This window comes from Ruegeria sp. HKCCA4633 (assembly GCF_013034605.1).
Lineage (GTDB): Bacteria > Pseudomonadota > Alphaproteobacteria > Rhodobacterales > Rhodobacteraceae > Ruegeria.
This window is the reverse complement of sequence record NZ_WQGJ01000001.1, coordinates 1,135,832-1,251,174: the sequence shown is the minus strand read 5'-3', so window position 1 is coordinate 1,251,174 and position 115,343 is coordinate 1,135,832. Positions and strand designations below refer to the sequence as shown.

At 55.5% G+C, this 115,343-nt stretch carries 98 protein-coding genes, 4 tRNA genes and 3 pseudogenes (1 of these 105 cut by a window edge); 59 read left to right on the top strand and 46 right to left on the bottom strand.

The features are described from left to right. The first annotated feature begins 24 nt into the window (after positions 1-24). The 11 genes from dctP (GOV85_RS06070) (at position 25) to GOV85_RS06020 (ending at position 12,913) form a co-directional block, all read left to right on the top strand. On the top strand, positions 25-1,035 hold the full coding sequence (gene dctP, locus GOV85_RS06070) for a TRAP transporter substrate-binding protein DctP (protein ID WP_170429695.1): 1,011 nt from the start codon (positions 25-27) through the stop codon (positions 1,033-1,035). 30 nt (positions 1,036-1,065) lie between these two features. Beyond that, on the top strand, positions 1,066-1,641 hold the full coding sequence (locus tag GOV85_RS06065; protein WP_170460347.1) for a TRAP transporter small permease: 576 nt from the start codon (positions 1,066-1,068) through the stop codon (positions 1,639-1,641). After that, positions 1,638-2,933 carry a TRAP transporter large permease gene (locus GOV85_RS06060; RefSeq protein WP_170328647.1) on the top strand — a complete coding sequence of 432 codons (1,296 nt, stop codon included), beginning with the start codon at positions 1,638-1,640 and terminating at the stop codon, positions 2,931-2,933. The genes GOV85_RS06065 and GOV85_RS06060 overlap by 4 nt, the downstream gene beginning before the upstream one ends. After that, complete coding sequence (locus tag GOV85_RS06055; RefSeq protein ID WP_170568792.1) at positions 2,933-4,825, top strand: bifunctional sugar phosphate isomerase/epimerase/4-hydroxyphenylpyruvate dioxygenase family protein; 1,893 nt, start codon at positions 2,933-2,935, stop codon at positions 4,823-4,825. The genes GOV85_RS06060 and GOV85_RS06055 overlap by 1 nt, the downstream gene beginning before the upstream one ends. Continuing rightward, on the top strand, positions 4,822-5,649 hold the full coding sequence (locus GOV85_RS06050; RefSeq protein WP_170353336.1) for a citryl-CoA lyase: 828 nt from the start codon (positions 4,822-4,824) through the stop codon (positions 5,647-5,649). The genes GOV85_RS06055 and GOV85_RS06050 overlap by 4 nt, the downstream gene beginning before the upstream one ends. Beyond that, positions 5,639-6,826: a Gfo/Idh/MocA family protein gene (locus GOV85_RS06045; RefSeq protein WP_245223190.1), complete on the top strand. Its 1,188-nt coding sequence runs from the start codon at positions 5,639-5,641 to the stop codon at positions 6,824-6,826. Before GOV85_RS06050 ends, GOV85_RS06045 begins: the two co-directional genes overlap by 11 nt. Beyond that, complete coding sequence (locus GOV85_RS06040; protein WP_171175931.1) at positions 6,816-7,481, top strand: hypothetical protein; 666 nt, start codon at positions 6,816-6,818, stop codon at positions 7,479-7,481. The genes GOV85_RS06045 and GOV85_RS06040 overlap by 11 nt, the downstream gene beginning before the upstream one ends. Position 7,482: 1 nt before the next feature. Continuing rightward, positions 7,483-8,673 (top strand): Gfo/Idh/MocA family protein, encoded by a 1,191-nt coding sequence (locus GOV85_RS06035; RefSeq protein WP_170568795.1) that lies wholly within the window; start codon positions 7,483-7,485, stop codon positions 8,671-8,673. A gap of 154 nt (positions 8,674-8,827) precedes the next feature. Then, positions 8,828-9,742 carry a sugar phosphate isomerase/epimerase gene (locus tag GOV85_RS06030; protein WP_170568796.1) on the top strand — a complete coding sequence of 305 codons (915 nt, stop codon included), beginning with the start codon at positions 8,828-8,830 and terminating at the stop codon, positions 9,740-9,742. Continuing rightward, the gene (locus GOV85_RS06025; protein WP_170568797.1) at positions 9,723-11,132 is read left to right on the top strand and encodes an aldehyde dehydrogenase family protein; all 1,410 of its coding nucleotides are present in this window, start codon (positions 9,723-9,725) and stop codon (positions 11,130-11,132) included. The genes GOV85_RS06030 and GOV85_RS06025 overlap by 20 nt, the downstream gene beginning before the upstream one ends. Then, complete coding sequence (locus tag GOV85_RS06020) at positions 11,132-12,913, top strand: thiamine pyrophosphate-binding protein (protein ID WP_171175930.1); 1,782 nt, start codon at positions 11,132-11,134, stop codon at positions 12,911-12,913. The genes GOV85_RS06025 and GOV85_RS06020 overlap by 1 nt, the downstream gene beginning before the upstream one ends. Before the next feature lie 105 nt (positions 12,914-13,018). On the opposite strand, the gene GOV85_RS06015 is transcribed toward GOV85_RS06020, so the two are convergent. Continuing rightward, positions 13,019-13,246 carry a hypothetical protein gene (locus GOV85_RS06015; RefSeq protein WP_170353330.1) on the bottom strand — a complete coding sequence of 76 codons (228 nt, stop codon included), beginning with the start codon at positions 13,244-13,246 and terminating at the stop codon, positions 13,019-13,021. A gap of 243 nt (positions 13,247-13,489) precedes the next feature. Here GOV85_RS06015 and GOV85_RS06010 point away from each other — a divergent pair. The 7 genes and pseudogenes from GOV85_RS06010 to GOV85_RS05980 form a co-directional block, all read left to right on the top strand. Then, a pseudogene (locus GOV85_RS06010) lies at positions 13,490-14,014 on the top strand (transposase); the annotation flags it as partial. Between the two features lie 118 nt (positions 14,015-14,132). After that, positions 14,133-14,366 carry a hypothetical protein gene (locus GOV85_RS06005; RefSeq protein WP_170567908.1) on the top strand — a complete coding sequence of 78 codons (234 nt, stop codon included), beginning with the start codon at positions 14,133-14,135 and terminating at the stop codon, positions 14,364-14,366. A 137-nt stretch (positions 14,367-14,503) separates the two neighbouring features. Next, a complete protein-coding gene (locus GOV85_RS06000) occupies positions 14,504-15,004 on the top strand; it encodes a DUF1269 domain-containing protein (protein WP_170422174.1) in 501 nt (166 codons plus the stop codon). Between the two features lie 203 nt (positions 15,005-15,207). Beyond that, positions 15,208-15,531 (top strand): hypothetical protein, encoded by a 324-nt coding sequence (locus GOV85_RS05995; protein WP_170422171.1) that lies wholly within the window; start codon positions 15,208-15,210, stop codon positions 15,529-15,531. Positions 15,532-15,602: 71 nt separating this feature from the next. After that, a complete protein-coding gene (locus tag GOV85_RS05990) occupies positions 15,603-16,712 on the top strand; it encodes a mechanosensitive ion channel family protein (RefSeq protein ID WP_170422168.1) in 1,110 nt (369 codons plus the stop codon). A gap of 293 nt (positions 16,713-17,005) precedes the next feature. Then, positions 17,006-18,190, top strand: coding sequence for an AI-2E family transporter (locus tag GOV85_RS05985; protein WP_170422165.1), 1,185 nt, complete (start codon positions 17,006-17,008; stop codon positions 18,188-18,190). A gap of 343 nt (positions 18,191-18,533) precedes the next feature. Further along, positions 18,534-18,770, top strand: a complete 237-nt coding sequence (locus GOV85_RS05980; RefSeq protein ID WP_170422163.1) for a hypothetical protein — start codon at positions 18,534-18,536, stop codon at positions 18,768-18,770. Between the two features lie 602 nt (positions 18,771-19,372). Here the strand turns inward: GOV85_RS05980 and cls are convergent. Together cls and GOV85_RS05970 are read right to left on the bottom strand one after the other, a co-directional pair. Further along, entirely contained in the window at positions 19,373-20,794 is a 1,422-nt protein-coding gene (gene cls / locus GOV85_RS05975; RefSeq protein WP_245223189.1) for a cardiolipin synthase, read from the bottom strand. A gap of 385 nt (positions 20,795-21,179) precedes the next feature. After that, positions 21,180-22,049: an AraC family transcriptional regulator gene (locus GOV85_RS05970; protein ID WP_170422160.1), complete on the bottom strand. Its 870-nt coding sequence runs from the start codon at positions 22,047-22,049 to the stop codon at positions 21,180-21,182. 402 nt (positions 22,050-22,451) lie between these two features. Between GOV85_RS05970 and GOV85_RS05965 the strand changes: the two genes are divergently transcribed. The 6 genes from GOV85_RS05965 (at position 22,452) to GOV85_RS05940 (ending at position 30,092) form a co-directional block, all read left to right on the top strand. Further along, a complete protein-coding gene (locus tag GOV85_RS05965) occupies positions 22,452-24,803 on the top strand; it encodes an arylsulfatase (RefSeq protein ID WP_348540085.1) in 2,352 nt (783 codons plus the stop codon). A gap of 96 nt (positions 24,804-24,899) precedes the next feature. Beyond that, entirely contained in the window at positions 24,900-26,537 is a 1,638-nt protein-coding gene (locus GOV85_RS05960) for a DUF1254 domain-containing protein (RefSeq protein WP_170612385.1), read from the top strand. A gap of 326 nt (positions 26,538-26,863) precedes the next feature. Next, on the top strand, positions 26,864-27,376 hold the full coding sequence (locus tag GOV85_RS05955; protein WP_170422155.1) for a DUF1269 domain-containing protein: 513 nt from the start codon (positions 26,864-26,866) through the stop codon (positions 27,374-27,376). A gap of 116 nt (positions 27,377-27,492) precedes the next feature. After that, a complete protein-coding gene (locus GOV85_RS05950) occupies positions 27,493-27,792 on the top strand; it encodes a DUF3302 domain-containing protein (RefSeq protein WP_209509495.1) in 300 nt (99 codons plus the stop codon). Then, positions 27,789-28,916 carry an HlyD family secretion protein gene (locus GOV85_RS05945; protein ID WP_170422152.1) on the top strand — a complete coding sequence of 376 codons (1,128 nt, stop codon included), beginning with the start codon at positions 27,789-27,791 and terminating at the stop codon, positions 28,914-28,916. Before GOV85_RS05950 ends, GOV85_RS05945 begins: the two co-directional genes overlap by 4 nt. A 468-nt stretch (positions 28,917-29,384) precedes the next feature. Next, complete coding sequence (locus GOV85_RS05940; RefSeq protein ID WP_171175928.1) at positions 29,385-30,092, top strand: hypothetical protein; 708 nt, start codon at positions 29,385-29,387, stop codon at positions 30,090-30,092. Positions 30,093-30,248: 156 nt separating this feature from the next. Here the strand turns inward: GOV85_RS05940 and GOV85_RS05935 are convergent, their stop codons facing one another. The 7 genes from GOV85_RS05935 to GOV85_RS05905 form a co-directional block, all read right to left on the bottom strand. Next, the gene (locus tag GOV85_RS05935) at positions 30,249-31,307 is read right to left on the bottom strand and encodes a GIY-YIG nuclease family protein (protein WP_171175926.1); all 1,059 of its coding nucleotides are present in this window, start codon (positions 31,305-31,307) and stop codon (positions 30,249-30,251) included. 20 nt (positions 31,308-31,327) lie between these two features. Next, on the bottom strand, positions 31,328-32,170 hold the full coding sequence (locus GOV85_RS05930; protein WP_171175924.1) for a GIY-YIG nuclease family protein: 843 nt from the start codon (positions 32,168-32,170) through the stop codon (positions 31,328-31,330). A 129-nt stretch (positions 32,171-32,299) separates the two neighbouring features. After that, positions 32,300-32,611 carry a hypothetical protein gene (locus GOV85_RS05925; RefSeq protein WP_171175922.1) on the bottom strand — a complete coding sequence of 104 codons (312 nt, stop codon included), beginning with the start codon at positions 32,609-32,611 and terminating at the stop codon, positions 32,300-32,302. A 611-nt stretch (positions 32,612-33,222) separates the two neighbouring features. Beyond that, positions 33,223-33,627, bottom strand: a complete 405-nt coding sequence (locus GOV85_RS05920) for a hypothetical protein (protein WP_171175920.1) — start codon at positions 33,625-33,627, stop codon at positions 33,223-33,225. Between the two features lie 320 nt (positions 33,628-33,947). Next, a tRNA-Met gene (locus GOV85_RS05915) sits at positions 33,948-34,024 on the bottom strand. A gap of 55 nt (positions 34,025-34,079) precedes the next feature. Continuing rightward, on the bottom strand, positions 34,080-35,081 hold the full coding sequence (locus GOV85_RS05910; protein ID WP_171175917.1) for an alpha/beta fold hydrolase: 1,002 nt from the start codon (positions 35,079-35,081) through the stop codon (positions 34,080-34,082). Beyond that, on the bottom strand, positions 35,078-36,547 hold the full coding sequence (locus GOV85_RS05905; protein ID WP_171175915.1) for an NAD(P)/FAD-dependent oxidoreductase: 1,470 nt from the start codon (positions 36,545-36,547) through the stop codon (positions 35,078-35,080). Before GOV85_RS05905 ends, GOV85_RS05910 begins: the two co-directional genes overlap by 4 nt. 229 nt (positions 36,548-36,776) lie before the next feature. On the opposite strand from GOV85_RS05905, the gene GOV85_RS05900 reads away from it, so the two are divergent. From GOV85_RS05900 to GOV85_RS05885, 4 genes are all read left to right on the top strand, one after another. Continuing rightward, on the top strand, positions 36,777-38,324 hold the full coding sequence (locus GOV85_RS05900) for a trimethylamine methyltransferase family protein (protein ID WP_171175913.1): 1,548 nt from the start codon (positions 36,777-36,779) through the stop codon (positions 38,322-38,324). A gap of 71 nt (positions 38,325-38,395) precedes the next feature. Next, complete coding sequence (locus GOV85_RS05895; RefSeq protein WP_171175911.1) at positions 38,396-39,499, top strand: mandelate racemase/muconate lactonizing enzyme family protein; 1,104 nt, start codon at positions 38,396-38,398, stop codon at positions 39,497-39,499. A 14-nt stretch (positions 39,500-39,513) separates the two neighbouring features. Then, positions 39,514-40,245 carry an SDR family NAD(P)-dependent oxidoreductase gene (locus GOV85_RS05890; RefSeq protein WP_171175909.1) on the top strand — a complete coding sequence of 244 codons (732 nt, stop codon included), beginning with the start codon at positions 39,514-39,516 and terminating at the stop codon, positions 40,243-40,245. Continuing rightward, the gene (locus tag GOV85_RS05885; protein ID WP_171175907.1) at positions 40,242-40,976 is read left to right on the top strand and encodes an SDR family NAD(P)-dependent oxidoreductase; all 735 of its coding nucleotides are present in this window, start codon (positions 40,242-40,244) and stop codon (positions 40,974-40,976) included. The genes GOV85_RS05890 and GOV85_RS05885 overlap by 4 nt, the downstream gene beginning before the upstream one ends. 10 nt (positions 40,977-40,986) lie before the next feature. Here GOV85_RS05885 and GOV85_RS05880 read toward each other — a convergent pair whose 3' ends face one another. The 4 genes from GOV85_RS05880 to GOV85_RS05865 are packed head-to-tail and all read right to left on the bottom strand — an operon-like array spanning position 40,987 to position 45,461. After that, positions 40,987-42,327: an FAD-binding oxidoreductase gene (locus GOV85_RS05880; RefSeq protein ID WP_171175905.1), complete on the bottom strand. Its 1,341-nt coding sequence runs from the start codon at positions 42,325-42,327 to the stop codon at positions 40,987-40,989. Then, entirely contained in the window at positions 42,324-43,820 is a 1,497-nt protein-coding gene (locus tag GOV85_RS05875; protein WP_171175903.1) for an aldehyde dehydrogenase, read from the bottom strand. Before GOV85_RS05875 ends, GOV85_RS05880 begins: the two co-directional genes overlap by 4 nt. 5 nt (positions 43,821-43,825) lie before the next feature. Then, positions 43,826-44,743: a dihydrodipicolinate synthase family protein gene (locus GOV85_RS05870; RefSeq protein ID WP_171175901.1), complete on the bottom strand. Its 918-nt coding sequence runs from the start codon at positions 44,741-44,743 to the stop codon at positions 43,826-43,828. A gap of 7 nt (positions 44,744-44,750) precedes the next feature. Beyond that, the gene (locus GOV85_RS05865; protein ID WP_171175899.1) at positions 44,751-45,461 is read right to left on the bottom strand and encodes a GntR family transcriptional regulator; all 711 of its coding nucleotides are present in this window, start codon (positions 45,459-45,461) and stop codon (positions 44,751-44,753) included. Positions 45,462-45,621: 160 nt separating this feature from the next. Between GOV85_RS05865 and GOV85_RS05860 the strand changes: the two genes are divergently transcribed. Then, positions 45,622-46,572 carry a GlxA family transcriptional regulator gene (locus GOV85_RS05860; protein ID WP_171175897.1) on the top strand — a complete coding sequence of 317 codons (951 nt, stop codon included), beginning with the start codon at positions 45,622-45,624 and terminating at the stop codon, positions 46,570-46,572. 470 nt (positions 46,573-47,042) lie between these two features. Next, positions 47,043-47,852 (top strand): methyltransferase domain-containing protein, encoded by an 810-nt coding sequence (locus tag GOV85_RS05855; RefSeq protein WP_171175895.1) that lies wholly within the window; start codon positions 47,043-47,045, stop codon positions 47,850-47,852. 239 nt (positions 47,853-48,091) lie between these two features. Here GOV85_RS05855 and GOV85_RS05850 read toward each other — a convergent pair. The 3 genes from GOV85_RS05850 to GOV85_RS05840 form a co-directional block, all read right to left on the bottom strand. Beyond that, positions 48,092-48,165: transfer RNA gene (locus GOV85_RS05850), tRNA-Thr, on the bottom strand. Positions 48,166-48,814: 649 nt separating this feature from the next. Next, the gene (locus GOV85_RS05845) at positions 48,815-50,803 is read right to left on the bottom strand and encodes a DUF1214 domain-containing protein (protein WP_170816809.1); all 1,989 of its coding nucleotides are present in this window, start codon (positions 50,801-50,803) and stop codon (positions 48,815-48,817) included. A 164-nt stretch (positions 50,804-50,967) separates the two neighbouring features. Then, positions 50,968-52,479, bottom strand: a complete 1,512-nt coding sequence (locus GOV85_RS05840) for a DUF1214 domain-containing protein (RefSeq protein WP_217358271.1) — start codon at positions 52,477-52,479, stop codon at positions 50,968-50,970. Between the two features lie 92 nt (positions 52,480-52,571). On the opposite strand from GOV85_RS05840, the gene GOV85_RS05835 reads away from it, so the two are divergent. The 3 genes from GOV85_RS05835 to GOV85_RS05825 all read left to right on the top strand — a co-directional run bounded on the left by GOV85_RS05835 (position 52,572) and on the right by GOV85_RS05825 (position 55,580). Next, complete coding sequence (locus GOV85_RS05835) at positions 52,572-53,594, top strand: AraC family transcriptional regulator (RefSeq protein WP_171175893.1); 1,023 nt, start codon at positions 52,572-52,574, stop codon at positions 53,592-53,594. Positions 53,595-54,682: 1,088 nt separating this feature from the next. Continuing rightward, positions 54,683-54,865 (top strand): AlpA family transcriptional regulator, encoded by a 183-nt coding sequence (locus GOV85_RS05830; protein ID WP_170825388.1) that lies wholly within the window; start codon positions 54,683-54,685, stop codon positions 54,863-54,865. A gap of 109 nt (positions 54,866-54,974) precedes the next feature. Beyond that, on the top strand, positions 54,975-55,580 hold the full coding sequence (locus GOV85_RS05825) for a hypothetical protein (protein WP_171175891.1): 606 nt from the start codon (positions 54,975-54,977) through the stop codon (positions 55,578-55,580). Here the strand turns inward: GOV85_RS05825 and GOV85_RS05820 are convergent. The 9 genes from GOV85_RS05820 to GOV85_RS05780 all read right to left on the bottom strand — a co-directional run bounded on the left by GOV85_RS05820 (position 55,526) and on the right by GOV85_RS05780 (position 64,576). Further along, entirely contained in the window at positions 55,526-56,020 is a 495-nt protein-coding gene (locus tag GOV85_RS05820; protein ID WP_171175889.1) for a hypothetical protein, read from the bottom strand. The genes GOV85_RS05825 and GOV85_RS05820 overlap by 55 nt on opposite strands. A gap of 1 nt (position 56,021) precedes the next feature. Then, positions 56,022-56,234: an AlpA family transcriptional regulator gene (locus tag GOV85_RS05815; RefSeq protein ID WP_170353308.1), complete on the bottom strand. Its 213-nt coding sequence runs from the start codon at positions 56,232-56,234 to the stop codon at positions 56,022-56,024. A gap of 527 nt (positions 56,235-56,761) precedes the next feature. Continuing rightward, complete coding sequence (locus GOV85_RS05810; RefSeq protein WP_171175886.1) at positions 56,762-58,432, bottom strand: amidohydrolase; 1,671 nt, start codon at positions 58,430-58,432, stop codon at positions 56,762-56,764. 30 nt (positions 58,433-58,462) lie between these two features. Further along, a complete protein-coding gene (locus tag GOV85_RS05805; protein ID WP_171175884.1) occupies positions 58,463-59,659 on the bottom strand; it encodes a serine hydrolase in 1,197 nt (398 codons plus the stop codon). A 114-nt stretch (positions 59,660-59,773) separates the two neighbouring features. After that, positions 59,774-60,805 (bottom strand): extracellular solute-binding protein, encoded by a 1,032-nt coding sequence (locus GOV85_RS05800; protein ID WP_171175882.1) that lies wholly within the window; start codon positions 60,803-60,805, stop codon positions 59,774-59,776. A 48-nt stretch (positions 60,806-60,853) separates the two neighbouring features. Further along, positions 60,854-61,684 (bottom strand): ABC transporter permease, encoded by an 831-nt coding sequence (locus tag GOV85_RS05795; RefSeq protein WP_171175881.1) that lies wholly within the window; start codon positions 61,682-61,684, stop codon positions 60,854-60,856. After that, positions 61,677-62,630, bottom strand: coding sequence for an ABC transporter permease (locus GOV85_RS05790; protein WP_171175878.1), 954 nt, complete (start codon positions 62,628-62,630; stop codon positions 61,677-61,679). Before GOV85_RS05790 ends, GOV85_RS05795 begins: the two co-directional genes overlap by 8 nt. Beyond that, a complete protein-coding gene (locus tag GOV85_RS05785; RefSeq protein WP_171175876.1) occupies positions 62,630-63,712 on the bottom strand; it encodes an ABC transporter ATP-binding protein in 1,083 nt (360 codons plus the stop codon). Before GOV85_RS05785 ends, GOV85_RS05790 begins: the two co-directional genes overlap by 1 nt. 90 nt (positions 63,713-63,802) lie before the next feature. Continuing rightward, positions 63,803-64,576 carry a LuxR C-terminal-related transcriptional regulator gene (locus GOV85_RS05780; RefSeq protein ID WP_348540103.1) on the bottom strand — a complete coding sequence of 258 codons (774 nt, stop codon included), beginning with the start codon at positions 64,574-64,576 and terminating at the stop codon, positions 63,803-63,805. Between the two features lie 309 nt (positions 64,577-64,885). Between GOV85_RS05780 and GOV85_RS21500 the strand changes: the two are divergent. Together GOV85_RS21500 and GOV85_RS05775 are read left to right on the top strand one after the other, a co-directional pair. Beyond that, a pseudogene (locus tag GOV85_RS21500) lies at positions 64,886-65,038 on the top strand (IS30 family transposase); the annotation flags it as partial. Between the two features lie 416 nt (positions 65,039-65,454). Further along, a pseudogene (locus GOV85_RS05775) lies at positions 65,455-66,097 on the top strand (IS6 family transposase). A gap of 105 nt (positions 66,098-66,202) precedes the next feature. On the opposite strand, the gene GOV85_RS05770 reads toward GOV85_RS05775, so the two are convergent. Genes GOV85_RS05770 through GOV85_RS05745 form a run of 6 tightly spaced genes read right to left on the bottom strand, consistent with a single transcriptional unit; the run spans position 66,203 to position 73,352 of the window. Beyond that, complete coding sequence (locus GOV85_RS05770; protein ID WP_371813573.1) at positions 66,203-67,573, bottom strand: FAD-dependent oxidoreductase; 1,371 nt, start codon at positions 67,571-67,573, stop codon at positions 66,203-66,205. Then, positions 67,554-68,420 (bottom strand): oxaloacetate decarboxylase, encoded by an 867-nt coding sequence (locus GOV85_RS05765; protein WP_171175872.1) that lies wholly within the window; start codon positions 68,418-68,420, stop codon positions 67,554-67,556. Before GOV85_RS05765 ends, GOV85_RS05770 begins: the two co-directional genes overlap by 20 nt. After that, positions 68,417-69,037, bottom strand: coding sequence for a cysteine hydrolase family protein (locus GOV85_RS05760; protein WP_171175870.1), 621 nt, complete (start codon positions 69,035-69,037; stop codon positions 68,417-68,419). The genes GOV85_RS05765 and GOV85_RS05760 overlap by 4 nt, the downstream gene beginning before the upstream one ends. Beyond that, positions 69,038-71,098 (bottom strand): hydantoinase/oxoprolinase family protein, encoded by a 2,061-nt coding sequence (locus GOV85_RS05755; protein ID WP_171175867.1) that lies wholly within the window; start codon positions 71,096-71,098, stop codon positions 69,038-69,040. It abuts the gene before it with no gap. Continuing rightward, a complete protein-coding gene (locus GOV85_RS05750) occupies positions 71,095-72,789 on the bottom strand; it encodes a hydantoinase B/oxoprolinase family protein (RefSeq protein WP_171175865.1) in 1,695 nt (564 codons plus the stop codon). The genes GOV85_RS05755 and GOV85_RS05750 overlap by 4 nt, the downstream gene beginning before the upstream one ends. After that, positions 72,786-73,352 carry a nuclear transport factor 2 family protein gene (locus GOV85_RS05745; RefSeq protein ID WP_171175863.1) on the bottom strand — a complete coding sequence of 189 codons (567 nt, stop codon included), beginning with the start codon at positions 73,350-73,352 and terminating at the stop codon, positions 72,786-72,788. Before GOV85_RS05745 ends, GOV85_RS05750 begins: the two co-directional genes overlap by 4 nt. Positions 73,353-73,498: 146 nt before the next feature. Between GOV85_RS05745 and GOV85_RS05740 the strand changes: the two genes are divergently transcribed. From GOV85_RS05740 to GOV85_RS05710, 7 genes are all read left to right on the top strand, one after another. Beyond that, positions 73,499-74,302 (top strand): GntR family transcriptional regulator, encoded by an 804-nt coding sequence (locus GOV85_RS05740; RefSeq protein ID WP_068341278.1) that lies wholly within the window; start codon positions 73,499-73,501, stop codon positions 74,300-74,302. Next, the gene (gene leuC, locus GOV85_RS05735) at positions 74,299-75,705 is read left to right on the top strand and encodes a 3-isopropylmalate dehydratase large subunit (RefSeq protein ID WP_171175861.1); all 1,407 of its coding nucleotides are present in this window, start codon (positions 74,299-74,301) and stop codon (positions 75,703-75,705) included. The genes GOV85_RS05740 and leuC overlap by 4 nt, the downstream gene beginning before the upstream one ends. Continuing rightward, the gene (leuD, locus tag GOV85_RS05730; RefSeq protein WP_171175859.1) at positions 75,705-76,316 is read left to right on the top strand and encodes a 3-isopropylmalate dehydratase small subunit; all 612 of its coding nucleotides are present in this window, start codon (positions 75,705-75,707) and stop codon (positions 76,314-76,316) included. The genes leuC and leuD overlap by 1 nt, the downstream gene beginning before the upstream one ends. Before the next feature lie 99 nt (positions 76,317-76,415). After that, positions 76,416-77,423, top strand: coding sequence for a TRAP transporter substrate-binding protein DctP (gene dctP, locus GOV85_RS05725; RefSeq protein WP_245223201.1), 1,008 nt, complete (start codon positions 76,416-76,418; stop codon positions 77,421-77,423). A 65-nt stretch (positions 77,424-77,488) separates the two neighbouring features. Further along, positions 77,489-77,986, top strand: coding sequence for a TRAP transporter small permease (locus tag GOV85_RS05720; RefSeq protein WP_254442953.1), 498 nt, complete (start codon positions 77,489-77,491; stop codon positions 77,984-77,986). Next, positions 77,986-79,293, top strand: a complete 1,308-nt coding sequence (locus GOV85_RS05715) for a TRAP transporter large permease subunit (RefSeq protein ID WP_171175853.1) — start codon at positions 77,986-77,988, stop codon at positions 79,291-79,293. The genes GOV85_RS05720 and GOV85_RS05715 overlap by 1 nt, the downstream gene beginning before the upstream one ends. Before the next feature lie 319 nt (positions 79,294-79,612). Beyond that, positions 79,613-80,947, top strand: a complete 1,335-nt coding sequence (locus GOV85_RS05710) for an adenylate/guanylate cyclase domain-containing protein (RefSeq protein WP_171175851.1) — start codon at positions 79,613-79,615, stop codon at positions 80,945-80,947. Between the two features lie 255 nt (positions 80,948-81,202). Here the strand turns inward: GOV85_RS05710 and GOV85_RS05705 are convergent, their stop codons facing one another. The 9 genes from GOV85_RS05705 to iadA all read right to left on the bottom strand — a co-directional run bounded on the left by GOV85_RS05705 (position 81,203) and on the right by iadA (position 95,679). Then, positions 81,203-82,486, bottom strand: coding sequence for an adenylate/guanylate cyclase domain-containing protein (locus GOV85_RS05705; protein ID WP_171175848.1), 1,284 nt, complete (start codon positions 82,484-82,486; stop codon positions 81,203-81,205). Between the two features lie 329 nt (positions 82,487-82,815). Next, positions 82,816-84,525, bottom strand: coding sequence for an adenylate/guanylate cyclase domain-containing protein (locus tag GOV85_RS05700; protein ID WP_371810829.1), 1,710 nt, complete (start codon positions 84,523-84,525; stop codon positions 82,816-82,818). A gap of 204 nt (positions 84,526-84,729) precedes the next feature. Further along, positions 84,730-85,350, bottom strand: a complete 621-nt coding sequence (locus GOV85_RS05695) for a trans-aconitate 2-methyltransferase (RefSeq protein ID WP_170791675.1) — start codon at positions 85,348-85,350, stop codon at positions 84,730-84,732. 287 nt (positions 85,351-85,637) lie between these two features. Continuing rightward, positions 85,638-87,437: an NAD(P)/FAD-dependent oxidoreductase gene (locus GOV85_RS05690; RefSeq protein WP_171175837.1), complete on the bottom strand. Its 1,800-nt coding sequence runs from the start codon at positions 87,435-87,437 to the stop codon at positions 85,638-85,640. A gap of 249 nt (positions 87,438-87,686) precedes the next feature. Then, on the bottom strand, positions 87,687-88,634 hold the full coding sequence (locus tag GOV85_RS05685; RefSeq protein WP_171175835.1) for an ornithine cyclodeaminase family protein: 948 nt from the start codon (positions 88,632-88,634) through the stop codon (positions 87,687-87,689). Between the two features lie 359 nt (positions 88,635-88,993). Beyond that, positions 88,994-90,730, bottom strand: a complete 1,737-nt coding sequence (locus tag GOV85_RS05680) for a Mur ligase family protein (protein ID WP_171175833.1) — start codon at positions 90,728-90,730, stop codon at positions 88,994-88,996. A gap of 14 nt (positions 90,731-90,744) precedes the next feature. Then, on the bottom strand, positions 90,745-93,546 hold the full coding sequence (gene cphA / locus GOV85_RS05675) for a cyanophycin synthetase (RefSeq protein WP_171175831.1): 2,802 nt from the start codon (positions 93,544-93,546) through the stop codon (positions 90,745-90,747). A gap of 20 nt (positions 93,547-93,566) precedes the next feature. Continuing rightward, positions 93,567-94,457 carry a cyanophycinase gene (locus GOV85_RS05670; RefSeq protein ID WP_170353282.1) on the bottom strand — a complete coding sequence of 297 codons (891 nt, stop codon included), beginning with the start codon at positions 94,455-94,457 and terminating at the stop codon, positions 93,567-93,569. Between the two features lie 55 nt (positions 94,458-94,512). Next, positions 94,513-95,679, bottom strand: coding sequence for a beta-aspartyl-peptidase (gene iadA, locus GOV85_RS05665; protein ID WP_170411834.1), 1,167 nt, complete (start codon positions 95,677-95,679; stop codon positions 94,513-94,515). 621 nt (positions 95,680-96,300) lie between these two features. Between iadA and GOV85_RS05660 the strand changes: the two genes are divergently transcribed. Beyond that, positions 96,301-101,412 carry a RecQ family ATP-dependent DNA helicase gene (locus GOV85_RS05660; RefSeq protein ID WP_171175829.1) on the top strand — a complete coding sequence of 1,704 codons (5,112 nt, stop codon included), beginning with the start codon at positions 96,301-96,303 and terminating at the stop codon, positions 101,410-101,412. Positions 101,413-101,693: 281 nt separating this feature from the next. Here GOV85_RS05660 and GOV85_RS05655 read toward each other — a convergent pair whose 3' ends face one another. Together GOV85_RS05655 and GOV85_RS05650 are read right to left on the bottom strand one after the other, a co-directional pair. Then, a complete protein-coding gene (locus GOV85_RS05655; protein WP_171175827.1) occupies positions 101,694-102,506 on the bottom strand; it encodes an HNH endonuclease in 813 nt (270 codons plus the stop codon). 366 nt (positions 102,507-102,872) lie between these two features. Beyond that, positions 102,873-102,947: transfer RNA gene (locus tag GOV85_RS05650), tRNA-Thr, on the bottom strand. An 83-nt stretch (positions 102,948-103,030) separates the two neighbouring features. On the opposite strand from GOV85_RS05650, the gene GOV85_RS05645 reads away from it, so the two are divergent. The 9 genes from GOV85_RS05645 (at position 103,031) to GOV85_RS05605 (ending at position 108,841) form a co-directional block, all read left to right on the top strand. Further along, positions 103,031-103,186, top strand: coding sequence for a hypothetical protein (locus GOV85_RS05645; protein ID WP_171175825.1), 156 nt, complete (start codon positions 103,031-103,033; stop codon positions 103,184-103,186). A gap of 6 nt (positions 103,187-103,192) precedes the next feature. Beyond that, positions 103,193-104,461 (top strand): UDP-N-acetylglucosamine 1-carboxyvinyltransferase, encoded by a 1,269-nt coding sequence (murA, locus tag GOV85_RS05640; protein WP_171175823.1) that lies wholly within the window; start codon positions 103,193-103,195, stop codon positions 104,459-104,461. Beyond that, complete coding sequence (locus tag GOV85_RS05635; protein WP_171175820.1) at positions 104,458-104,934, top strand: DUF2948 family protein; 477 nt, start codon at positions 104,458-104,460, stop codon at positions 104,932-104,934. Before murA ends, GOV85_RS05635 begins: the two co-directional genes overlap by 4 nt. Then, the gene (locus GOV85_RS05630; RefSeq protein WP_171175819.1) at positions 104,935-105,456 is read left to right on the top strand and encodes a GNAT family N-acetyltransferase; all 522 of its coding nucleotides are present in this window, start codon (positions 104,935-104,937) and stop codon (positions 105,454-105,456) included. It abuts the gene before it with no gap. Positions 105,457-105,517: 61 nt separating this feature from the next. Beyond that, positions 105,518-106,819 carry a histidinol dehydrogenase gene (gene hisD / locus GOV85_RS05625; protein WP_171176267.1) on the top strand — a complete coding sequence of 434 codons (1,302 nt, stop codon included), beginning with the start codon at positions 105,518-105,520 and terminating at the stop codon, positions 106,817-106,819. A gap of 98 nt (positions 106,820-106,917) precedes the next feature. Further along, on the top strand, positions 106,918-107,397 hold the full coding sequence (locus GOV85_RS05620) for a UPF0262 family protein (protein ID WP_171175817.1): 480 nt from the start codon (positions 106,918-106,920) through the stop codon (positions 107,395-107,397). Positions 107,398-107,400: 3 nt separating this feature from the next. After that, positions 107,401-107,853 carry a low molecular weight phosphatase family protein gene (locus GOV85_RS05615; protein ID WP_171091313.1) on the top strand — a complete coding sequence of 151 codons (453 nt, stop codon included), beginning with the start codon at positions 107,401-107,403 and terminating at the stop codon, positions 107,851-107,853. Between the two features lie 3 nt (positions 107,854-107,856). Beyond that, complete coding sequence (locus GOV85_RS05610; RefSeq protein ID WP_171175815.1) at positions 107,857-108,255, top strand: ketosteroid isomerase-related protein; 399 nt, start codon at positions 107,857-107,859, stop codon at positions 108,253-108,255. Continuing rightward, positions 108,248-108,841, top strand: coding sequence for a GNAT family N-acetyltransferase (locus GOV85_RS05605; RefSeq protein WP_171175813.1), 594 nt, complete (start codon positions 108,248-108,250; stop codon positions 108,839-108,841). Before GOV85_RS05610 ends, GOV85_RS05605 begins: the two co-directional genes overlap by 8 nt. Before the next feature lie 7 nt (positions 108,842-108,848). Here the strand turns inward: GOV85_RS05605 and GOV85_RS05600 are convergent, their stop codons facing one another. From GOV85_RS05600 to GOV85_RS05590, 3 genes are all read right to left on the bottom strand, one after another. Continuing rightward, complete coding sequence (locus GOV85_RS05600) at positions 108,849-109,064, bottom strand: hypothetical protein (RefSeq protein ID WP_171091306.1); 216 nt, start codon at positions 109,062-109,064, stop codon at positions 108,849-108,851. A 112-nt stretch (positions 109,065-109,176) separates the two neighbouring features. Beyond that, a complete protein-coding gene (locus GOV85_RS05595) occupies positions 109,177-109,830 on the bottom strand; it encodes a DUF1826 domain-containing protein (protein ID WP_171175811.1) in 654 nt (217 codons plus the stop codon). Then, the gene (locus GOV85_RS05590) at positions 109,827-111,038 is read right to left on the bottom strand and encodes a GTP-binding protein (RefSeq protein ID WP_171175809.1); all 1,212 of its coding nucleotides are present in this window, start codon (positions 111,036-111,038) and stop codon (positions 109,827-109,829) included. The genes GOV85_RS05595 and GOV85_RS05590 overlap by 4 nt, the downstream gene beginning before the upstream one ends. A 271-nt stretch (positions 111,039-111,309) precedes the next feature. Here GOV85_RS05590 and GOV85_RS05585 point away from each other — a divergent pair, with 271 nt between their 5' ends. The 7 genes from GOV85_RS05585 to GOV85_RS05555 form a co-directional block, all read left to right on the top strand. Further along, a complete protein-coding gene (locus GOV85_RS05585) occupies positions 111,310-112,185 on the top strand; it encodes a carbon-nitrogen hydrolase family protein (RefSeq protein ID WP_171175807.1) in 876 nt (291 codons plus the stop codon). 91 nt (positions 112,186-112,276) lie between these two features. Beyond that, the gene (infA, locus tag GOV85_RS05580; protein WP_005978431.1) at positions 112,277-112,495 is read left to right on the top strand and encodes a translation initiation factor IF-1; all 219 of its coding nucleotides are present in this window, start codon (positions 112,277-112,279) and stop codon (positions 112,493-112,495) included. Positions 112,496-112,506: 11 nt separating this feature from the next. After that, positions 112,507-113,085, top strand: coding sequence for a nucleoside triphosphate pyrophosphatase (locus GOV85_RS05575; RefSeq protein WP_171175806.1), 579 nt, complete (start codon positions 112,507-112,509; stop codon positions 113,083-113,085). Then, complete coding sequence (locus GOV85_RS05570) at positions 113,082-114,104, top strand: ribonuclease E/G (RefSeq protein ID WP_171175804.1); 1,023 nt, start codon at positions 113,082-113,084, stop codon at positions 114,102-114,104. The genes GOV85_RS05575 and GOV85_RS05570 overlap by 4 nt, the downstream gene beginning before the upstream one ends. Next, entirely contained in the window at positions 114,101-114,283 is a 183-nt protein-coding gene (locus GOV85_RS05565; RefSeq protein ID WP_171175802.1) for a DNA gyrase inhibitor YacG, read from the top strand. Before GOV85_RS05570 ends, GOV85_RS05565 begins: the two co-directional genes overlap by 4 nt. A gap of 79 nt (positions 114,284-114,362) precedes the next feature. Beyond that, positions 114,363-114,437: transfer RNA gene (locus GOV85_RS05560), tRNA-Phe, on the top strand. 61 nt (positions 114,438-114,498) lie between these two features. Further along, a protein-coding gene (locus GOV85_RS05555) for a DUF6538 domain-containing protein (RefSeq protein ID WP_171175800.1) crosses the window boundary here: on the top strand, positions 114,499-115,343 show its 5' portion. 319 nt of this gene lie beyond the right edge of the window; 845 of the gene's 1,164 nt are visible here — the first part of the coding sequence; its start codon is at positions 114,499-114,501; its stop codon lies beyond the right edge, outside the window.

Sequence of the window (115,343 nt, the reverse complement as noted above, 5' to 3'; positions counted from 1 at the left end):
CATGATGTCTCAGGGAGGAGCAAAGTGATTACCAAACTTACCCGCCGGGCTGCTGTATCAGCCCTGGTCGCAACCGGTGTTCTGTTTAGCGCAACAAGTGGTGCGCTGGCGGAAGACAAAGTCCAACTTCGCCTCGCAACATCAGGGTCGGAGACCGATCAGCGCTCGGTCGCTATGGCCGAGGTTTTCGCGCCCATGGTCGCTGATTTCGCAAGCTACGAGCCCAGCTATAATGGAACCATCTTCGCCCAAGGCACCGAGTTAGACGCCATCAGCCGGGGCAACCTGGAAATGTCGATCACCTCGGCGCAGGAACTGGCACAGTTCTTCCCCGAGTTTTCGATCTTTACAGCAGGCTATGTCCACCAGGACGCCGCGCATCAGGTGGCTGTCTTCAACGATCCCTTGATGGATGCCTTTAAGCAAAAGGCCGAAGAAGAACTGGGCGTCAAACTGCTGTCGGTCATGTATCTGGGCCGTCGTCAGGTGAACCTGCGCCAACCCAAGGATGAACTGACCGTCAGCACCCCGGCTGATCTGGAGGGTGTGAACCTGCGGATGCCGGGCACAGATGCGTGGCAGTTCCTTGGCAAAGCGCTGGGTGCTGCCCCGACACCAATGGCGTTCTCAGAGGTTTACACAGCTCTGTCGACCGGTGCCGTTGACGGTCAGGACAACCCATTGCCGACCGTGGTTGATGCCAAGTTTTACGAAGTGACCAACCAGATCATCCTGACATCTCACTTGGTCGACTTGAACTATATCGCCATTGGCAAGGAAGTTTGGGACGGGTTGACGCCGGAACAGCAAGCCAAGGTTCAGGAAGCTGCGGACGCAGCAGCTGAATCAGGCCGTCAGAAGCAGCTTCAGAAAGAAGAAGATCTTGTCAGCTTCCTGAAAGAGCAAGGCATGGAGATCTACGAACCCGATCTCGCTGCGTTCCGCGATCAGGTACAGTCTATGTATCTGGACAGCGAATTCGCTGGCTCATGGCCCGAAGGCGTTCTGGATCAGATCAACGCTTTGGGCAACTGAGCCCAGTAAGACAAGGGAGGGAGAACCATAATGAAAGCCTTCATAAAGGGGTTCTCCCGACTGACCGAAGCGATTGCCGGCGGGATGCTGGCGGCAATCTTCCTGATTTTCCTATTGCAAATACTCTTGCGCTACTTCTTTACCCCCGCCGGATGGACGCTTGAACTCATCGGCATTCTGTGGGTTTGGGTGATCTTCTTCAGTTGCGCTTTCATAGTGCGCGAACGGGATCACGTGAAGTTCGACATCATCTACCTTTCCGTGCCGATGCGCGTGCGGCAGGTCTTTGCGATGCTGGCGGCCGCAGCGATCGTGGTCGGTATGCTCTACAGCTTCCTTCCGACGTGGGACTACATCGATTGGATGAAAATCCGCAAGACATCGACTGTCCGCAATCCGTTTTCCGGCGAGAAGATACCTTTGCGCACAGTATTCTCGATTTACGCGGTATTCATGCTGGTCGTCGCAGCGCGCTACGCGTGGCTATTCTTCGACGTCATGCGCAATGGCCCCCCAAAGACAGAGTTGGAACTGGTTGTTGGGTACAACGTGGTTGACGACCATCCCCGTGTCGACGTCGAAGAGGACGAGGAAGTTAAGAAATGAGTTTTGAACTTCTTTCCTGCCTGCTCGCTCTCTTTCTTCTGGCAGGCATCGGGACACCTATCGGCTATTCCATCCTCTTGGCCTCATTGGTGTATCTGGGCACAGCCGGACTGGACGTAGCACTCGCAGGCGAGAAGATCCTGCAGGGCTTCTACAAAAGCACGATCCTGCTTGCCGTGCCTTTGTTCATCGTCGCCGCCAATATCATGAACGCGGGCTCGATCACGGACCGTCTGCTGAACTTCTGCGTCGCCGCTGTTGGTCGGTTCAAGGGCGGTCTCGGGCACGTCAACGTGGTAGCGTCTCTGATCTTTTCGGGTATGTCCGGCTCGGCCGTCGCGGATGCCGCGGGGATCGGTAAAATCATCATTGAGATGATGACCAAGGATGGCCGCTACAGCCGAGGTTACGCAGCCGCGATCACGGCGGCGTCGGCGACGATTGGCCCGATCATTCCGCCCTCGATCCCGATGGTTTTGTACGCGCTCGTTTCCAAGGCCTCTATCGGGTCGCTGTTCCTGGCCGGTATTCTTCCGGGCCTGATCATGGGCGTCGTCCTCATGGCGATGAACTATTATCTGGCCGGAAAGCGGAACTTTGCATTGGAAGAACCTGTTCCTCTGCGCGAATTGCCGGCTAAAACCGCCAACGCGTTTCCGGCACTGCTGATGCCCGCAATCCTGCTGTACGGTATATATGGCGGCGTCACCACTCCGACCGAAGCCGCCGCAGTTGCTGCATTCTACGCTCTGCTACTGGCAGCGTTGTTCTACCGCGCGCTGACCTTCCGTGGCCTTTATCAAGTGTTCGTCGACAGCGCGCGCTCCTCCGCCGCCGTCGGGGTGGTCATTGGTGGCGCGTTCATTCTGAACTTCATCGTCATTCAGGAACAGATTCCACAGTCGATCTCGGCACTGCTGGAGGGTTCGGATGTTAGCCCGATTGTATTCCTGATCCTCGTAAACCTGCTGATCCTCGCGCTGGGATGCGTGTTAGACGCAACAACGATCATCCTGGTGATCGTGCCCCTGTTCATTCCAACCTGCGAAGCGCTCGGGATTGATCTGGTGCATTTCGGAGTGCTGGTCGTCGTGAACTCAATGATCGGTTTGATCACGCCGCCCTATGGCATTCTACTCTTTGTGATCAACGCCGTGACGGACATTCCGCTGCGCGAAATCATCTCCGAAATCTGGGCCTTCCTCGCGGTTCTCATCTTCGCCTTGGTGATAATGATGCTGATGCCGGATCTGGTCCTGTGGTTGCCGCGTATGTTTGGATATCAGGGATAATGTGCCTGTCGGTTTCGACAACGTCGATCCCCGGTGATCTGGCTGAAAAGCTGAGTGCTATCGCTGACGCGGGATTCGGGGGTGTCGAATTACACGAACCGGATTTGACCGCTTTTGACGGACCGCCATCGCAAGTCCGCAAGATTGCATCGGACCTCGGCCTGAAGATATGCCTGTTACAACCCTTCCATAATCTTGAAGGCCAGCCCGAAGCCGGACGTGAGCGCGCCTTTGATCGACTGAAGCGCAAACTCGACCTGATGAGCGAGCTGGGAACGGAATTGCTGCTTATCGGGTCTGCCTTCGAGGTCGATGTCGCTGCGACCGAAGAACAGGTAATCGCAGATCTTGGCGAGGCGGCCCAAATCGCTAAAGAAATGGGGATGCGTCTGGCCTATATGGGCTTGCCATGGTCGGATCTTATTCACTCGGATGAACAGGCGTTAGGCGTCGTTGATGCTGTCGACAGCCCTAATCTGGGGTTGGCTTTGAATTCCTTCTTCTCGCTTGCCGACGGATCCAAACCAGCCCGCCTTCGGGACATTCCCGGAGAGCGGCTGTTCCATGTGCAACTGTCCGATGCACCCCGGCTTGAGATGGATATACGTCGGCTCAAGCGGCACTTTGGGCTTCTGCCGGGGCTTGGGTCGCTGAACCTTGCGGGCTTCGTTCGCGTGTTGTCCCGCGCCGGATACAAAGGGCCTTGGTCGGTTGCACGCGTCAACGAAGCAGCTCCTCAACCCGGTGGCCGAACACTGGCCCGAGACGGCTACAGGTCGCTGGTGAACCTCCTGGATGAGGTATCCCGGACCGAGCCGGGAACCGATTTCGGCATCCCGGACCTGCCGGAACGCGTCTATGCGTCAGGCTTCGAATTCGTCGAATTTACAGCCGACGAAACAAGCGGCGCGCAGCTGGCAGATATGTTGTCAGCAATGTGTTTTCGAATGGAGCGAAAACACGTATCCAAGTCCGTCGAGCTGTGGCGGCAGGGCGCGATAAACATCGTTGTGAATACCGAAAAGGAAGGATTTGCCCATTCGGCGTTCCTGGGTCACGGCCCCTCCGTTTGTGACATGGGGTTGCGTGTCAAAGATGCGGATCAGACGGTTCAGCGGGCGACCGCGTTGGGCGCGCCGAATTTCTCACAACCGGTGGGAACAGGGGAACTGGATATCCCGGCCATTCGGGGCGTTGGTGGCAACGTCGTTCATTTCATCGATGAGAAATCCGATCTCCATCGGGTATGGGACATTGAGTTCGAGCCGGTTGCGAAAACCAAAGCCACCCAACCTGCCGGTCTGCGTCGTATCGACCATCTGGCCCAGACGATGCGTCACGATGAGATGCAAAGCTGGCTACTCTACTACATTTCGACTTTCGAGATGGCAAAATCCCCTATCGTGAACGTCGCCGACCCGTCTGGTGTCGTGCAAAGCCAGGCTATCGAAAGTCCCGAAGGCGAAGTGCGCTTAAACCTGAATGGGGCAGTTGGGCGTCGAACACTGGCGGCGTCATTCCTTGAAGATGGCTTTGGGGCTGGTGTTCAGCACATTGCCTTCCAGTCGGATGATATTTTTGAAACTTCAGCCCAGTTGCTCAAGTCTGGCTTTCCCAGCCTGTCCATCCCGGAGAACTACTACGCTGATCTGCAAGCGACATTCGGATTGGATGACGATTTGGTCGCCCAATTGCGCAGGGGGAACATTCTCTACGATCGGGCGGCGGGTGCAGAGTATTTTCAGATATACAGCCGCCCCATCTTTAACGGCTTCTTCTTCGAAATTGTTGAACGCCGTATGGGCTATGCCGGTTATGGCGCGCGCAATGCACCCATTCGCCTTGCTGCGCAAAGCAAAACCCAGCCGGTGAAAGAGGTGCAGACGCAATGACCGCGCAGACGACAGACGATGAGCGCGCCGTTCGCCAATGGTGGCGTACCTCCATCATCGACATGAAACCCGGACAGATCTCTTTTCGTGGCAACGCCATAGAGGACCTGATCGGAAACGTATCTTTCCCGCAGATGATCTGGCTTATGGTGCGGGGCGATCTACCCAGCGACGCGCAAGCGCGCCTGTTCGAAGCCGCTTTGGTCGCAGGCGTGGATCACGGCCCACAGGCTCCCTCAATCGCGGCTGCGCGTATGGCCGCCACCTGCGGGGTAGGTCTCAATAACGCGATGGCGACTGCGGTGAACATGCTGGGCGACGTGCACGGCGGGGCAGGAGAGCAGTGTGCAGAGCTGTACTATGATATCGCAGCTCGCATGGATTGCGGAGCATCGTTGAATGACGCAGTGAAGGACGGTCTGGACAGCTGGCGCGAGACCTATGGCAAGATCGTCTCGGGCTTCGGTCACAGGTTTCACAAACCTGTCGATCCACGCGCACCCCGATTGATGCAACTTGTTCGAGATGCGGCGGCAGAAGGCACAGTTTCTGGCCGGTTTGCCGATATCGGAGAAGAGGTTCAAGCCGAACTCGGTCGTCAACGAGGCGGTCGGCCAATTGCCATGAATATTGACGGCGCGACAGCTGTGATCTTCTGCGAACTTGGCTTTCCTGCGCCCTTGTCGCGAGGGCTGTTCTGCCTGTCCCGCTCGGTCGGAATACTCGCCCACGCTTGGGAACAGATGAACCAGGGTGGCCGCAACAAAGGGCCGATGCCCCCTAATTACTTACCCCTCTACGAAGACAGGAATGATGACACGTGAGACATCGAAATCCTTCCGGGTCGGCCTTATCGGCTGTGGTCGTATCAGCGATATTTATCTAAAAACACTATCCAAATTCTCAAACGTTGAGGTCGTGGCTTGTGCAAGCCTTGACCCTTCGGAAAGCCGCACCAAGGCAGATCAATACGGTATCGCCAAGGCCTGTGCGCCAGATGGGGTGTTTGACGATCCGACGATTGACTGCGTTCTGAATCTGACAATTCCGGCGGCGCATGCCGAAATCAGCCTGCGTGCGTTGGAGGCGGGCAAGCACGTCTATTCCGAGAAGCCGCTGGTTATGGATCGAACGGATGGTAAGACGATTCTGCACATGGCCTCTGAAAAGGGGCTACTGGTCGGTTGCGCACCCGACACATTTCTGGGCGGTCGTTGGCAAACCGTTCGGCGCTTGATCGATGAGGGTGCCATTGGCAAACCGACAGGGGTTTTTGCCCATGTCGGTACCCACGGGACGGAACGCCACCATCCCAACCCGGATTTCTACTACCAGGCCGGTGGCGGGCCCTTGCTGGACCTTGGGCCATATTACCTGACCGCCATGGTTTGCTGCCTTGGTCCGGTTGACCGGGTCGCCGGAATGGCTCGGCGCACGTTCGACAAAAGGATGATCGAAAACGGCCCTCGCAACGGTGAATGGATGGATGTCGAGGTCGACACGCATTCCCTAAGCCTGCTGCAGTTCTCTTCCGGGGCTATAGGGTCGATGACCATGAGCTTTGACGTCTGGGATAGCGAAACGCCGCGGTTCGAGATCTACGGTGAAAAAGGCACCATCAGCATCCCAGACCCTGACCCGGTACATGGTGCCAACATCTTTCAGGGGGATGTCTGGCTGAAAACGCGGGAGACCTCGCGCTGGTCTCATCAGCCGCGCCCATCCGGTCGCGAAGGCTGGCAGGTGGTCGTCAACAAACACGGGTTCAATGAGGACAGCCGTGGTCTCGGCCTTTTGGATCTGGCTCTGGCGGCGCAAGAAGGACGCCAACCCCGTGCAAGTGGAGCGCTCGCCTACCACGTTTTCGAGGTCATGGACGCGATCGAACGGGCACCAAAATTTGGCGCCTATCAGACGATAGAAAGCCGTTGCGCGGCTCCGGAGCCTTTGCCGGTCGATTTCCCTAACGATGAGAGGAAGGAATTGGTTCATGCCGATTGAGACACTCGACTTTGCTCAACCATTCTTTCGCGTCCAGCACACAACTGACGAGCGCAGGATTTCTATCGAGGGTCGCGCCATCGTTCTTAACCTTGGGGGGCGAAATCTCTCTGTCGAGGATCAGACCATTGCACCGCTTTCCTCTGTGATCGTGCAAGACAGCACGCTTAGCGGCGTGGAACGTGCAGTCATTGTCCACGATTTCGACGCCCATGCCGATGACAACGAGTTGTTCGCATGGGTGAAAGATACATGGCCATCTGCTTTTGATGTTCGCCAAGAGGAGCGTTTACGCGGTGTCAGCCACTACATGTCGCCAAAGGTCTTTGTGGGTAACGTTGGGCTGACCATGTACCATTCCGGCTCGGTGCCGCTGAATGTCGGATTGCACAAGGATCATCCGTTCTGCCCGGTACCGGGGTTTCGCGAAGTGCATACACAAATCGTAGGCTTTGGGAAAATGCAGCAATGCCGTGAGCGGGATGTTGAATCCCTTTACCTCGAAGAATTCATGGCCCCCGGCACGACGCACAAACCGATGTATGACGCCGAAGGCAACTATCCCTGGCATCAGTACGAGACGATTACCCCCAGCATTTTCATGGCGGTGGAAATGCTGCCGGAAGGCGTACGGGTCCCGGAAATAGAGATTTAGAATGGCTGAGAGACTTTTCTCCGAAGACCTGAACTTTGACGGACCTTTCCCCCGATTGTCTCGCCGTTTGCGGCTGGGTGTTGTGGGCGGCGGACGTATCTCTGTCACGCAGGCAACGGCCGCGCGGATGACCGACCGGTGGGAGGTCGTCGCAGGAGCGCTCAGTTCTGACGCCATGCGAAGCAAGGTGCGCGGGGCCGAGTGGTTCCTGCCGGCCGACCGGTGCTATGCGTCCTTCGACGAGATGGCAAAGGCCGAGGCGGCACGCCCGGATGGCGTAGATGCCGTCATGATCACCACCCCGAACCACGTTCATTTCGAAGCGGCCAAAGCCTTTCTGGAGGCGGGCATTGACGTGCTGTGCGATAAGCCCTTGACCAACGAAGTTGCGGAGGCCGAAGGGATTGAGGAGATTACCGCGCGCACGGGACACATCTTTGCTGTCGGCTATGCGATGTCATGTTTTCCAGTAATCCGTCAGGCCAAACAAATCGTGGCGGAAGGCGGCATCGGTAAAATCAACCAAATCCACGTCGAGTTCATGCAAGACTGGATGACGCCCGATGATGTGGCTGATGCGCCCCACGTCAAATGGCGGCTGGACCCAAAGATTTCTGGTCCGACCAGCTGTGTCGGCGATATCGGCACCCATGCCGCGCATCTCGCCAGTTTTGTCTCGGGCCTGCCCTTGACCGACCTACGGGCTGAATTTCATGTCTGCGGCGCGCCAAAGCCTTTGGAAGACACAGCATTCATGTTCACCCGCTATCAAAACGAGGTTCCGGGAACCCTGATGGCGACACGCCTTGCCCCCGGAAATCGGGGAGGGTTGCGGTTGCGCATATTCGGGAACGAAGGAGGTCTCGAGTGGGACCTGGAGAATTCGGAACAGCTGAAGTTCAATCGGTTCGGTGAGCCGGATCGCATCATCAGCCGAGGTCACGGGCATGGCATCGGCCCCGGCGCAGAACGTCTAATCCGGACCGCGCGCGGCTTCCCAGAAGGGATTATCGAAGCCTGGGCCAACCTCTATACGGAATTTGCTATGGCCGTAGCTGCGCGTCGGGATGGCGTTACCGTTCCGGATGATTGGCTTACTTATCCCAGTGTCGAACAAGGTGCAGATGGCGTCCGGTTTATTGAAGCCTCCGTGCGCTCTCACCAGTCCGGAGGTGACTGGGTCACTCTCTAAGGCTCTGCCAACAAGAATGTAAAACACGCCCGGGCAGTTGCCCGGGCGCTTTCATTTCCTGCTCAGTATTAAAAGTTGATATTTTAAAAAATATCAGATATTTTTTACTACGTGTGATGAATTTGAGATTCGCAGACACGTGGAGCTGTCGTTCATGGTGAAACCCAAAGAGGCTGGCGCAAGCCCCTCTCTCTATTCCTTGGCGCATCTGACGCTGATTGGCTGTACGCCGCCCGAGCTGGTCTATATCGCCGCGCGGGCCGGTTACGATGCCGTCAGCCCCAGATTCATTCCGATGCATGTGCCCGGTGAATTCACTCAATCTCCAATCGACAAGGCACAGGTGCATGCCATCAAAACTGCTCTCTCTACCACTGGCTTGAAAGTCCTCGATGTCGAGCTTGCGCGCATTACCGAAGATGTCGATCCGCGCAGTTTCGAGCCGTCGCTGGAGATCGGCGGGGAACTGGGCGCCAAGCGTATGATCATGAGCGCGTGGACCAACACCCGCGATGATCGTGACTTCCTGATCGACGTCTATTCTGAGACCTGCGAACTGGCGGCACCCTACGGGCTAACAGTGGACCTGGAGTTCCCAAGCTTTTCCCGCCTTCGTACTCTGGATGAGGCGCTTGACATTGTCCGCGCCTCCGATCAGCCGAATGGCGGTATTCTGGTTGATACGCTTTATCTGCATCTCAGCCGCGTGGATTTGGGAGAGTTGCTACACGTCCCCTCGGACCTGTTTCACTTCCTGCATATCTCTGATTGCCTGCCCGGCATCGCCGATACGCGTGAGGGCATGATCCAACTGGCCCGCGATGCGCGGCTATATCCCGGTGAGGGATGGATCGATTTCACCGGCATCATCGAACGGATGCCGCCCGTCGACTACTCCATTGAATTACCCAACCAAAGCCGCGTTGCCGAGTTGGGATATGAAGAACACGCGCGTCGCTGTCTCAGCCAAGCCAAGCGAACATTCGGCGAGGCGCGGTCACAGCGTCGTATGCCCGATGCTACAATTCCAAAACACCAAGAGGATCATCATGGGCAAAGAGCTCACTGAAAACGACCGCAACATGGCGGCAGATATGCTGGCACGCGCCCGCGCTGCCATGGCCGAGATCGAGGATTGGGATCAGGACAGGCTGGACCGCCTGTCTCAGGCCATTGCGTGGTACGCAGGGAACGAGAAAACCTTCACCCGGCTGGCCCAGCAAGGCGTGGACGAGAGCGGTATCGGAGATCGCGAAGGCCGCCCAGCGAAGCGCTTCAAGATTCACATGGTGCTGCGAGATGTCTTGCGCACACCCTCGACCGGCATCGTCGAGGTTGATGAGGAAAAAGGTCTGGTGAAATATGCCAAACCTGCTGGCGTCATCGCATCCCTGATCCCAATGACTAACCCAGCGATGACACCACCGGTGACCGGCGTTTCCGCTGCCAACGCCCGGAATGCCGTCATCTTCAGCCCGCATCCGCGAACCGCCCATACCACCTTTGAGATGGTCGAGGTCATGCGCGCAGCTTGTCGTGCTGCCGGTGCCCCCGAGGACTTGTTTCAGTCCATTCGCAAACCGTCGATCCCATTGACGCAACATCTGATGGAGATCTGTGATCTGACGCTGGCGACGGGCGGCAAGCCGATGGTCAAAGCGGCCTACAGTTCTGGGCGCCCGGCCTATGGTGTCGGCGCGGGCAATTCGTCCATCGTCATCGATGAAACCGCCGATCTGGACATCGCCGCGCAGAACACTCGCATTTCAAAGACCTCCGACTTTGGGTCGGGCTGCTCGGCCGACGGCAACATCATCATCCAGCGCTCAGTTTACGACGATATGGTCAAGGCGCTTCAAGCCGAGGGCGGCTACCTGTGTTCGGATGAAGAGAAGGCCATGCTCGAAGCGGCCATGTGGGATGAAAAGGGAAACCGTACGTTTCCAACCATCGCCTGTCCGCCGCAGCAAACGGCCAAGGTCGCCGGTTTTAACATCCCCGAAGATCGAAAGTTTTTGATGGTTGAAAACCAGGGGCAAATCGGCCCGCAGCACAAGTTCTCCAAGGAAAAACTGACCACTCTGATGGCGCTTTATCACTTCGACACGTTCGATGACGCGCTGGAAACGGTCAGCCAGATCTACAACACCGGGGGCAAGGGTCATTCCTGCGGTATCTACAGCCACAATGACGATCACATCGACCGGTTGGCGCGTCTGGCTCCGGTCAGCCGCATGATGGTTCGACAGCCTCAGTCCAAGGCCAATGCGGGTGCCTGGACCAATGGTATGCCTATGACCAGCAGCCTGGGCTGCGGCATCTGGGGCGGCAACATCACCAACGAAAACGTCACCATGAAACACATGATGAACTACACCTGGGTCAGTCGTCCGATCCCTGAGGATCGCCCCTCGGAGCCGGACTTGTTCGGTGAGTTCTACGGACAGGAGGTCGCGTGATGGACGCAAGCAAACTGGAGGGTAAAACCGTCGCCGAACACATCGTTGATTTCTTGGAACGTCGTGAGGTCAAACATGTGTTCGGCCTGTGCGGCCACACGAACATCGCGGTTCTGGCTGCTTTGGCCGAAAGTCCAATTGATTTCGTCACAGTACGACACGAACAAATCGCCAGCCACGCGGCGGACGCATATGCCCGCGTGACGGGCAAGGCCTCGGTGGTGCTGTCCCACCTCTCCCCGGGACTGACCAATTGCGCCACCGGGGTCGCCAACGCGGCCTTGGACTGTATCCCTATGGTCGTGATTGCGGGCGATATTCCTACGCATTACTACGGCAAGCATCCGCATCAGGAAGTGAACCTGCACGCAGACGCGGCCCAATGGGAGATTTATCGCCCCTTAGTCAAACGTGCGTGGCGGGTGGATCGCGCCGACCTGATGGCCGAAATCTTGGAAAAGGCGTTCCATCTGGCTGAAAGCGGTCAGCCCGGGCCGGTGCTGGTCAATGTGCCGATGGACATCTTCTCCGAGGTGATCCCCTCGGACAGCTTCGACCGTATCCGCGATAACACGCGCGCGCTCAAGAAACCGTCGATTGAGGATGAAACAGCGCGAGAGATTGCCGAAGCGCTGGCGAAGGCCGAAAACCCGGTTGCCTATGTCGGCGGCGGTATCCTGTTGGCGCAGGCCTGTGAGGAGTTGCGCGAGTTTGTTGAACATATGGGTCTGCCCGTCGCGCATTCCCTGATGGGCAAGGGCGCGCTGCGGGACGACCATCCGCTCGTGCTGGGAATGACCGGGTTTTGGGGCACCGAGCTGGTCAACCAGTCTTGCCTGAACGCGGACTACATCTTTGCCGTGGGCACACGGTTCAAAGAGGCCGATTGCTCCAGCTGGTATCCTGGCTACACGTTCAACATTCCCGGCTCAAAAGTCATTCATATCGACATCGAACCGCAGGAGATCGGCCGGAATTATCCCACCGAGATCGGTGTGGTCGCGGACGCCAAGGCCGCCTTGCGCGTCCTCAACCGGGTCGCCCGCGAGATGTATCCGGACGGCTTCAAACGCCCCGCGCTGGAACAGAAGATCGCCGACTTCCGAACGGATTTCAAAGCGCGCAACGTGGAAATGGCGACCTCATCGGCCTTTCCGATGATGCCCGAGCGCATTCTGGCAGATACCCGCAAGGCACTGCCTGAGGATGCCATCATCACTACGGACGTTGGCTGGAACAAGAACGGTGTTGGGCAACAGTTCGATATCCTGACACCCGGTTCGATCCTGACTCCGGGCGGGTTCGCGACTATGGGGTTTGGCCCTCCGGGCGCGATCGGTGCGAAACTGGCGGCACCTGATCGCGTTGTCCTCAGTCTGGTCGGTGATGGTGGCTTTGGTCAAAATCCGTCGATGCTCGCGACGGCCGTCGAACTTGATCTGGGCATCATCTGGCTGGTCATGAACAACAACGCCTTCGGAACTATAGCGGGTTTGCAAAAGGCGCATTACGGCCTGACCTATGGAACAACGTTCCCCGGATCAGCCGCAGCTCCCGCGAACGGGCCGGGTTATGCTGACATTGCAAGAGCTTATGGCGCGGAAGGGCACAGGCTCAGCGCTGCTGACGAGTTGTTGCCCGCATTAGAAGCTGCAATTGCCAGCGGCAAACCTACTGTCCTTGATGTCCCAATGATCAACAACCCGACGCCAACGACCGGTCATTGGAACATCCTGGACATTTATTCGCCGGACAAGGATGTTTCTCACGTCGCCACCTGACGACACTGAGCGCGGTAAGCCGCGCCAGTTTTTTTTTCTTTCAATAGGCCCAAGTCAGCCAAACCTTCTGAGAGCGTGCAGTGCCTCAAGAAGATCTAACTGGGTTTACAGCCCTAACAGCTCTCGATCTGAGTCGCGTGAGATACGTTCGTGCAGAAGCTTGAGCAACCGATCAGCTTTGTCTCTCTCAATTTCCTCGAGAAGCTTCAAAACAGCAGCGCCATAGATAATCTTTTTGCGCGTTTCATCGCGACGCCGTTGTTTGCTCGCCCGGGCCTGAAGGTCTCTGAGCCTCACGCGCGCCTGCTCGATTTGTTGATCCAGATCCGCCATTTCGTCCTCCCTTACTTGAAGTGGTCGAACAGGAAATGCGGCCCGGATCCCGGCTTCGCCACTCGGGCGCGAAAATGTGGCTCCGCCAAGCCGCCGTGTGAGCGGTCGTCCGCATGCCCGCTGGGCAATGCGCGCAGTTACGCAAACTTGGGGTTTGCCTGCGCGCCTGCAGCGGACTTTTTTGTGCGGAGATCGGGTTGGTGCCCGATGTCCTTTACATGATATCTGAAAGTGATCAGCTGAGGATGGTTCTATCTCAGTACGATCCTGGATGATTACAGCCGTTACATCATCGCCTGGAAGCTTTGCGCGACGATGAAAACCGAGGATGTGACCGATACGTTGGCCCTCGCTTTGCAGGCCTCAGGTTGTGATCAGGCAACCGGGCTGCACAAGCCGCGTCTGCTCAGCGACAACGGGTCCAGTTACATCTCTGGTGAGCTTGCAGACTGGCTGGAAGATCAACAAATGGATCATATCCGAGGTGCGCCATATCACCCACAGACCCAAGGCAAGATCGAGCGCTGGCATCAAACTCTCAAGAACCGCATCTTATCGCAAAACTATTATCTGCCCGGCGACCTCCAACAACAGATCGACGCCTTCGTCGAGCATTACAATCACCGTCGCTACCACGAAAGCCTACAAAACCTCACGCCGGCTGATGTCTACTTCGGGCGCGGGCAGACCATTCTGAAACAACGCGAAAGGATCAAACGGAAGACAATCGAAACAAGGCGCTTGCTTCACCGAAAATCCGCCGCATAATCGGAAAAACCAGATGGGCCAGATCCTCTCTTAGCTATGGCCGCCTTCTGTACCAAAACCCCTGACGACGGACACTGGCAACATTCGTCTGCTCTCAATCAAAATAAAGGCAATTCATATGGACTTGACTGTACTCATGAAAGACCTGCAGCAACGACGCGACGAGTTGAAACTGCAACTGCACCTTGCGTCGAAAGAAGCTGAGGATGAATGGACAGAGCTTCAGGCCGAATGGGACAAGTTTCTTACAAAAGCCGAGTTCGAAAAGTCCGCTGAGGAAGTTGGAGAAGCGGCACGCGATCTCGGCCTCAAAATGAAGGCCGCGTATGACAAGATGAAAAAGGCAACCTGATCAAGCAGGCTATTGGGTGATTCAGTGCGGCCTCAAACCCGGCTGCCAGCCCGCCAGAAGTTTCATAACTTTGGGCCCAACAATAATGCGATGGGTCTCGCAGAAGGATCCGCGGCCGAACCAAAGGAGACCGAACGATGAACCTGGTCGCAATTCTCATGAAAGATGTTGAAGCGGCGCGCTCCGCGCGTGGCAAAATTGCGGGATTAACCAGAAAGGCGCTTGTTCAGTTAGAAGACGCGGTTGTCGTCTACACTGAAGATGGCGAAATCAAACTTGATCAGACCGTCAACATGACGAAATTCGGGGCTCTGGGCGGTCTTTGGGTCGGTGTGGTTATCGGTGGCGCTATTGGTCTGATGAGCGGGAATCCAGCGCTATTGGCTGCAAGCGGTGTGTTTGGGTCACTCACAGGTGCCGTTGGAGGATCGGTCGCTGATCGTGGCATTCCGGATGATTTTATGAAGAAAACAGCACGATCATTGGAAGATGGTCGTGCCATACTTTTCCTATTGGGTGGAACCGAGAACCCAGAAATGGTTCTTGAAAAGCTGTCTGCTTTTGAGGGTGAGGTGCTGATATCGGATTTCTCTGACGATGTCGTGCAACAGATCAACGATGCTCTTAAGTCAGTATAATCCGCAGGTGTGTTCATCAAAACGATGATCGTTTAGCCATCATACAACGACACCACGGCTGCAGGAAAAAGCTCTTGCCAGTACGTTTTCGGCTCAAGTCTCTGACAGGACTGCCGAATAGGTTACGGAGGGCTCTTCAGCTTCCGGTCCAGCGCCATTTCAATCGCTATAAGCCGGGACGGATGTAGTTGAGGATGGCGGAAATGGTTGCATTGGACAAAGAGCTGACTGCCATGGAAGACGAACTGGACGAAGCCGCTGAAGAAATGGCGACAGACATCCAAGAAAGTATCGACAAGACCAAATCAAAGGTCAAAGAAGCAAATGACCGCATTGACGCTCGGCTAGAGGAGATCGACGCGGAGTTCGATGCTAGGTTGGATGCAATTGACCAGCAAATCGACTCGGCGACAGAAAATTCGAAAGCTCGGTTCCAAAAGAGAAAAGCAGAGATACAAGAGGAATACTCTCACAGAAAAGCTCTTTTGAGCAAAGCAGCCAAGCTGGCAGGTGAGGCACTCGGCTAACGGGCCAACGAACCCGCCAAATTCTAAAGCGGGTTCGACACAGCCGTTTGCTGGAGTTACAAATCGAATTTATGGAAGAAAACAGTTTTCGAGAGCCACTTTCCACTTACGGTGATGCTCTGTCACGGTGGTGGAGCTCAGTAGATCATCCCGCGGCCCTTGCCGCGATCGTGTTTTGTGCGGCGGTTTTGGTTTTTCGTCGTGCACTGGCCATGGTGGTGGTTTCAGCGCTCAATGCATTGCTGTCAAACTTATCTTCCGAGATTGGTGAAGCGACGCGTGAACGCCTCGTTTCGGCTACTCAAGTACTTCTTGTAGCCCTATCGATTTTCCTTGTCTCTGAAGCTCTGGAACTTCCCGAGTTTACAGGTGGCCTCTTTAGGAGCGTTCTAGCGACCGCTGCCATAGTGGCTGTGTTTGCAACTTGGTATGAACTAGCGGGTAACTTTGTTTCAATCTTAAAAACAGGTGAGTTTCAGGATGTAACCCTTGAGGCCGACTGGACCACTAGAGTTACTCGCTTCGCCATTTTTATCTTTGGACTTACTGCGATATTGAAGGTCTGGAACGTCGACATTAGTGGAGCTCTTACTGGCGTCGGTGTTTTGGGCGCAGGGCTTGCGATCGCTGCACAGGACTTAGTACGGAATTTGATCGCGGGAATGACCAACCAAAGCGAGGCTCGATTTGTCACCGGAGACGCCATAGAAGTTGATGGCAAGTTTCTGGGGACGGTTAAAAAGATCGATCTGCGTTCCACACTCGTGGTTGGCTTCGACCAAGTGCCCCGCCATGTTCCGAATGCTGATCTGTCAAATTCTGTTGTTAAAAATTACTCAAGAATGCAGCACAGGCGTATCCTGATTTCAATTCCACTTGTTCTTTCGTCGTCCCGTGACCAAATTGAAAAAGTTAGACGTGATTTGAGTGAGTTCTTGAAGAACAGTGGGGCCTTCTCACTCGATGATGATGCTCCCAAGTACGTTAACGTATCGGGTATCAGCAACAGTTCCATCGACATTCAGTTCTATGCCTGGACGAAGTCTGGTACTTATTCAGACTATCTGGAAACAAGTGAACGCCTTGCCCTAGAAGTTTTAGAGACTGTCGCAAGGGCAGGCACCGCGCTAGCCTACCCCACCCAAACGATACATATGGCAGAGCACGCAGGAAAAAGCTGAAGCCAAACGAACTGGTGGCTAACGAGCCATTTTCATTTTGCAGAACACCTTCGTCTCTGCGCTCTTTGGTTCATTTAGTTCTTTCGCTACCTCATCCTCCAAAAATGCACGGGTGCTTATTTCAGTCATTTCATCCGCGTCCGAATTTGTTGGCGTCTGGACGTCGGAGTTGCCAGACTGGTCGGACAGTGGCCCCCAAACTGCGCGAAGTGCCCCAGCCGATTAAGCGATGTTGTATTTTGTATGCATAACGTGTTCAATTTGAGACAAGTTTACCAATAGGACTCAATTGTTTGGACCCAACTCGCGAAGACAATACAAAAGTGCCGATTTGGTTCCTCACGATGGTCACTATCGCTCTCGTGATTTGCGCTCTGTGGTTCGGGCGCGGGTTTCTCATTCCTCTTGCGGTAACGGGTCTTCTTTATATTCTCACCTCTGCGCTTGTTGATAAGATTCAGCACACCAGTTTGATTGGCTGGTCGCCACCCGGCTGGTTAGCTCAACTTCTGAGCACGGTTTTGATAGTCGGAGCGGTCGTTCTTCTGGGTCTTGTTGCCGCTTCATCAGCGGATGATGTTCAAGACGCGTTGCCAAGATACCGGGAGCGCTTCTCAATTTTGTCGGAACAACTGGAAGGTTTTCTCGGACCCAAGATCGTGATCGCAATCCAACAAGCCATGGAGCAAGCCGATGTAGGGCGTTGGTTTACTGCAGCAATGAGCGGAGTGGGCGGAGCACTTTCAATGCTTGGCCTTATAACGCTCTATTTGATCTTCTTGACTGCTGAACGACTAGCTTGGGCTACTAAATTGCCACTTTTGGCTTCTGGGGAGGAAGAGGCACATCGCGCCAAGAAAGTGCTTTCGAGAATTTCCAATGGCGTGAAGCAGTATATGTGGGTGAATGCAGTAACAAGTGCCATGAGCGGCGTTGTTGCATTCGCCATTTTTTCGTGGGTTGGCTTGGACTTTGCGCCACTACTTGCACTGACCGTGTTTGTAGCCGGCTTCATTCCAAACATTGGGGCGTTCATCGCAATTGCGCTGCCCTCTCTCGTTGCTCTGATCCAATTCGATACTATGAGGCCGTTTTTAATCGTGTTGATTGGCTATGGCCTTGCGGATCAGTTCATCGCCAATGTCATACAGCCGAAAATGCAAGGTCGCTCTCTGAACCTCAGCACGTTCATGGTAATGGTCGCTCTTACTTTCTGGGCCACTGTCTGGGGCGGGATCGGCGCGTTTTTAGCGATACCGATGACGGTAATCGTTATGGTTTTTTGTGCAGAAATCCCCGCAACACGGTGGATCGCAATAGTTCTGTCAGCGGATGGTCAATTACTGGAAGAGCAGAGTGTTGCTTCAAAAAAGAATAATCAATCGGTGTTGTCGCATATAGGCCAATCCAAAAAACGCCAAGAGTTTGAAGAGGAAATTGAGCAACTTCGCGCAGACTTCGACAGTAGAGATAAATAGTCTACGCTTAACAGGGGCGCGACTATATCGATGAAGTTCTCTACCAGTGTCAAAACGGCGGCCAGGTTGTCAAATTTTTTAAGCCACCATTATTTGCCCCTGTAATCGATTGAACGTGGCTGCAGCGATGACGGCGAGTAATGGATCAGCAAACAGTGGTTGAACCGTGCATGCAAAGTGTTTGGAGGGTATCGCAGTCAAGCGTTTGGCTTTTGGTTCGGATCTCAATTCCAATCCCAAATTAGCAAAACTGTAGCGCTGCGAGAGTATACAGAACTTTGAATTTAAACTAATACTTACATCATTAAATAAGTTCTGGCCCGCAGCGATAGGAGAGATTGACATGGCTGATATTGCGAAATGGATGGATGATCTCAAGCAAACACGTGACGAGCTTCGTTTGCAACTTCATCTTGGTGCGAAAGAAGCAGAGGATGAATGGGAAAGCCTTATGCGTGACTGGGACTCGTTCTTGAGTAAGTCTCAGTTCGAAAAGTCCGAAGATGAAGTCGGAGAAGCGGCCCGCGAGCTGGGTCTGAAGATGAAGGCCGCCTACGAACGTATGAAGAAAGCAGTTTAGTCTGCGGAAACAAGCGAGGATCACTAAACGCGAAAAGTTTTGAAAAACTCAAACGTATGGCGTGGCTACGTCATTTTAATTGAGGTGTTCTGAGCGAGATAGTCTCAATCGCGTAGTGTCCTTGCAAAATTGCCATCTCGACGATTGTTCATTTCTTAACCGCAAGGGACAGGCGATCAGATCGCGCGCCGTCGTCTTGCGGTGGCACGCTATCAATCTGGCTTAGTGGTTTTGCTATGCTTGTTGCAGTGATTGGCCTATTTTTTGGGAACGTTGCCTGTTCTTCTGTCTGGGCGATAACTACGGGAAAGCGCTGGGCGGCGGAATCCTTGCTGTTTGAGCCTGGATCTTGCTGTCGTCCCGGTGCTTGTCGCGCCTCGAATGAGCGCTGAACGAGAACCGGAACCTGTCATTGAATTTCGCGATCTCGCAATGGACGATATCAAGGCGGCATAGTCGGAATGGCTGGGTGAGGCAAAGCATCTGGAAGAAAATGTGCGGCGTATTGCCTCCTATCCGTTTGGCGCTGTGGAATCGACTCTGCTTGGCCCGCTTTTTTCAACGACGGCGAAGTCTCTCTACAAGAAGGTGCAAACTACCAATCACAACAAAGGCGAAACTAGTCGGGACAAGGGAGCACCAATTCTGATACGTTTTGGTTGCTGCGACAGCCTTTTCGAAAGTTCGAAGGAACGTTCGAAATCAGCTTCAAACATCGCTTCTAGTTGTGATGCAGCACTATCATCAAAGTAAACCGCCATGGCTTCAAAGTTCAATCGAAACGACCGGTTATCCATGTTCATGGTTCCGACAACTGCAAGCGTATCGTCAACAAGTACGACCTTTTGATGCATGAAACCCGCATCATAGCGCATCACTTTGACTCCTACGTCGCGGATCTCGTCAAAGTATGCGAAGGCAGCCAACCAAGGAACGGTATGGTCTATGACCTCCGGGACCAATATACGCACATCTAGGCCGCGTAGCGCCGCTAGTTTAAGCGCGGTCAGAATATCGATATCTGGCACAAAATAAGGAGATGCAATCCACACTCGTTTCTTAGCTTCAGCGATGCAGGATATGAAGAACATGGCCCCTGTTTCCAGTTCGTCACCCGGACCAGTAGCGACCAAAAGTGATGTCATGTCAGCTTTATCTCGATCGGCATTCCAATTCAGGTCATCGATCAGTATTTCGTCTGTTGCCCAGTGCCAGTCTTCCACGAAAATCAACTGAAGCTGGGAAACTACTGGGCCAGTCATCTGAACATGTGTGTCGCGCCAATTACCAAAACGTGGATCGAGTCCTTTGTACTCGTCTCCGAAATTCAAACCACCCGTGAAGCCCACATGACCGTCGACAACTACTGTTTTGCGGTGATTGCGAAAATTGAGCTGAAAACGGTACTTCGGCCCCCTTGTCGACTTCGGATCGACGAACTCTACCCCTGCTGACTTTAAGCGCTGAAAATAGGTGGGAGGAAGCTTTTTGCTTCCTACAGCATCGACCATGAAGCGGACCGACACCCCTCGTTCAGCGGCATTGATCATGTGATCGCAAAGGGCTCGGCCAACGCCATCATCGTTGACGATATAGGATTGGACAAGCACGTATGATTTTGCAGTATCAATCGCCTTGAAAATCGCTGAGAACGTCTCCTCACCATCTATGAGAAGCTGAAAACCATTTCCGTCTACTCCGGGTAGTTCTGCGATCTTTTCAAAAAGTGTTGTGTCGTTCTTGGGTTTGGACTTAGGCCTATGTTGTTCGCGATAAGTCGCCACACCTTCAAGAACCTGTTCGCTTGAGGCACGACTTATTTCATAGCCACGATATTTGTGGTGTCCAAGAAACAGATAAAGCGGCACACCAAGGTAAGGTGCTGTTACAAGAAAGATTGCCCAACCGATCGCGCCTTGAGGAGTACGCGCCGTCTGGATAGCGCGCCACGCGAAAACAATCGCAATGACCTCTGACGCGATGAGTGCAATAATCAAAACCGTGCCGAGCATTTCATCGCCCATTCCATAGACAGGGGAAAGCCTGACTGAGTTACCCTCGGGCCAAAGCTATGTGAGTTTCCCATTCGTAACAACTTTTGGGCCCTCCGTCTGGTCTTGTCAGACGAACTTTTGTTGGGCGTGGCGGGGCAGTAAAGCCGCCGTTCGGATTTCGGAAGCTGTCGTTGGGGCAATCCTGGCTGACCGACTGCTCAGAGCCCAAAGCGGACCTTCGAACTCGACGCGGCAACAGGCAGAACTAAGCGCGAAACGGAAATCGCTCCACTGCTATCTAGCAGTAATGGTGTCTCAAAGTAAGCCTTTCGCGTACACGTTGAATGCTTCTGGTCGGTTGTCTCGTGGCTATAAACTCCACTGCTCAATGCCTTTTGCTAGCCAGAGAAGAGGGTCAGGTGCCTCCGCGCGACCGGAACTCTGATGGAGAGCACCCCTCCCACTTTGAGAAGGCCGTAGAAAAGTTCTGCCGGTGCGAAAAACCAATGCTTTGAGCGACCTCGTCAATTTCGCGGCCTTGCCGTAAAGCCTCTCGCGCGATGGCATGGCGCGGGCCATCGCGGAGGCGATCAAAACGGCTGCCCTCTTTTTTTAGGGCATCCTGGAGGGTTCTGAGCGGTTTGTCGAGAAGGTTAGCGACTTCGGTTTGCGCAAGAGGGCGCTGGTTGGTGCGCAATGACGCGTATTGCAAATGAGTTACGAGGTCGGACATCTCACAGGACGCATTGGGCACTTCGGGCGCCTCTGCCATGGCCAAAAGAAGGAGATCGGACAGGTCGGGCCTGGAGTGTTTGAGCGGCGTCCGCAAGAGGTGATCATCGAACTCAACTGTTCCGATATCACCCTCCGAAACCTGGCTCACGCCACTGAGAAATGTTGTGTGGTGAGCGCGCGCTCCGGGATAGCTCACCCGGATATGCGCGCTGCGTGTGCCCGTGCGCTGGGCGAGAAGGTTGCAGATCAGTCCGATTGTGTATTGCACATCGAGCGAGGCTTCCGGGCCCACGCCGAAGGGGTGAACGTACGTGAACCGACAACGATCCCTTCGCACTCGGAGGCCAACACTGACCCCGGGAACGATATAGGGAACCGTGTCGCGCAGAATGCAGAGGGCGGCCCAGATAGTCTCAGAATGAATGACGGCTTTGCCGAAAAGCCCCATATCCGCGAACTCTTGGTCCATACCTGCCCTCAGCATGATCCCGCCAAGATCATCGAGGTGGTCGATGCGGGCGAGGCCCTCTAGGTAGGTGCCGTCGGGCATCCAACGCTCCGCCTGATTCGGAACATCGAGCCCCGCTACCTCTGCGGAGAGACCTTTCCCCAGACCAAACATGGGATCAGACAGGCACTTAAACAAACCCAGCAACAGGCCCGCACGGACCTGTCTCGAGTCGTCGGGACGGCAAAACGATCGATCTTCCCGTGTGTTTGAAGACAATAGTTGGTTCCTTGGGCGCTAGTGTTGATTCTTAGATTAAGCGATTTGTGCCTACAGCGCTGCAGCAAAAAGAACTCGACGCGGCGCCTCCCGGACATGTCCTACGAAGAGCGCTGCCAAAAGGTAGCGGTTTCATTCTGGCTCGCGCTTCATGCCGCGCGACATGGAAGCAGTCTGACAAAACGAGGTGCGTCGCGCAGTTCAAATCAAAAGGAGGAGACAGCCGTGAAACTTTTTGAACTGACCAGGTTGCCCATGGCGCTCTTGGCAGGAACGCTCGCCCTGACTGCCGCGCCAGCTGTGGCCCAAGATGACTGGGATCGCTCGGTCTTGCCGGTCCCAATGACTGAGTTTGGTGGCCATATCGCGCTCCGCACCTCGGACTCGAGTCTCGATTTTCCGCGGCAGGTGTCCGCACCCGAGGGTGCGCCCAATGTTCTCTTGATCATGCCGGACGATGTGGGCTTTGGCGCGCCGACTGCCTTTGGTGGTCCCGTGCCAACCGAAGCCTATGATCGGCTTGCCGAGGATGGCCTCCTGTTCACCCGGATGCACACGACGGCACTTTGCTCTCCGACCCGATCGGCGCTGATTTCCGGGCGCAATCACCATTCCAACTCAACCGGCGTCATTATGGAGCTGGGCACTGGTTTCCCGGGCTACAACTCGCTGATGCCAAAAGAGAACGGCACCATTGCCGAGATCCTGAAAGGCAACGGGTACAACACCGCTTGGTATGGCAAGAACCACAACGTGCCGGACTGGCAGTCGAGCCAGGCCGGGCCGTTCGACCTGTGGCCGACGGGGCTTGGTTTCGAGCAGTTCTTTGGCTTCATCGGTGGCGACACAAGCCAGTTCACGCCCGCGATCTTTGACGGCACCAAGCCGATTGAGCCGCCGAACACCGATGATTACCACCTGGATGAGGACATGGCCGACCGGGCCATCAACTACATCCGGGAACAGCACGCGCTCGCACCGGAAAAGCCCTTCTTCGTCTACTACGCGCCGGGCACAAGTCACGCGCCGCACCACGCCCCGCAAGAGTGGATCGACAGGTTCAAAGGCCAGTTTGATCAGGGCTGGGACGCCGTACGCGAAGAGTCCTTCGCGCGTCAGAAAGAGCGCGGCATCATTCCACAGGATGCTGTGCTTACGCCGCGTCCGGAACAGCTTCGTGCCTGGGATTCGCTGAATGATCAGCAGAAAGAGCTCTATGCCCGCATGATGGAGGTCTATGCCGGGGCGCTGTCGCACATGGACTACCAGATCAACCGCATCATCGACGCGGTCGAGGAAACCGGCGAACTCGACAACACGTTGATTATCTACCTGATGGGTGACAACGGCGCGTCGGCTGAGGGCAGCCCGGATGGATTGCTAAACGAGATGACGTTCTTCAACAACATCCCCGTGCCCTTCGAGGACACGTATGCGCGCATCGATGAGCTGGGCGGACCGAATACGTTCGGCCACTTTCCCTCGGCCTGGGCGCACGCGATGAACACGCCGTTCCAATGGACAAAGCAGGTGGCCAGCCATTTTGGCGGGACCCGCAACGGCATGATCATCCGCTGGCCCGCTGGCATTGAAGCGCGGGGGGAGGTCCGTGATCAGTTCCACCACGTTATCGATATCATGCCGACAATCCTCGAAGCGGCTGGCCTGCCAGCACCGACCTCGATCAACGGGGTGGCCCAGTCCGAGATCGAGGGCACCAGCATGATGTATGCCTTCGATAACGCGGAGGCACCCTCAACCCGCCGGACCCAGTATTTCGAAATGCTGGGCAACCGCGCGATCTACAGTGACGGCTGGATGGCGACCACCACACCGCCGGAAGCCCCCTGGGTCAGCGTGGTAAAGCCGACCGATGTAATCACCGAGTGGGATTGGGAACTCTATAACGTTGCCGAGGACTTCACCCAGGCCAACAACCTTGCCGCGGAGAACCCCGAGAAACTGGCAGAGTTGCAGCTTCTGTTCTACGGCGAGGCAGCAAAATATGACGTGCTGCCGATTGTCAGCAGCAAGGTGGAGCGCATGGATGTCTCGCTGCGCCCCAGCCTGACGGCGGGTCGTACAGAGTTCACCTACTACGACAACATGACACGCATTCCCGAAGGCACCGCGCCCGACTTCAAAAACAAGTCGCACACCATCACGGCGCATATCGAGATCGCTGACGGGGACAATGACGGGATGCTCGTCACCCAGGGCGGCCGGTTCGGCGGCTGGGCGCTCTACGTGCTCGATGGCAAGCCGGTCTACACCTACAATGTTGCCAATCTTGAACGTTACAACATTGAGGGCGACCCTCTGTCGGCTGGCAAGCACACGATCCGCTACGAGTTCGAGTATGATGGCGGCGGCGTCGGCAAGGGCGGCATGGGCAAGCTTTTCGTTAACGATGAACTCGTTGGCGAGGGTCGGGTCGAGCGCACCATGGGCTTCCGAATCTCGCTCGATGAGACATTTGACATCGGCTCCGACGCGGGCGAACCCGTGAGCGAAAGCTACCACGTGCCCTTCGACTTCCCCGGCACGCTGGAGAAGGTCGAGGTCAAGTTGCGGTAACCGAGGTGTTCAGGTGTGGACAGGGGCATCAGCCCCTGTCTGCGCAACGAAGACATCAACAGCTATCCCTCAAATCGAATCTGGAGAACACTCTTCATGACAAGAAGAACCACCATATCCATCGCGATAATTCTGGCATTGTCGGTATCGGGATTGAGCCCGGCTTACGCTGAGGTCGAATACGAACCCATTCCAGAATTTCTCACAACGCCTGACGAGGTAGAATCGACGCGTCTCGGAACTCTGACGTTCAAAGACGGCTATCCGACGGGAGACACAGCCCAGAAGGTGCAGGATGAGCTCGACTACCTTCACGGGATTGAGACCTTCATGAACACGATCCAGGTCGTATCGATGCACGGCTTCTACAAAGGCTTTCTCGACATCGGCGTGCAGCACAACGAAGTGCTGCTGTTCGAAGAACTGATGGACGCGCATTCGCTCTTTCTCACGGCGAATGCCGACACACCCTATTTCCTGTCATTCATCGACCTGAACGATGGCCCCATGGTTGTCGAGACCCCGCCTAATGTGCTGGGCATCTTCGATGACATGTGGTTCCGTTGGGTCATCGATTTCGGCTTCCCCGGCCCTGACCGCGGTGAAGGCGGCCGGTATTTGCTGGTGCCCCCGGGATATGACGGCGTACTGCCCGAAGGCGGCTACTATGTGGCCCATTCCCGCACGAACCGGGTCTTCATGCTGGGGCGTGCGTTCCTTGAGGACAATGACCCAAAGCCACCGATGGACACGGTCAAAGAATACACCAAGATCTACCCCTATGTTCCGGGTGGAACGGGCACGAGCATCGGGTCATTTCTGTTGGGCGAAGCGCCAATCGCCGGTGTAACCACGGAACATCCTTCTCCTCGGTTCGTCAACGGCACTGGCGTGTCGTTCAACACCATCCCACCGAACGATTTCACCCATTACGAGTGGCTTCACGAAGTGATCCAGATGGAACCTGCCTCTTCGTTTGATGTCGAGCTTGCAGGGCAAGCAGCTGCAATTGGCATCGTGAAGGGTGAAGAGTTCAATCCGGATGAGCGGATGAGACGGATCCTTGATGAGGCAGTCGCGGTCGGCAACGCCGGGGCCCGTACCCTTGGCATGGGCGCACATCCCAGGGACCATTTCCGATACTACGATGAGGACTCGGCCTGGTGGGCAAGTCTTTGGGCAGGTGGCTATGACTTCATGAACCCGCCGGGTGTGGTCGAAGACGGAGAGATCAAGCCGTTGGAGGACAAAGGCGCGCGCAAGTATCATTCGCGGACGTCGTGGTTCTACACCGCTACTGGCGTGACACCGGCGATGATCATGCGGCTCGAAAACATCGGCTCGCAGTACCTGATTGCCAATGTCGATTCCGATGGTAACCCGTTCGACGGCGCCAAGACCTACAAGCTGGATCTACCGCCGGACATTCCCGCGGCGCGCTTCTGGTCGATGACGGTCTACGACAACCAATCACGCGGGATGCTGCAGACATCGCAGCGCTATCCGCGTGCGGGCAGTCAGACCTACCCGAGCCCGGCAGCCGTGGAAAACGAGGACGGTTCGACAACCATTTGGTTCGCGCCGGAACAGCCGGAAGGTGTGGAGCGGGGCAACTGGATCGAGACCGATCCGAAAAAGGGCTGGTTCACCTTCTTGCGCCTCTACTTCCCCGAGAAGGCGTTCTTCGACAAGTCCTGGCGGCCCGGTGAGTTCGAGCTGGTAAGCGGCGACTGATCGCCGTCAGGCGGGGGCGGCGTCCTGCGCCCCTGCTGCTCTTTTAACATGCAAGGTCAACTCTGATGTTAGTCAATCAACCATGCCGTCACTCAAAGTCGCAGCTGTTTTCTTTAAGTCCGAGCCTAAGGGGCGCATGCTGAGTTCAATGATGGATCCTATCGGTTGCCGAGTATTCACCGTGTCGAGACCGTCGATGTCTCCGTGAAATGAACCCGGCTTGGATACGATTGGGGCGTTCGATTTACTCCCGATCACAACGCAAACGGTAAGTTTATCAAAGACGTCGCGTTCACTGGCTTCAAAATTTCAAAGGGAGAGAACCAATGTCCAACCTTGTCATCATACTTTTTGAAGGCCGTCATGCCGCGGACGAGGCGCTACTTCGCGTCGCGAAAATGTCGAAGGAATGGGAGGCCGACATTAATGAGTTCATAGTGATTACGCGGAATGAAGCTGGCGACATCCGGATCAAGAACTCTGACACGCTCACCGCGACTGGTATGCTCGGCGGAGGTGCGATGGGTAGCCTGACAGGCGTAATGATTGGTGCGCTGGCAGGCAATCCGGCGGCTGGCCTGCTACTTGGGGCGGCTGCTGGAACCGGGATGGGAACACTGGCCGGAGCCCTCGATCAGGCCGATGACGAAGACCGTCTGGCGGCTATGCTCGGTTCCAAACTGAAGCCAGATACCTCTGCGCTTGCAATGATCGGCTGGACCAGCCGTCCGACAAAGCTGCTCAACGAACTCGAGGGCCTCAAGGGCGAAGTGATCGAAACATCCTTATCGGTCAGTGATGAAAAAGAGCTGCGCGCCGCATTGAGTACGCAAGCCTAGCCATAGGCTAATTGACCGTCGATCGTGCGGATCGGCCACACTGATCCGCATAAAATCTGTAACCGCTCGAACTGTCCGCCATACTTTGCTGAAGGTCCGGTGGTCGACACAAGAGGTTGGGGCTGCTGGAGAAAATCGAAATGAGTGGATTGGATATTTTTGCGTGGATCGTGCTGATTGTGTTGATCCTCACATTTCTGGTCGGGTTCATTTACCTGGCCATGTTGCCAGGCAAAATCGCCACAGAGCGCAGTCATCCACAACGGGACGCGATCAATGTCGCAGGTTGGGTCGGAGCTCTGACTTTTGGGGTTTTCTGGCCGCTCGCTTTGATATGGGCTTTCACAAGGTCGCCATTGTCAAAACAGATTGAATCGAGCGGGGGCAGACGTGCGGATTCAGGAGAGACCGCATGATTGTCTTTCTAACCCTAGCTTATGTCGCGGTTTTGTTCGTTCTCGTAAAGATGAAGGTTCTACCCAACACCAAGGCCACATGGCTTTCAACGATTGTGTGGATGGTCGTGCTGTTGATCTTTCTTTTCATTCCAATGCAGTGGGGCGCTCCTTCAGGACCGATAAAGGTCCTAACACGCGCCACCCAGATTGTTCCGAATGTTGCGGGACAGGTGATCGAAGTTGCAGCGAAACCAAACGTTCCGCTGGAAGAAGGTGAAGTACTTTTTCGCCTCGATCCGGAGCCCTTCGAGATAGCCGCTCGACAGGCGGAAGCCACCCTGGCGCGGGTTGAGGCACAGGTTCGTCAGGACCAAGATGCGCTTGCCTCAGCACAAGCCCAATTACGTCAGGCTCTTGCGCAACGGGACCTCGCAAAACTACGTTTTGAAGATGACAGCAGGTTGGCCGTCAGCGGTACGATCTCTCAAAGCCGACTCGAATCAACAGAAGCCAGCCTGGAAGCTGCGGAAGGCGCTGTAGATCAAGCTCGATCTGCCGTGTCACGTGCCGAGGTGGAAATCAGTGCCCTCACAGATGACGGTGAAGTCGCGAAACTGGCTGAGGCCAGAGCGTCCCTTAACCAGGCTGAATGGAATCTTGAACAGACGATTATCCGTGCGCCATCAGAGGGATACCTGACCAATCTCGCGATTACTGAAGGTCAGCGCGTGGTTACGTTTCCCTTTGCTCCAGCGGGAGTGTTTGTCGACACAGCCGAAAAAGTTGTGATCGCCGAAGTCCATCAGATTTATCTCCGCCACATCGAAGTGGGTCAGCCTGTCGAAGTGGCTTTCAAAACAATGCCAGGTGTGTTGATAACAGGTACCGTCGAAACCGTGCTCGACATTGCCTCGCAAGGGCAAGCGCAGGTGACCGGTACGGTGTATCAGGCAGGTCAGATCGCGAGCGAACCGTTCATTGTAAGGATAGTTCTCGACGATCCAAACATCCTAGATGAGATCCCGCCTGGTGCCGCCGGAATCGCGGCGATTTACACAGAAAGCGCGTCCGCCACACATGTTATTCGTAAGGTCATCATTCGGATGAACTCAATCTTGAACTACATCCGCCCGGACATTTAGAAGTTCAATAGTTGCGAAGCTTACTTGCTACTTGGCTTAAACAAACACTTTAAGCGGAGATTTCTAGACTGTGGTTTGGTGATCCACTTTGGACCACTGAGAGGCATTTGAATGATTTTCGTAATGTCGGCTTTGTCCGCAATTCGGCCGTTGCCCCGATTTCCTCGAAAGTCCGCTGTTCGGGGGAATGTTTCATTTGAGGTCTGAGCCTACTTATGCGGATGGACAATGCGCTGGTCCTCAAGCTGGCTTGTCTATAGACATCCAACCTAAACCAACGAGACAGCATCTCTTAAGCTTCGTTTTTTGTTGTTCATCGCATTTTTGCACAATGAAACCAATCCGCTATCCCCAATAAAAGGCTGATAACTAAATGCGTCTCCTAACGAGCCGCTGTCCGGCAGAAAATTCACTTTAGAAATGCTCCCAATTTTGCTTGGATCAAACAAGTTGCCTGGTGAGAAATCGATGCTAGACGTAGACACTACATTCAACATGTACTCGGACACACCCGATGGTGGTGACCCGGACGCTAAAAGCGCGACGCTACGCAAATACCATAAGTTGCTTTGGAGCCGGCCATTGCCGAATGGGGCAATGTTCACACTTAGTGATAGTGGACCCAAGCCACACCTCTATCACCAATCTGAACTAGGTACTTTCCGACTATCCAGTGATGCGATTACCCACTCCTATAAGAACACTCTTAAAATGGGTTACATCATCGAACAGTTATCCCCAGGTGAGGTTGATGGGCTGTTCGCCACCGGTAGCACAATCGGTTCTTACATCGTCTTTCCGTCAAACAAGATTGACGGAGCAATGACAATAAACGGTGCAAGAGGTTGCAATGCTAAGATCGGAGACCGTTTCGACTTAACCCTAGAATGTATACGTCGGCACTATCGACGAGAAGACAGCCCACTTGCGACAACTCTTCAACGCTACGCTTCATTCTTTAATTTGTTTGAAAGCTTTGAAGGTTACGTGAACTACTTTCATTTGCAGGACTTGGTTACAAACAATCATCAAGACATCCGATTTTACCTGCCGTTTGATGGATTTCGATCTTCACCACTGCCCAGTAGTGTGGAGGAGTACCGCACTTACCGAACAGGAGTTATGGCTTTTGTGGCTGCACGAAACCAACGCATAGACAATAGGGTGAACAATTAGCGTTTCAGACCCTACGATTTAAAAGGGTCAGAGCCTGTGTGGAGGCCATGAGCCGGATTTGACAGAGACGAAGGTGGCTGGGTGTCAATACGCAACGGACCGAGAATCCCTGTCGGTTGGTCAAGGTTGGTTTACAGCTAAAGCGAACCAATTTGTTCATTCAGCCATCGAACTCACTGCAGCAATGATTTCAAGTTGGATATCTATTGCACTGACGCCTTCGAGCACTTCACCGTTACTTTTTAGCCTACGTCCATTGAACCTATTCAGAACGGTTTGTTCGACTTCGAGCGCAGCTTCAGCTGTCGGCAATGGATGCTTGAAGGCCAGTTTCCAGCTTAGTCCCGAGATTTCCGGCAAGATTTTGTGATTATAGTCATCTAAGCGTTTTAGAGGGTCCGACGAAAACCCCACCTTTAGGACACTTTTGTTGGATAACTCTAGCACATAGACAAAATATACGTCTGCCTTTGTTGCAACTGTAGTATACTCACCCGAATGAGGGGCGGGGCCTGGTCGGTAGTGCTTGTGCACATCGATTGTTCGGTCAGTCTTTGGTTCTGCAGCCTCGTGAAGTGACTTGTCATTATTTGTCAACAAGGCAACCAGTCGATCTGATACCACTGCGCCCACGTTGCCTCGGGGTTTGTAGCCGTCGATTGTGGGCATGCCCTTATCGGAAAAAAAAGCAGATAGGTTTTGCATTCGAAACTCGACAGAACCTTTGGAACGATCTTTGAGCGCCCCGTTTCTCAGGCTTCGGTTAAACTCTGATTTACTATACTTGACGCCGTTTTGTTCGCATCTCAACATCTCAAGGTAAGCCTGTAGGCAAGCACCTAGCTCGTCATCGGACCAGTATTCATCACTGATAGCGACGGATACTTCACCCAGCGCGTGTTCCAGCGTTGATAATGCGTCGTTAAGTTCTGTGACAGACGGCCAGCTGCTTATGCAGTTTGAGCCGCCAAATTTCTCTAGGAACTCGCCGGCGTGATCTAACCGATCGTTCGTGGGTATCTCTTCACTTCGCGCTCTCAAACGTGACAACAAACCATTCGGGTTTTGCGCTTCAAAGAGGGCCACTACTTTACGACCGCCCTTTTCAGGTCGAACTTTGGCATATCTTGTCGCATCCAAGAAAACGTCAGGATCACGCCGCTGCTCAGAGGACTTTCCATGGGTAAAATCGAAATTTGGGATAATATCAGACATTTGCTGCACACTCTTTTGTTCTAGTTCGCATTCAGTCCGTGAGCACGGCTGCCAAGTTTGGTTTTCCAAGCGCTTTCGCGGTTAATGATTTCAGAAGCAGACATGTCTGGAGAAGCAATTTCTAGGATAGAGATCGAATAGTTTGTGCGATTTCTTCTAGATAACAGCTTGTTTCCGCCATGGCCGTTGGCGGCGTATGATGTCCACCTTCCCATGAAGCCACCATCACCATATGCGGAACCCACATACTGTTCTCCAGTTTCGGGACAGACGAGGAGGTATACCCCGTTCACTGACGCCAAAGCGTTTTGCCAACTAGATGGAAGCGTTAGTAGCTCCTGGACAGTCGAGGTGAACTCTCCGAAACCAGGGAACGCTTCATCTTCAGCAGTCGCTCGCAGCTCGACTATGGGTTTTGGTCTTCGTTCGGCCCATTGGGACCAGCTTCTGGTGGCTGCGCCCCAATCAATAATAAGACGCCCGACCAAGTCCTCGATGGCATCAATGCGCGCCAAGTCATACCGCCGATGGTCCAAATCCTGGCCATAGTCTTCCTCGCAAGGCGTCCTAAGGGATGGATTTCTTTCTGGGTTATCGCTTGCTGTCCAGCTATCGACGACATAGTGGGCGCCTACGAAAAGTGCGCCAGTCGATCCTTGAGGAACAAATTGAACGGCTATTTCCGCACCATTATAAGGGGATAAGCTATCATCTCTCTGATAACTGACAAAATGATCGAAATTGGCAGAACCACGACGCCAAGCAGCTAAGGCCCTATAATCGTGCCGGACATACCTGGTGCGCGACAGTGCAAAGCCCCGTTTGCTCAAGAGTTCATTGAGAGTGAAATCATAGGGTTTCATGTGTCCAATTTCCGTGATGCCATTTGTTGTTGCTTTTAGGTTTGGGAACCAGCGTCGACACCCTTTCTGCTGTCCTGAGGCTTGGATTTGTTTCGCAGCTGATTTTACACGCGTGAATTTTTTCCATTGTCAATAAACGGGGTCAGCGGCATCAATATCTGACTTCATCGTTGAAATTGCTTTGACTACGGAATTTGAAGAAACCAAAGCCGCCAATCGATCAGAGGCGTCCAGCAACTCCGGTACTTTCACTTCCAGTCCATCTGATCTTGCGTCGTTCGCCATTTGGCGAATTGCATACAATCTCAGAAGCGCCATTGCTGCTTCAGCAATGTTGCAGTGGACGTCAAAGGGGTCTTCGCCAGCTCTTACCGCGTCATCTACGATCTTATAAACGGCGTGTGCAATCGGTTGTTTTATTGGGTAAAAATCCTCTCTCACCTCAAAGCCTCCTTACTAGGTATAACTATCTGCCTTGGCAGCGAGGAACTGCTTTAGCTTGCCTGGCTTGAATTTGGGGTGCCAAGGTTCCGAGACGAAGTTGTTTTTGGCCAAAGTCTTTCGCCATTTTGCCAAATGTCCTGCGTGTGGGTAGTTGACAGAAACGAACAAGAAATTGGCGTCTCAAAGCTATCGTTTTACCTCCGTGACAAAAAATCCAATGTTGGTCCCGCCGACTTGTTTGTGTGGTTGTTTGTTAACGAGGGGTTACAAGGTTGGATCTAAGGGTTGAGCCCGCTGCCAAGTCTTAATGTATTGGCTTTGTGGCTCACCTCGCTTTCGGAGACACCGCAAGCGATACATCGCGTACACTAGACTTGCGAGGCTGGTAAATATTCTCCCCGTACAGGGGTGTTTGCGCCGCCCCAAGCACCAACCCAACCGGAAATTTAGTGTTCCACCCCCACACGGGCGGGAAAACGGGGTGTTTATTGGTTTAAATACACAACCTTATACAAGGGGCGTCGCCCAAACTGTTGGCTTGATCCCATATCCGCCGAACTATGGCCCACCTATTCGAACTTAAATCAAAAGCAGCTTTTTGAGATAGATCATGTGGCGTAGGGAACGATCCGGCCGCTACAGATCATGTCGGCGATGTATGCGGGAGCGCTGTCGGGAATAAGGAATGACATCGGTGCCCATTCTTTGTTCCGGTGTTTCAGTCGCAATCCCTTTTTGCGTTCAACAGGGGCGATCAGATCGCGATAGCGTTTGTTCTTGCAGTCATACTCTCTCTGGAAGACAAACTCACTGTCGCTCGTTCTGATCGTTTCCCAATATACGGTTCCTGGAACGCCTTCCGCTTTGCGAATGTAAAACTCGCTTCTTTCATCGTTCTTCGCAACCAACAACCAACCTGCATCTTGCAAGTTTGTGCCAGTCCCCATCGTCGAAGTGTCACAGGCGGTCAGGGTGATGGCGGCTGCGCATACCAAGGCAATCTTCTTTAGCATAGTGTCAAAGCTCGAGTTTTCGTCGATTTACCTGCATTTATTGCCGAAGTGAACGGATTTATTGTGGGTTTTTGCCGACTTCGTGTGCGTGATCGCCAATTTCAAACTTTCTACCGGGGGTTTTGACCTAAAATGCGTGGTCCGTTTATTCACTGTGGCGTTAAGACTGATGTGTTCCATACCCAACAATTTAGTAGATTTGTCAGGTAGTTGCTCGGTTCAAAGTGATCCAAAACCGTAGAGAGTATATCGAAATGTATACCGCTCTCGTGTGCTTGGAGTGATTTTTCAGCAATACCAATGGTTTAACATGAGGGTAATGGTAGCGGAGGAGGGACTTGAACCCCCGACACGCGGATTATGATTCCGCTGCTCTAACCAACTGAGCTACTCCGCCTTGAGTGAGAGGCGATGTAAGCGAGGGGCCGGGGAGGGTCAAGAGGGAAATCAACCTAACCAGGGATTTCTTTCACAGGCGCGGCGGTTGGTTCCTTCAGGGGTGTCTGCGGTGATTTGGTTTCCGCCACCATCCGGCGAATAAACGCGGCACAGATTTCCGGCTCGGTGATCAGGATCATGTGTCCCAACCCGTCCAGCTCTTCATAGCTTAGACCAAATTTGATCATCGGAGGGCCGTGAAGGGCAGGGGACAAGAGCGCGTCCTGGCGGCCATACAAGATACCGCCCGGCACGGATAGCTCGGGGTATCTGGACACCTGCGCGTCGCAACTTGCGTCCAGCCCGGCAACGTCTTGCGAGGCCGTAACAAACGCCGAGGGGCGCAACCCAAGCGCGCCGCCCGCACGATCCAGAAAGTCATCTGGTGCGGTTTCAGGGCCAAACGCTACGCCCAGGCTGTAGGGTGCAGTTTTCGCGGCCATAGGCACCGCAATCGTATTTGCAATCAGGCTGCGCAGCCATCCGGATCGGATATCGAGCGGCTTAAAGATCACCGGCGTTTCAGGCAGCCTGTGCGTCAGAGGCGCCAGCAATGCAAGACCTGATACGCGTTCGGGGTGGTCCAGTGCCAGCGCCAGTGACACTGCGCCGCCCAGTGAATGCCCGACCAGAACCGCTTGATCGACGCCTTTTATCTCCAGAAACTCGGCAATCATTGCGGCTTGTTGCGGCAATTGCCCCAGTTCTGCCGTGTCACGGGTAGAATATCCGCAGCCTGGCCGATCCAGCGCAATGACATGGTATTCTTCGGCCAGTTGATCGGCCAAGGCGTAGGTAAAATGCTGTAATTGCCCCGCCAGACCATGTATAAGGACCAGCGTTTGCGCGTCAGGATCACCCTTTTCAACATAATGGATACTGCCGCCCTGCACGGGCACGATCTGGCCCATTTGTGGTACGGTGCTCAGCCCCTGACGGGTCAACCGCCGGGTCCAAACGGCCATGGCCAGAAGAAAGACGATACAGGCTGCAATCAGGCTTAGAATAAGTGTCATCTAGCTGTCTCCTGTCCGACGGTAGTGTATTGTTCCAATCCCGACTGTGCCATACGCGCTTGATATTCACCAACAGTCCCGGGCCATAACGTCGTGTTCCTGCCGTCTTCGTCAATGTACCAGGATGTACACCCCCCCGTCTGCCAGACACTGTCGGCGTGACGGTCCTGCATCTCTTGGGTGAAACCCGCTTGTTTCTTTGCATCAGGTGTGATCGCGGCAATCCCTTTGCGCTGCATCTCGCTTAGGACGCGACCGATATGTCCAACCTGCGCCTCGATCATCAGCACGACCGAGTTGTGGCCAAGACCGGTATGCGGGCCCAGAAGAATAAAGAAATTTGGAAAGCCCGCAATCGCTGTGCCCAGATTTGCATTCATGCCGTCAGCCCAGGCCGTTCGCAGTGTCAGGCCACCGGAACCTGTGATGTCCAATCGCTCGACAACATTGGTCACATGAAATCCGGTGCCCCAGATCAGGGCATCAGCTTGGACTTTGGTGCCGTCTGACGTGATGAGCGTATCCCTATCGATACGGGCAACGCCCTGTGGCACGACACTGACATTGTCGCGGGCCAGGGTTGGGTACCAGTCGTTCGAGCTAAGGATACGTTTGCAACCAATCTGATAGTCGGGTGTCAGAATGCGCCGTTCTTCGGGGTCGATTATCGCCCCCTCCAGCGATTTACGCCACATCTTAAGGGCAAAGTTCATCGCCCGTTCCTCGCCCCTGAACACCCGGTGTCGGAACTCGAAAAACATGAAAATCAGTTTGCGCCGGATACGCGGCAGTAAGGGAAGGTGGGCATATAGCTTGCGCACCCAGGGCGCAATTGGGCCGTCCGGGCGCGGCATGACATAAGGCGCACTGCGCTGAAAGATAGTCACGTGGCGGGCAAGTTTGGCAATCTCTGGCACGAACTGAACCGCCGACGCCCCGGTGCCCACAACGGCCACTCGTTTGCCGGTCAGATCAACGTCGTGATCCCATTGAGCCGAATGGAAGCATGGCCCAGGAAAACCGTCCGCGCCGGGAAGATCGGGAATGCTGGGGTGATGCAACGCCCCAATGGCCGAGACCAGAAACCGCGCCGACCAACTTTGCCCGTCCATGGTTTCCACTTGCCAGCGCGCGCCGTCCCACTTGGCCGCTTTCAGTTCCTGGCCGAAATGGCAGAGGTCATACAATCCCTCGTGCTGCGCGACGCCCTTCAGGTAAGCCTGAATTTCAGCGCCTCCGGCATAAGCGCGGCTCCAATGGGGATTAGGGTGGGTCGCCATAGAATATAGATGTGAAGGCACATCGCAGGCCACGCCGGGATATGTGTTTTCGCGCCACGTACCGCCGATATCATCTGCCTTTTCCAGAATCGCAAGATCGGAGAGCCCACGTTTGCGCGCCTCAAGCGCCATGGTCAGCCCTGAAAACCCGGCGCCAATGATGAGCATCTCTGTTTTGTGGTGCATTTCTGCGCCCCTCCTGAAACAACCATACGGGTACGTGTTGCAGATGTATGCACCTGATTGACAGTGAAGCAGGTTACTTAACGAAAGGTAACCAAGGGTTCATTTGCGCAGTGCAAGCGCGAAAATCCCGCGATGTGGCCCGTGTCGCTTCCTGCAAGCACATATCGCAATCAGAGAGGTGATCGCTCCGCGAATCCGCCAGTATGATTGAAAATTGGAGGATTGCCCTTTGACTACTCGCACTGCCGCGCGGTCCGGTGGACGCTCTGCCCGTCGCGCCCAACGTACTGCTCCAAACTTTGCCATGCTGCCGGGTTTGACCCGAGGCATTCCCGTTTGCGAAGTCATGGACGAAAGCCAGGTCGAACGTATCGACAACGCGGCAATGGATATTCTGGAAAATGTCGGTGTTCAATTCCGCGACCCCATCGCGCTGGAAGACTGGAAGACAGCCGGAGCCAAGGTTGTCGGAGAGTTGGTCTATCTGGACCGCAACATGGTACGCGAGCTGATCTCGACCATTCCATCGCAGTTCACCTATCATGCGCGTGACCCGCAAAAGAACCTTGCACTGGGCGGCAAACATTCGATCTTTGTGCCAATGACCGGCGCGCCTTTCCTGCGCGATCTGGATGACGTGCGGCGGAATCCGACGCTGGATGATCTGGCGATGTTCCACAAGCTGTCGCACATGATGCCTGCACTACACAGCTCGGCCCACCATATTGTCGAGCCTTATGATCACCCGATCAGCCAGCGGCACCTGCGCATCACATATTCTTCGATGAAATACTCGGACAAGACTTTCATGGGCATGACGACATCGCCTAAGAACGCCGAGGATGTGATGGATATGTGCGATATCCTGTTCGGCGAAGGCTTTATCGACGACCATCCTGTCACCACCGGCAACTGCAACGGCAACAGCCCTTTGGTGTGGGATGAAACCATGCTGGGCGCGATGCGCGCCTTTAGCCGACGCAACCAGCCAGTTTTGTGCTCGCCCTTCGTTTTGGGTGGCGCGAACACACCCGCTTCGGTCCCCGCGACCGTAGCGCAGCTGACAGCCGAGGCGTTGTCGGCGCTGGCCTACACACAGGTGATCCGCAAGGGCGCACCTGCGATCTGGGGGCACTACCTGTCGACCGTGTCGATGAAATCCGGTGCGCCCATGGCGGGCACGCCTGAAATCAGCCTGATGAATTTCATGATCGGCCAGATGGCGCGGTATTACGACGTGCCATGGCGCACTTCGAACACGCTGGGCGGCGCCAAAACGTTTGACGCGCAAGCGGGATACGAATCCGCCACAACGCTCAGCGCGGTGATCCATGCCGGAGCCAACTATATCTGGCATTCGGCAGGCTGGAATGAGGCGGGCATGCACTGTTCAGTTGCCAAGTTCGTGGTGGATGCCGAACAATGCGCGATGGCTTACCGCATGGCGGAAGGCCCGAAGTGGCACGATTTCGATCAGGCGCTTGCCGCGGTTCCGGATGTAGGCCCTGGTGGTCACTACCTTGGCCACCCGCACACGCAGGACAATTTCCAGACGGCGTTCTTTATGCCTGAACTCTTTGACAACAACTCGATCGAACAATGGGTGGCTGAGGGCGAAGTGGAAATCACAGAACGCGCCTTGAAGCACGCGCGAAAACTACTGGCCGAGTACCAAGAGCCAAAACTGGACGAAGCCAAAAACGAAGCGCTTCTGGACTATATCGCGCGCCGCGAAAGGGAAATCCCGGCGGCGGATGAGTTGAACCAGACCTACTGATACAATCTCCCCGTACTGGCCCGCCCGCAATCCGGGTGGGCCCTTTTTTCGTTCAGGACAAGCAGAGCAGCATGAAGATCGCCGAACTCCATATCTACAGCCACGACCTGCCGGTCAAAAACGGACCCTACACCATGGCCAATGCACAGGTCTGGTCGCTTGATACCACTCTGGTCAAAGTCGTTGCCGATAACGGATTGATCGGCTGGGGCGAGACCTGCCCAGTTGGCCCGACATATGCTGAGGCGCACGCAAAAGGCGCCCGTGCAGCTTTGATCGAAATGGCCCCGGGCTTGATCGGCACCGAAGCACTGCCGCTGACACTGCATCGCCGGATGGATGGGCTGCTGAACGGGCACACATATGCCAAAGCGGCTGTCGATATTGCGGTTCACGATGTGCTGGGTAAACACTTGGGCGTGCCTGTCAGCGACCTGCTGGGTGGTGCAACAACTGACAAAGTCCCATCCTACTATGCCACTGGCGTTGGTGCGCCTGACGATATTGCCCGACTGGCAGCCGAGAAAATGGCCGAAGGCTACCCGCGATTGCAGATCAAGGTCGGGGGCCGCCCGGTCGAGATCGACATCGAAACCATCCGCAAGGTCTGGGAGGTTGTCAAAGGGTCGGGTACGCGTCTGGCCGTGGACGGCAATCGGGGCTGGACCACGCGCGACGCTTTGCGCGTCAGCCGCGAATGCCCTGAAATTCCGTTCATCATGGAACAGCCCTGCAACACCATTGAGGATTTGCAGAAGATCCGACCTCAGGTCACGCACGGCATTTACATGGACGAAAACAGCACCAGTCTGAACACTGTGATCTCAGCAGCAGGGACCGGTCTGGTCGATGGGTTCGGGATGAAAGTCACTCGGATCGGCGGGTTGAACCCCATGCGCGCTTTCCGCGACATTTGCGAAGCCCGAAACCTTCCGCACACCTGCGATGACAGCTGGGGTGGGGACATCATCGCCGCTGCCTGTACTCATGTCGGTGCAACGGTTCGGCCCGATCTGCTGGAAGGCGTCTGGCTTGCCGCACCTTATATCGAAGGCAACTATGATCCCGAAAATGGTATCCAGATCAAAGGCGGGCATATTGCGTTGCCAACCGGGCCGGGGCTGGGCGTGGTGCCTGATGAAAGCCAATTTGGCACCCCTGTTGCGTCGTTTTAACCGTGGATGATCTCATGACCCTGAATGGAAAATCGGCTTTGGTCACTGGCGCAGCCGGAGGTATCGGGGCGTCAATCGTTGAGCGTTTGCGCCAAGCTGGGGCGCGGGTCGCGGTTGCGGACCGGTCGGTCGATGGCATTGAGGCCGAGGCGTATCTGCCGGGCGATCTGCTTGATCCAGACTATGCCGACCAATTGCCCAGGGCGGCGGCGTCTGCGCTGGGCAGGCTCGATATCGTGATCAACAATGCAGGTGTCATCACACGCGGGTCTGTCACCGACACGTCGGATGCGGATTGGTCTTTGTCACTGGGCGTCAATGTCGAAGCCCCGTTTCGTATCTGTCGCGCGGCGATCCCGATCATGGCTGAAACGGGAGGGGGCGCTATCGTCAACACCGCGTCTTGTTGGGGGCTGCGCCCCGGCCCCAATCACGCCGTTTATTGTATGACAAAAGCGGCCATTGCGTCCCTGACCCAATGTATGGGTATGGACCATGCCCATCAGGGTATCCGCGTCAACGCTGTATGCCCGAATGAGGTGAATACGCCTATGCTGCGCTCGGGTTTTGAAAAGCGCGGTTTTGATCCCGATACGGCCGTGGCCGAGCTGGGCCAAAGCGTGCCGCTGGGCCGCATCGCCGAGCCCGAGGATATTGCAGACGTCATCATGTTCCTCGTCTCGGATGCGTCGCGTTATGTTTGCGGTACGCTGGTCGAGGTCAACGGAGGGAAGCCCGTTTCATGAAGCGGTTCGAGGGAAAGGTGGCATTGGTCACAGGCGGGCGCAGCGGCATCGGTCAGGCCATTGCCCGTCGGTTGCGGGACGAGGGCGCGCAGGTCTTTACCGCGCAACGTGGAGAAGACAGCGAGTTTCAAGGCATTGCAGCGGATTTCACCGATCCCGACAGCCCGGCACAGGCGGTCAGCGAAGTGGTATCTGATGCTGGGCGCCTGGATGTGTTGGTCAACAACGCGGGTATGATGCAGGAAGTTTTGGTCGAAGACATGAGCCTTGAGGATTGGCACCGCAATCTGACGGTCAATCTGACCGCTCCGTTCCTGATGATCAAAGCCGCGCTGCCGCATCTGCGTCAAACCCGCGGTAATATCGTCAATACCGGATCCATTGAAGGTTTGAGCAGCAATCCCGGTCACGCGGCTTATTGCGCGTCCAAGGCAGGGCTGCATGGTCTAACCCGCGCCGTTGCCGTGGATCACGGGGTTGAAGGTGTCCGTTGCAACGCCGTGGCACCCGGATGGATCGATACCGAACTGAACGAAGATTTCATCGATTCCATGCCTGACCCTGCTGCATTCCGTGATGATATAGCCAAAATCCACCCTGTTGCACGGACCGGTCGGCCGGAAGAGGTTGCAGCCCTCGTCGCGTTTCTGGCGTCAGAGGAGGCGGGCTTTATCACCGGGCAGGTCTACACCGTAGATGGTGGGCGCATGGCCAAGCTTAGCCTTCCCTGACGCCAACGCATCACTCCTTACCGGATCGCCATTCTTTCCAAATCAAATAGCTGTTTGCCCCAAGCGAGGCGAATGGCTCGGGCGGCAATCGCGGAAGATCCGGCTGTTCCAGAAAGTGACTGGCGATCTCTGATCCGCCTTGCATCACCAATTCTGCGATGCCCATGCCTTGCAAGGTTCCTCGGGCGATGCCCAGGCCATTCTGACAGCAGGCCGAGAACACACCGTCCTCAAGTTCACCAAAGGCCGCAGACCCATTGCGGCTTAGGCAAAGCATCCCGGCCCAGCGGTGCTCCATCGTTACGTCTGACAGGTGCGGGAAACGTTCCATGAACTTGCGGTCCTGAACCCAGCCGACATTGCGCAGCCGCATTGGGCTGGTCTCGATTGTCGGGTGAAAGCTGGTACCGTTGCGGATCAGGATGCGATCGCCGTAGCTGCCGGAAATGCGCCGCACCGATGTGCCCATCGGATCGGCAGGTGTCACCGACCAGCGCGATTGCCCGCCAAGCGTTTTGATCTGTGCCTCAGTCAAAGGTGCTGAGATCGACGCGTAGAGGCAGATATGCATCAATTGTCTTTGGTAGAACCCAAAGCTTTCGAGATGGCCGTTATTGGCGAGGATAATCCGCCCGGTCTTGACCTTGGCTTTGGTGGTTTTGACCACCCAGCTTGTGCCTTGCTTTTCGAAACTGGTGACTGGTGAGTTTTCGAACACGTCAATCTGATCAGCCAATTGGGCCGAAAGCGCCCGCGCATAGGCTGCGGGTTGGATCATCACTGTTCCTGGCGCGTAAAGTCCCGAGGTGTAATGTGGGCTGCCCGTGATTTCGTGCATCTGTTGCTGGTCATAGAGCGTGTGAGGCTCACCCAGTTTCCTCAGGTGTTCCGCAAACGCGCGGTTGTGCGCGTCGCCCGCCTTGGTGGCGGCGGCATTGTACTTGCCGCAGGGGTCGAACATTTCCTGATTTAACTCGCATTCCCCGGCCACGTCGCTCGCAAAAGCAATGGCCTTGCGATTCAGTGCAATTGCGGCGCGATCCTCTTCCAATCCTTCGCCTGCATAATTGTCCGAGGCCAAATCATGAGGCAGGTCGATCATAAATCCCGAGTTCCGCCCCGCAGAACCATCGGCAAATCGGCCTGCTTCCAGCAGAACAACCTTCAGTGATGGATCCAGTTGATGCAGCCGCCGCGCCGTGCTGAGCCCAGCAAACCCACCGCCAACGATAGTGATGTCGGCAGTCAGGTCCTTGTCCAGTTCCGGCAGGGGCGTCTGGGGTGGCAGGATGGCATTCCATCCGGCCGGGCCCGTCTGCCGGGGCAGTCTTTTGGCCTCGAACCGCGTCAATCCACCGCCTCGTCTGCGTCATCGGCCAGATCGATCCAGATGGTTTTCAACTGGGTGTACTGATCGTGGGCGTGGACCGAATTGTCGCGACCGCCAAAGCCAGACTGCTTGTAGCCGCCAAATGGCGTAGTGATGTCGCCTTCGCCAAAGCTGTTGACTATCACGGTGCCCGCCCGGATCGCCCGAGCCCCGCGAATGGCGCGCTTGGCGTTGGCAGTGAAGATCGAGGCACAAAGGCCATAGTCGGTGTCATTGGCGATCTTGATGGCTTCGTCAAAGCCTGACACTTCGATCACCGACAGAACCGGGCCAAAGATCTCTTCCCGCGCCAGGGTGGCGTCATTGCCGGGTACTTCGACCACCGTAGCCTCGACAAAGCCTTTGTCAGCTTTGCCGCCGATCACCACGTTCTCGGCTTGATCCAGATAACCGCAGACCTTGTTATAATGCCCTTCGCTCACCAGCGCGCCCATACGGGTTTCCGGGTTCAGAGGGTCACCGATATTCCACTGTTTGGCGTGATGTGCAATGCGCTCCAGCAACTCTGCCTTTACATCCTTGTGCACGATCAGGCGCGACGAGGCCGAGCAGTTCTCGCCCATGTTCCAGAACGCGCCGTTCACCACATGCGCGGCCACACGGTCAAGGTTTTCAGCGTCATCCATGACGATGGCCGGGTTTTTGCCGCCCATCTCCAGCACCACTTCTTTGGCGTTACTTTCGGCGGAATAGGTCAGGAACCGTTTGCCGGTTACGGTCGAGCCGGTGAAAGAGACCATGTCAATATCCATATGCCGCCCGATGGGTTCACCGACCTCTGCGCCGCCGCCCGGAACGATGTTCAGAACGCCGCGGGGCAGGCCAGCCTCCATCGCCAGCTCAGCCATACGCAGAGCGGTCAGCGTGGTCTCAGTCGCGGGTTTCACCACGACCGAACAGCCCGCCGCCAAAGCAGGCCCGATTTTCCACGCCAGCATCAGCAGCGGGAAGTTCCAGGGCAGCACCAGGCCGACGACGCCAATCGGTTCGCGCACCACCATGGCGATGTGATCGTCGCTGGCGGGCGAGACTTGATCGTAAATCTTGTCAATCGCCTCGGCGTGCCATTTCAGGCAGTGGATCGTCTCGGGCACATCCACGGATTCGCAATCAAGGATGGTCTTGCCGCTGTCGATGCTTTCCATCACCGCCAGTTCGCGCGTATTGCGGGTCAGTAACTTGCACAACCGGATCAGCACATCCTTGCGTTCGCTCGGATGCAGCTTGGACCAACGGCCATCGTCAAACGCCTCACGCGCCTTTTCGACGGCAAAGTCCACATCCGCTGCGCCGCAAGACGCGATGTCCGCCAGTTTGTCGCCAGTGGCTGGGTTCACTGTCTCAAAGGTCTCACCCGAAATCGCGGGGCGGAAGGCGCCGTCGATGAAAGCGCCTGTAGGCAGCGTCAGGCCTGCGGCGATGGATTTGTATTCGTCCTGTGTCAGCAGATCCATGTCTCTTACCCCTCAGCCACAATGTCAGCGATTGTCTTCTTGAGCAAACGCGTCACCTGTTCCAACGCGCGCTTGTCGTCTTTGTTCAGACCCTTCAGCGGAGGCCGCATCGCGCCCGCATCGATCCCGTTCATGGTCACGCCATGCTTGATGGTCTGGATGAACTTGCCACCCTGTTCCAACACTCGCATCAGCGGCATCATGGCCGACATGATCCGCCGACCTTTAGAGAAATTCCCCTCGATCACGCAGGCATCGTAAAGCGCCACATGCTCGGTGGGCAGAAAGTTCGACCCGCCACAGACCCAGAACGGCGCACCCCAGGCGAAGAATTCCAACGCCTGGTCGTCCATACCGCAGCCAAGCTGGATGTGTGGATAGTCCCGCGCCAGCAGGTGCACCCTGTTGATATCGCCCGAGCTTTCCTTGATGCCGCAGAAGTTCCGGCTGCGGCCTACACGGTCAAGAAATTCCTCACCCATCATCGTGCCGGTGCGGTGCGGGTAGTTGTACAGCATTACGGGCAGGTCCGCGGCCTTGTCGATAGCCAGCGCGTTCAGTGCGTTTTCGCGGTCGGTCGGCACCGAATAGGGCGGGCTGGCCAGCAGGATCGCATCTGCACCAATTTCGCGCGCGCCCGAGGCCAGCGCAATGGAATCCGGCGTCAGCATGGCCCCGGTCCCTACGACCAGAGGCAGACGGCCTTTCAATTGCTGATGTGTGAATTTGGCCAGTTCCAGCCGTTCTTCCACAGTCTGGGCATAGTTTTCACCTGTCGATCCGCCCGAAATCAGACCATGCACGCCACTCTGGATCAGGTATTCGATCACATTGGACAAGGCGTCCCAATTAACGCTTCCATCGTTGTGATAGGGCGTGACCACAGGGGTATAAATCCCCTCAAACTTGAAAATCGGGTTCATTCCGTCCTCATGCAGGTTTCGAAAGGAGTGGGACGCCCATCGGGACATCCAGCGCGTCTGGCATCACGAACATCTCAATCTGATCGCGTGACAGGTTCCAGTGATCTTCGGCTAGCTTTGCCGCTGCTGCTTCGTCCCGCGCCTCGATGGCTGCGATGATGGCATCGTGCTGTTCGCTGGCGCGTGACAGGTTTTCCGACATTTCATCGGACTGTGGGCGATAGAACGTCATGCCGATCCTCGCGTGATCGATCAGCAGCCGGTTGAACGAGGGCAGCAGATAGACATTGCCCGACATCTCGCCAGTCACATCGTGAAAGCGATTGTTGGCCAGCGCCCGATCCTCGGCCGAACCTGTACGTAACGCGGCTTTGAACGCTTGCTGCGCGTCTTTTAGGGCGTCGATCTGCGCAGGGCGCGCGTTTCCCGCAGCCAGACGCAGGATCGCGCCATACACCATTGGTGCGGCAAGGAAGAAATCGCGCAGGGTCGTGTAAGACATCTCGGACACCCGCGCGCTGCGGTTTGTACGCAGGTCGAGATAGCCTTCCCCCGCCAGTTGCCGGAATACCTCGCGCAGCGGTGTGCGTGACAGGCCGAATTCATCTGACAAATGCGCCTCGTCCAGATCTGTGCCTGGTTGCAAGCGTAGAGTCAGAATGGATGTTTTCAGGTGCTCTTGTAACGCGCCTTTTCGCGACTTGGCTTCGTCTTTCATCCCTTAGCTCATCCATCTTTCATAAAGCGGTCGAATCGTGCTGTCACGGTTATGTATGCTAAGAAAATACAACTTGTATACAAAAAAATTTCGTGCAGCATAGGCTCCTGCAAAATAGACTCACTTTCGGGCGCTGTCCCAAGTTCAAACGGATCAACTCATGCCTAAGACGCGGCGCATCACATTTCTTCTGGTCGAGGAATTCTCGCACCTTGCGTTCTCTTGCGCGGTGGAACCGCTGAGGATTGCGAACCTTGTGAGCGGGGAAGAACTTTATAGCTGGAACTTCGTGTCTGAGCATGGCGAACAGGCGGTGTGCTCAAATGGGTCAGTTACGCTGGTTCACTCCGGGCTGGAAAACCTGGCCAAATGCGACCAGCTTTTTGTGCTGTCGGGCATTCATATGCGTAAGCACGTCACCCGCCGCCTGTTGGCCACCCTGCGGCGAGCGCGCGCCCGCGGCACCCCAATCGGTGCCCTATGTTCGGGTGCCTGGGTGTTGGCCGAAGCCGGCTTTCTGGACGGGATGCAGGCGGCGATCCATTGGGAATACCATGATGCCTTCATGGAGGCGTTTCCCGAGGTTAATCTGGTTCGCAGTGTTTTTGTTGCTGACGAAAAACACATCACCGCGTCGGGCGGAACCGCGACGGCAGATTTGATGCTGCATCTGATCGAGCGCGACCATGGCGAAGAGTTGGCAATCGATGTGGCAGATCAAATGGTTTACAACGCGGTGCGCAATGCAACGGCGAAACAGCGGGTTTCGCTGCAGTCACGCAACGGGATGCGCAATGCGCACCTGGCCAAGGCCATCAACATCATGCAGGACAGCATCGAGACCCCAATCTCGCCGTCCTTTATTGCCGAAGAACTTGGCATTTCCACCCGGCAGCTAGAGCGGCTGTTCGGCAAGTATCTGAACACATCGCCCAAGAAGTACTTTATGGAACTGCGCCTGGAACGTGCCCAAAAGTTGCTGCTGCAAACCGAGGCTTCAGTCACCGAGATCGCAATTGCTTGTGGTTTCGAAAACCCGGGCCATTTCTCGCGCGTGTTCCGATCCAGCTTTGGTGTCACACCGCACGCACAGCGCAACAAGATCGACTGAGAAGCGTCTGAGCGGGAAAGAGGACTATTAAAACGGCAGGGGATGCCGTGCTTCATCGGTCCAAATCGGACCTGAGCGGGCATCCCCCTAACCCTGCCGAGATACCCCCTCATTAAAACCGGACTAGTCAACAGATCGGCAGGATTATTTACCAATAGATTGCGATGTAGGCATAACTATTGCGAGAACTTGTCATCCATGAGATTCTTGTGCCTACATTTCTTAACCTTTGCCTTAATTGTGGGCATCGGTTTCGTCGGACAATCGACGGTTTCCAAAGAGTAGTCGTTTTCGATAGGGCGAGTCGAACAACTTGCTCTTGTGTTCCTCATCCGAGCCAATTTTCGCAAGATGAACTAGGTTGGCAAGCTTTGTAGCCAGGCGCTGACGTTGTTGAAAAAGCCGGATGTGTTAGAATTTCCCCTGATTGATGCGGTGTTGTGGAGACCAAAAATTCAAGGGAGAAAGGTATGTCTGACCCATATTCAAATCTGGCCAACGAAGACGATGCGTTGCAGGCGCGTATTGCCGACGCAATGGATGCCCGTTGTTTGGAGCCTGCTCAGGTTGAGATCAGAAAAGCCTATCTCAGAGATCTTGATCTGCCTGAGGGAGCGTATGCAGTTGAGTTCGGTTCTGGCACTGGGCACGTTACCAACGACTTGATCGAGATGGCCGGTGCGACCAAGGCGCTGGGCATCGAGCCATCACCAATAATGGTTGAAAGAGCGCGGCAACGTTTTGACGGAAAACCATCTTTGAGGTTTGAGGTTGGTGATGCAAGGAATACAGGGCTTCCATCCTCATCTGTTGACCTGGTGTTGATGCACACACTGTTGTGCCATGTTCCCGATCCGCAAGACGCCGTTCGCGAGGCACACAGGATACTCAAACCGGGCGGTTTGGTTGCCGTCTGCGATGGCGACTATGATACGGCGACGGCCCAGATTGCAGATTTCGACCCGTTGGATCAGCTTGTCCGCTTTATGATCAACCAGAATGTCACCAATCTTTGGGTCATGCGTCAGATCGGAGAGTTGCTGGGTACCGCAGGGTTCGAACTTGGCCGACGCTGTGGACATGGCTATGTGGCCGAAGGCGAAGCCGGGTATTTCCTGACAGTGATAGATCGCGGGGCGGACCGAATGGTCGAAACAGGTGTCCTTTTCCCTCAGACAGCAGAAGCGCTGAAAGCAGAAGCACGCAGTCGCGTTTCAAGTAACACGTTTTTTGGTTTCATGTCCTATGTCAGTCAGATTGCCAGAAAGCCAATCGGGTGATCAAACTAATTGCATTTTTCAGCGACAAGGTCGTTTTGAGAACGGCGGATTAACACTTGAATATATCCGGTCCGAGTGTCCGCCGGGCAGGTCGCAGCTCCATAGTTTGAGGTTTGGCGGCCCCATGAGATGGCAAGGGATTTCTTCTAAACGCTCTTCTGTTTAACGCTTCCCTGCTTAGAACTCGGCGGACCGAAATCATAGAAACAAGGGTGGTCACGATATTGGAGATGTATGGATGGTGCTGCTGGAGAGAATTGAACTCTCGACCTCTCCCTTACCAAGGGAGTGCAACACCATATCCGTCACCAGCACAACATCACTTGCAAGACGCACAAGCTGCGATCCACCGCCACCACCAACACCCAACGCATGACGCAGAAGTGCCCATTTTGTCAGTGGGTTGAGTGTCGCATGCCGTACCATGAAGTGCAACATGCGGCATGTTCAGCAGTGCACGTGACATGCAAGGCAAACACACGATGTGATGTGCCAAACATTGTCAGAAGTGCAGTGCGGTGCAGCGGAAGTGCAGCGGAAGAACCAGAGCACCTGTGATCAATCCTTGCTGGACTTCAGCAACACTCCCCCGCCCAAACCCAAAACCCAGTTCCCTGCGCGGTGGCCCTGCAGGGGTGATGTCATGCGTCCCCCTGTATGGCTGTTATCTGATCCCACTTATCCAACCTGTCCAACATTTCTCTTTAGTTTTGTTTGAAGGCACCACGGCTAGTAACGAACTAGGCCGCCCTATTTAAAGCAAACTTCAGAGCGAGGTTGCCTAGGTCGGATAGGTTGGATCATGCTTCCACCGTCCGGCAATCTTATTGTAGGAGACATCCTAGAAGATCGGTCGGCTGTCTGCTTCGAGCCCAAAGCTGCCGGTTCTCGAGACGCCCCAATTTCTTGGAGCGTCCATATGCGCCATAAGACATTTGCTCGTCTGGTCTAAACTTCCAAGACTACTCCACGAGTTCCAAGTCACCGGGCCGCCAGCTTTTGTCGAACCACGGTTCAAGTGGGCCGTAAAGACGCATCATGACATTGAAGCTTCGTCCGGGGACCGTTTGCGCCCAGTTGTTTTCCCAACCTTCAGGCGCTTCCGGTCCGAAATAAATGCTGAAGCTACCATCATCGTTCGGCTTGATTCCGGGCCTGTTGGAGTCGATCCCTCCGGCTTGTTGGTCCGTTTCCAAGATCGAACGAGTCTGCCCACTATAGAGCATAAACGACGCAAAGTTTTTGGCAGGAACCGGCGCGGGAAGCGTTACCTTGTAGGTCTTTGAACCATCGAGGTACTCACCATCTTTGTCGCGGGCCGTCATCGCGTACACTGAACCAGTGCCGACTGGCGGGGCGGTCATGGCAGGTGTGATACCGGTAGCCATGTAGAAGAAGTACGTCCGGTCGTCGAGAATACGCGCGCCATCCTCTAGGAACAAATAGCTTTGACGCTGGAACGGCGAATTCCATTGACGATCTTCATAGAAATACACGCCCGGATCGCGTGAGGCGTATGTGATGGCACGCGCTGTTGCGTTTGCGATGGCGGCTGCTTCTTTGAAGATGCCCTTCATTCTGGCATCCGGTTCGAACGGTTCGCCTTTCTTGATGCCAATGGAAGCAAATGTCCCAACAATTTCCGGATCAAAAGCGCCGACCGGATTGTTATCCAAAGCTACATGAATCTCCTCGAAGAAGTCTTCGTTGTTGGCATGGACAGTGTTGTGCTGAACGCCGGAGATATTGATGAAATTCTCTGGTGGCGGATTATCGGCTGCGCTGAGCGGATAGATATTCAATCCGGCCTTGATCTCTGCAACTGGTCCTGTTGTGTCACCATCTGCTCCGGGGGAACGACGCAGCAGCAACCAGTGTTCATTTGTTCTTGTACGAAGTTCAAAATACCCTTCTGGCACTGCAGTTTCATCGTCGTGATGCATCAACAGGTATTTCCCGCCTTCGCCTTTGTCTGCACCAAGCGCGCCAATATCGGCGACGTAGTCGAACCCGGCATCGTCCAACAGACCCAACATGCCTGCCGGCACCTCGATGACCATCGGGCCTTCGGAGATATCAACGTTGGAACCAACGTAAATTGTCGTTGTGTTTGGCGTCAGCCAGATTGATCTGGCATCCAATAAGTTCTCTGCAATGACGACATCATTTGGTTGTGCGCCTACATCTTCATAACCTTGGAACATTCCACGCAGAGACGCGATTTTCATGCCATCAAGAAAAGCAGTAGTTGCGCGCATCAAGTCCAGATTGTCGAAGACTTTCTCAACCGTAGCTGGTGAAGGCATGCCATCGAAAAACTCAAGTGTGCCAAGTGTCTCTGTTTCCACTCTATCCGGTGTCAAAACGTTTTCAGGTACTATTGCAGCAAACTCTCTGTCGGATTGGGGAGGCAATGCGACTTGTTCGTTTGTACCCTCATTCTGTTGTATCATGTCTTCGTTCAACAAAACGAACTCCACGCGCCGGTTCAGCGCGCGTCCTTCTTCGGACAAGTTCGAGGCGACAGGCGCGATTGGACCTGCGCCCATGGCGACCAGACGTTCCGCTGCGACGTTGTAGGGTTCGCCCATCAGTGCATTGCGTACGGCCGCCGCACGGCGCTCAGCGAGGTCAATGTTGTAAGCAAAGTCACCCACCGAGTCCGTATGGCCCACGATCGCCAGTCGCATTTCAGGCAGCGTCGCCATCGCGCTGGCAACTTTGAACAACACCTCTGGGGACGTGCCGGTCAGCGCGTCACTGTCGGTCTCAAAAAAACCGCCGCTCATTGAGACGCGACCATCTTCGCGCAAAGCGGACACAACCGCTTCATCTGTCAGTTCACCGACCGCTCGTGCTCTTTCTTGGCCAAATTGTTGCGCATGAAGTGGTCCCGTAGTGACTGCGAGTGCAATCGCAATCGCTGTCATACAAGTCTTTACGTTTCTCATTTTGCTTCTCCCATTTTTGCCTTTGTGCGCTTTTCGCGACTTGGCACTTTAGTGTTTGTTTTGGAGAGACGGCGTCCCGAGGTATACACCGCCTCTCCAATTGCTGACCAATTGGTTGGTGCCAATACCGGTCAGTGTCCGAATTCAATTGCCAAAAAGTTCAGCTACTCGACCTTCTTGAGATCTCCGAGCATCCAGCCGCTTTCCAGCCAGCCCTCTTCAGGGCCGTAGAGGCGGAACAGGAGGAAGTAGGGCTCGGTGGTTGGGATCCAGTTGCTTTCCATGCCCTCTGGCGCTTCAGGCCCGAAGTAGATGTCGTAAGAACCATCTTCGTTTGCTTGCATCGTGTCGGTGTCGCGCTCTGAAAGTCCCACAGGATCGACGTTGCGGATGAAACTCTTGGTCTCCATCGAATAGACAATGACTGACCAGAAATCCTCGGCGGGTGTGTCTGCTGGCACGTTCAGCTTGTAAGTCTGATTGTGGTCATACATCTCACCTTCGCTGTCGCGCAGCCCAGTTAAGTAGAACGTCCCGCCGCCAAGTTTTTTCGGCAAATAGGTAATCCAGAAATAGCTTCCGCCCGCACGGGCATCGACAAGCACCTCGGTTTCGGTTTCGTACGGGAAACCTGCTTCAGGTTGACCCTCAGCGAAGTCCCAGATCAGCCATTGGCTTTTCATATCCCCGTTTTCATCCACCCAAAGCGGTATCATCGCCTTACCGGGTGTTACGAAGTACTTCTGCATCGAGGCATAGGCCAACAACAGCCCCTCTTCCATCGCCTGTAGCTGCTGTTCCGTTGGTTCGAACGGCTTACCTTTCTCAATGCCAAGGTCCTTAAGAAGGTTCACCATGACCTTATCTTGAGGGCGGACCGGATTGTTCTGGACGTAGTCGTTTAGGTCCTGAAAGAAGGTTTCGTTGTAATAAGGCAGCGAGTCGTAGGGTACTTCCGACGCTTCGTGATAGGTGTTTGGCGGTGGGTTATCGGCCTCCGAAAGGTAATAGACCTTGATTGTCTGCGCATATTCCGCGGCATCTGCATCTGTTCCCCCATTGGTCAGCTTTGGACGGAATGAAAATCCGTACTCATAGGTGTCAGTCTCAAACGGAAAATACCCAGCTTCGGTCAGTTCCTCGATCGACATGTCACCGTCATAGTCGGGTGGTAGCATGAGATATTTACCACCCTCTCCTTTGTCGAACCCGTCCGGACCAACATCGGCAATCGGCACGTCCCAAGCGTTCACAATCGTACCGAAGTAATTAACCTTGTCGGTTGCCGCCGGGACCTCGATCACCAACGGCCCGGGCTCAGACGTCATCGAGGCCCATGCGTAAGCTGTCACATCATTGGCCGTCAGAAACCCGTGTTTGGAGTCGAACGGTTTATTAAGGTACACAATGTCGTTGTAGTCTCCGCCCAGATCGCGGCGAATACCTTTCAGGAAATCAATCATACCAGCGGCGGGCATTCCCCAGATTGCGGTTTGTGTCGCGCGCTGGACCATAATTTTGTATTCGATGTCTTCGACCTGCGCCGAGCGCGCGAGGATGTCGCCTGTGTCGTTAAATTCCTGCGCCTCGACCTGAGCAGCGGCGCTGCCGACGCAAACGGCCGCAACCAAACACTTGGTCGATAAGTTTGTGAACAATGTGCCCATCTGTTTCATTCGTGACTACTCCCTTGAGATTTTTGGGAGACTTGCACATCCGGAACGCAGATGCGTATCATTTCACGACAGATGTTTCTTTGGGGATCTCAATGACGCTACCACCGATGATTTCAGCGAAGGCGCTCGGCGCGATGCCGCAGTTTGTCTACGAGGTCGCCGGTGAAAAACGATTAGAGAAGGCCATGGAGGCCGCTGCCCTTCCGCATCACTTTATCGAAGAACGGTCGGGGTACATTTCTGAGCATTCATTGGCGACATTCGTCGAGCAGGCGGCTCGATCGGCGGGCCATCAAAACATTGGCTTGCTTTGGTCTCCTTACCTAACAGTCGCAGACTACGGGCTTTGGGGAGAGTATGTCCTGTCCGCGCCTACGTTGGGAAACGCACTACGTCGCGCAACATCAGTTATGCCTTTCCACTCATCAGTTGATCGCGCATGGCTGGAAGCCTCTGGCCGACGCTCGCGCTACTGCTACAAATTCGGAATGCCGGAGCACCCCGCTTATGCTGATATAGCTTTTTCCGCGATCGGCGTTTTCCTGAGTATTTTTCGCGAGTACTTAGGGAGGGGATGGACGCCTACCGCAGTTCTCTTGGATTTTGCAAAAGTACCGAACTCGGTCGAAGTCGAGGACACATATGGGTGTCCCATAGTTTGGAACGCACCAAGGTTAGGTGTGGAATTCGAAAGCTCATTGTTTTTGGTCGAGAACAGAAGGCAATATCGTGTTCGCGGTTTTGTGACGGTTGACGATGTTGCGAGGGAACGCGTCGGTGGTCCACCTGAAACAATAGCTGGTCAGGTTGCCGCAATAGCCCGACAGCAACTCCACCACAAAGAAATCTCGGTTGACGCAACAGCTCGCGCACTCGGGCTTGGTGTTCGCACTCTTCAAAGGAAGCTAGATGAAGAAGGCGCGCAATTCCGTCGCATAGTAACCGATGTTCGCGTAAGCCGGGCGAAAGAGTTACTTTCATCGCAGTCTGGCACCATCGCCGATATTGCTACTGCGCTGGGATACGAGACCGCCAACAACTTCAGTCGTGCATTTAAGACCGCCACTGGCGTCTCGCCATCTGAGCACCGAATACTTGGGCGCGATAGGTTCTAAACCGTCTGAAAATGCTTTAGCACCACCGACGGCTTTGTCCGCTGAACGGTCGTATATCTGGACTATCTCGAACGTCCGGACTCGGCAGAAGCAGTCAATCGCAGAAAACGAACAGGAGTCACCGTGCGCCACCAAGGCGTTACTGCGTCGTTTTGGGTGTTCGTTGCAGCAACCACGCAACTCAACCAGACACAGTCCGCCAATCTAAGTGTCGCGTAGCCAACTGAACTGAGGGCACGTCCATCTGCCGGTGTTCGCGAGCGGCTTCTCGCCACCTTTGATCCAGCCATTCCGCAAGTCGTATGGCTTCGCCGTAACGTCCAGTCGCCTGTAACCACGCCGCTGCGTCTCGTAAGGACATGATGACTCGGTTGTTCGAGATGCGCTTTGCGGGCGGTCCCTTACCTCTCGCTCGAGACATTCGAAGTGTGTTTGGCTTAATCCCAGTAACCCGGCAGAATTCATGAGCGTAGATGGTGCCGTCGTATCGGATCATCTGGGTTAGCGTAGGGGCAGAAGCGATTGCAGCACCTGAGTGCCCGGCTGAACTCGGCGCGTGGCCTGTCGCTGTATCGCTGGCGCTCTCTGTTCTTGGCATCTTGCCTCCTGCCTTCGAAGGCTCTGGTTGGATCTGATCAACTGGGTGCAATGGTATCATCAGTCGGCATGATTGCCATGCTTGGCCGCTAATGATCCGACATATCCAACCTATCCAACTTGAATAAGATATTGACCGATAACTATCCCTCCCATGGAGTAGTAATTCTCTTACGCAACTTCGTACTTATGTCTTCCAAGTTGGATATGTTGGATAGAAAATGGACCACAATACGCGGTAGAGGCAGACACGGTAATGCAGTGTAAGCCATTGTCCCACAACACTTTTATATTGACATCGGATGAAACATCATACACCATGAAGACACCGCACTTCAAAGTGTGAGATGCCTCTCGGGTCAGGCTCGAAGGCCATAACCGCAGGAAACTGCGAGACCAGCATGTGACACTATCGATCACTGCGGATTCACCAATAATCAGAAGCCGGGGCGAGGTGCTGTTGTATCTCCGCCGTTAGAAAGGAATTCGCCATGAACGCGAAGACTTATTCAATCGATGAATTCTGCCATGTCTTTGGTCTTAGCAGATCGTCGTTCTACCGACTGCGGAAAGCCGGATTGGGTCCGCGTGTTGCCCGGATCGGGGGCCGTGTAGTCGTTCCCGCTGCCGCTGCTGACAAATGGCTGGCTCAGTACACTGAAGCTGCAGTCTAAAAGAAACCCGCCAACTCTAGATGAGCAGCGGGTCAGGTCACGTCTGAGACAAAAGTAACCAGAAACTTCTCGCTATTCAACTTCAGTTGGCCCCGGGAAAGGGACCAAAATGGCCAAGCTTCCTGAAACCAGGGAAGAGGTTATCTTCTACATGAACCGACGGTATGCGGTCGTGCCAGTAGGTGGAAAAGTCTTCATCGTCGAAATCGCGGAAGATCCAGTTCTGAGACGCAAACGAGTCAATTTCTTTAGTGAGCGCGCCTTACGCCTAAAGCTCTCAAACCGGGTTATTGAGGTGTACAGGAATGGACGCACCGAACCCGACTATGTGTCTTGGGTTGATGTCTGGCTAAACAGCGGAAATCGGCGGCAATACCGGGGCGTCGTATTCGATCCACAACATGGGCATAACAGCTTTCTTAATTTATGGTTTGGCTTCTCGGTTGAACCTAAATCCGAAGATGCGAGCAGATTTCTCTCTTTTGTGCGAGAGGTCATCTGTAGTTCTGACGAACAAGCGTATCAGTATCTCATGTCGTATTTCGCACACATGGTACAACGGCCACGTGAACTACCAGGCACGGCTATCGTCCTACTTGGAAGCCAAGGCGTAGGCAAAGGCTTTTTTATGCAGCAAATGGGTGCGCTTGTTACGAACCACTACGTCCAGATAACACAGGCAAAACACTTGCCCGAGGCTGACACTTCGGTGTAGCTCTCTGGCTGCTCCATGACGGGTTTCAGCCACTCGGCGGTGATGTCGCCTGTGTCGGGATCGCGGACCTTGTCAAAGTCGGCGACGACCATGGCCGATCCGGCGCGGGGCAGGTATCCGACGCCAAACCTGACAACATGGTCGAAGGGAACGGCGCGGTCTTCATTGGCGCGGTCGATCTTGGCATTGATCTCGTCAATCCATTTATTCAGGTCATTGGCCTTCTGCGCGGCCTTGGCCCGATCTAGGAAAGCGGCCTGTTCGCGGTCACAGGGGAAGCCTGTTGCGGCGTTCACCGGCACCTTCGTCGTGGTCGTTTCGGCCGCCACACACCAGTTCTTTTCGGCTTTTGCGGTGTCCCATGCGGAACCCTCAGGCAAGCGTTTCACGCCTGATTGGTTAACTTGCTCGGCGAGCTTCCCGACTTTGTCTTCGGACATTTCAGACTAAGAGATTTTCGATTACGTCTCCGGTTGGAAGCCCGTCCGCCCAGCGCAGGACATCCGCGCCACGGTACCGGATTTTGCGTTCACCGATGCGGACGTACTGAGGGCCCGTGCGGTTTGCGCGCCAGCGCCGTACGGAATGGACCGACACTCCGCAAAACGCGGCAACATCGTGGTCGGTGTAAAGGCGATCTGGGATTATTTGCATTGTCTTCTCCTCTTGGGGGAGCAGACAATCACAGCACACTACACCCCCTGTGGTTTCAGGGTAGGCGAGGGTGCCGATTGGCCTCTTACAAGCTATGCCTCTTGCATAGACGAAGCAAATGGTGTCGTCAACGAATCAAGAGTCACCAGTGGAGGCGTTTTGAGTTGCAGCATGCAAAATAGAGCGTACCCGGGCGCGCTAGTCTCTGAAATTCCTTCCAGAAATTGATCCTACTCTCGCGGAAGGGTTCCGATTGGAGGCCGAGGAGTGGGAGCTTTAGAAGGCGGAATTTGGTGACAGTTCTTTCGATTAGGCGATCTTTTAGGGCAGCGGTCCGCTACATAGCGGACATTGGAATAAGGGCGTCTTATGGCCGCATTGAGCCCAAAGCGGTCAAGCATTGCAAGTTGGTGCGCTGAGACGCATTGAACGGCTGCTCTGCGCTCCAAAAACGGATGTTCAGCCAGTCCAAAGGCGTCGAAACACCGCGAGTACCCGTTTTGCATACAACGTCGACTTCCCAAAAATCATAGTTGGTAAGAAATGGTGCCACCGCAAATTGTAGTTGCGACATTGGTTTCAGAAATCTGTTCTGATGGCATCTCAAGTATGTTGCGGTCCAAAATGGTGACGTCTGCCATGTAGCCTGTTTTTAGTTTTCCTTTTCGATGCTCATTGAACTCCAGCCACGCATTTTCGCTAGTGTACGAAGCAAGGGTTTCCAAAAGTGTCTGGCGATTGTCTGCCCATGGTTCAGGAAGCGTCAAGCCGTGCACGGCTCCGAAAACCGTCATCATCGTGTCTACCGGCACTACGGGCCAATCCGTTGAGAAACACACACGCGCCCCGGTGTCGCGAATTTTACGCCAGGCAAATGCGAAGGGGATCTGCGCCTCGGACAGAATGTCGCCAGCTGGATATGGCTTGAACAGACCGCCAATCGGCGCATGCAGCGGTTGAAGCGACGCGACAACCCCCAATTTGGCCAATCGCGGCAAGTCGGACGGATCGATGACTTCAATGTGTTCGATCCTGTGACGACTATCGCGCACACCATTGACTTTGCGGGCAACTTCGTAACCATCCAGGGTTCGGCGCACGGCCCCGTCGCCGATTGCATGGACGCTGATTTGCAATCCCATACCGTCTGCCTTTATACACGCCTCATTGAAGTGTTCGGCGTCGAAAACCGCGTCACCGACGCTGTCAGTTTTGCCGGGGTAGGAAGCCAGCATTAATGCGGTGTAGCTGTCCAAAACACCATCCATGAACATCTTCACCCTGCCAGACCAGACCATGTCGGACGCAAACCGGCGTTGCATATCGGCCGCTTCTTCCAACCGATCTAGCGGGTCGAAATTCTTCAGATGCATTGGAACCTGTACGCGGTTTCGCAGAAGACCTTCAGCCTCCAGTTCGCTCAACAGCTCTAACTGGTAGTAATTCCCGTCCATATTGTGCAAACCGGTAATACCGTGGCTCGCGCAGTGTTTAAGACCACGCAGAATTACTTCTTTGTCAAACGCGCGTTCTTGGGCAGTAGCCGGTGGTTCGGGATCCGCACCGGTGACATATCCAAGAAGGTCTCGGCCGCCCAGCCGCGATAGTCGCAGCACAGGGCCAAAGGCTCCTGTCTCATTCAATTGTCCCGAGGCGGATCCATCTTGCGCCATTACTATTTCGGAGCCTTCGGGAACCGGGCCTCCACGAAGAATGCCAGCTCGCTCCAAAGCGACGGTATTGGCCCAAACAGTGTGATGGTCTGCGGACATCAGGGCCACCGGGCGTTCTGGCAGGACACTGTCCAAATCATGACGCGTGGTTGTCTTGCCTGGCCCCAAAATATCGTAGCTTGCAGCGACGCCCATCAACAGCGGATCATCCGGCCGCTCGACTGCGAAGTTACGAAGAGCAGTGGCGAGCTCGTCGCGACCCTTCGTTTCACGCAAATCCAGCATATCTAGCTCGGCTGCGCCGCCAAAAAGGTGTACGTGGCTATCAATGAAGCCGGGCATGACCGTACCGCCGCGCGCGTCGATTACTTTCGTTTTAGAGTCTGAAAGAGCACGGATATCAGACGTTGATCCTATGGCTGATATCACGCCGCCTCGTATCGCCAAAGCTGTGGCATCGGCCATCGCCGGATCAAACGTCAAGAGCGCTCCGTTTAGAATGATCAGATCGGGTGTCGACGTCATTCTGATCCCTTTTTTGGCTAAAATGACTTGTCAGCCGAGATTGCGAACGATCGCTTCGCAAGCGCGAACGGCATCGTGACTGTAGGACTGGATCAGGTAGTCTGGCCAGCTTGACATCTTAACGACAACCACATCGGCCTCCTGGTCAATGAAGATCAACTGACCAAAAACGCCGCGGGCCATAAAGACGCCTTTGTCTGCTTCGTGCACCCACCAAAAGCGCCGGTATGCCCCACAAGGGGACAATAGGTCGTATGGATCGCCAAATTTCGAATGATCGGCCCCTCGGCAAATCCCATCAACCCATTCGGACGGAACAACCTGATGACCGCCGACACGGCCGCCTTCTGCCATCATTCTGCCAAAGCGGGCGTAGTCTCTGAGTGTCGCATTAAACCCACCGTCTGCCAACGCCGTGCCTGCATCATCGACAGTAAAAAATCCGGCGTGTTCGCATCCGATCTTTTGCCAGATTCTGTCTGAGAGCAACGTCGCCAGGTCTGTGCCGCCGACCCGTTCCAACACCCAGGCGATCACATCTGTTTCAATGGATCTATAAGAAAAACTCAACCCGTGAGGACGCTCTTTCGGCAAGGTCAGTATTACGTCGCGGATTGTTGGTTTGATTTCACCCCTGCGTACTGGCCGCCACCCGGACGCTATATCCACCCGTGTCATGTCACTCTCTGGTAGCCCGTAATCTTCGCTGAAGCGAACGCCCGATTGCATGTCTAGTGCTTGATCGACGGTGCACTCGGAGTAACCGCACTCTGCCAAATCTGGCACGATGTCTTTTAAAGGTGCTGACAGGTCAAGCAGGCCTTCCCCATGCAGAACTCCTGCCAAAGCGCCGATAATGGATTTTGAGACCGACTGACCCAGATGAGCAGTCTCGGGCCTCATATCGTTGAAGTAGTCTTCGGTTGCGATCTTATCACCCTTCAAGACCAAAAGACCGTCTGTGTAGCTTTCTCTAAGCCATTGATCAACAGTCAGACGTTGTCCATCGAATGAGTCGAATTCGACGTTGGATAGATCAAGTATGTTTTCTCCAAACTGGCGTGGCTTTTTCGCTGGCGGGACTTCGACAGTTGGAAACAAACCGCGCATATTCTGGAATGACCAGCGGTTGAAAGGGGCAAGGTCCCAGTTATCCTGTGAGGGCCGCTTTTCGGGCGGCGGCGGAAACCCCTGCATGATCCCAATTTCGCGCGCCGTCTTAGGCATTATAGTGCTTTTGCTGCTGTGCATGATCCATGCTCCCGCCGTGCGACCCGCCAATCGAGCCACAATCCGGTTGTGCGGTGCCTGTATTTAGGCACCGCGACTGGGTGAGTTGATTTACTGCTTCAGACGCGTCCAGACCTTATTGTAAAGGTCAACTACGTCCTGCTCACAAGGCTGGACAAAATCTGGAACTGGGGCACCAGCGGGCATCACGATCTCAGGTGCTTCCAACATTTCCGCATCCATGAACTTCTCTGAACCGTTGATGCCATTGGCGTATCGGGCGAAGTTCGATGTCATGGCGGCGTTTTCCGGATCCATCATGAAGTTAACGAACAACTTTGCGTTTTCCATGTTGGGAGCATCGGCAAGAACGGCAACGTTGTCCATCCAACCGGTAAACCCTTCTTTGGGATAGGCGTAAGTCAGTGTAGGTCGATCTGCTCTTGCACGCATTGCAGCACCGTTCCAGCTTTGCGACAAGTCCACGTCTTTCGATGTCAACTTTTCGATGACCGAATAGTCCATCGTGCGCCAATCGGCTTTGGCCTTGAGGAGCAGTTCCAACAGTTCTTTCATTTGTTCCTGATCGGAGTTGCAACGAGGATAGCCGAGGTAACGCAGTCCGGCGTTTATGACATCGTTCATGTCATTGAGCATGTTAATGCGCCCTTTGAGTTCTTCGGGCGTGTCAAAGATCAAAGCCAAAGTGTCAATGTCGCCGCCATAGACTTCGCTGTCTACGGTAAAGCTGGTAGTACCCCACTGGTAGGGAACAGAATACTTTCGGCCTGGGTCCCAATAAACGTCAACCCAATCCGGGTTCATGTTCTTAAAGTTCTCCATTTCGGAAGCGTTTATTTCGGCTAAAAGACCTTCCTTTACCATGATCGCGATCATGTAGTCGCCTGGGACAACAATGTCGTAACCAGTGTTGCCTTCTTTGACCTTGGCCAGCATGGTTTCGTTACTGTCATAGCCGTCAAGCGTGACTTCGATATCATACTGTTCTTCGAATTTCTTCACCATGTCGGGGTTGGTGTAGTTTCCCCAGTTGTAGATGTTCAGTTTGCCTTCGGCATGTGCCGCAACGGTGCTAAGTGCCAATGCAGAAACGGCGACCGCTTTGAGTAACTTCACTTTCATGTTTTGTCCTCCGTAAGGTTTTGGTGCCCCATGCAGTTGGGGTTCTGATTATCTTCGTTTGCGTTGTAGAATGAATGTCAGCGTCACCATGGCTACAGTGACACCGATAAGGATTGTCGATACTGCATTGACCTCGGGTGTCACACCACGCCGGATCTGGCCGAGAATGTAGATTGGAAGAGTTGTTTCCCCGGGCCCAGCAACCAAAAGCGTAATAATTACATCGTCTAGGGAAACCACGAAAGCCAGCATGGCGCCTGCCACAACGCCGGGCATCAAGAGTGGCAGAGTCACGTGCCGGAAAGCTTGCCAGGGCGAGGCATAAAGGTCTGCGGCTGCCGCCTCGTACGTGATTGACATATCGGAGAGCCGAGCTCGGATCGGCATATAAGCAAAAGGTATACAAAAGACTGTGTGCGCCAGTACAAGCCAGCCAATTCCAGTAACGCCTGTCAGCTGGCGCAGGATCGAAAAGAACGACAAGGTTGCAATCGCCGTAACAATCTCTGGGATCATAAGTGGCTGGTTAATCAGGGCAATCGCGGCGGACTTTCCCAAATAATTTCCACAGCGTGTGGTGGCCAGCGCAGCCATTGTGGCGATTGTTGTAGCGAATACAGTAGCTGAAAACGCGACTTGTAAAGAGGTCATAGCGGCGTCACGAATGTCATCGTTCTCCAACGCGGCGGTGTACCACCTGAAACTGAACTCGGTCCATCGGACGACCGAGCGATTGTCGTTGAAAGAAAACACGATAAGAACAGCGATAGGCGCATAAAGCACAAGTAAGACAAGCCAGGAAATGCCAGTAAACAAAGGTTGCTTGCGCAACTCGCGTGACCCGGTAGAGCGAGAAAGTACGGAGACAAACTTAGCCATGACCACTCTCCCTAGCGGCTCCGACGCGCAGGCTGATCAAAAGGGAGATCAGAACCAAGGCCATCAGGATCAAAGCGGCCGCCGAACCAAAGGGCCAATTGCGACCGGCTCCGAATTGCAAGGCAATAAGATTGCCAATCATAAGTTTCTTGCCCCCGCCTAAGAGCTCCGGCGTGATAAAAGCACCGAGCGCCGGTACTAGTACGAGAACACAACCCGCGACGATACCAGGGCGGCTGATCGGTATTATGACATGGCGGAAAACCTGAACCCGCGATGCGTACAAGTCATGCCCGGCTTCGAGTAGTGAAAAGTTAAACTTTTCAAGCGAAGCGTAAATCGGCAAGATCATGAATGGTAAATAGCTATAGATCAGCCCAGCTAAAACTGCGCCGTCCGTATAGAGCATCTCCAGCGGTTCGCTGATTAACCCCAAATTCATAAGCACCAGATTCACAAATCCTTCATCGCGAACGATCAGCAATATCGAGTAGGTGCGGATCAGCAGATTTGTCCAGAAAGGTAAAGTAATCGCGAATAGCCAGAAATTGCGTTGTTCAGGAGGACGGGCCGCTATGAAGTAAGCGACGGGAAAGCCGAGGATCAAAGTGCCGACCATAGTGACAACGGCTAGCCCAAAGGAACGTCCGAAGATTTGGAGATAAGCGCTGTTGAAGGTCAGGGTGTCATCAAAGATATCCCTTTCGAACAGGAACTGAACGTAGGCGTCTGTTGAGAAAATCCATTCCACTCCGCCATACGTTCCTGGTTCAAGAAACGAATAGACCAGCGCGATCGATAGCGGAAACAGACCGAAAATACCAATGACCAGCAGCACGGGCACCAAAAGAAATAGCCGCGTTCTGCGGGTTTGCCGGGCACGTTCTTGTTGGGCTATGCGTAGCGAGGCACCTTTGTCCTGTGATATGCTGACAGCATCAGGCATCAGTCTTCCAGGACGTGCAGCTTGGACGTATCGCATTCAAGACCTATGCGCTTGCCCGATGGGAGCGGCGTGTCGACCTGTGCATGAACTTCACCACCATCGTCCAATCTCACCAGCATGCGTGAGCCTGCACCGAGGTAGGTGCTGTCGAGAACTTCACCCTTTAAAAATGCTGCGTTGGCTTCAACGACGCGGATCGTTTCTGGGCGTAACGCCACATGCACCCGACCGGGCTGCAGCGACTTGCTTGCGGTTTGTACCAGTATGGGAGAACTATTCTCGAACTTGATTTTTGCCAAGTCGCCATCATACGCCAATAGTTCGGCATTTACGATGTTGGTGTCTCCGATAAAATCCGCAACAAACCGGCTTTGCGGAGCGGTGTAGATCTCTTCGGGAGTGCCCACCTGTCGTACTGCACCTGCCGACATGACGGCAATTTGATCAGACATGGCCAGGGCCTCACCCTGATCATGCGTTACAAACACAAAGGTGATCCCGGTTTCGTACTGAAGCCGCTTTAGTTCGCTCTGCATACCCTTGCGCAATTTCAGGTCCAGAGCCGAGAGTGGTTCGTCCAGCAGCAGAACCTTGGGTCGGGGTGCCAGTGCGCGAGCCAACGCAACCCTCTGCTGCTGTCCACCGGACAATTGATCCACCCTGCGCGTCGCAAATTCTCCAAGTTGCACCAACTCCAGCATTTCCGCGACGGCGTTTTCGATCTCGGGCCTTGGACGTTTCAGCATTTCCAATCCAAAACCGACATTTCGCGCGACGCTCATATGCGGGAACAAAGCGTAATTTTGGAACACCGTGTTCACCGGCCGCTTGTGCGGCGCCAAATGGCCGATGGTCTCACCATCAAGCAGGATTTCGCCATCCGTCGGCAGCTCAAACCCGGCAATCAAGCGCAAAAGAGTCGTCTTGCCACAACCGGAAGGTCCTAAAAGTGTAAAGAAACTACTCTCAGGGATAGTTAGCGACACGTCACCCAAAGCTGTAACCGCAAACGCGCCTTCGCCAAAGCGTTTCGTCACATTTTTAACTTCGATCACGTTCTGACCCCGGTTTTGGACCTTCATGCGTATTAGGAATCAGACTAGGCCACCGAAGGGCGACCTGTGAATACCTCTAGAGAGCGATGCGTTTCTACCCCAAAGGGGGTAGACAGCTTAGTCGGTAACGAACTGTAAAAACATTGAAAAAAGTGCAGATTGGGATGAGATTCCCAGCTTTCTATAGATATTTTTACGATGCGCTTTTACCGTCTCTGGAGAAACATCCAGCAATAGTGCGATTGACTGGCTGGAATGGCCGCGCAGTAGGTTCTGCACTACTTCCACTTCGCGCTTTGTAAGGCCGTCACAGACCTTTTCTATCACCATTTTCAAATCTATCTGCCGGTCGGCATCCAGTGGTTCGGTTCTCGGACGGCGGTGAAAATGTTGCTCGCAGAGTGCCGCGATTACCGGATGCAACCGGGTTAGATTTCTTACATCACGAAGAGTAAACCGTTTTTTGTTTTCTACGGGGCCTAGGGAGAAGAACAGGGCTCCTCCGGGGAGCAAGACAAACACCGCCATCTCGTCCTTCAGCTTTAAGGATTTGTAGTAAATTCCATAGTAGTCTGAACTGGTGAAACGGTCTGGGGCGACGTCGCTCAGAACCATAACTGGTTCGTGACTGTCACCAATGAACCGCACAACGAACGGGTCCAAAAGCCACGCACGATCAAGCCAACGATCAATGACGACGGCCCGGCGCTCCTGCCGTACATTGTCGTAGATGTGACCCGGGGCGCGATTAAGATACAAGCGGCTGACAAAAGCACCATGAAACGGTGCAGCGCTGCGCATGAGATCAAGTAAGTCCTGTATGAAGTCTGGCGTCCCAACAGATCGGATTGCCTGGGCTAGCAAGCTGGTTTGAGACGCTTCTTCTTTCACATCGACCAATTTGAACCACCATGCGAGATAGATCTAAACCACTCTGACCAATCGAAATGGTTTTAGCAACAAACAGAGCGAACGACCCCATTGATATCGGCCCCGTCTTTCAATCGACGCACTTATTCTGCCTAATCTTTCGATTGGCGTGTCGTGATTTCCCACCAGCTTGTCCTTTGGTTCAGAAAGCTGTGTGCTGATGAAACAAGATTGTCTCGATCTCTGGTGTCGAGGCACCCAACCAGCAAAGCGACCGTTGGCTGATCATCTATTGCACCGATTGTGCTGCTGCAGTTCGGACAAAAGACGCGGCAGGACTTCCCGAAAGGCACCAACCTCTCAATCCACACGCAAGAGCATCTCGACGCAGTTGCCAGTGAACTTAACGAACGGCCGAGAATGACCTTGAATTACTTCTCACCCGCAGAGAAATTCGAGAAGTGTGTTGCGGCGATCTGTTGAATCGACACCACAAAACGGTCGTTCGAACCAATTTTCGCGAGTCACTGATCCCAGCACACTCCCGACGTTGTTCAGTGGCGCAGTATCTGACAGGATGGGCGGACAACCGACTTTCGCCGCTGGCGCGAAATGAACTCGCGCAAATCTCGAAAGCGGTCCTTCAGTCCTGAGGAACCCTGTAAATTGCCTCAGATGACCGGAAGGTGTCGATTACACCAATTGATATTCTATGCAGAAACCGTCTTGCGAGGGCGGGGAGCGGAAGCTCCCTGCGGCAAGCATCAAAGTCAGTTTTATGGAAACCGGGTGTGTGTGTCGGCACTGTCAGAATAACTTGGCTGGATCGGGGTCGGTCGCATACCTTCTGGCAATAACCAAACCCCGCCTCATTCAAATACTTCAAAACAAGTCCCGAGATCATTCGTCTTGCGGTGATGCTGTACATTCGTTTTCCGCTTTCGTTGCGAAATGTCGAAGACCCGCTGCACGAACGCGGGATCGATGTCAGCCATGAAACCGTTCGGTATTGGTGGAATACGTTCGGTCCTGTGTTCTCCTCTGAGATCCAAAGTAAAAGGGGTTCAGCAACTTCGAGCCTTTACAAGATGGAAGTAGCTCTTGGATTAGGTCTTCGTGAAAGTGAACGGCAAGAGGCACTATCTGTGGCGGACCGTGGATTATGAAGGTGAAGAAATTGAAAGTTTCGTGACGAAGACGCGCGACAAGAAAGCCGCCTTGAAATTCTAAAAGAAAGCAATGCGTAAGCATTGTTGCCCAGATGTATTCGTGACAGATATGCTGCGTTCTTATGGAGCGATACTAAAGATTATCGGTTTGGCCAAAAGGCAGGAAGTCGGTTGCTGGCTGAACAATCGAGCTGAGAATTCATACCTGCAATTCCGACGAAGAGAACGGGCCATGCTCCGCTTCAGGCGCATGCGAAGTTTGTAGAAGTTCGCCACCGTCCACGCTTCGATTTACAACCTCTTCAATTCGCAACACAGCCTCTGCACCAGACCAAATTTCAAATTGAACCGTGCTGCTGCTCTTGCTGAGTAGCGCGGTCTCAGCGCGGAGTAAGAGACAGTCTCACGGTCCTTGTGGAGACGGGCCCGAATTAGTCTGACCCCACTGTTCCGATAGTTCCAATGCACAAGTTTGATATCAAGCACCACGCCCTGCTATGCGACCCAGCACAACGGCACTCAGTAAGCCATTTCCGGAAAGATACCCGCTGTCCCCCTTGCCCGAAACACCAACTGCCGCGCCGCCGCCTGCATAAAGGTTGGTGAATGCGATACCGTCCTCCTTAAGGACGCGCGCAGAGGAATCGACGCGCAAACCGCCTTGGGTGTGGAACAGGGCACCTGTGACGCGGACGCCCATGAAAGGTGGCGCCAATAAGGGCGGGTTGAAAGACCTGCCGAATTGATCCGTGCCACCTACAGGAATTTCTCGAATGGTTTGCTCCAAAGCCACAGATGGCAGGCCCAGTGCCTTCGAAAGGTCTTCGATTGTCTCAGCGGACCGGATCGCGCCTGTCTCTTCCGCGCGCTTGAAATCCTCGAACTGGCGCGCGATCGCGGCAACGCGGCCGTCGAAGATGGCGAAGGCCTCTCCACCGGGCTGCGCCAGCACCGCACAAGCGGCCTCAGAATAGCCTTGCGACTCGTCCCAGAAACGATGACCGTTGCGGTTCACCTGTACCCCGCCTTCGGTAATCACTGCCCAGGTTATCAGGATTCCATGTGGATGCGCGACATTGCCGTGGCCTTGGTAGGCCCCCAGGTTTTGCAGCCCGGCACCCAGCCCCTCTGCCCACAGAACGGCCTCACCCCGGTTACCGCTATGCCCGAACCAGAGCGCATCTTCGATTTGCGGCATGTGCTCGGACACAAGGGCGCGATTGCCACCAAAACCGTTGCAGGCAAGGATAAGGCGGTCGCAGGCAATGGTTTCGACGATTGCCTCCGGGCCGGTCACGGCAATACCCAAGATTTGGTCTTGATCGCGATACAGCGTTGTCGCGCGGCGATTGCAGATGATGTCCAAACCTTCGCGCTCGCAAGCGCTGCGAAGCGCGTCGATCAACTCTCGCCCCGAGCGCGTCGGCAGCCCGTGCATCCGACGGCGCGAGTGACCGGGGTAGTCGAAATCCGTGACAACCGAAAAGGGCAGGGCGTGGCGTTCAGAAAGCCAGTCGATGACTTCAGCGGCATTATTGGTCAACAGATCGACCAGATCTTGCTCGTTCTCGCTGTGGGCCTTCGACTGGATATCGCTGGCAAAGAGTGCTGCATCGTCCGTGATCCCAGCGGCCTGCTGTATCTTTGTGTCCGCAGCAGGGATTAACCCAGCGGATAAAGCGGTCGAGCCGCTGGGATAAGGTTCGGCCTCGATAACCAGCACGTCCTGTCCTGCCTCAGAAGCCGACAGGGCGGCGACCAGACCGCAAGCCCCCGCGCCGATGATCAGGGTGCCAATCTTCAGATCGAACCGGTCCGGTGGAACATCCTCAACCTTGGGTGTCATCATAGCGGGCCCCGGCATTCAGCATCTCGGAGGTTCCAATGACTTCGTTCAGACCGCGGAAATCGAACATGTTCTGTGCGAAGGGCTTGTTCGAGCCGTTGTCTGCAAGGCTACGATAATATGCCTGGGCAGTTTTGGCCAAAGCCCGAACGATCCCGCCAGGGAAAATGACGATAGAATAACCCTGTGCCTCCAGGTCGTCAGCGCCAAGTATCGGGGTCGCGCCGCCTTCGACCATATTCGCCAAAAGGGGGACGCGCGGGGCAAATCGGCCCGCGATGGACGTTAGTTGTCCGCGGCTTTGCGGAGCTTCGAGAAAAAGAACATCAGCACCAGCCTCCATATAGGTTTCAGCGCGCTCGATAGCAGCGTTGAACCCCTCAACGGCGATGGCGTCCGTTCGGGCTATAATCAGCGTGTCACTGCTGGCGCGCGCGTCAGCCATCGCCGCGATCTTTCCAGCCATTTCCTGTGCGGGGATCAGTGACTTGTCCGACAAGTGTCCGCAGCGTTTCGGAAAGGTCTGGTCTTCGACTTGCAGCGCGGATGCACCGGCACGTTCATATAGCCGCATGGTTCGCTGGGCGTTCAATGCGTTCCCAAAGCCGGTGTCGGCGTCGATGATAACGGGTAATGAGACTCGATCAGCGATCAGCGTCATCGTGTCTGCCATCTCGGACGCCGTGGACAATCCGATATCGGGGCGACCAAGTCGCGTGTAAGCTACGGCGGCGCCGCTCAAATACAGCGCCTCGAATCCAGCTTTTTCAGCCAGCGCAGCCGTCAAACCGTCATACACGCCCGGTGCGACGAGAATTTCTTTCTTTGTCAGGCGGGATTTAAGACTCATTTGGCTCCCTCCAGCCAGTTCAACATCTGATCGCACTTTCGCTGGTGCGTGACGGTGCCCAGTGACAGGAGCGTCGCATCATGAACCTCTTGCCGAAAGGCGGCGCATCCGTCTGTCAGCAGAACAGTATCGATATCTCGTAGATGCGCATCGCGCAGAGTCGAAGCAACGCCACCATTGGTCACGATGCCGCCGACAATCAGATTTTCGATGCCCAAGGCGCGCATCAGATATTCCAGACGTGTTTGGTAAAAAGCCGAGTAGGCAACCTTTTCGATGGCGAAATCGCAGGGTTTCAGCGTATCGACCAGACTATGGCCAAACTCGCCTGGCGCAAAGTCGCCTTTGGTCAGGAACGGGCGTAGTTTCTTCAGGTGCGGTGCAATCAATGGCTCGCCATCGCGGTCGGGTACAAGTGTGAACTGCGCTGAAAAATAACGCCCACCCGCGGCTTGCAACTTTCGTGCCAAAGGGGCGATGCGTTCGGGAAGATCAGCAATTTCTTGGGCCGACTGGCCGGCCCGGCCATAGGCACCTTCAGGATGGATAAAGTCGTTCTGAAGATCGATGGTCAGCAACGCCGTCTTGCGCGGGTCCCAGGTTTCTGGTTCGCTCATTCAGCCCTCCTCCTGTGGTTCGATGATCGTGTTGCCAAAGGAGTCCACGCGCCCTTGAAAATCCGGTTCGATCAGGACGGTCGTGTCCGGTTGCGTCAGAATGGCTGGACCTTTGACTAACGTGCCAACCGGAAGCGACAAGCGGTCATAAATGGCTGTGTCATGCCAAGCATCTCCGAAGTGAACTTTCCGCGTCGACGAGGGCGTGGCTCTGCCTTCGATTGCCGGAGCAAGAGAAGAAAGATCGAATTTCGGTCGCTTGCCCGTTACAGCGCTGCGCAGGTTCAATATGCGTCGCACGCCGTTTTTCAGCAGTCTTCCATAGGTGGCGTTGTAAGCCGTATCAAAGGCCTGTTCGATGTCGGTTTTGCTTGGCGCTGTAACCTTACCGTTTGTCATCGTGACGGTCAGCGGCACCGGCACAGTATGCGTTTGACCCACATAAGCCATATCCAGCTCGAATGAGATCTCACGCTTGTCGAATGTGGTCCGCGATGCGTCAAGCAGCGCCATACCCTGATCCACGTGCTCTTGCATGAATGCGCCCAAAGCAGCTTTGTCCAACTGCGTGACTAGTGTGTTTATCGTCTGTACGAAATCTTGCCGCATGTCGGCGATCACACAGCCCAATGCTGAGGTGACACCGGGGTAACGCGGAATGATCGCGCGGGCGATCCCCACTTCAGCCAGCATCGCCCCGGCATGCAAAGCTCCGCCACCGCCGAACGGCATGAAGGCAAAACGTTTGGGGTCAAAGCCGCGCTCGATACTTACAAGGCGGATCGCTCCGGCCATGCGGGAATTGGCGACGCGCAGGATGGCCTCGGCCGCCTGAAGTCTGGATAAACCCAGAGGTTCGCCGACGTGGACATCAATAGCTTTTCCAGCAGCCTCCACGTCCAGCCTTTCCAGTTTGCCACCAATCGGGTTGTTCGGATCGATTCGACCCAGCACGACATTGGCATCCGTTACCGTCGGGCGATTATTGCCCAGACCGTAGGCGACCGGGCCGGGATTTGATCCAGCGCTTTCAGGGCCGATGTTCAACAATCCGCCCTTATCGACCCAGGCAATCGACCCCCCGCCTGCGCCAATGGTCGTTATTTCGATCATTGGATTGCGTACAACCATCCCAAAATCGATGGAGGTCTGGGCCGACAACATCGTTTGCCCCTGTGATATCAGCGAAACATCAAAGCTGGTGCCGCCCATGTCCCCAGTGATCACATTGTCGAAGCCAGCGGATTGCGCGATATAGCCCGCAGCAATCACTCCCGCCGCCGGACCAGACAGCGCCGTACGCACCGGTAGACGGGATGCTGTATCGACCGCCATGACGCCGCCATTGGATTGCACAACCATGAACTCGCCATCGAATCCGCCGGATTGCAAGGCGTTTTCAAGGCGGGTCAAATAGCCCGAGACTTCGGGCTGCAGATAGGCGTTCAACGCCGTGGTCGAGAACCGTTCGAATTCACGGATTTCCGGCAGAATTTCTGACGAGGCCGAAACATGAGGGTTTGGCCAAATCTCGCGGACGGCGGCAACGGCGGCAGCTTCGTTTTCCGGGTTGGCATAGGCATTGGCGAACAGGATCGCGATGGCTTTGCATCCTTGCTCTCGCAAGTGCTCTGCTGCTCTGCGAACGGCAACCAGATCGACCGGTGTGCGAATGGTGCCATCCGCCAGCGTGCGTTCTGGCACCTCCAACCTGTCGCGACGGTCCACAACTGGTTCGAAATCCCCGCGCAATCCCCAGGTGCGCGGCCGGTCCCTTCGACGCATCTCTAACACGTCCCGCAGACCTGCAGTGCAGATCACACCCGTTCTGGCCCCTTTGCGTTCCAGCAGAGCATTTGTGCCCGCCGTGGTGCCGTGTACCACAACTGAGATCTCGGACAGGTCGTCAACCTCGCGCCCAATCCCGTCAAGAAATCCACCCGACTGGTCCGGGCGCGTGGTGGGAACCTTGGCGACGGACGCGCTTCCGTCCGCTTCGTTTAGGACAAAAACATCCGTGAACGTGCCCCCCACGTCCACGCCGATCATACGTCCGGTCATGGCTTAGCCTCCCGCCATGTGGTGCCGTAGACCTGGTCCGCCTGTTCAGCACTCACAAGCCCGCGCGCCACATCCTTGGCGATCGCTTCAGGGGCGCGGCTACCCGCAGAGCCGTAGCCGCCGCCGCCGGGTGTCTCAAGGCGAACCGCTTGTCCTTGCTTCAAATTGATCCCTCTCATTTTTGAAACAAGAGGCGGCGCCTTCCACCCATCGTCTTGTTCATAAGTGAAGACGTTCATCGCTCCGTCACCACCATGGGCGATACCCTTGGGAGGGAACTTGCCGCGTTCGCCAAACAGAAACGCCTGGGCGCCATTTTCCTCAAGAACTTCAATTTCGTAGACAGCGCCAAGCCCGCCCCGATGCGCACCCGCACCTGCGCTGTCGGGACGTAGAGTCCACTGACAGAACATGACAGGATAGGCGGCTTCAAGAATCTCCAACGGCGGGATCGTCGCCGTCGAGATCGGAGCGTTACCGTGGTTCAGCCCGTCGCTTTCGATCGAGCCGCCGTGGCCCCCGCCGTAAAAGCTGAACATCACCCATGGCTGTCCGTTCGAGCGTTTCCCGGCGATGGAAAGCGCATTGATCGTACCGTAGGCATTGGCGACAACACGATCCGGTGCAGCGTTGGCAAAGGCCGAAAACACTACGTCGATCATTCGCAAAATAGTTTCCGTGTATCCACCGGTTGGGGCAGGGAACTCGGCTGACAACAGGCTGTCTTCGGGCACGATTACTTCGATGGGGCGCATCACGCCGGCGTTGGCAGGCAACGCCGGAAAGACGTGTTTTATGGCCACATAGGCGGTTGCAACGGTGGTGGGCAAGGCGATGTTCACAGGCCCGGCGCATTGCGGGGATGAGCCTGTGAAATCCAGCACCATTTGATCGCCCTTGATCTCAAGCGTCAGTTTGATGCGAAGCGGGTCATCGGTGATACCGTCATTGTCTAGGAAATCTTCGGCCTCCCAGCGACCGTCCGGCAATTCCTGCAACTCGGACCGCATAAGCACCTCGGCCCGATCGCTGAGCGCCTCAAGAGCGGCTGAGATTGTTTCAGCTTCGTATTCGTCCAGCAATTCGTCCATCCTCCGAACCCCAAGATCCAGAGCACCTAGTTGCCCGTTCAAGTCCCCCATCGCCGATTGAGGCAGACGGGTATTGCGCAGCAGAATGTCGATTATGTCCTGATTAACCTCACCTTTACGCGCCAATTTTACCGGCGGCAGAACAAAGGCTTCCTGGAAAACTTCGGTCGCAGCCGGGTTATAGTTTCCGGGCACCGCACCGCCGACGTCATGCCAGTGCCCAACTGACGCGAGATAGCAGAACAACTTGCCATCGCGGAAATAGGGACGCACCAGGCGCATGTCAGACAAGTGTGTGCCGCCGATATGCGCATCGTTGAAGATATAGATATCGCCGTCTTCCAGATGCCCGTCCGCTGCGACCTTTTCGATCACCGCTTTCACGGCAAAAGACATCACACCCACAAAGATCGGCAATCCGGATTTGCCCTGAACCAGTGTGTCGCCCGTCGTTGCGGAATACAGACCGTGACTGGCGTCATGCGCCTCGGCAATGATCGGGTTGAAGGCTGCCCGAAACAGGGTTGCATCCATTTCGTCGGCGATCTGTTCCATACGACCTGCAAGAACAGATAGGGTAATCGGGTCAATCTCGCTCATGCCTGTGCCCTTGTTTCTGCAATATCGTTCCAGACATCCTGACGTGTGATCAGATCATTCTGAATCTCGAACCTGTCAATGAAGCGGATGCCGTTGAAGGGTGAACCATCGGTCCATTCACCGGACAACGTACCCCGGCAATAAACGATCGCAGCGTCGCCATCGCTTTGCATGGCGTCGAACCCCTCGTAGGTTTTCGCGATCCGGCTATACCGGTTTGCCGCCCAACTCCTGAGATCCTCCAGATCACGCATAGGCGCGGTTCCGGGAAATTGCATCACGAAGTCCGAGCTGAGCCTTTTGCGCGCGCTTTCAAACGCGCGATCATTCATTTCAGACAGAAAGGCCCGCACGATGTGTTCGGGGTCCTGTTTGGCCCGAGCAGGCTGTCTGGTCTTGCCGCCGCGATAGTAGTTCTGGCCTGAAATGTCGTGGATCACGACGGTCACAAGCTCTGGCGCAGCAGGCACTACGAATCGCACAGCATTGGTAAGCGCCACGCCAAGTCGTTGTTTTTCTTGCGCGCCATAGCCCTCGATCACATGCAATTCGACGATCGGCATGCAAAAGCTCCTCCGGTTATTGTATTATCTGTAATACAGGTTGTTAGATAATTGTAAGACTATTTTTAGAGAAGCAATAATACTAAAGCTTGATTTTCCAAGTTCCGGTTTTACGATTGAAAGGGCTGTGAAAGGGGAATCAACGGGTGAACAAGATCAACGCGGCCAATCTTCCGGACGGGACTAAGGCGCAACGCGTCTACTTGCATCTGCATGATCAAATCACCGAAGGACAGCTTTCGGCAGGGGAAACCCTGCCCGGTGAGCAGCGGCTGGCCGAGAAGTTCAGCGTCTCACGCGTGACCATAAGGCGGGCGCTGGACGCGCTTTCACGAAATGGCCTGATCGAACGTCAAGCAGGCAGCGGCACCCGGGTTTCCGGCCGATCTACCCTTGGGGCACCTGCGGCGATGGATTTCAACACGCTTATGCCGCAGCTGGTCGAAATGGGGCAAAGCACTGCCGCGCGGCTATTGTCCTTTTCGTACGGCAAGGCTCCGGAGGTGGTGGCGTCGGCCATGGGGCTACCGAGCGACCAGCAGGTGCAGATCGCAACGCGAGTGCGCCTGACTGATGATGTGCCGTTTTCACATCTGACGACTTACGTTCCCGCTTCGATTGCGCAGAACTACTCGGAAAGCGACCTCGCCACGACACCGCTGTTCAAACTTCTGGAGCGCAGCGGTGTGCAAATTGAAGAGGCACATCAGACCGTTTCAGCAACTTTGGCAGGGCCTGATGTGGCCGAGGCATTGGGCGTTGCAGTCGGTTCGGCGTTGTTATCGTTGAAGCGGATCGTTCGGGACGTCGAAGGCAATGGGGTTGAGTATCTTTCCGGCCTCTATCGCTCTGACATGTTTCGGCTCGAAATGCCTTTGGCGCGCGTGGGAACCGGTTCAGCCCGGCATTGGGAACCTGCGATTGGACGCAGCGAGGAGACTGGGAAATGAGCGCACCGCGCACCATGCTCGACAAACTTTGGGCCTCGCACGAGGTTCTGAGGCGCGAGGATGGTGTTTCGTTGCTTTGGGTCGACCGACACTTTGTGCATGAAGGGTCGCATCATGCCTTTGCCAAGCTGGCAGAGCGTGGCCTATCCGTGGCTGAACCTGCCCTCACCTTTGCGGTTGCAGATCATTACGCGCCCACAAGAAACCGAGACCGGATTGCCGATCCAAAGATCGCCCGGATGATCGAAACCTTGCGAAACAACGCATCGGACCACAACATCAGACTTTTTGATCTAAGCGACCCGTCGCAGGGCATCGTTCACGTCATCGGGCCCGAGTTGGGTCTGACATTGCCCGGGCTACTTATCAATTGCGGGGATAGCCACACATCCACTCACGGGGCATTTGGCGCGTTGGCTTTCGGGATTGGGGCGACAGAGGTAGCGCATGTGTTGGCGACACAGACGGTTTGGCAGCGAAAACCCAAGGCAATGCGCATAAACGTCGAAGGTCGTTTGGGGTTCGGCGTTACGGCCAAGGACATTGCCCTGAACTGGATCGGGCAATTGGGCAGCGGCGGTGCGCAAGGCCATGCGATCGAGTACGGAGGTCAGACGATCCGTGATCTGTCGATGGAAGGGCGCATGACACTGTGCAACCTCTCAATCGAAGGCGGGGCGCGGTTTGGCATGGTGGCACCGGATGAGGTAACGCTTGCCTACCTTAAGGGGCGTGAATACGCGCCTTCGGGCGCAGACCTACAGAGCGCCCAAAAGGCGTGGCGCGGCCTGATCACGGACGAAGGGGCCGTTTTCGACCGCGAGGTTACGCTGAGCGCAGCTGACATTGCGCCTACTGTGACGTGGGGCACCAGCCCGGAACAGGCCCTGCCCATAACGGCCAGCATTCCCGGTCCAGACCCCACCGATCCAGCCAAGTCCAATTCGGTGCGCGAAGCATTGGAATACATGGCGTTGAGACCGGGGCAGCCCTTGGACGGTATCCCGGTGGATCAGGTCTTTATCGGCTCGTGCACGAATGGGCGTATTGAAGACCTTCGCGAGGCTGCTTTGGTTTTGTCGGGACGTCGGGCGCGCGTGCCGGGGCTTGTCGCGCCGGGTTCGGCGCGGGTAAAGGCACAGGCCGAAGCCGAAGGGTTGGACAGGATATTCCAAGATGCCGGGTTGGAGTGGGCCGCGTCAGGTTGCTCTATGTGCGTTGGCATGAACGGAGATGTTGTGGCCGAAGGCAAACGCTGCGCATCCTCGACCAACCGTAATTTCCGTGGACGCCAGGGACGCGGCGCGCGAACGCATCTGATGTCCCCGGCGATGGTCGCCGCAGCGGCCGTGACAGGGACAATCACTGATGTCAGGCCGCTTTTGCAGGGCAGGGCAGCGTGATGGCGGGGTGGAGCACTCAAAAGGGGCACGCCATAGCACTGGCGATCGGCAATATCGACACGGATCAGCTTATCCCGGCGCGTTTCATGTCAGTCCCGCGCAGCGAGGGGTATGGCCGGTACCTTCTGCACGACATGCGGCGGGACGATGATGAACAGCTGAAAGCAGACTTCCCGCTGAACCGCCACGAGGGGATCAGCATACTGGTTGCCGGACATAACTTCGGCAGCGGATCGTCACGTGAGGCGGCGGTTTATGCGCTGGTCGACGCAGGCATTCGTGCGGTCATCGCACCCAGTTTTGGTGACATCTTCGCCAACAATGCCATCAATAACGGCCTGCTACCCGCGCGAGTGGATGCCGAGAAGGTGACGCAGCTACAGCATGCGCTGAAAGATGCCCCAGTCCTTGCTTCGATTGATCTGACCGAGAAGCGACTAACCCTTGGGGACATAACAGCGACCTTTGAGCTGGACGAAGGATGGCGTGTGAAACTGATCAACGGCTGGGACGACATCGACCTGACTCAGCAGCACAAGCAGGCAATCAACGCGCATAGGGACAATCGCAACCGGGCCGCCCCTTGGGCCTGGCCGAACAAACCGGAATAGGACACGTCGCGCAAAGACGACGCAACACGGGTCAAGAGACCTGAAATTAGGGGAAACCAAGAAAATGCCCCTGAAACAAGTGGAGGAGTAAATATGAAGATGAACGCATTGGCTGGCCTCATCGCAGGGGCCGTGATCGTCGCCGGAACGGCCAAAGCCGAAGAAACGATCTCGGCGGTGCACGCCTTTCCCGAAACGCTGATCTATACGCAGAGTTTTCTGGACTTTGTCGAAAAAGTTAACGAAGCGGGCAAAGGGGTCATCCAGATTGACGTGCGCGGCGGGCCGGAAGCCATTGGCATGTTCCAACAGCCCGATGCGGTGCGCGACGGAATTGTTGACATGGTTTACACTCCAGGCTCCTTCTACGGTGGCGCGCTGCCCGAGAAAGACGCGATGGTCGCGTCGAATCTGACCGCGATTGAAACGCGCGAAAATGGCGGAACGGAACTGATCGATCAGATTCACCAGGACAAAATGGGCCTGAAATACCTCGGCTGGTTCGATAGTGGCGTCTGCTACAACCTTTGGACCCGCAACGAGCCTAGTTTTGATGCCGACGGTAATCTGGAAGTTGAAGGGCTGAAACTGCGCGGCAACAACGTCTACAACGCTTTCTTCACCAACTATCTTGGTGCGCAAGTGATCGACCTGCCCACAGGTGAGGTGTATTCGGCCCTGCAACGTGGTGTTGTTGATGCGACAGGCTGGACCCAGATTGGCCTGATCGACCTGAAATGGAACGAGTTCCTGAACTACCGCATTGAGCCATGCTTCTTCTCGACCGATCTCGGCGTCATCGTGAACCTCGACCGCTGGAACTCGCTGTCTGAGGAGGCGCGCACGATCCTGCAAGATGTGGCGATCCAACACGAAAAGGACAGTGTTGAAGCCTTGCGCAGCAAACGCGACGAAGACTTTGCGGCCCTTGACGCAGCAGGCATGACGGTTGTTAGCCTGGAAGGTGAGGCAAAGGCGAACTACCTTGCGGCGGCCCGCGAAAAGACATGGGAGCGTATGAAAGGCCTGATGGCCGAGCAACCCGGCGGCACCGATAACTATGATCGCCTGATCGAGCTGTTCTACGATCTCGACGCTGCGAACTAAGACCACTGACAGGCCCGTTCCAGACTGACGGGCCTATCACTTTTCGGGGCAGAGCAGGCGGGATGATGAAAAGGACCTATGACGCAGTGCTGTTTGGTATGGCCATTGTCGCTGGCCTTTTGCTGGTTTGGCTGATGCTATCCGTCATCACGTCAGTTCTGATGCGAAATGCCGGGCTGCAACCCTTTGCATGGCTTTTTACATCTGCCGAATACGGGCTTTTGTACATGACCATGCTGGGTGCGCCTTGGCTGGTTCGGGAAAAGGGCCACGTCCACATCGAACTGGTGACGGCCGCGCTGCCAGTTGGTTTGCGCCGGATTGTTAGCAGAACAGTGGCAGCCGCCTGCGTTTTGGTCTGCCTGATCCTCGCCTGGCAAGGGGCTGATCTGGTCCTGACAAATATCGAGCGCGGGGACTACGACACCCGCGCTTACTATTTCCCCCGATGGATGCTGACTATCGCCTTTCCGCTATCGTTTGGAATGATGGCGATCGAGTTTTCGCGCTTTGTTTTCGGGCCTGAGCTGATGCACAGCGGAGAAGCAGGGATACACGAATAATGGAGTGGTACGAAGCGCTTGCCCTGCTGCTTGGGTCAATAGTGTTCCTGATGGCCATCGGAATGCCCGTGGCACTGGCTTTTCTGGCGGCCAACATTCTGGGCGCTTGGGTTTTTATGGGGGGTGAGCGAGGCGTCACGCAACTCCTCAACAACGGGCTGGGCGCATTGACCAAATACGCGCTCATGCCAATCCCGCTGTTCCTGTTAATGGGCGAGATATTCTTCCACACCGGGTTGGGCGGGCGCATGTTCAGCGCGATAGACAAATTGCTGGGCCGCCTGCCGGGACGGCTGAGTTATGTGACCGTTCTGGGGGGCACTGCGTTTTCAACCTTGTCAGGGTCGTCCATGGGCTCAACCGCGCTTTTAGGTTCGCTTATGGTGCCGGAAATGAACCGCCGCGGATACAAATCGTATATGAGCATTGGACCAATTTTAGGAACGGGTGGCTTGGCGATCATCATCCCACCCTCGGCGCTTGCCGTTCTTCTTGCCACACTCGCACAGATAGACGTCGCAGCCTTGCTGATAGCCGGAGTAATTCCCGGTTTGATACTCGCCTTGTTCTATATTGGCACGATCTGGCTTCAGACCCGGCTGGATCCCGACGCAGCGCCAGCCTACGACGTCGAGCCGATGTCATTGGCATACCGCTTGAAACTGCTCATGACTGAGGTCGTGCCGATGGTTGGCGTCATGGTCGTGATTATCGTCTTGATGATTCAAGGCTTTGTTACGCCATCCGAGGCAGCAGCGTTTGGCGCATTGGGCGTGTTGATCCTGGCTGCCATATTTCGCTGCCTATCGTGGGAGGCGATCAAAAAGTCGGTCATCGGCGCCCTAAAGGTCACGTTGATGGCCTATTTGATTGTCTTTGGCTCGGCCACGTTCAGCCAGCTATTGGCATTTTCCGGAGCGTCTCGGGGATTGGTGAATTGGGCCATCGCGTTTGAACTTGCCCCACTGGCCATGCTGACGGTGATGTTCGCTGTCTTGCTGCTTCTTGGCATGTTCATGGAGCAGATCTCGATCATGTTGCTGACCGTGCCAATCTTCTTTCCACTGGCGCAAACGCTCGGGTTTGATCCGATCTGGTTTGGTCTGATCATGTTGCTTTCGCTCGAGATCAGCTTCACCACACCACCATTTGGGTTGCTGCTGTTTGTGATGAAAGGCGTCGCGCCGCCCGGAACCACGATGCGCGAAATCTATACGTCGGCATTCCCGTTTATTTTCTGCTCGATCCTGCTGGTCGTTCTGCTGATCATTTTCCCAAACCTGGCACTGTTCTTGCCATCCTTATGAGACTTGCTTCTGTGGAAGACGCGCGAATGCTCTTGTGAAGTTCGCTGACCGACAGTGCGCACGTGTTTTTCGACGATATTCAGGCAGGACCCTGCGAGCAACCCGCGCTGAGCTCGCTTTGAATGAAAGCAAACGGCAGGTTTGTCCGCATTGCATACATTGGGCGTTATTAACTGAATGTCCGCATCGAGCCCAGAACGGAAGTTTTGGCGACCCTGGCTATTCCCTCAAATTCGCTGACAAGAAACTCAACCTCTCTTACGCAATATCTGTATGATATGTTGGATCAACTTTTCCAACTGCAGAACGCTAGTCTGAGATGAACCCAGTTGAAACCAAGTACGCCAAAAGCGGGGATACTCACATCGCTTACCAGGTGGTCGGTGAAGGTGACTTAGATGTAGTTTATGTGCCTGGTTGGGTTTCTCATGTGGAGCTTTGCTGGGAGGAACCGACGCTAAACCGTTTCTTGTCCAGAATTGCGTCGTTTGCGAGATTGATCCTTTTTGACAAGCGTGGAACTGGCCTTTCAGACAGGGTTTCAAACGATCAACTGCCTACGCTTGAAGAACGCGCTGACGATTTGCTTGCGGTTATGGATGCTGCAAACTCGTCGCGCGCGGCACTGATCGGTTTTTCAGAAGGTGGCAACCTAGCCGCTTTCTTTGCCGCATCACACCCTGAACGAACATCTGCGCTTGTTATGTTTGGCGCATTCGGCAAGCGCATATGGAGCCCGGAATATCCCTGGGCGCCCACTCCTGAAGAACGTCAAAAGGACTATGAGTTCGTCGAACGAGAGTGGGGTAACTTGATGGACTTGGAGCACTATGCGCCCAGCAAGGCCAATGATGAGGCATTTATGCGACGGACATGCGCATACCTAAGGAGAAGCGCCAGTCCCGGTGCGGCTGTGACTCTTCTTAAGATGAATACCGAGATAGATTTGACCAATGTTCTCCCCGCCGTCCACGTGCCAACTCTCGTGTTGCACCGCACTGGTGATCGAGACGCGCATATAGAAGAAGGGCGTTGGATTGCAGATCGGATTTCAGGCGCCCAGTTCAAGGAGCTGCCCGGGGAAGATCATTTTCCCTGGGTTGGAGACTCCGAAAGGATCATTGAAGAAATTCAGGCCTACGTCACCGGTGAGAAACCCCTCCTTCCGAGCGAACGAGTTTTGGCGACTATTTTGTTTACCGATATTGTTGGATCTACGGATCTTGCCCATCAATTGGGTGATGCTGCGTGGAAAGACCTGCTTAACCAACATGACCAACTGTGTGCTCAAGCCATCACTGAGCATAATGGGCGACTGGTAAAAGGAACCGGTGACGGACTGCTTGCAACCTTTGATGGTCCTGGCAGGGGCATATCATGCGGAAAGAAAATCGTTTCCATCGCTCGTGATTTGGGGCTTTCTGTCCGCTGTGGCTTGCATACAGGGGAATGTGAGCTTCGCGGCGACGAAATAGCAGGTGTGGCTGTCCATCTAGCCGCCCGCGTATCAGCACTAGCAGAAGCCGATCAATTGCTCGTCTCCAGAACCGTGCGAGACTTGGTTGCCGGCTCAGGCCATAACCTGAGGGATGAGGGCGAACATCTGCTTAAGGGGTTTTCGGAGAAGTGGTCGATCTATTCGGTTCATCTCTAGACATACGGTTTTTTGCAAACTTTCGAAGTATTCAGAGCCGCAGCGAACGCCGCCTTCGTCCCGCAACTCAGTCATTCGCCAATTTCTGGCTAGCGTCTGGTTTTCATGAAAGCGGTCGCCCAAATCAAAAATCGGAAATTTCAGACAAGCAACGGCCGCTTAGCGCGCGACAGCAGTCATCTGACAAAATGACTCGGATGACTGCCTTGAGGCCCAAAGCGGCCTTCAGAGCAACCGTCGCCAATGCCTGCTATTCTACTCTGCATTGTCGAAAGTCATCCGGAAAACCTCAACTGGTTCGCGGATACCTTTGAGCGTGACCTCTCCTGCTGAAACCGACGGGAATTCCTCTTCCACGGCGATCGCCGCGCGGGTGCTGAGCAGTATCTCACCGTCCTCGGCCATATCGCAGAGACGTGCCGCCACGTTGATCGCAGTGCCCGAGGCGGTGTAGTCTGATCGATCTTCATACCCGACCATGCCTACAGTTGCATATCCGAGCGATACGCCCACGCCAAACCCAAGTCTATGACCAAGCCGCTTCCATTGCTTGGACAACTCAACCATTTTAGCGCGCATCGCGACCGCGAGCCTAACCGCGTCACCGGCAGGGTCCTCGCAGGGCAACGGGTCGTTAAACAGCACCATAATCCCGTCGCCCATGCGGTGGTCGACGCCCGCTCCATGCGCGTTGATCAGCTTCCCCATTTCCTCGTGATAGGTCTGCAACACCTCGATGGTTTCTTCGGGTTCCGCAGTTTCGCAAAATGCCGTGAACCCACGAATGTCACAAAAAATAACACCCAAAAGGGAGCGATGGCTTTTCAACAAGGCCTCAGAGCCTGAGGAGATCACCGTGTCGGCGACAGCGTTTGGAAGAAAGCGTTTAAGACGGCTCATTCGCTCAATCTCGCCTACCTGTTCCTCGACGCGGTCTCCAAGTTCTGCATTCAGCTTTTCCAAGGCTCTAAACTGTCGCGCGTTTTCGATGGCGATGACGGCTTCGGTGGCAAAGTTATCGACCAAAAGCAGGTCGTCAGGTGCGAATTTGCCGACCTCTCGTCGCAGCAGAACCAGATTGCCAAGAGATTTCCCCTGCGAAACAAGCGGGACGAACACACGCGACAGGATACCATCGACGTCCACCAATTTTATCGCATCCGCATGCCTGGATTTGTAGAACGCCGTCTCGCGTATATCAGGTTCTTCGACGATCCGACGCGTTTTGACGCTTTTGTAAGGTGCAAATTCTCGGCCGACTTGAAAGACGTTGCCGACCTTCATCATAGTAGTCGCTTCCCCCGTGGCAGCAGCAATTTTCCATTCGGTATGGTCCTCATTGATCAAAACCACAAAGGTCATCGGAGCACTACACAACCGCGCTGCGTTTTCTACGATTGTCTGAAAAACTGGCGTCTCATCGTCGCGGCTTTGGCTTATGACAGTCAGGATTTCCCGCGTCGCGGCCTCACGGTCACGCGCTCGAACAAGTTCGGCTCGAAGGGTTTGTTCATAAGCGTTGTCCTGTGAGTCCGGCACAATTTGCCCTCGGTTCCTGATCACATTTCAACATGGATATCACACAAGGCTTGCGAGACCAGAGAATTGCAGAGCGGACGCCAGGCGGAGGCAGGTTTGTCCGCAAAGTAGAAGTTCAAGCAAGTTGCAGCGAAAGACCGCTGCCGTTCAATGCAGACCTTCGGGCGAAATTTCTCGGAATGACCACCATCAATGACCGCTTTCCGTTCCTAAGCCGTCATCTGACTGAAAGACTCATATGACTGCCTTGAGCCCTTTGCGGTCATTCGGCTTGACCTGACGCAAGCATTCAAGACAAGCGGCAAAGCAAGGGCCGATCACAGGAAAAATCAGGCCGGGATACCTGCCTTTGCAAGCCCTGCAAGGTAAAGTTCCATTTGATCGTCCCGCTTCAGATAGAACAGCTTATTTTTTGCGAATGACCGCGAGAATTTCGGCTCTTCCACCATTAGGTTATGCACCATCTTCGCCAGATCTTTGTCCCGCCCGAGATTGGCAAGCGCCACGACTGCATGCGCGGTGGCCCAGTATTGGCAATTTGGCACATCGCGAGCCCGCTCTGCCCAGTCCAGAGCTTTCTCGAACTGGTGATCGAAAAGCAGAGTCAGCGCGCCATAGCTCAGAAAGGCCCAAAGCTGTGGATGGTTAGGGCTCATCTCCACAGCTTTCTCGAAATTGGCAATCGCCTCTTCGTATCGTCCCTCATAGGAAAGTGAGTCTCCCAATCCGCAATATGCTGGAGCCAGCGTCGGGTTCAATTTGATTGCAGTTTCATTCTCAGCCAGCGCGCTGCGGTATTCCCGGCGGGCCAGTTGGACTCTGCCCATCAGCATGTAGAGCAGCGCATTCTGGTTATCCATTGAAACGGCGGTGCGTGCGGCAGCCAGCGCTTCGTCCATAAGGGCAGAATCCGGTTCCGTGTCCCAATACACCATCCCGAGAATCGTGGCATAGGCCCACCAGGCGTGTGCCTCGGGAAAACTGGGGTCCAGTTCGCGGCTTTGGAGAAACAACCTCTGAGCTTCACGGTTGCTTACGGCAGTAAACTTGTAAAAGTGCGCAAGCCCAAGATGATAGCAGTCCCAGGCATGGGGGTTTCGGCGCGGCGTATCTTCTAACTTGCGCCGGATCGCATTTCCGACCTCGGGCTCCAGTCTGCCAACAATTGTTTCCGTGATCTCGTCCTGAACATCGAAGATGTCTTCCAACTGACGGTCATATTTTTCCGCCCACACGTGGTTGCCAGTCGATGCGTCAATCAGCTGAACCGTGACTCGAATGCGCGCACCCGCTTTTCTGACCGAGCCTTCGACAACGTAGTCGGCGTCCAAGTCATCGGCGAGCTGCCGAACATTCGGGGATTTTCCCTTGTAGGCAAAGGTCGTGTTGCGCGCGACGACCTCGAGCCAGTGGTGTTTCGACAGAGCCGTAATTATGTCTTCGGACAACCCGTCCGAAAAATATTCCTGTTCAGGGTCGCCTGAAATGTTGTCAAATGGTAATACGGCGATCGCAGTTCCGTCAGGGGACCCGGGCGGTTCAGAATCAAAAAGCGGATCTACAGACTCGGCGTCCCCCCACCACCAGACTGGCACCGGTCGATCAATGTTCTTAAGCTCACGGTTTTCTCCGCCTTGGAACGCGCAAGCCGTTTTGCTGTCCAGGCATTCATAGGCGGAGCCGGAGATGAGAACCTGCCCGGCTTCGGCAAGCGCTTCCAAACGAGCGGCGACGTTAACGCCGTTACCAAATACATCATCCTCCTCGAAAACGACTTCACCTGTGTGTATCCCAATTCTCAACTTCAGTGTATTCTGGCTGGCCAAAGAGTTCTGAATGGCGACAGCACAGGTCACAGCGTCAGAGACTGATGGAAACTCGACTATCCAACCATCCCCCATGCATTTCACTAAATTGCCGCGATGCGCGACTACAGAAGGGTCAAAAAGCCCAGATCGAAACTCTCGCAACGCGCTGAGCGTTCCGCTTTGATCCGAGTTCATAAGGCGGGAATACCCAACCAGATCGGCTGCTAGTATGGCGGTCAGCCTGCGTTTCAGAGGTCATCCTCCTCCGAGCAAAGTGTAATTATCAAAGATTATCATGCGCAGGCTTGGAAAGAAACCGAAGGGCGACTTCGCCCGCAAGACGGCCGCCGGATGAGTAAAGTTGCAGCGAAGGCATGAGCAAGGCCATTGGATGTCACAGTCGTGCCGAAGCGCATTAGCAGCGCAACAGCAGCGCTACTGGCCCACGCGTAACAAGCTGAATTGGAAGGACTGAGAGCTTCCCCAAGGAGTATGGTGTGTGTGCTTCCGATGCGTGACCAGGGAAATACGATCGCCTAATACCTCGCATAGCCCCTCTGGATCATAGCGAACGATTGGCAAACCGCTGCACTTCTTCGGACCATCGAGTGCAAACGTTGCGATAATCGCATGGCTACCTGGGAGAAGGCAGCGGTACAACTGGTCCCGGTAGGCGGAACGGTCGTCCTCATCGACAAGGAAATGAAATACGGCGCGATCGTGCCATAGATCATAGCTTCTCTCCGGGCTCCAGGTTGTGACATCGGCTGCGATCCATTCAATCTGCTCGCCTACGGCGCCAAGTTGTCCACGAGATCGATCAAGCGCAGCTTTGGATACATCGAGCACAGAAACGTCGCTCAGTCCTCTTTCGATCAGGCGTTCTGCGAAGCGTGAAGTGCCTCCGCCTATGTCTATCACAGAAGAGGCATTATCGACGCCGACCACGTCGCAGAGCTCCAACGAGATCGAGGGATCATCCTGATGCCAACTCAGCTGGGTATCGTCTTTCTCGCGGTAGACCTCCTCCCAGTGGCTCACTCTCTCGTCTGCCATGGTGTCTCCACTTGATCCCGTCAGGTGGTGATCATGTAACTTTAGGTCAATGACTGCAATGTCCGCACAGCGGTCATTGATGCATTACGCGACGAAAGACTGCTTCGAGCCCAAAGCCGTCACTCATCTGGTGGAACATTAGAAATAAATATAGTCCTGAGTTTCGACTACAAGCCGCGCAGTCTATCTTGCGAACGCTTCTGATTTTGATTTGCTGAAGGGATAGTTCTTTTTAGGGTGTAATCTTTTGGGAAAGTGGGGCCGGAAAAGCTCCGGCCCGACGACGTTTAAGACAAATGGTGTACGTCTTGAAGACCATAAACAGGCGTTTCGATACCTTCCATTCGAGCTTTTATCTGCAGCGATAGAAACTGCGAATAGTGGCGCGACTGATGCAGATTCCCGCCGTGAAACCATAGAGCTTCTTGCTGTGTAGGTTTCCACATGTTGCGCTGTTCCCCCTCCCAAGGGCCAGGGTCCTTCGTCGTATCCGATCCCAAACCCCATACTTTCCCGACTCTGTCAGCCATTTCTTGACCAGCCAGATCTGCAATCCAACCATTCATCGAATTGTAGCCAGTTGCATAGACAATGACATCTGCGTCGAGATGTGTTCCATCATCCAAGATTACGCCGGTTTCGTCGACCTCAACAACCTGACCACGCTTTATCTTGATCTCTCCATCAATGATGAGCTGGCTGGCGCCGATGTCGATATAGTAGCCTGATCCACGGCGCAGATATTTCATGAACAAACCGGAATCGTCGTCGCCCCAATCAAGCCAAAACCCTGCTTTCTCAAGCCCGTCATAGAACTCCTTGTCTTGTTCCTTCATCGCAGCGTAGGCTGGAATCTGGAACTCATGTAGGATCGCATAAGGCAGCGAAGCGAAGATAAGGTCTGCCTTTTCGGTCGTCATGCCGGCTTCGACGGCCCGTTCGGAATATAGATCCCCGAGCCCGATTTCCATCAAAGTATCGGACCGCACAATATGCGTCGAGGAGCGCTGAACCATGGTGACGTCGACGTCATTCTCCCAAAGGGCTGCGGCGATATCATGCGCGGAATTGTTTGATCCAACGATAACTGCCTTTTTACCTTTGTACTTGTCTGGGCCTGGATGCTGCGATGAGTGGTGCTGATCGCCTTTGAACTTATTCATTCCGGGAAAGCTCGGCATGTTGGCCTTGCCTGACATACCCGTTGCCATGACAAGCTGTTTGGGTTTCAGCGTTACTTCCTCGCCGTCGCGGTCTACAACGACCGTCCATTCCTTGGTTGTCTCGTCATAGCTGGCGGACTTGGCGGTCGTGTGTGTCCAGTAGTTGAGCTCCATCACCTTGGTGTACATTTCGAGCCAATCACCGATTTTATCCTTGGGTGAGAAGACCGGCCAATTCTCTGGGAATTTGATGTAAGGCAGATGGTCGTACCAGACCGGGTCATGTAGGCAGAGGGATTTGTAGCGTTTGCGCCAGCTGTCTCCGGGGCGTTCGTTGCGCTCCACAATGATAGTAGGCACGCCGAGCTGGCGAAGACGTGCACCCAAAGCAATACCGCCCTGTCCGCCGCCAATGATCAGGCAGTAAGGTTGCGTCTTGTATCCGAGTTCCGCCTCTTCTTGTTCCCGCTCTTCTTTCCAGGTCGTGCGGTGTTTCCCAGCTCCATGTTTAGCTCCTAGAGGACGTTGAAAGCCCTTAGGTTCTTCGTATCCTTTGAGTTCGACCATCGTGGTCAGCAGCGTCCAGATCAACCCATCCTTCAGACGGATTAAACCGTAACCGCGCGCAACCTCAGTTTCAAATTCGATCCATGCTGTCGTGATGCCACCGTCTTCAGTCGGAACCTCGCCGTCCGCGACCTTCCATCCTTTTGGCTTGATCGTCGCCAATTGGTGCCGCAACATATCGGCTACCTGACCTTTTCCTTCGACTGTTTTGATGTTCCAAGTGAAGGTCACTAGATCGCGCCAGTAGCAGTCATCCTGAAACATCTCGGTGGCAGCTTCAACATCTCCTTTATCGAGTGCCTCGCCGAACGCGTCGAGAAACGCCTGTGTCTGATCCGTCAGTGTTGTATCGAGCATTTCATCCTCCCATCGCTCATCCATTTTGGTTAGCAGCCTATGGGAAGGGCGCTTTCAAAATCCAGACATTTAACGAGTCCCGAACACTGGCACCAAACCGACCGCAAGGACGACGCTGTTGTTTAAAAAGACTTCAAGCCAATGACCGCTACGTCCGCATTGCAGTCGTTCGGCTTAACTTCGGCGAATGACTGCATCGAGCCCAAAGCGGTCAACGTATTTTTTGGAACGGTGACCAAAAAGCTAACCTCACTGCCTTCGTTCTTCGGCAGCCCGGCGAACCGCAAGGACCGCTGCGGCATAATCTCCCAATGATATTCCTCGGAAAGCGAAGGCAGCCGGATTCTCTCGTGCTGAGGTATCAAATTTTTCAGAAACAAGTTCCATCAAATCACCAGTGACTTGCTGATACGGCAGCATTGGCTTGTCGCTCTCTAATTCCTGTTTTCGGTCGTCAACAATAACAGTTTTAAAGGCGGTCATGCCCTCTGGAACCCACGGAATACAGGCATCTGTAATAGAGGCGAAGGCAGTTGGTTTGAGCCAGCGAGCATCCAAGAAGGGTTTGATCGAATAATCCAGTGTTACTGATGTCACCACCAGATCGGCACCCTGCAAGGCATCCTTGGCATTTGCGGCTGTTTCGGCCTCAAGGCCCATATCCCGAGCATGGCTACAAAGTTTATCGACATTCTCTTTGCCACGCCCGAGCACACGAATACTCGCCAGCGGAAAGATTTCCGAAAACGCTTTCAAATGGCTGTGAGCCTGCACACCCGCACCCACAAATGCCACCGTCTCAGAATTAGGTTCAGCAAGCCGACGAGCCGCCACCATTGACAGTGCTGCTGTTCTGACAGCCGTTATCCAGTTCGCCCCCAAGACAGCTCGGAGAAGTCCGGTTTGCGCGTCCATAACCATGATCGCACCGTTTATTGCCGGGAGCCCCCGTACCGGATTGTTTGGGCATACAGTAACTTGTTTAGTCACGATGAACCCATCATCTCCCATTGCCAAGGTAGACATTGCGTATCGTCCATCCCCAGGCAAGATGGCTGTCTTGGGAGAAGTATGAAGTTTTCCCTCCGACTTGGCTGTCAGGGCAAGCTCGATGGCTTCGGTTACTTCGGAGGGCTGGATACCTAAATCCTCCAAGTCTTTGTCAGATAGATAAATCGGTTTTCCTTCAAAAGTCATGTTTGCGTCCTGCCGGGTTATGTTCTCTGGTTCAATACAACCGAAACAATAAACCCTTTGACCCAATGAATGGCTAAGAAATTTGGCCCCGTAATCTTGGAGACGCAATTAAATTCTAACGACCGCTTCGTCCGCACTGCGGTCGTTGAGTGGAATTCATTCAAAGTCTCCACTGAGCCCAAAGTACCGGATACTGCGCAACGATCACTTGGCGGGTTCTGCACCGTAGTCCGCCTCCGATCGGTCTTAGTTCGAAGGTGCAACATTTTTGGTGCATACTTCCCTGCCTGTTTGCATTTGCGCGCGCTTACATCGCCGTGTGCTAGCTACAACTGCGTGACACCGGCACCCGGCTCTGTTTATCCGTCGAGCATCGCGAGCACGGCGTCGCGTTCGGACAGGACCAACAGCAAGGCAAGATCACCCGGTTCCAGCTTTTCCAATATCATCGAGGCAGCTAGAGAGGGCGAAGATGCTCTCAGGATTTGTTGCGCGTCATATCCCTGTTCTAAGGCGGATTTTTTGATCAGGTCCGGGATTTCTCCCAATTCGCGACCTCTTAAATACCCTTCCAGTTCGGCTGCGACGACTACGTCGGGCTGGAAATTTAACGCCGTTGCGGTAACGTCCCGAATATCCTGATCCGACCGATCGCCAGCATGGCTGAGCATAATGTAACGCCGTTTCGCCGGTAGGCTTGACAGCGCATCGCAAACGGCCGAAATCGAGTGCGGGTTATGCGCAAAATCCACAAAAACACGCGCATTATTGTAACTAAACTCGTTGCAGCGTCCGGGGTTGTCCTTGGCGTCGGGTTTGAACCCGGCCAACCCATCCCGAGCCCCCTGAACGGGCAAGTCCAGTGCCAAGGCAAGGCACAGGGCCGCCAGCGCGTTCAGGATATTGTAATTCGCAGCGCCGCCCATGGTCAGCGGAACATCGGAAACTGCAATGACTACCTGTTCGACCGCACCGTCGAAAAAGACGATATCTCCCTCCTGCACATAGGCGCAGCACTTGCCCGCATCACGCGCCTGACGGACAAGGTTGTTCTGCGCATCCAGCGAGAACCACCAGATATTTGCGGATGTATTTTCCGCTTCTGCGCGGACATACAAGTCATCGGCATTCAGTGCCAGCACGCCACCCTCGGCCAGCGTGCGATGCACGGCGAATTTGGCCTGAGCCAGTTCCGGCACCGTGTTGACCCCGTATTGCCCCAGATGGTCGTTTGCCACATTGGTGACCGCCGCTGCCGTTGCCGCGCGGGTCGGCAGACCCCGGCGCAGGATACCTCCGCGCGCGACTTCCAGACAGGCGACCTCCAGCCTTTTGTCACGCAACAGCATTCGCCCGCCGCCGGGGCCGGAATAATCGCCACGGTCGAGAATGTCGTCTCCCACCCGCACAAATTCGGTCGAGGTCAGCCCGGCAACCTTGCCCGAAGCGCGGGCGATCGCCTCAAGTAAACGGGTTGTGGTTGTTTTGCCGTTGGTTCCGGTTATGAAGGCCACCGGGATATTGTGCAGAGCCGACCAGTCCAAGTCATCGGGGGTAGGCAGCGCATCGACCGGCCAGGTCTGACTGCCAGTACCGTGCCCGATCGACACTTCGTCATCATCGCACAGGATATCCACACCATGCGCTTCTGCTGCCGTAATCAGGGCGATCAGCGCGGGATTGGCTTCCTTCTCCATAACGCATTTGACATCCGCAACCATCTGATCGAAATCGCCGGGCTCGGATGCCAACAGTTCGGCAGCACAGAAATGCCAGACGGTTTGCACCGCGAAGATCGCGGAATAGAGCTGATCCATCGGTGCTGAAATCGCCAGATTGACGCCACCGGTGAAACTGCGGTGGGTTACGTCCTGATCCTGCCAGCCAAGTGCGTCCAGCACGCGGCGCGCGTGTTTTTCCCACAAAGCAGTGACCTGCGCGGTGCCGGTATCGGTGAAAAACACATCCATCACCGCGCCGGGGCGGTTCCACAACAGTCCCGGCCCGGTCAAGCGTCGGGCATCGTCTACCCGGATATGATCGGCGTACGCGCTTTCAATTGTCAGCGCGTTTTCAAGCTCTTCGATCCGGTCCATTCCGGTACCCCCGCTTAATCCGCGTCTTCGCTGATGTCGCGGGCCAGGCGCACGCCGCGCGCATCCCGGATCAGGTTCTGGTCGCTTTCGAACATGTCCTCGAACGAGGTGTCGATGGGGCTTGCCACCGGCGCAGCCTCTGTGACCGGCGCTTCGCTATCGGAGTTGAAATAGATGATCTGCTTCCAGCAGCGCGTTGTGTCATCACCGAAAATCACCAGCAGATCGCCCGGTGCGGCCTGTTCCAACGCTGCAGTCACCGCTTTGACCTCATCCGGGATGATCGTGATCGCGGCATCATCGACGCCGTTGTCGATCAGGGCCTGCCGCATCATTTGCGGTACTTCGTCGTGTCCACGGCCCCGGCGGCGGTCATCTGCCTTGCAGATGAAATGATCAAAATGCCCGGCCAATGCGGCGGCCCCGTCGATGATATCCTCATCGCGCCGGTCGCCGGGCATCGCAACAACGCACAGCCTTCGGCCCTTGACCTCCAACTGATCGGCCAGAGCCGCCATCGCCTTGAGCGCGGCAGGGTTGTGGCCATAGTCGAGGATCACCTTGAAGGGATGCTCGTCATAGACATTCATCCGCCCGGGTGCCTGGAAATAGCTGGTGTCGAAGGTGCGCAGCCCATGGCGGATATTGTCCAGATCCACTCCGAAACTATAGGCCATCGCGGCGGCGAACATCGCGTTCTGGACGTTGAAAATGGCCTTGCCTTCCAATGCCGCCGGGATCAGATGCGACCACAGCACCGGGATATGAAGACCGTTGTCATAAATGGTCAGCATGTCACCATTCATGCCCTTTTCAAGCACAATGGCCTTGCCGCCCGCCTTGATATGTTCCTTGACCAGGCTGTGCCCCGGATTGGTGGTGACATAAAAGATCTGATCCGCACCGGCATAGTCGGCCATTTTCAAACAGTTGATGTCATCGGCATTCAGAACTGCCGTGTCAGTGGCGCTTTCCACCACCACGCGTTTGACAACGGCCAGTTCCTCAACCGTGTTGATGCCGCCAAGACCCAGATGATCTGCCGAGACGTTGAGGCAGGCCGCTACGTTCGAGCGCTGATAGCCCAGACCCGAGCGCACAAGTCCGCCGCGTGCGGTTTCCATCACCGCAAAATCGACAGCCGGGTCGCGCAGAACGATCTGTGCCGACTTAGGTCCCGTCATGTCGCCCTTCACGCTCAGCTTGCCGTCAACATAAACGCCATCGGTCGAGGTCATGCCAACGGTCTTGCCGCTGGTTTTCATGATGTGCCCCAGCATCCTTGAAGTGGTCGTCTTGCCGTTGGTTCCGGTGATTGCCGCGATGGGAATGCGGGTTTCCTCGGTGGCCGGAAACAGCATGTCGATCACTTTGCCCGCCACGTCGCGCGGCTGACCTTCGGACGGTGCCACGTGCATCCGGAAACCAGGGGCGGCGTTCACCTCGACAATCGCGCCGCCGATATCCTTGTAGGATTTGGTGATGTCGTCGATCAGGAAATCGACGCCGCCCACATCCAGCCCGACGGCCATGATGGCACGCTCGGCCATGTCACGGTTGTCTGGGTGCACCACATCCGTCAGATCAATGGCCGTGCCGCCAGTCGACAGGTTCGCGGTTGATCGCAGATAGAAGACCTCGCCGTCAGGCAGCACAGTTTCTTCCGTCACGCCAGCATTTTCCATCAGGCGGTTGGCCTGATTGTCGATCTCCAGCATGGTCAGCACTTTTTCATGCCCGATGCCACGGCGCGGATCCTCGTTCACGATATCGACCAGTTCGGCAATCGTGTGCGTGCCATCGCCTACTACATGGCCCGGCACGCGCTTGGCTACAGCGACCAGCTTGTTGTTCACCACCAGCATCCGGTGATCGAACCCGGTGATGAAGCTTTCCACCAGAATGGCGCGGCTGCGGGAATGTTCCTTGGCTTCGGCAAAGCCTGCCTCGACCTCTTCGTCCGAGTTCAGGTTGATCGAAACACCACGCCCATGATTGGCATCGAGCGGTTTGACCACCACCGGGTGCCCGATCCGTGCGGCGGCGCGCACGGCTTCACGCGCGGAATAGACCATGCGTTGCTGCGGCACAGGCAGGCCCAGATCGTTCAGCAGATTGTGGGTGTCTTCCTTGTCGCAGGAAATCTCGACCGAGATATGCTTGGTCTCAGAGGTTATGGTTGCCTGAATGCGTTTCTGGTATTTGCCGTGCCCGAACTGAACCAATGACCCAGAATTCAGCCTGATCCAAGGGATGTCACGCTCTTGCGCGGCCTTAACCAATGAGCCGGTTGAGGGACCAAACTCCTTGCGCTGTGCCCGCAGCACAAAGCTACGCAACTCGTCATCCCAGTTGAATTCCGGGTCGAAGTCGTAGTCCACCTGTTCCTTGAGGGATTGCGGCAATAGATGCATCAGCAGCCGCATTGCAAGCTTGCCTGCGTCCAGTCCAACATCGCGCTGGCGGTATTCGTAAACCATGTTGTATTGGCCGGGTTCGCCTGTGCCGCGCGTGCGGCCAAAGGTTACATCCGAACCGGCCACGTTCTGCACTTCGATGGCACAATGTTCCAAAACATGACCAAGCCAAGTGCCTTCATCTTCGCGCAATCGGCGGATGAAACCACCGGGTTCGCGGTAGGAACAGCCATGTTCCGCCAGACCGGGAAGGGCCTGGGTCAATGCATCAATAAACTCGGAACCAATTTTGGCCGAAGGCCAATCTTCCAGAACGCCCAGATCAATGACGTGGCGAATGACCGGAAAACTTGCCCAGACATTCGGGCCGACAAAGACATTGGTCGAGATTATTTTCATGAGGCTCCCCGTTGGTAAGCTTATTGTTTTCCCCCGCTGGCGGCCTCATCCTCGGACAGATCCGGCAATGTGCAGAACGCCATATGCTCATCCGGCGGAAAAGCCTGGCGAGCCGTCAGATCATAACGGCACCCTTCACCCAGAACGTCAAGCCGAAGTCCAAGAAGGCTGAGTGCTTCGCCGCGACGGGCATCCCACATCGAAGAATGGGTCAAATGGCTGGCATCCACCACGGTAACCGTTCCGCTGCCGATTACTTCAAAGACGTTATCGGGCCCAATGAAGGCCGCCGTGTCTTCGTCAACGCCCAATCCGATTAGAAAAGGGTTAAAAGATGAAGCGGTTAGCAATCGACCCAGGCGGTTGCGTTGGGTGAAGTGCTGATCAATGATGACGGCGTTGGTCAGACCCATACCGGGAGCCAGCGTGATGTTACCTTCGGCTGGACCAGAGTTGCTGCTGCCACCTGCTACCATATGCTCGGACATGATCGAAGCACCGGCCGATGTTCCTGCAACCGGCACCCCTGCCGCGTTTCGGCGCCGGATTTTCTGGGCGACCAGCGTGCCTCCAAGAATCGCTGACAGGCGCAACTGGTTCCCACCGGTCATAAAAATTCCGGTAGCACGATCCAGCATCCCCGCGTAATCCGGGTTGTCGCAATCGGCGCGGCGCGAGATAGGCAGGAATTCAACCTTGCCTGCACCAAGCTCGGAAAAGATGCGGTTATAGTCCGGTCCGGTTTCTTCCAGCATCGAGGCTGTTGGGATCACGACGATATCAGCGTCGGCACCGCCGGACAGCTCTACGAACTTTCGGTGAATCTGCATTTCCTTGACGCGGTCTTCACCGCCGCCGATCGGAATGATGAACCCGCGCGGGGTTTCTGCATCAACGGGTGCAGGGCACATATCTTAACTACCTTCCGGTGCTATAGCGGGCAGCCACCGGGGACCGCGCGGACGCTCAAACCTGTTCATACATGCCGCGTCGGGCTATCTGGCCGTCGCGTACATGCCATTCCCCCCGGGCCATCACATGCCGCACGGCAGTGTTTTCGTCAAGAACGACCAAATCAGCGTCCATACCCACGTTCAGACGACCTTTTTGGTGCAGCTTCAGCAGGTCGGCGACATTTGAGGTCAGCGGAGCCAGCGCTTCGGGCATTGGTACTCCTCTGTTGGTGAGTTCGCGCAGCGTGTCCGGCAAAGTGTCCGACAAACCCACACCAAACCGTGTCAGATTGCCTTCATGGTCAAAGGCGGGCAGGCATCCACCACCGTCAGAGCTGATGGTGAACCGGTCGGCGTGACCGCCCAAATCGCGAAACTGAATGTAGGCCTCAGTAGCAGAGATGCCCGGCTCGACATGTCCGCAGGGGAATGCGGTAGCGTCGATGTAACATCCGTGCCGTGCTAGCGCCACGGCCTGTTCGAAGAGTGGTTTGTTGCGATTGACATGGGTTGGATTGAAGACGCGTGCGGGCATTTCGCAGGTCGCGATGGCTTGTTCCAACATTGACAGCCCTCGCTCGCCATCTCCCATATGGCAATGCACAATCCCCGCCTTGCCAGTCATCAGGCCTGCGACATGCGCTTCGCTTGCGATCCGCAGAAACTCGTCCAATGTCGGTTGGCTCGACCGGTGATCACTGATCGCCAGTTCCCCAACACCGATGACCGGATCAAGGAACACAATGTCTCCACGGGCTGAACCGGTGAGGGTGGTCAGTGGGACGTGATAGCCACCGGTGTGACACCAGGCTGAAAGTCCTTCTTCGCGCAACCCATAGGCCTGTTGCACCAGCGTCTGCGTGTTGCGGGTCAGATCGTCCGTGCCCAATACTCCAACGACTGAAGTGACACCGGCACGCGTGAAAGAGGACAGGACAAGCGGCGGCACCCGACTGGCTGGTCCGGTTTCACCGCCACCGCCAGTTATATGCGCATGCCCATCAATAAAACCCGGAACAACCGCTGCGCCTTCGACGTCAATGATCTCTGCCTGAAGCTGGTCAGGCAATTCGGGTTTATTGCTGCCGAGGTAAATGATGCGTTCACCCGCAGTGAGAATATGGCCCAAACCAACAGGTTCAGGTGAATAGAGGCGCGCATTCTTGATGAGCTTCAACACGTTGCAAATCCGTCAGTAGGAGCGAAGACGTCCTTCTTTGCACCAAATGGCAGCAGAAGAACCATCCCCTTTTTCGGGGAAAGCGTAGATGTCGGTCGTACGCCACTAGCAGACAATGAGAAAAATGAAGCGGATGGCAAGGTTGTCCGCATAGCGGTCGCTCGAAATATTCAGGCGAACGTTGGCATTGAGCCCATAGGCGACATAGGTGATGAGCGTAGTATTTGTCGTTTAGGCGGAACAGGAAGTTTGCTGTATTCGCAAAAGATCGACGGGCCGGAAAATATACGAACTTTTATCAATAGGCCTGTCTGGAACCTGCCAGCTGCGGTCTGGCAAAAAAAAGTGCCGAGTGATGCTGTCAACCGGCTTTTGGTTCCGGATGGGAAGATCTGCAAACCCGAAGGAAAAGACACTTGCCGCACCTCGCAAACCTGGCATGGCATCGGGACAACATTTTTTTCAAAGTGGCCGCCGAAGGTTCCGCTCCTTGGGAATAATTATTAACTTGCGAATATGAAAAACTTAATTTCCCGCGGCATATCGAAGGCCCTCGGCCGTGGCAGACCACAGCCACTCGAAAACTCAGAGGCTATTCCGGAGGAAATTAAGAGTACTCAAATGCCACGGGAACAATCCGAAATCTTGTCGCGCTGTCTGTCGATTGATTTGGAAGTTGATCCCAAGGAAGCCAAGTTGTTTGCCTTTGCAGCCGTGCCGGAAGGCGATGGAGAGGGGATTATTCATCGGAAAGGTGATCCGAAGGCCGCGCTTGAAAAGCTCGACTTGTTTTGCGCCGGTTTCGCACATGTCATTGGTCACAACATTCTGCGCCATGACCTGCCGCATCTCATGGCGGTCTCGCCGCGCTTCGCAAAGCTCGCGGACGGACCGATTGACACGCTGTGGCTCAACCCCTTGGCGTTCCCGCGCAATCCCTACCATCATTTGGTCAAGCACTACCGCGATGGGCGGCTTCAAAGTGGTTACGTCAACGATCCCGAGCTCGACGCGCGTCTTGTGTTCGAGGTTCTTCACAACCAGATCGACGCCTTCGTCTCGCTGAACACGTTGTCGCCAGAAACGATGATCGCCTATCACTGGCTGTGCTGCCGAGGTCCCAGTAGCGTCGGATTTGATCGGTTGTTCAGCGACGTGCGCGGGGCGCCCATCCCGACGGAAGTGGAGGCGCACGAGGCCATTCAGGCGTTGCTAAAAGACGTGGCCTGTGGCAGGCAAGTGGACGCTCTGCTCGAGCGGCTCTCGGACACTGGACTGGGTTGGCCGATGGCATATGCGCTCGCTTGGATTTCGGTCGCTGGTGGGGATTCTGTTATGCCCCCTTGGGTGCGGGCGCAGTTCCGTGATGCAGCGCGACTTGTCAAAGATCTGAGAGATACGAATTGTCGTGATCCGCACTGTGCCTATTGCGCAGAGCACAATGATCCCACCCGTGCGCTCGAGCGCTGGTTCGGCTTTCCAAGTTTCCGCCCGGAACCAGTCGACGAGAACGGACGCCCGCTTCAAGAAAAGATTGTGGCGACGGCCATGGAAGGCGACAATTTGTTGGGCATCCTTCCGACGGGCACGGGTAAATCCATCTGTTATCAGATCCCCGCGCTGTCTCGGTTCGACAAGACCGGGGCCTTGACCGTTGTTATATCGCCGCTTGTGGCGCTGATGGCAGACCAGGTTCAGGGCTTGGTACGGGCCGGAATTTCCTCGGCGGTCACGATTAACGGGTTATTGTCTTTGCCCGAGCGTCAGGATGCGCTCGACAAAGTGCGGCTTGGGGATGCTGCGATCCTTTTGATTTCGCCGGAACAACTGCGCAGCACAACAGTTCGGTCCGCTCTGGCACAGCGCGAGGTGGGGCTGTGGGTGCTGGACGAGGCGCACTGCGTGTCCAAATGGGGGCACGATTTCCGACCCGACTATCGCTACGTCTCGCGGTTTATCAAAGAAAGCTCAGGCGACGAACCGGCTCCGGTGCTTTGCTTGACCGCGACAGCAAAGCCGGACGTCGTGCAGGACATCCGAACTCATTTCAAAGAGCGGCTGGGGTCCGAACTGGTGTTGATCGACGGTGGCGCATCGCGGTCGAACCTGAGCTTCCAGGTGCTACCAACGCAGCGTGCCACCAAGATGAGCGATATCCTCGACACGATCGAAGCCCAGCTTCCGCGCGAGGGCGTGTCTGGGGCGGTCGTCTACTGTGCGACCCGAAACGCAACTGAGCGCGTGGCGGAGTTCTTAAAACAACAGGGCATTGCTGCTGAACGGTATCATGCGGGCCTCAGCCCCGATGACAAACGTGAGATCCAGGAGGACTTCCGGGTCGGCAATCTCCGCGTGATCGCGGCCACCAATGCCTTTGGGATGGGGGTCGACAAGCCGGACATCCGTCTGGTGGTTCACGGGGACGTGCCGGGGTCGCTGGAAAACTACCTGCAAGAGGCGGGTCGCGCCGGGCGAGACCGCGAACCTGCAAACTGCGTCCTGTTGTTCAATACAGAAGACGTTGATCGTCAGTTCAGCCTCAGCGCGCGTTCTCGACTCGCGCGGCACGAAATCGGCGCGATCCTGAAGGCGCTTCGGCGCCTTGATGCTCGGACCGGAAAAGGCGGTGAAATTGTCGCTACACCCGGTGAGATCGTTCATGAGGAGAAAGAGCGAGATTTCCATCGGGACAGCAATACCGACGATACGCGAGTGAAGATGGCCGTCGCCTGGCTGGAAGAAGCACATCTTCTGAACCGCGAGGAAAACTGTGTGCAGGTGTTCCCCGGCTCGCTCCGAGTAAAAAGCATGAAGGAAGTCCGTGAAATCCTTGCATCCGCTGAGATCACCGAGCGGCGGCGCGAGGATCTGGCCGCCATCGTGCAGCATATCATCAACGCGCCGCAGGAAGAGGGCATCACCACGGACGAGCTCTGCGGGGTCAGTGGGCTGACGATGCCGGGCGTTCGCAAAGCTTTGGCGGATCTCGAGGCCTTGGGGATTGCAAAGGATGATACAAACATCACCATCTTCGTGCATGTGCGCGTCGAGAATGCCTCACCGAAACGATTCCAAGCGGCGTCCCGGTTGGAAGCTGACCTGATTGCGATCCTTAGAGAGCACGCGCCAGACGCGGACATCAATGAGGCTGTGCCCTGCCATCTGGCCTCAGTGGCGCAGGCTCTGCGGGAGCGGGGACATGCCTCCGTGCGGCCCGATATTGTCGAGGGCTTGCTTCGTGGGATTGCGCAGGATGGCCGCGACATGGATGGCGGTAAAGGCAATATTGGCCTGCGCAAGGTGTCCAAAGGCAGTGTCATGGTGCGAATCCAAAGATCATGGGGGATAATCGAACAGACCGCTCAACTTCGCAGGCAGGCCGCAGAGCGTTTGGTTTCATACTTGATCAACAAGGTTCAGGCCGGCCTGCGTGGGAAAGATGTTCCCGTCGAGACCACGCTTGGCAACCTTCTTGCAGCGATCAACAGCGATGCTCTGTTGAGGGCATCTGTCAATGATCCAGCCAAGCTGATGGACCGGTCGCTTCTATGGCTGCACGAACAGCAGGTGGTGACTCTGGGTAAGGGATTGTCCGTGTTCCGCTCCGCCATGACGTTGCATATCAATCCGAAAGGCGGCGGTTTCACCACCCAACATTTCGCGCCGCTCGAAGACCACTACACCGAACAGACCGTCCAGACCCACGTGATGGCGGCTTATGCGAACAAAGGCATCGACGATATCGATCAGGCCCAGCGGCTCGCGCATGACTATTTCGCAATGGAGCAGTCCGACTTCATGAAAGCTTGGATGCCGGGGAAAATTTCGGAGTTCAGACGACAGGCAACGCCCCAGTCTTATGCCGAGATCGTCGACAATCTGGGTAATTCGACGCAAGAGCAGATCGTGCGTGACGACCGCGAACAGACAAATGTGCTTGTGCTCGCGGGACCGGGATCCGGCAAGACACGCGTGCTTGTCCATCGCGTCGCCTATCTGGTCAGGATCAAGCGCGAAGATCCAAACGGTATACTGGTACTCGCCTACAATCGTCACGCGGCCGCCGAGATCCGGGAACGCTTGCGTCTGCTGATTGGCGAAGATGCTCGCTTCGTGACGGTCTTGACCATACACGCCTTAGCCATGAGGTTGGTTGGCGCGAGTTTCGCCGGACGGGTGGCGGCCGACGAACCTGATTTCGAGACGCTTCTGATCGATGCGGCACGTCTCTTGCGTGGCGACGGGCTGGACAAAATCGAGGCCGAAGCCTTGCGAGAGACCTTGATCCAAGGGTTCCGATGGATTCTCGTGGACGAATATCAGGACGTTGGGCCCGAGGAATACGCCTTGATCGCAGCGGTGGCTGGTCGCAGTATCGACGACCCCGATCAACGGATCAGCCTGTTCGCGGTCGGCGATGACGACCAGAATATCTATGCGTTTGCCGGCGCATCGGTGCGCCACATCCGGCAATTCGAACAGGATTATTCAGCCAAGCCGGTCTTTCTGACCGACAATTACCGCTCGTCGAAAAACGTCATCAGCGCAGCGAACGCCGTGATCGAAGGATCTCGGGAACGTATGAAATCAGGGCATGGGATTACTGTCGATCAATCGCGGCAAAAGGACCCGGCCGGGGGTATCATGGAAAGCCTCGACCCAGTTGCGCAAGGGCGGGTCCAAATCCTCGGCTGCCCGACCGGAAATGACGCTCAGGCCCTTGCGGCGGTCAACGAAATGATCCGCCTGTCAAAACTGATCCCGGATTGGAGCTGGAAGGGGGCGGCAATCATTTCTCGTGATTGGCGCAAGCTTCTGCCGGTCCGCGACTTTGCCGAGGCGCATGGAATTCCCGTTGAAATGGCGAACGAAAACTTGCCAAGTGTGTGGCGCACCCGTGAGATGCGGAGGTTCATCGGCGGCCTACGCGAAAGGCACGCAGCCCTGGTCAGCTTGGCCGACCTTACCGAAATTCTGAATGCGATACCAACAAGCCGTTGGACTGACCGGATAGGCGAGGGGCTTGGCCAACTTGCACGTGAAGTGGATGGCAAAACGCTCCCGAGCCCTGACGTGATCGAATGGTTTGCTGAATGGTCGAAGGATTCATGGGGCGAGCAGCGCGGCCTTAAATTGTTGACGGCGCACCGCGCGAAGGGCCTCGAATTCGATGATGTCGTGATCCTGGATGGCGGTTGGGAACGGCCCTCGCGAAACGAAGATCAGGACGCGCCGAGGCGATTGTTCTATGTAGCTATGCCACGTGCGCGGCGGAATTTGATCGTCATGAGCAACGACAATCACGAATACCTTCCCAGCGAGTCGCCTTCCGTCGTCTCGCGGCACGTAGTGCATGACTTGGCGACAGTCCCCGGCCCACGCCGGTTCTTTCAATCGCCCGAAATGAAGATGGTCGACCTGTCATTCGCAGGACGCCAAGGTGATCGGCACATTGTTCACAACGCGATCGCCGAAGCACAGGTCGGCGCTCCAGTCAGGCTCTCCAGTGTCGGAGATCGCTGGCAGATCGAGGATCTTCAAGGGCGGACCCTCGGTCGGATGGCAAAAGCATTCGCGCCCCCGATGGGTACGAAATTTGTCACCGGCGAGATCGCGGCCATCATACACTGGCGTAAGGAAGATGCAGATGAGCGCTTTCATCACCTGATAAAACGCGCCAATTGGGAAGTCGTGGTGCCTGAACTGGTATTCGAAGAGGTCAAAAGGGGCTGAAAGGGTCATCAGAAAGCATCAGGGCGGCAAGTAAGTCGGTCAAGCCGTCGTTCGCTGCACTTGCAATAAAGGACTGCTCGTGGTCGTAATTACACATTCCAACAAACTGATTTATCGGCAACTTTGTCCCGCATCTCGGAGATAGGGACCGTTTTGACAAGCGTCAGTTTCCGCCGGAAGCGGTGCTTCGAGATCGAAACCACAGTTGGGCACCCGTCAATGGCCGCTTGGCGTTGGAGACCCCCCTACCGCGACCAGTTCAGGGAATGCGTCGATACGTGCTAAGCCGGCTCAATCTCGGCCAACTTCTCAATCAGCTTACGGTTCAACTCATCCCCATGCGCCCCGAAATGAATTTCTCGATGAACTGTCGGGCAGATTGCTGCCACGTAACGGGGATCGTCAGGCCCATCATCCGATAGCCGCCGGGTATGATGCACCTCCAGATAAGGTCGTCCCGATGGCGTTTGGAATGGCGCTGGTTCTCCGGTTAGTTCACATCTCCCGTTGGCTCGTGCCAAGACGTAGTCACGAACCGTGGCTGACCTCTTTCGATAAGCGAATCGCGCCTCCCGCCAGTTCTTAGCCCGCTGAGGCTTAGCTGCTTTCTGTGCCGCACTACGAAGCCTTTCAATCGGTAATTCTGCCTCGGCTTCATCAGACTCATCGCGAACGGTCTGCACGTCCGCCGAAGCTCTGACGAGATGAAAGCGGATGCATTCACGGTTGTTTCCGTCAGTGTCTAGACCTTTGAATGTGTCCCACGATTGGCACGCAAATCGCCCAATGAAACGAACAGGAAGCCCTTTCCCTAGGGCCTCGAATAGTAGTAGCTCCCTTCCGTTGATGTCATGGTCTCGGATGTGGGCGTTCCCAGCCTTGAACTGCATATCACCCTTTTGACCCTCACCGGTATAGAGGAAGACGCCCTCGTGCTGCCAACCATCTTCATAGCCGTGCTGTTCGCCACTCTTGCCGGTGAAGATGAATACAAATTGGCTGTCCTTTGGCGTCGAGATGCCGCCCTGTCGCTGCCCACCGAAGACGTCGTGAATGTCTTTAGCGCGCGAGTATTCCACTCCTTCAATAAACATGCCGCCCCCAACTTGGATCACTATTCGGTTTAAACAAGATCACACCCCACTTAGACAAGATCACACCCCGCGAAAGTCCCGTGTTTGTCGATCTCCAAATTGCAGCCTGCTATGGGCCCTCCCTTAGAGAGGGTGGCCCTTGCGAAAAAAACTTGCTCCAGACAGTATGGGTGCCTCGCAGGTATCCACGTGACCGGCTGAGAGGGTGCCAGGGGGTGGGGTCACCAGATAGATGAAGCCCGTACCTGAATTGCCGCCTCTAGCGACTAGGTCGGCGACGGTTTGCTAAAACAAGTGCGGTGGTCGCCATGTGGTCGCCAACCCCTTGTGGGGCCAAGTCAAAAACCTCGTAAAGCGCTAATTTTATGGTGCTGCTGGAGAGAATTGAACTCTCGACCTCTCCCTTACCAAGGGAGTGCTCTACCTCTGAGCTACAGCAGCGCTGTGGGCGGGTGATTAGACTCAAACGAAACGCGGCGCAAGGGTGTCTGGACGGTTTTTTTCGCCTCCTGTAGAGAAAGAGCATGACAGATAAAAATTCACCCAAAAAACAAGGCAAATCCGGGGGCGCAAGAGAAGAGCGTTTGAAGGCGGCGCTGAAGGCGAACATGGCGCGGCGCAAGGCGCAGGCCAAGGCGCGGGCGGCCTCGGGGGACAAAGCCGATAAGGACGAGGGATAAGAGCAGATGGATTCGATTCTTGTAACGGGCAATGGCCCGCTGACCGGGCAAATTCCGATTGCGGGGGCCAAGAATGCGTGCCTGACGTTGATGCCCGCGACGCTTCTGAGCGAAGAACCGCTGACACTGACCAACGCTCCACGGCTGAGCGACATCAAAACGATGACTGCCCTGCTGCAATCGCTTGGGGCCGAGGTGTCGGCGCTGCAGGACGGGCAGGTGATCGCAATGTCGAGTCATAACCTGACCAGTCAGACTGCAGATTATGACATCGTGCGTAAGATGCGTGCATCTAATCTGGTGCTTGGGCCATTGCTGGCGCGGTTTGGTCAGGCCGTTGTGTCACTGCCTGGTGGTTGCGCGATCGGCGCGCGTCCGATGGATTTGCATGTCGAGGGGCTGGAAGCGCTGGGTGCAGAGATCGAACTGAAAGACGGGTATCTGCACGCCAAGGCACAGGGCGGGCTGAAAGGCGCGGTGCATGAGATGCGCTTTGCCTCGGTTGGGGCAACTGAAAACATCGTCATGGCTGCGACGCTGGCCAAGGGAACCACTGTTCTGAAGAATGCCGCGCGCGAGCCTGAGATTGTCGATCTGGTCGAATGCTTGCGCAAGATGGGAGCCCAGATTTCGGGCGAGGGGACCTCGACCATTGAAATCCAGGGTGTCGATCGGTTGCATGGTGCCACGCATCAGGTCGTTACGGACCGGATCGAACTGGGTACCTATATGCTGGCTCCGGCGATTTGCGGCGGTGAAGTTGAATTGCTGGGCGGGCGCATGTCGCTGGTCGAATCCTTTGCCGAGAAGCTGGACGCAGCAGGAGTCAGCGTTACGGAAACCGAAAAGGGACTGAAAGTCGCGCGAAAGAATGGCCGCGTTCAGGCCGTGGATGTTGTGACCGAACCTTTCCCGGGATTCCCGACGGACCTTCAGGCGCAGATGATGGCGCTGATGTGCACCGCCGAAGGAACCTCGGTGCTGGAAGAACGCATTTTCGAAAACCGATTCATGCACGCACCCGAACTGGTGCGCATGGGCGCGAATATCGAGGTGCATGGTGGCACAGCCACAGTTACCGGTGTTGAAAGCCTGAAAGGTGCGCCTGTTATGGCAACGGACCTGCGCGCCTCGGTCTCGCTGATTCTGGCGGGGCTGGCGGCAGAAGGTGAAACAACGGTCAGCCGGGTCTATCATCTGGACCGCGGATATGAGCATGTGGTGCGCAAGCTGGAAGGCGTGGGTGCAAAAATCGAACGGATCAAGGGCCAATGACAGACGCAAGTTTTGAAGACGGGCGCGAGGCCCCGCTGAATCTGGGTGCTGAGGACAGCGACGACCTTCAGGTGATCTCGACCTTGGCGCAGGACGCGGTTTTCCCGGCGACCGAGATGAAATGGCAGCCGTCGCAGCGCCGTTTTGGTCTGCTGCTGAACCGCTTTCGCTGGGAAGACAAAGATGCGGCCACCCGCCGTGAACGCCCGTTTGAACGGGTGCAATCCGTGCTGGTCTTTGATTCGGTACTGTCCGTGGCCAGCCAGGGTATCGATCGCAGCGACAAGGACATGATCATGTCCCTTCTGTCCGTCGATTTTGAAGCGGGCGAGGATGGCGCAGGCCATATCTTGCTGACTTTGGCAGGGGATGGTGTGATCCGCCTGCGGGTTGAAGCCGTCGATGTGACCCTCAAGGATGTAACCCGCCCGTATCAGGCCCCGTCGGGTCAGGCCCCGCATCACCCCGAATAGATGCAGAATAAGCGCGGTATCTCTCAGGCGTTGTCTAGACTGCCAGGAGGCATCGCGCTGCGTCCGGCCACCGTGTTCGACGTGTTCGACATCAGCCGGGTGCTGATCCGGTCGATCACGCAGCTTTGTGTGGCCGACCACAATAATGATCCTGACCATTTGAAAGAGTGGACTACAAACAAAGATCCAGAAACCATCAGGGGTTGGTTCAAATCAGGGTCGCAGATCTGGGTGGCCGAGCATGAAGGGCGGGTGGCTGCCGTCGGCGGTTTGTTCGAGACCGGGAAGATCACCTTGCTCTACGTTGATCCCGGTCATGTAGGCAGCGGAGTTGGGGCCGCTCTGCTCAATCGGTTAGAACAGCAACTGGCTGCGTGCGGTTGCACCGAGGCGCATCTGGATGCGACCCGGACGGCGCGGAAGTTTTATCTACGCCATGGGTGGGAAGATACCGGGCGGTGCAGTGACCGCCAGGATTTGTCCTGCTTGGCGATGCGCAAATCGCTGCACCCCGACGACTGAGGGTTGAGACCCGACCTTCGCAGCGATATGTCCCATGTCGCAACGCCCGGAGTGCCTGATCATGCCCGTTTTCCTCGACACCACATCACCCGATTTTGAGGGTGCCTTCCAAACGCTGCTGTCAGCCAAGCGCGAAGACAGCCCAGATGTGGATTCGGTTGTGGCTCAGATCATTGATGATGTTCGCAACCGCGGTGACGTGGCGGTCATCGAGTTGACTGCTAAGTTTGACCGTCTGGAGCTAACACAGAAAACTTTGGCCTTCAGCGCGCAGGAAATTGTGGATGCGGTGGCGCAAGTCTCGACCGAGGATCGCGAGGCGCTTGAACTGGCTGCAGCCCGCATCCGGGCCTATCACGAAAAACAGATGCCCACCGATCATAGCTGGACGGATGAGGCCGGGGCGACCCTGGGTTGGCGCTGGTCGGCAGTCTCCGCCGCAGGGCTGTACGTGCCGGGCGGTCTGGCATCCTATCCGTCGTCGGTGTTGATGAACGCCATTCCGGCTAAAGTGGCGGGCGTAGAGCGGTTGGCCATCGTGGTTCCCACACCAGACGGGCAGGTGAACCCGCTGGTGTTGCTGGCCGCGCAATTGGCGGGCGTGGACGAGATCTATCGAATCGGTGGCGCGCAGGCTGTGGCCGCACTGGCCTATGGCACCGACACTATCGCGCCGGTCGACAAGATCACCGGCCCGGGCAATGCCTTTGTTGCAGCCGCCAAACGCCGTGTCTTTGGAAAGGTCGGCATTGATATGATCGCGGGCCCGTCGGAGATTTTGGTGATTGCCGACAAGGATAACGACCCCGACTGGATCGCGCTGGATTTGCTCAGTCAGGCCGAACATGACGAAAGCGCGCAATCCATCCTAATCACCGATGACGCTGCTTTCGGGCAACGCGTCGCGGACGCGGTGGAAAAGCGCCTTGAAACCCTACAACGCCGCGCAATCGCCGGGGCCAGTTGGCGTGACTTCGGTTCTATCATCACCGCACGCGACCTGGACGAGGCGGCAATCCTGTCCAACCGCATTGCGCCAGAACATCTGGAACTGTGCGTTTCTGATCCGCTGGCGTTGAGCGAAAAGACGATCCACGCTGGCGCCATTTTTCTGGGCCAATATACGCCCGAAGCCATCGGTGACTACGTTGGCGGCCCGAACCACGTTCTGCCGACCGCCCGGTCTGCGCGGTTCTCATCGGGGCTCAGCGTGATGGACTTCCTCAAGCGCACCACACTGAGCCACATGACCCCCGAAGCGTTGCGTGCCATAGGTCCAGCCGCCGAACAACTGGCCCAATCGGAAAGCCTTGAGGCGCATGGGCTGTCGGTAGCAGCGCGATTGAACCGCCTAAATGGATGAGATGGCGCAAAGACTTGGCCGATGTGGCGTTTCTGCGCGTTGCCCCGCCAATTTCGTTGTTATAGGTCTGTGCTGACACAAGGATTGTAGCTGTAAAGATGACCCGCATCTCGCATATCGAACTGGATGACCGAAACCTGCCTCCGCCGACGCCAGAGATCGAGCAGGAGCGCAAGGTCGCCATCTATGATTTGCTGGAAGAGAACAGTTTCTCTCTGCCCAAACGCGATGACCGCGTTGTGCCCGACGGGCCCTATCGCCTGCAATTGTCGATCCGCGACAAGCGGTTGGTCTTTGACGTTGCAACCGAGGAAGAACAGAAAGCGGCTGAGTTTCATCTGTCGCTTGGTCCGTTTCGGCAAGTGGTCAAAGATTATTTCCAGATCTGCGAAAGCTATTTCGACGCGGTGAAGTCGCTGCCGCCCAGCCAGATCGAAACCATCGACATGGCCCGGCGTGGCATCCACAACGAAGGCAGCCGCGTCTTGCAGGAAAGGTTAGAGGGCAAGGCCGACGTAGACACCGACACCGCCCGCCGCCTTTTCACGCTGATCTGCGTGCTGCATTTCGGAGGCTAACGGGTGACGCCTCTGCCGCAGTCGATCCTGTTTTGTTGTGACCACAACTCGGTTCGATCCCCGATGGCCGAGGGCATCATGAAGAAATTCTACGGCACCGGCACCTATGTGCAGTCTGCCGGAGTCCACAACGATCTGGATATTGACGGCTTCTGTATTTCCGTCTGTCACGAAATCGGGGTCGAGCTATCCCGCCACCGCACCCGATCCTTCGACGAGATGGAAGAGTGGGGTGATGACCTCAGTTCGTTCGACCTGATTGTCGCCTTGTCCCCCGCCAGCCAACGCAAGGCGTTGGAACTGACCCGGATTTTTCACCTCGATGTCGATTATTGGCCAATAATGGACCCTACTGGAATGGGTGAGACACGGGAAACAAAGCTACACCACTACCGACAGACCCGCGATCAGATCATCAAGCATCTGAAAGACCGCTGGGGCGAACCAACGGAGTGAACCATGAACCAGACCGTTCAAACCTATTTCGAGGCATTCAACGCCGGTGATGTTGATGGCATGTTGGCCTGTTTGTCCGACGACGTGGCCCATCACGTAAACGAGGGCCAAATCCGTGTGGGCAAGGAAAAGTTTGCTGCCTTCTGCGCCCATATGAATCGCTGCTACAAAGAGAACCTGACAGATATCGTCGTGTTCGATGCCCAGGGTGGCACCCGCGCTGCGGCCGAATTCATCGTGAACGGCACCTATCTGGAGACCGACGAGGGCCTGCCCGAAGCACACGGCCAGACCTATCGCCTGCCTGCCGGATCATTCTTTGATCTGAAAGACGGCAAAATCACCCGCGTCACCACTTTTTACAACCTTGCGGACTGGACCAAACAGGTCTCGAATGGCTGAGGTCAGCGCAGTCCGCCCCCTGACCGGAGCGGCGCTTGAGGCTGCTCTGGACGATGTCGCCCGTCTGCGGATCAAGGTCTTTCACGACTGGCCTTATCTCTATGATGGCGACCTCGAATACGAGCGTAAATACCTGCAGTCCTACCGGGACAGCGATCAGGCCATCGTGGTGGGTGCTTTCGACGGCGACCGCCTGATCGGCGCGTCAACCGGCGCCCCCCTGAAGGATCACGCCGAAGATTTCGCCGCAGCGTTTGAAGGCACAGGCCTTGAGTTGGGCGACATCTTCTATTGCGCAGAGTCGGTACTGTTATCGGAGTATCGTGGGCAAGGTGTCGGCCACAAATTCTTTGACGAACGTGAAGCCCATGCTCGCCGTCTTGGGTTCTCCAAAGCTGCATTCTGCGGAGTGCAACGCCCGGACGACCACCCGATGAGACCTGCACAATACCGCCCGCTCGACACCTTCTGGCGCGCGCGCGGTTACACGCCTCTACCCGGCGTCATGGCACAGTTTTCCTGGAAAGACATCGGAGAAGACGGCGAGACGCTCAAACCGCTACAGTTCTGGATCAGGGATCTGTAGTCACCATCTACGGTGCGCGCCTGCGGCTTAAGAAACCGTATTTCACGGCCCAAGCCCGAAGCGACAGGCGTTTACGCTTGTCTTGTTTCACTGCTTTCTTGGATTGCTGACCGCCTTTGCGGTTGAACTCATAGACGTCAATGACACGCTCGGCGCATCCGCAGGCTTCGCCCATCCCAACCTTGGCGAAATAGAACTTCTCGAATTCTTCCTGTTTTTGCATCACCAGCCTCCTTCGTACATTCAAGCACGTCAGACCGCAGATGCCAATTCACGTTCCCGTCTGTGCAAGACATAGAGTAGGTCCCGGGCAGAGCATGCCCGGGCATTTGTTTTCAGTGCCCTAAGATCGGGTCAAACTCACTTTCAGGGTCGAGGACCGGATCCAGAACAAGCACCAACCGCGTCTCGCCCGTGCCTTCAATCGGAGGCGAGCGGTGCAGAAAACCGGAGTCTGGTTGTGCGGGCCAGAGCGTGCCACATAACAGAATTGGTGCGCCGGTTGGGGTCGTGAAAACGCGCGATGGGTCTGCGCCACCTGTCGAGACCCCATATTGCGTTCCCGTTCCCTTATAGGTGCATACGAGGCGCGCGGTCACGGCATCGACGTGGAACCTGCGGCATGCTTTGGTCGTTATCACGTCCAACCGCAGCCGCAGCCATTTCGCGTTCATCAGACCGGCAAAGATATCAGACAGCGCTGCAATGTCGTCCACCAGCCGGTCGCGCTCTGCACCCGGTGGGGTGCCGCGCGCGTCGCATACTTCAGAAACAGCCTCGCGCACCAACTCGGGGCGCAGGATCACGCGGGTCTTGGGCAGTTGTTCGGGCGCGATCCCGTTTAGCCAGGATTGAAAACCCTGCAGCGGTTGCCGGTTCCAAATTGCCGCAGCACATCCGGGTTGATGAATGGCTGAAAGGTCGTTGGGCGTGGTGCAAATCTCGACCCCTATGGCGGCGTCTTGGATGATGTTTTGAACAATACTCATGCTGCAGCCTCTGCCCGTCGCCAGATCGGGAAGGGGTCTGCCAGATTGGGTAGATCCTCCAGACGAGTTGCTGCGACAGCGGGCAGCAGCGCAGCATCCAACCGGGCTTTCAATCTGGGCCAATCAATACCGCTGCCGATGAACACTATCTCTTGCCGCCGATCGCCCCACGGCTCTTGCCAATGGGCCTGCATGTAAGCTCGTGCGCTTTCGTGATCTGGGCGGCGGTCTTCGGGCACGGTGGCCCACCAAGTGCCCAGCGGCTGTACCGAGGACAGGGCACCCGCCAGCGAAAACTCGTCCACCCAATCCGGGCGCGTGGCGATCCAGAAATGGCCTTTGGCCCGGATCACACCGGGCAGATCGCCGTTCAGGATTTCAAGGATCTTTTCAGGGATAAAGGGCTGCCGCGCACGGTAGACATAGCTGGTGACGCCATATTCCCCGGTCTCTGGCACGTGATCCGCAAAACCATAAAGTTCTTTGGCCCACATCGGGTGCTCATGCGCCTTTTCGAAGTCGAACAGCCCGGTATCCAGAATTTCATCTGCGGCCACGTCCGAGTGGTTGGTCTCGATGATCCGGGCGTCCGCGTTCAAGCTTCGGATGATCTTGCGCGCAGCATCCACGCGATCTGGTCCGGCGTCAGAAACTTTGTTCAGAATGACCACATCTGCAAATTCGATCTGATCGGTCAGCAAATGTACCAACGTGCGCTCATCTTCTTCGCCCATCGTCTCGCCACGGTCGCGTAGGAAATCATGGCTGGAGAAATCCTTGAGCAGGTTCACCGCATCTACAACCGTCACCATCGTGTCCAGGCGTGAAACGTCCGAGAGGCTTTCGCCAAGCTCATCGCGGAAGTCAAAAGTGGCCGCTACGGGTAGAGGCTCGGAAATGCCGGTGGATTCGATCAACAGGTAATCAAACCTCCCTTCAGATGCCAGTCTGCGTACCTCGTCCAGCAGGTCGTCGCGCAGCGTACAGCAGATGCAGCCGTTCGACATTTCGACCAGTATCTCATCTGTGCAGGAAAGCTCGGTATCGGCGCGTATGAGATCAGCGTCGATATTCACTTCGGACATGTCGTTGACAATCACGGCCACCCGGCGGCCATCGCGATTGTTGAGTACGCGGTTCAAGAGGGTTGTTTTGCCCGCGCCCAGAAAGCCGGACAGTACTGTGACCGGAAGTCGGGTGTCACTCATGGAATGTGCTCCTGTGTATATGGCTCGTTTCGGGGTACAGGCGGTTGCCTATCCTCTCCCGCTATAAATTGCCGATCATGTAATGTTATTACATTGTTGATGGCAAGCTGGTTTTTGGCGGGTTATCGTTTGATCGTTGGGTCAGCGTCTCGTAAAACCTCCACAGCGCTTGGGTGCGGGTCAGAAGGACGGTGCGGAAACAAATGCCCTGTACATACCGCGCCGTCCTCTTCTAGTGTCGCGCCGACTGAGTTCCTTTGGATACGAAATCATGAAAGTCGCCACCGCTGCTTACGATCTCAGCTGGCTCGACAGTTGGGCACAGTACGAAGACAAGTTGGACCGATGGGTTGCCGAGGCCGCAGGTCAGGGGGCCGAGCTGTTGGTCTTTCCTGAATACGGGGCTATGGAGCTTTCGACCCTCGACGGGGTCGCCGTGGCAGGCGATCTGGAACGTTCGATCCATGCCGTGTCTGACCGGATGGGGGATGTGCAAACCCTGCACAGCCGCCTTGCGAAGACATACAACACATATATTCTGAGCGCTTCCGCCCCGGTTGTGGATGGCCACGGTCGTCCAGTGAACCGCGCCGCGTTCTATTCGCCGGACGGCGCTTGCGACCATCAGGACAAGCAGATCATGACCCGGTTCGAGCGTGAAGATTGGGACATTGCCCCCGGTGGTCCGCTGAAGCTGTTCAACACCGCGCTGGGCAAGATCGGGGTGCTCATCTGCTATGACAGCGAATTCCCTTTGCTGGGCCGCGCGCTGAGCGAGGCGGATCTGATATTGGTCCCGTCTTGCACCGAAGCTCTTTCGGGTTATTGGCGGGTTCGTATCGGAGCGATGTCAAGATCCTTGGAAAACCAATGTGTTACAGTTATGGCGTCGCTGGTAGGTGACAATGATTGGTCCGAGGCCGTGGACAAAAACACTGGTACGGGCGGCATATTCGGCCCGCCTGACAAGGGCTTTCCAGCCACTGGTGTGCTGGCCGAGGGCACGCTTAATCAGCCCGGCTGGACCTATGCCGAGATCGATCTGTCAGCCATTGCCGAAGTCCGTGCGGATGGTCATGTGTTGAACCGAACGCATTGGGAAGAACAAGCCCTCCGAGTCGAATCGGTCACAATATCCGACCTTTAGGTGATTCCGCCCTTGAAATAAGGGCAAAATAGGCTCATTTAAGCGCTCATCCCCGCAGATTCTGCGGGTTCAACGTAATGATGGAGACAACATGGCCAAGGAAGATACGCTCGAATTTCCCGGTGTCGTGAAGGAACTCCTGCCTAATGCGACGTTTCGGGTCGAGCTGGAAAACGGCCATGAGATCATCGCACATACGGCAGGCAAGATGCGCAAGAACCGCATCCGTGTTCTGGCCGGCGACAAAGTTCAGGTCGAAATGACCCCGTATGATCTGACCAAGGGTCGGATCAACTACCGCTTCAAGTAACGCCTGCCGCAATGGCGTTTATCCTAGGATCGGGCAGCCCGAGACGGCTGGACCTGTTGGCCCAGCTTGGTGTGCAGCCCGATGCCATCCGCCCCCCTGACATCGACGAAACGCCTCGGAAAGCTGAGCTTCCGGTTCCTTATTGCAGTCGGATAACGCGCGAGAAAGTGCTGGCGGTGCAGGCGGATAGCGGTGACATCACGCTTTGCGCAGATACCACGGTCGCATTGGGGCGGCGCATTCTGGGAAAGCCCGAAGATGCGGGCCAGGCCGCCGAATTTCTGCACGCATTGTCCGGTCGCCGTCACCGGGTCATAACCTCGGTAGCTGTACGGTCTGGGGATCGAATACTACAGCGTGACGTGGTCTCGCAGGTGAGGGTCAAACGCCTGTCCGATGTCGAAATCAATGCTTATCTGGCGACAGGGGACTGGCAGGGCAAAGCTGGAGCTTACGCCATTCAAGGCCCCGCAGGTGCGTTCGTACCCTGGATTTCGGGATCGTTCACCGGCATTGTCGGACTGCCCCTGTCCGAAACCGCCGCCCTGTTGCAGGGTATCGGCTATCCACTTTATCGCGAGGCACCATGAAGGGCCGCACTATCGTTCTGGACCACATCGAGGATCGCGAAGCCGCGGCCCTTATGGTTGACGGAAAGCTTGATGACTTCCTGATTGCAGCTGACGCGCCCACGCCCGGCACGATCTACCGCGCCCGCGCAGACCGCCCAGTCAAAGGGCAGGGCGGTATGTTTCTGACAACGCCAGATGGGCCCGCTTTCTTGCGTCAAGTTAAAGGCTTGGCGCCGGGGGCTTTACTTTTGGTACAGGTGAGTGGCTATGCCGAACAAGGAAAAGCGATCCCTGTCAGCAACCGGATCCTATTCAAAAGCCGTTATGCCATTGTCACGCCCGAAGCGCCGGGTCTGAATATTTCGCGCAGCATCAGGGATGACGATACCCGCGACCAGTTGTTGGAAATTGCACACGAACAGATGGGCGACAGCCCTTATGGTCTGATCCTTCGTTCCTGCTGTGCAGGTGCGGATGCCGATGACATTGCCGAGGATATTTCAGCCATGTTGGCCCAGGCGGATCAGGTGATGAATGACGATGGCACAGAGACAGAGGTGCTGAGCGAAGGGGATGGCCCTCATATCCTCGCCTGGCGCGACTGGACCGGCCCGGCTGAGGTTGTGCCGCAGGCCGGGGGATTCGAAAGTCACGGTGTTTTGGATGCGCTCGATATGGCGCGCGGAACGTCCGAGCCTTTGCCGGGCGGTGGGCATCTTTATGTCGAACCCACGCGTGCCTTGGTTGCAGTGGATGTGAATACCGGTTCAGATACGTCTCTCGCTGCGGGCACCAAAGCCAATTTTGCTTGCGCCAAGTTGTTGCCGCGGGCTCTGCGTGTGCGTGGGTTGGCGGGGCAGATCACCTTGGACCTGGCACCGATGCCTAAGAAGGACCGACGCGGTTTTGAATCCGCTCTACGTGCTGCTTTCAAATCGGACCCGGACGAGACCATCCTGGCAGGCTGGACCCCGCTGGGGCATTTCGAATTGCAACGCAAACGCAGCCGCTTGCCGCTGGCGGAGATCCTGAAATGAGCTGTCCGATCTGCGGTGAAGACACGGTGCAAAAGTTCCGCCCTTTCTGCTCAAAACGCTGCGCGGACATTGATCTGGCCAAGTGGCTGAACGGCTCATATGCTGTCCCATCGCAACGCGAAGAGGACCTTGAAGCCGAGGCTGAAGCCCAAGACCTTATGCCAAAACGACCGCATTGAAAAAATGTAAAAAAGCCTCTGGACACTGCCGGTAGCAAGTCATAGAACGCCCCCACCCAACGATGTACATCGTTCCCGTGCCCGGGTAGCTCAGGGGTAGAGCAGTGGATTGAAAATCCTCGTGTCGGTGGTTCGATTCCGCCCCCGGGCACCACTCCTAAAGTCAACCTATTGATTAACCTCGGTTTCTTGAAGAAGCTGCGAGATCGTAGGACATGGCGTATGACAAATCGACACCCTTCACGTTCACGAAGAACGGTATCTACTACTTTGAAAGAAGGGTCCCTATTGACCTTCAGAAGTACTATTCTACCAGAAAGATTACTTACTCGCTGCGAACTCGGTCAGCTCATGTAGCAAATGCCAGGGCGAGCAGGGCGGCGAGCCAGCTAGATGAATACTGGTATCATCTCCGGGTTAGCAACGTACAATTACCAGGAAAGGACAAGCTTCGATTCTCCTATGATGTAGTCTGCAATGATCAGCGCACGTCAGTGGAGACTGTGACACTCTCAGAGGCTGTGGGAGTTTATCTTCGACTTAGAGGTGTCGACCGACCCATTACGTTTACCAGAGCCGCCGAACGGGCCTGCGGCTACCTGATAGACATAGCTGGCGACAAAGACCTCTGCGCCTACACTAAGAAAGATGCTAACGCTCTTCGCGATGCCTTGCTCGAACGCGGATTGTCGGGCAGCAGTGTAACACGCATTTTTGGGACAGTTAGATCTGTCACCAACTTTGTGGCGAGTGAAATGGGCATCTCAACTGTGAACCCTTTTGGGGGAGTTTATTTCGACCGCCAAGCTGGGGTGCAGGAGCGACAACCTCTGCCAAACGATACGATCCGAGCAGTACAGGCTGAATGCCTACGACTTGACGACGAACTCAGATGGCTTGTTGCACTCGTGTCTGACAGTGGCCTCAGGCTCGCAGAGGCTGCAGGTCTAACGCTTAATGACCTAGTAGTTGACGGCCCAAGTCAAAAGTTGATCGTGCAAGAACACCCTTGGAGACGGCTCAAGACCCCGGGCAGCAAGCGTGAGATTCCACTAGTCGG

Bases quoted from the DNA above. Each gene is read 5' to 3' on its own strand.
- GOV85_RS06065 (WP_170460347.1), top strand. From the start codon at position 1,066: ATGAAAGCCTTCATAAAGGGGTTCTCCCGACTGACCGAAGCGATTGCC.
- GOV85_RS06060 (WP_170328647.1), top strand. From the start codon at position 1,638: ATGAGTTTTGAACTTCTTTCCTGCCTGCTCGCTCTCTTTCTTCTGGCA.
- GOV85_RS06055 (WP_170568792.1), top strand. From the start codon at position 2,933: ATGTGCCTGTCGGTTTCGACAACGTCGATCCCCGGTGATCTGGCTGAA.
- GOV85_RS06050 (WP_170353336.1), top strand. From the start codon at position 4,822: ATGACCGCGCAGACGACAGACGATGAGCGCGCCGTTCGCCAATGGTGG.
- GOV85_RS06045 (WP_245223190.1), top strand. From the start codon at position 5,639: ATGACACGTGAGACATCGAAATCCTTCCGGGTCGGCCTTATCGGCTGT.
- GOV85_RS06040 (WP_171175931.1), top strand. From the start codon at position 6,816: ATGCCGATTGAGACACTCGACTTTGCTCAACCATTCTTTCGCGTCCAG.
- GOV85_RS06035 (WP_170568795.1), top strand. From the start codon at position 7,483: ATGGCTGAGAGACTTTTCTCCGAAGACCTGAACTTTGACGGACCTTTC.
- GOV85_RS06030 (WP_170568796.1), top strand. From the start codon at position 8,828: ATGGTGAAACCCAAAGAGGCTGGCGCAAGCCCCTCTCTCTATTCCTTG.
- GOV85_RS06025 (WP_170568797.1), top strand. From the start codon at position 9,723: ATGGGCAAAGAGCTCACTGAAAACGACCGCAACATGGCGGCAGATATG.
- GOV85_RS06020 (WP_171175930.1), top strand. From the start codon at position 11,132: ATGGACGCAAGCAAACTGGAGGGTAAAACCGTCGCCGAACACATCGTT.
- GOV85_RS06015 (WP_170353330.1), bottom strand. From the start codon at position 13,246: ATGGCGGATCTGGATCAACAAATCGAGCAGGCGCGCGTGAGGCTCAGA.
- GOV85_RS06005 (WP_170567908.1), top strand. From the start codon at position 14,133: ATGGACTTGACTGTACTCATGAAAGACCTGCAGCAACGACGCGACGAG.
- GOV85_RS06000 (WP_170422174.1), top strand. From the start codon at position 14,504: ATGAACCTGGTCGCAATTCTCATGAAAGATGTTGAAGCGGCGCGCTCC.
- GOV85_RS05995 (WP_170422171.1), top strand. From the start codon at position 15,208: ATGGTTGCATTGGACAAAGAGCTGACTGCCATGGAAGACGAACTGGAC.
- GOV85_RS05990 (WP_170422168.1), top strand. From the start codon at position 15,603: ATGGAAGAAAACAGTTTTCGAGAGCCACTTTCCACTTACGGTGATGCT.
- GOV85_RS05980 (WP_170422163.1), top strand. From the start codon at position 18,534: ATGGCTGATATTGCGAAATGGATGGATGATCTCAAGCAAACACGTGAC.
- cls (WP_245223189.1), bottom strand. From the start codon at position 20,794: ATGGGCGATGAAATGCTCGGCACGGTTTTGATTATTGCACTCATCGCG.
- GOV85_RS05970 (WP_170422160.1), bottom strand. From the start codon at position 22,049: ATGCCCGACGGCACCTACCTAGAGGGCCTCGCCCGCATCGACCACCTC.
- GOV85_RS05960 (WP_170612385.1), top strand. From the start codon at position 24,900: ATGACAAGAAGAACCACCATATCCATCGCGATAATTCTGGCATTGTCG.
- GOV85_RS05955 (WP_170422155.1), top strand. From the start codon at position 26,864: ATGTCCAACCTTGTCATCATACTTTTTGAAGGCCGTCATGCCGCGGAC.
- GOV85_RS05945 (WP_170422152.1), top strand. From the start codon at position 27,789: ATGATTGTCTTTCTAACCCTAGCTTATGTCGCGGTTTTGTTCGTTCTC.
- GOV85_RS05940 (WP_171175928.1), top strand. From the start codon at position 29,385: ATGCTAGACGTAGACACTACATTCAACATGTACTCGGACACACCCGAT.
- GOV85_RS05935 (WP_171175926.1), bottom strand. From the start codon at position 31,307: ATGTCTGATATTATCCCAAATTTCGATTTTACCCATGGAAAGTCCTCT.
- GOV85_RS05930 (WP_171175924.1), bottom strand. From the start codon at position 32,170: ATGAAACCCTATGATTTCACTCTCAATGAACTCTTGAGCAAACGGGGC.
- GOV85_RS05920 (WP_171175920.1), bottom strand. From the start codon at position 33,627: ATGCTAAAGAAGATTGCCTTGGTATGCGCAGCCGCCATCACCCTGACC.
- GOV85_RS05910 (WP_171175917.1), bottom strand. From the start codon at position 35,081: ATGACACTTATTCTAAGCCTGATTGCAGCCTGTATCGTCTTTCTTCTG.
- GOV85_RS05905 (WP_171175915.1), bottom strand. From the start codon at position 36,547: ATGCACCACAAAACAGAGATGCTCATCATTGGCGCCGGGTTTTCAGGG.
- GOV85_RS05895 (WP_171175911.1), top strand. From the start codon at position 38,396: ATGAAGATCGCCGAACTCCATATCTACAGCCACGACCTGCCGGTCAAA.
- GOV85_RS05890 (WP_171175909.1), top strand. From the start codon at position 39,514: ATGACCCTGAATGGAAAATCGGCTTTGGTCACTGGCGCAGCCGGAGGT.
- GOV85_RS05885 (WP_171175907.1), top strand. From the start codon at position 40,242: ATGAAGCGGTTCGAGGGAAAGGTGGCATTGGTCACAGGCGGGCGCAGC.
- GOV85_RS05875 (WP_171175903.1), bottom strand. From the start codon at position 43,820: ATGGATCTGCTGACACAGGACGAATACAAATCCATCGCCGCAGGCCTG.
- GOV85_RS05870 (WP_171175901.1), bottom strand. From the start codon at position 44,743: ATGAACCCGATTTTCAAGTTTGAGGGGATTTATACCCCTGTGGTCACG.
- GOV85_RS05865 (WP_171175899.1), bottom strand. From the start codon at position 45,461: ATGAAAGACGAAGCCAAGTCGCGAAAAGGCGCGTTACAAGAGCACCTG.
- GOV85_RS05860 (WP_171175897.1), top strand. From the start codon at position 45,622: ATGCCTAAGACGCGGCGCATCACATTTCTTCTGGTCGAGGAATTCTCG.
- GOV85_RS05855 (WP_171175895.1), top strand. From the start codon at position 47,043: ATGTCTGACCCATATTCAAATCTGGCCAACGAAGACGATGCGTTGCAG.
- GOV85_RS05845 (WP_170816809.1), bottom strand. From the start codon at position 50,803: ATGAGAAACGTAAAGACTTGTATGACAGCGATTGCGATTGCACTCGCA.
- GOV85_RS05840 (WP_217358271.1), bottom strand. From the start codon at position 52,479: ATGAAACAGATGGGCACATTGTTCACAAACTTATCGACCAAGTGTTTG.
- GOV85_RS05835 (WP_171175893.1), top strand. From the start codon at position 52,572: ATGACGCTACCACCGATGATTTCAGCGAAGGCGCTCGGCGCGATGCCG.
- GOV85_RS05830 (WP_170825388.1), top strand. From the start codon at position 54,683: ATGAACGCGAAGACTTATTCAATCGATGAATTCTGCCATGTCTTTGGT.
- GOV85_RS05825 (WP_171175891.1), top strand. From the start codon at position 54,975: ATGGCCAAGCTTCCTGAAACCAGGGAAGAGGTTATCTTCTACATGAAC.
- GOV85_RS05820 (WP_171175889.1), bottom strand. From the start codon at position 56,020: ATGTCCGAAGACAAAGTCGGGAAGCTCGCCGAGCAAGTTAACCAATCA.
- GOV85_RS05815 (WP_170353308.1), bottom strand. From the start codon at position 56,234: ATGCAAATAATCCCAGATCGCCTTTACACCGACCACGATGTTGCCGCG.
- GOV85_RS05810 (WP_171175886.1), bottom strand. From the start codon at position 58,432: ATGACGTCGACACCCGATCTGATCATTCTAAACGGAGCGCTCTTGACG.
- GOV85_RS05805 (WP_171175884.1), bottom strand. From the start codon at position 59,659: ATGCCTAAGACGGCGCGCGAAATTGGGATCATGCAGGGGTTTCCGCCG.
- GOV85_RS05800 (WP_171175882.1), bottom strand. From the start codon at position 60,805: ATGAAAGTGAAGTTACTCAAAGCGGTCGCCGTTTCTGCATTGGCACTT.
- GOV85_RS05795 (WP_171175881.1), bottom strand. From the start codon at position 61,684: ATGGCTAAGTTTGTCTCCGTACTTTCTCGCTCTACCGGGTCACGCGAG.
- GOV85_RS05790 (WP_171175878.1), bottom strand. From the start codon at position 62,630: ATGCCTGATGCTGTCAGCATATCACAGGACAAAGGTGCCTCGCTACGC.
- GOV85_RS05785 (WP_171175876.1), bottom strand. From the start codon at position 63,712: ATGAAGGTCCAAAACCGGGGTCAGAACGTGATCGAAGTTAAAAATGTG.
- GOV85_RS05770 (WP_371813573.1), bottom strand. From the start codon at position 67,573: ATGATGACACCCAAGGTTGAGGATGTTCCACCGGACCGGTTCGATCTG.
- GOV85_RS05765 (WP_171175872.1), bottom strand. From the start codon at position 68,420: ATGAGTCTTAAATCCCGCCTGACAAAGAAAGAAATTCTCGTCGCACCG.
- GOV85_RS05760 (WP_171175870.1), bottom strand. From the start codon at position 69,037: ATGAGCGAACCAGAAACCTGGGACCCGCGCAAGACGGCGTTGCTGACC.
- GOV85_RS05755 (WP_171175867.1), bottom strand. From the start codon at position 71,098: ATGACCGGACGTATGATCGGCGTGGACGTGGGGGGCACGTTCACGGAT.
- GOV85_RS05750 (WP_171175865.1), bottom strand. From the start codon at position 72,789: ATGAGCGAGATTGACCCGATTACCCTATCTGTTCTTGCAGGTCGTATG.
- GOV85_RS05745 (WP_171175863.1), bottom strand. From the start codon at position 73,352: ATGCCGATCGTCGAATTGCATGTGATCGAGGGCTATGGCGCGCAAGAA.
- leuC (WP_171175861.1), top strand. From the start codon at position 74,299: ATGAGCGCACCGCGCACCATGCTCGACAAACTTTGGGCCTCGCACGAG.
- leuD (WP_171175859.1), top strand. From the start codon at position 75,705: ATGGCGGGGTGGAGCACTCAAAAGGGGCACGCCATAGCACTGGCGATC.
- dctP (WP_245223201.1), top strand. From the start codon at position 76,416: ATGAACGCATTGGCTGGCCTCATCGCAGGGGCCGTGATCGTCGCCGGA.
- GOV85_RS05720 (WP_254442953.1), top strand. From the start codon at position 77,489: ATGAAAAGGACCTATGACGCAGTGCTGTTTGGTATGGCCATTGTCGCT.
- GOV85_RS05715 (WP_171175853.1), top strand. From the start codon at position 77,986: ATGGAGTGGTACGAAGCGCTTGCCCTGCTGCTTGGGTCAATAGTGTTC.
- GOV85_RS05710 (WP_171175851.1), top strand. From the start codon at position 79,613: ATGAACCCAGTTGAAACCAAGTACGCCAAAAGCGGGGATACTCACATC.
- GOV85_RS05695 (WP_170791675.1), bottom strand. From the start codon at position 85,350: ATGGCAGACGAGAGAGTGAGCCACTGGGAGGAGGTCTACCGCGAGAAA.
- GOV85_RS05690 (WP_171175837.1), bottom strand. From the start codon at position 87,437: ATGCTCGATACAACACTGACGGATCAGACACAGGCGTTTCTCGACGCG.
- GOV85_RS05685 (WP_171175835.1), bottom strand. From the start codon at position 88,634: ATGACTTTTGAAGGAAAACCGATTTATCTATCTGACAAAGACTTGGAG.
- GOV85_RS05680 (WP_171175833.1), bottom strand. From the start codon at position 90,730: ATGGACCGGATCGAAGAGCTTGAAAACGCGCTGACAATTGAAAGCGCG.
- cphA (WP_171175831.1), bottom strand. From the start codon at position 93,546: ATGAAAATAATCTCGACCAATGTCTTTGTCGGCCCGAATGTCTGGGCA.
- GOV85_RS05670 (WP_170353282.1), bottom strand. From the start codon at position 94,457: ATGTGCCCTGCACCCGTTGATGCAGAAACCCCGCGCGGGTTCATCATT.
- GOV85_RS05660 (WP_171175829.1), top strand. From the start codon at position 96,301: ATGCCACGGGAACAATCCGAAATCTTGTCGCGCTGTCTGTCGATTGAT.
- GOV85_RS05655 (WP_171175827.1), bottom strand. From the start codon at position 102,506: ATGTTTATTGAAGGAGTGGAATACTCGCGCGCTAAAGACATTCACGAC.
- GOV85_RS05645 (WP_171175825.1), top strand. From the start codon at position 103,031: ATGACAGATAAAAATTCACCCAAAAAACAAGGCAAATCCGGGGGCGCA.
- murA (WP_171175823.1), top strand. From the start codon at position 103,193: ATGGATTCGATTCTTGTAACGGGCAATGGCCCGCTGACCGGGCAAATT.
- GOV85_RS05635 (WP_171175820.1), top strand. From the start codon at position 104,458: ATGACAGACGCAAGTTTTGAAGACGGGCGCGAGGCCCCGCTGAATCTG.
- GOV85_RS05630 (WP_171175819.1), top strand. From the start codon at position 104,935: ATGCAGAATAAGCGCGGTATCTCTCAGGCGTTGTCTAGACTGCCAGGA.
- hisD (WP_171176267.1), top strand. From the start codon at position 105,518: ATGCCCGTTTTCCTCGACACCACATCACCCGATTTTGAGGGTGCCTTC.
- GOV85_RS05620 (WP_171175817.1), top strand. From the start codon at position 106,918: ATGACCCGCATCTCGCATATCGAACTGGATGACCGAAACCTGCCTCCG.
- GOV85_RS05610 (WP_171175815.1), top strand. From the start codon at position 107,857: ATGAACCAGACCGTTCAAACCTATTTCGAGGCATTCAACGCCGGTGAT.
- GOV85_RS05605 (WP_171175813.1), top strand. From the start codon at position 108,248: ATGGCTGAGGTCAGCGCAGTCCGCCCCCTGACCGGAGCGGCGCTTGAG.
- GOV85_RS05600 (WP_171091306.1), bottom strand. From the start codon at position 109,064: ATGCAAAAACAGGAAGAATTCGAGAAGTTCTATTTCGCCAAGGTTGGG.
- GOV85_RS05595 (WP_171175811.1), bottom strand. From the start codon at position 109,830: ATGAGTATTGTTCAAAACATCATCCAAGACGCCGCCATAGGGGTCGAG.
- GOV85_RS05590 (WP_171175809.1), bottom strand. From the start codon at position 111,038: ATGAGTGACACCCGACTTCCGGTCACAGTACTGTCCGGCTTTCTGGGC.
- GOV85_RS05585 (WP_171175807.1), top strand. From the start codon at position 111,310: ATGAAAGTCGCCACCGCTGCTTACGATCTCAGCTGGCTCGACAGTTGG.
- infA (WP_005978431.1), top strand. From the start codon at position 112,277: ATGGCCAAGGAAGATACGCTCGAATTTCCCGGTGTCGTGAAGGAACTC.
- GOV85_RS05575 (WP_171175806.1), top strand. From the start codon at position 112,507: ATGGCGTTTATCCTAGGATCGGGCAGCCCGAGACGGCTGGACCTGTTG.
- GOV85_RS05570 (WP_171175804.1), top strand. From the start codon at position 113,082: ATGAAGGGCCGCACTATCGTTCTGGACCACATCGAGGATCGCGAAGCC.
- GOV85_RS05565 (WP_171175802.1), top strand. From the start codon at position 114,101: ATGAGCTGTCCGATCTGCGGTGAAGACACGGTGCAAAAGTTCCGCCCT.